This is a genomic window from Kitasatospora sp. NPDC048298 (assembly GCF_043201465.1).
In the GTDB taxonomy this organism is placed as follows: Bacteria; Actinomycetota; Actinomycetes; order Streptomycetales; family Streptomycetaceae; genus Kitasatospora.
In genome coordinates this window covers 57,672-169,375 of sequence record NZ_JBICYZ010000007.1, presented here as the reverse complement: position 1 = coordinate 169,375, position 111,704 = coordinate 57,672, and the positions used below count along the sequence as shown (strand labels likewise).

The following is a 111,704-nucleotide window of genomic DNA, read 5'->3' as shown; positions in this document are numbered from 1 at the left end:
ACTGGCCCGCGTACTTGGTGGCGGGGCCGCTCTCCGGGAAGTCGGTCGAGGAGACCGTGACGGTCGCGCCCGTGGTGTCCACGGAGAAGTGGCAGTCCGCCGACGGGGCGGAGAGCTGGGTGCCCTGGAGGGCCCAGGCGTGCCAGGCGTAGCTGTGGCCGTCCACCAGGCCGGGGACCTTGACGCTCGCCCGCTGGCCGTAGGCCTGGGCCTCGCCGGTGTACACCGGGTCCTGGGCGCCGGTGGTCTCGTCCCGGACGCTGAACCGGGCGCCGGTGCCGGTGACGTCGGCGACCAGCTGCGGGCCGTACGTGGTCCGTCCGCTCCAGAGCGGAGCCGTCGTCGGGTCGCAGGCCCTGGTGACGTAGTCACCGCCCTGCTCGGTGCCCAGGACGGCCGGTGCGGTGTCCGCCACGGCCGCCGTCGGCACCGTGAGCAGGCCCGCGGCCACCGTCGCCGCGGCCAGTGCCCCGAGCCTGCGCGCATGTGTGCTCTTCATCAAGGAATCCCCACCCTCGGTCGGCAGATCTGTTCGATACGTGCACGAGCGGTGAGGATCCTGCCAGTGGGGACTGACAGCGGCAAGGGATTTCAGTCGGTGGCCGGGGTGCGGCGCGCGGCGCGCAGGCCGCGCACGCCGATGCCGCCGACGGCGATGCCGAGGACGAAGGAGGTGACGGCGAGGAGGAGGTGGATCCAGAAGAACGCCGTGGGCTGGGAGTGGTCGCCGTCGGTGAAGGCCTGGCCGCCGGAGTCCTTCCAGAGGTTCTTCACGAAGGTCGTCCAGATGATGATCGACCAGACCCCGAAGGCGGTCAGGAACCAGGAGGTGCGACGGCTGAGCTTCATGGGGGTCCTCGGCGTGTGAAGGCGGTGTGCGTCCCCAGTATGCGCGGGCCGCCGATCGGCGTAGGGCGGGCCCCTCCTGCGGAGGACGGGCCGCGGGGGGCGGGCACCGGAGGCCGGGAGTGGGTACGGTCACCTGGTGTCCACACCCCGACTGACGTTCGCGCGCCTGTGCGCCGCGGTCACCGCGGCCTTACCGGTACTGCTCGCCGCCCCGGCGGGCGCGGCTCCGCAGCAGCCGCCCCCGTCGGCCGCGATCGGCGGCGAGCGGCTGGGGCTCCCCGGGGTGCAGGTCGCCCCGATGGCGGGCGCCCCGTCGCTGCCCGGCGATCTCACCGGGCAGTCCTGGATCGTCTCCGACCTGGCGTCAGGGGACGTCCTGGCGGCCAGCAACCCGCATCTGCGGCTGCCCCCGGCGAGCACCCTGAAGATCCTCTTCGCGGACACCGTGCTGCCCAAGTTCGACCGCAACGCGGTGCACCGGGTGGCCGACGAGGAGATCCAGGGGATCGGCCCCGGCAGCAGCCTGGTCGGTATCAAGGAGGACCTGGACTACCGGGTCGAGGACCTGTGGCGCGGGGTGTTCCTGAGCTCCGGCAACGACGCGGTGCACGTCCTGGCGCACATGAACGGCGGCATCCGGCAGACCGTCACCGAGATGCAGGCCCGCGCCGACACGCTCCAGGCACGCGACACCAGGGTGGTCTCCCCGGACGGCTACGACATGGATGGCCAGGTCTCCTCGGCCTACGACCTGTCGCTGTTCGCCCGGGCCGGCCTGCGCAACGCGGACTTCCGGACGTACTGCGCGACCCGGGACGCGATGTTCCCGGGCGCCGTCGACCGCACCACCGGCCGGCGCGGCAGCTTCGGGATCGCCAACACCGACCGGCTGCTGGGCAAGTACCCGGGTCTGATCGGCGTGAAGAACGGCACCACCACCAACGCCGGCTCGACCTTCGTCGGCGCCGCCGAGCGGGGCGGCCGCACCCTGCTGGTGACGGTGATGCACCCGGCGAGCTACCAGAAGGTCTACGACGAGACGGCGGCCCTGCTGGACTGGGGCTTCGCCGCGGCCGGCAAGGTCCAGCCGGTCGGCAGGCTGGTCGACGAGGTCCCGCCCGTCGGCGCCGCGCCGACCGCCCGGGCCGATGGCGCCGCGCCGACCGCCCAGGCCGGTGGCGCCGAGGAAACGCCCGCGCCGCCGCCCGTCGCCGCGGCAGCCGCCCCGGCGGTCGCGGCGCCCGCGGCGACGGGCGGCGGCGACGGGCTCGCCCTCGGCGGTTGGACGGCCGTGGTGCTGGCCGGGGTCGCGCTCGGGTACGGCGCGGTGGTGCTGTGGCGGCGCTCCGTCGGCTGATCCGCGGAGCCGCGAGAGGGTCCGGTCTCAGTCCTGGGGCCGGACCTCTCCGTTCGCCTTCCCGTTCCCCTTCTTCCGCCGCTCGGCCCGGGCGGCCTGCTCCGCCGCGTCCGCCTCCGCCGCCCGCTGTGCCTCGTCGGCCGCCTCCAGCAGTGCCCGCCCGTGCGCCCTGGTCCGTTCCCGGGCCGCCACCGGGTCGGCCGTCGCCGTCCAGGCCACGCAGTACATCAGCAGCCGGGAGACGAAGTTGATCCACAGCAGCAGCGCCACCGGAGTGGCGAACGCCCCGTACACGCTCCGTCCGGCGATCGAGCCCAGGTAGGAGGCGAGCAGGAGCTTCAGCAGTTCGAAGCCGACCGAGCCGATCAGCGCGCCCTGCACCAGGTCCCGGCGGCGCTGGTCGGTGATCCCGGGGAAGGGCGCCAGCAGGTAGGCGAAGAGCAGCATGTCGCACGCTATGGCGATCAGCACGCCGACCGCGGTCAGCAGGTATCCGCTGTTGAGGCCGATCGCGTCGGCGATCCGGCCGGCCAGCGTGGTCCCGGCGGCGGATGCGGCCAGCGAGAACAGCGAGACCAGGCCGAGGCCGGCCAGCACCGCCACGTCCCAGGCCTTGCGCAGCACCGGGTTGCCGTCCTCGTGGGGCAGCTGCCACAGGTCCCGGATGGAGGTGCGCATGGTGTCCACCCAGCCGAGGCCGGAGACCAGCAGCAGCGCCCCGCCGACCAGGCCGACGGTGCCCGCGTTGGACACCAGGGCGGGCAGGTCGACCGCGTCGGAGATCCCCGGCAGCTGGTCGGAGACGTGCTCCTGCAGCTCGTGCACCCGGCTGTCGCTCAGCGCCGCGGCGGCGATCGCCAGACCCACCGTGAGCAGCGGGAAGAGGGCGAGGAAGCCGAAGAAGGTGACGGCGCCGGCCAGCCGGTTGCCCCGGGCGGCGGTGAGGTACTCGTACACCAGGTACGGGCGGCTGCGCAGCACCCGGGCCACGAGCGGGCCGACGACCGGCAGGCGGGTCAGGAAGTCCACCCACCGGTTATACCGGCATGTCCCCCGAACGGGCGTCAGATCGGGTCTACCGCTTGACGAGTCGACGGGCCTTGGCGAGGGCGCGGACCGCCTGGTAGGCGCCGTAGCGGCCGTGGCTGAGCAGTTCGGTGCGCACGCCGTCCACGCCGGACGGCGGGCGGTAGCCGGCCGGCCGCAGCCGGGCGCAGTGCTCGGCGGCGCGGCGGAAGTACTCGCGGCGGTCGCCGGACGGGACCCGGCCGGGCTTGGAGACCACGGTGTTGAGGTGGTGCAGCATCCGGCCGTAGACGACCGGGCGCCAGCGCTCCAGGTCGGGGCGGCGGTCGAGGAAGGCGAAGACCAGGTCGTACTGGTCGAACACGTCGAAGTGCTTGCGGCTGGCGGTGGCCAGGATGTTGCCGCCCTCCTGGCGCTGGCGGTAGTGCACGCCGACCCGGTCGAGCAGGGTGATCCGGGCGGCGGCGAGCAGCGCCGGGTACGTCCAGGGGGTGTCCTCGTAGTAGCCGGCCGGGAAGACCAGCCGCTGCTCGGTGACGAAGCCCCGGCGGTAGGCCTTGTTCCAGACGACCTGGAGCAGGTCGAGCAGGTCGGGGCGGGCGTCGAGGTCGAAGACGTCCGGGGAGGCGGCGCCGAAGACGTGCGCGGAGGCGGCCCGGGTGATCCGGCCGTCGGCGTAGGTGCGGGCGTAGTCGTAGACCAGGACGTCCGGGTCACCCGTGGCGGTGAGCCGCTCGTCGACGTGCTTCAGCAGTCCGGGGGTCAGGGTGTCGTCGCTGTCGAGGAAGATCACGTAGTCCCCGGTGGCGACCTCCAGGCCGGCGTTGCGGGCCCGGCCGAGGCCGACGTTCTCCGGCAGGTGCAGCACCCGGATCCGGGCGTCGGCGGCGGCCGCCTCGTCCAGCATGGCGCCGCAGCGGTCCGGGGAGCGGTCGTCCACCGCGATCAGTTCGAAGTCCGGGCCGTCCTGGGAGAGCACCGAATCGAGGCATTCGCCGAGGTAGTCCTGGACCTGGTATACGGGGACGATCACGCTGAAACGGGCCACGGGCCCAGCGTAGTGGTCCCCCGGTGGGCGAGGTCCCCGGAGGTAGGATCGGGGGCGCACGTACGCACCGATCCAAGTGCGGCCAGGCCCCGTACGGGCTGCCACGCTCCTCCAGAGAAAGGCCTGCGTAGCCGATGGCTCCCCGCCTCTCCATCGTCGTCCCGATCTACAACGTCGAGCGCTACCTCGTGGAATGCCTCGACTCGATCGCCGCCCAGACCTTCACGGACTTCGAGTGCGTCATGGTCGACGACGGTTCGAAGGACGGCAGCGCGGCGCTCGCCGAGGCGTACGCGGCCAAGGACTCCCGGTTCCGGCTGGTCCGACAGGTGAACAAGGGCCTCGGCGCGGCCCGCAACACCGGCATCCGGCACATCGACCCGGACTCCGAGTTCCTGTGCTTCGTGGACAGCGACGACTCGATGCCGCCCAGCGCGTACGAGCTGATGATCAACACGCTGGACGAGACCGGCTCGGACTTCTGCACCGGCAACGTGCTGCGCTTCCGCGCCGTCGGCTACTACCCGTCGACCGGCCACCTGAAGCCGTTCAAGGAGACCAGGCTCAAGACCCACATCACCGAGATCCCGGCGCTGGTCACCGACCGCACCGCGTGGAACAAGGTGTACCGCCGCTCGTTCTTCGACGCGGCCGGCCTGCTCTACCCCGAGGGCATCCTGTACGAGGACGCCCCGGTCAGCGTGCCGCACCACTACCTGGCGAAGAGCGTGGACGTGCTCTCCGAGCCGATCTACCACTGGCGCGAGCGCGAGGTCGGCGAGATGTCGATCACGCAGATGCGCACCAACCCGAAGGGCCTGATCGACCGGGTCGCCTCGGTCGAACTGGTCCGCGCCTGGCTGCTGAAGCAGACCGAGCCGCGCTTCGCCGAGTACCTGCGCTCCTACGACGAGAACACCCTCGTCGAGGAGATCCCGATGTTCTTCTGGTCCCTCGTGGAGGGCGACAAGGAGTACCGGGACGCCTACCTCCAGCACGTCGGCCGGCTGCTCCGGGCGATCGGCGCCGAGCAGGTCGCCAAGCTGCGCGCGCCGGTGCGGCTGAAGTACCACCTGACCCTGTCGGGCCGGATGGACGAGCTGGTCGAGCAGATCACCTACGAGCGCGAGAGCGGCGGCGGCGTCCAGGCCCGCGGTCTGCTGCGCCCGTACGCCGACTACCCGTTCCTGCGCGGTGGGCGCAAGAGCGTGCCGGCCGGGGTGCTCAAGCTGGACAACTCGCTGGTCATCCGCAGCCGGCTGTACGACAGCTCCTGGGTGGACGGCAAGCTCCGGTTGACCGGGCACGCGTACCCGGAGCAGCTGGGCGCGGCCGGCAAGCACGACATGGTCCGCACCCTGGTGCTGCGCGAGGCCAAGGGCCGCCGGGTCATCGCGGTGCCGATGAAGACCACGTACGCCCCCCAGGCCACCGCGAGCTGCCGGCACGACCTGTACAGCTGCGACTGGTCCGGCTTCACCGTGTCCGTCGACCCGAGGAAGCTCCGGCACCGCGGCCAGTGGAAGGACGGCAACTGGCGCGTCCTGGTGGCCGGCGCGGGCAAGGGCGGGGTCTACAAGGGCCGGATCTCGGCGGGCCGGAACGACAGCGCGCTGTTCCTGCCGTGGCACTGGGTCGAGCCGGACGTGCGGATCGTGCCGTGGGTCCGGGACAACTTCGTCTACCTCCGGGTGGAGACGGTCAAGGCCCGGGTGACCGGCCTGGCCGCGCAGGGCGACCGGGTGGAGGTCTCGGGCGCGGCCCGCTCCGGCCCGAGCTTCGCCGGGGCGCGGCTGCGGCTCACCCACGCCGAGTCGGACCGCCACGTGACCTTCCCGCTGGAGCTGGGCGCTCCGGTCGGCTCGCTCCAGCCGTTCACCGCGGTCTTCCCGGTCGCCGAGCTGACCGCCGTCCGCGAGGCCTGGGCCGAGCTGGACCCGGTGGCCGCCGAGCGCAGCCGCGACCACTGGACCGGCGCGCTGCTGCTGGCCGACGGCAGCACCGTCCCGCTGGCCTGGGACGACCGCAACGCCCCCGAGCGGCTGCACCTGGCGCTGAACCCGCAGGCCCCGGTCGCCGAGCGCCGGGCCCTCTACTCCAAGCCCTCCCCCGAGGGGCACCTCCAGTTCGCCGACCAGGTGCTCCAGCCGCTGGTGGACGAGGTCTCCTCGCGCGGCGCCGACGGCTTCCTGCTGAGCGGCTCGTTCCCGCTGCCCGGCGCGCACCGCTGGGAGCTGGTGGTCCGTCACAAGTGGCGCGAGGAGGAGCACGCCTACCCGGTGGAGATCTCGGACGGCCGGTTCCGCACCGCGCTGCCCGCCGTGCCGACGGCCTCCTTCGCCGGCCGGGTGCCGCTCTCCCGGGGCATCTGGCACGTCGTGTTCCGTCCGGTCGGGGTGCCGGTGCCCGAACTGCCGGACGCCGCCGCGCTGGTCGCCCCGGACTGCTTCGACGCCCTGCCGGTCGTGGTGGAGTCCCGCGGCAAGCGGATACTGCTGGAGCGCCGCCGCCACGACGGCCTGTCGCTGCTGTCGGACTCGGTGCTGCTGCCCGAGGAGCGGGCCCGCTACCGCCAGCGCCAGCTGCAGAGCGTGGACTACCCGGCCGCCCGCCGGCTGCCGCTGCGCGACGCGGTGGTGTACCACACCGGCAAGTACGGCGCGTACGCCGACTCGCCCCGGGCGGTCCACGAGGAGCTGGTCCGCCGCGGCCTGCCGCTGGAGCACCTGTGGGGCACCGACGACATGCAGGCCGAGCTGCCGCGGACCGCGAGCGCGCTGCGGTACCGCGGCCCGGAGTGGTACGAGGCGCTGGCCACCGCCAAGTACATCGTGGCCGGCACCCACCTGCCCGACTTCTTCGTCCGCCGCCCCGACCAGGTGGTCGTCCAGACCTGGCACGGCAGCCCGCTGAAGCAGATCGGCTTCGACTTCGAGAAGGTCTGGTTCACCGACTCCAAGTACCTGAAGAGCCTGGCCCGGGAGGTCCCGAACTGGAGCCTGCTGGTGGCCGGCAACCGCTGGTCCGCCCCGGTGCTGCGGCGCGCCTTCGACTTCAAGGGCGAGATCCTGGAGAGCGGTTCGCCCCGGAACGACCTGCTGTTCGCGGCCGACCGGGAGAAGACCGCCGAGCAGGTCCGGGAGCGGCTCGGCCTGCCCGAGGGCAAGAAGGTCGTGCTCTACGCGCCGACCTGGCGCGAGGACCGGCGCCGGCCCGACGACGGTTACCAGATCGACCTGCGGATCGACCTGGCGGCGGCCAGGGCCGCGCTCGGCGACGACCAGGTGCTGCTGGTGCGCCGGCACCACCTGATGTGCGGCCAGATCCCGGGCGCCGGCAACGGCTACGTCTGGGACGTCGGCAGCTACCCCGACATGGCGGAGCTGCTGCTGATCGCCGACGTCCTGGTGACCGACTACTCGGCGAGCGTCTTCGACTTCGCGTCGACCGGCAAGCCGATCGTGCTCTTCACCTACGACCTGGAGCACTACCGGGACAACCTGCGCGGCTTCAGCCTGAACTTCGAGGCCGAGGCGCCCGGCCCGATGCCGGCCACCTCCGAGGAGCTCGTCTCCGTGCTCGGCCGGTTGGACGAGGTCGCGGCGGAGTACGCCGACCGGGCCACCGCGTTCCGCGAGGCGTACTGCGACCTGGACGACGGCAAGGCCGCCGCCCGGGTGGTCGACGCGATGCTCCGCAAGGAGTAGTCCTCCGCGTGCGCTCCGGCGGGCGCCCGGCACCGGACGGTGCCGGGCGTCGGGCCGGGCACCGTGCGCCGGACTACGGCTGCGCGGCCCGCCGGACGGTCGAACTCGGCGGGCGGGGAGGCCGGTTCACCCTCCGGCCCACACTCCGGTCCGTGCTGCGGCGCACGCCCCGGTTCACCCGAACGGGTAGCTCCGCCAGGGCCGCCAGACCTCGTCCGCACCGAAGCGGGAGAGGCCGAAGCCCGGCACCGGGAAGTCCGCCCGGAAGTCGCGCGCCTGCTCGTACGCCTGGTCCAGCACGTCGTCCGGCAGACCGTGAGCGACCGTCACGTGCGGGTGGTACGGGAAGGCCAGCTCGCGGGCCAGCGGGCCGGAGCGGACGTCCGCCTCCAGCAGCCGGCACTCCTGCGCGCCCTCCTCGACCCGGACGTACACCACCGGGGAGACCGGGCGGAAGGTCCCGCTGCCGTGCAGCAGCATCCGGAACGGCCGGTGCGCGGCCGCCACCGCCGCCAGGTGCTCCTCGATCTTCGGCAGCAGCTCGGCGGGCACCTCGGTCGGCGGCAGCAGGGTGACGTGCGTGGGTATCGACCGGGCCAGCGGGTCGCCGTGCCCGGCCCGGGCGTCCTGGACCGCCGTGCCGTACGGGTCCGGGACGCTCACGGACACGCCGATGGTGACGACCTCGGGGAGGTCGCCACCATCGGGCAGGCGTGTGAGGGGAGTCACCGCTTGGCGGCCGGGAGGAAGCCGATCCGGTCGTACACCGTCTCCAGCGTCACCGACGCCACCTCACGGGCCTTCTCGGCGCCGATCGCCAGTACCCGGTCCAGCTCCGCCGGGTCGTCCAGGAAGCTGCGGGTGCGCTCCTGGAACGGGGTCACCCACTCGGTGAACAGCTCGGCCAGCTCGGTCTTCAGGGCGCCGTACATCTTGCCCTCGAAGTGCTCGACCAACTGGTCCACCGACTGGCCGCTGAGCGCGGAGTGGATGCGCAGCAGGTTGGAGACGCCCGGCTTGCCCTCCTCGTCGTAGGAGACGACGGTGCCGGTGTCGGTGACGGCGCTCTTGAACTTCTTGGCGCTGGCCTTCGGCTCGTCCAGCAGGCTCACCAGACCCTTGGGCGAGGAGGCCGACTTGCTCATCTTGACGGCCGGGTCCTGGAGGTCCTGGATCTTCGCCGTCTCCTTGAGGATGTACGGCTTCGGGACCGTGAAGGTCGGGCTGTAGCGGGTGTTGAAGCGCTCGGCGATGTCGCGGGTGATCTCCACGTGCTGGCGCTGGTCCTCGCCGACCGGGACGGCGTCCGCCTGGTAGAGCAGGATGTCCGCGATCTGCAGGATCGGGTAGGTGAACAGGCCGACCGTGGTGCCCTCGGCACCGTAGCGGGAGGACTTGTCCTTGAACTGGGTCATCCGGGAGGCCTCGCCGAAGCCGGTGAGGCAGTTCATCACCCAGGCGAGCTGCGCGTGCTCGGGCACGTGCGACTGGACGAACAGGGTGCAGTTGTCCGGGTCCAGGCCCGCGCCGAGCAGCTGGGCGGCGGAGACCCGGGTGTTCTCGCGCAGCGTCACCGGGTCCTGCGGCACCGTGATCGCGTGCAGGTCGACGACCATGTAGAAGGCGTCGTTGGCCTTCTGGAGGTCCACCCACTGGCGCACCGCGCCCAGGTAGTTGCCGAGGTGGAACGAGCCGGAGGTGGGCTGGATGCCGGAGAGCACCCGGGGACGGTCCTTGACCGGACCAGTGACCGCTGCGTTGACCATGCGCGCCATTGTTCCAGTTCCACCACTCGCTCAGGAAACCTCCGCCCCCGGAGGCTCGGCCAGTGTGACCGCACTCACCCCCACCCGGGCGATCCGCCGGCCCTCGACCTTGGCCACCGTCAGCAGCACCTCGCCGCCGCCCTCGACCGGGACGCGCACCTGGTCGCCGTCCCTGGGCAGCCGGCCGAGCACGGCCACCAGACAGCCCGCCACCGTCTCGTACGGGCCCTCGGGCAGGACGACGCCGGTCTCCTCGGCGAAGTCGCCGAGGTTGAGCAGGCCGTCCAGCTCCATGCCGCCGCCGGCCAGCCGGCGGGTGGGGGCGGACTCCGGGCGGTCGTACTCGTCCCGGATCTCGCCGATCACCTCCTCGACCAGGTCCTCCAGGGTGACGATCCCGGCGGTGCCGCCGTACTCGTCCACCACGATGGCCAGGTGGTGGCCCTCCCGGCGCATCTCGCCCATCGCCTCCAGCACCAGCTTGGTGCCGGGCAGCAGCTTGACCGGGCGGGCGAGGTCGCGGACCTTGACGGCCTGCTCGCCGCGCGCGCCGTACAGGTCGCGGACGTGGACGAAGCCGACCACCGCGTCGGCGCTGCCCTCGACCACCGGGTAGCGCGAGTGCGGGGAGGTGTCGGCCTGGTGCCGGACGGCGGCCAGCGGGCGCTCGGCGTCCAGGAAGGTCACCTCGGTGCGCGGGACCATCACCTCGCGCAGCTGGCGCTCTCCGGCGGAGAACACGTCGGCGATCAACGCCCGTTCGTCGCTCCCGAGTTCGGTGTTGGCGGCGACCAGGCCGCGCAGCTCCTCGGAGCTCATCGAGCCGCGGCCAGCCGTCGGGTCCCCGCCGAGCAGCCGGACCATCAGGTTGGTGGAGTGGCCGAGCAGCCAGATCACCGGCCGCAGCACCACCGACATCACGTCCACCACCGGGGCGGCGACGACCGAGATGGACTCGGCGCGCTGCAGGCCGATCCGCTTGGGGGTCAGCTCGCCCAGCACCAGCGAGGCGTAGCTGATCGCCAGGGTGAGGCCGACCAGGGCCACCGCGTCGGCCATGCCCTCGGACAGCCCGGCCCGGACGAACAGCGGGGCGACCTTGCCGGCCAGGGTGTCCGCACCGAAGGCGGCGGACAGGAAGCCCATGCAGGTCACCCCGACCTGGACGGCGGCCAGGAAGCGGTTGGGGTCGGCCGCCAGGTGCGCGGCGCGGGCCGCGCGCCGGGTCCCGCGCGCTTCCAGCGTCCGGATCTGGCCCTCGCGCAGCGAGATCAGCGAGATCTCGGCGACGTTGAACAGCCCGCCCAGCAGGATGAAGACGAGGACGAGCGCGGCGTCCCCGAGTGTTTCGCTCACAGCGGGCCAGTGTAGGGCGGCCGGAACCCGCCGGAGCCGGACACGACGGCGGCCCCGGGCGGACGCGGCGGCGGATCAGGGGCCGGACACGGCGGCGGCCCGCCGCTTCCGGGAGGGAAGCGGCGGGCCGCCGGTGAAGCCGTGCGGGGCGGGCTCAGATGAGGCCCAGCTCCTGGACCGCGTCGCGCTCCTCGACCAGCTCCTGGACCGAGGCGTCGATGCGGGCGCGCGAGAAGTCGGAGATCTCCAGGCCCTGGACGATCTTGAACTCGCCGTCCTTGGTGGTGACCGGGAACGAGGAGATCAGGCCCTCCGGAACGCCGTAGGAGCCGTCGGAGACGACACCCATGGAGGTCCAGTCGCCCTCGGCGGTGCCGTTGACCCAGGTGTACACGTGGTCGATGGCGGCGTTGGCGGCCGAGGCGGCCGAGGAGGCGCCACGGGCGTCGATGATGGCGGCGCCACGCTTGGCGACGGTCGGGATGAAGTCGTTCTCCAGCCAGCCCAGGTCGCCGCCGACGGCCTCGAAGGCCGGCTTGCCGGCGATCTCGGCCTGGAAGACGTCCGGGTACTGGGTCGCGGAGTGGTTGCCCCAGATGGTGACGCGCTTGATGTCGGAGACCAGGGCGCCGGTCTTGGCGGACAGCTGGCCGACGGCGCGGTTGTGGTCCAGGCGGGTCATCGCGGTGAAGCGCTCGGCCGGGACGTCCGGGGCGTTGCGCTGGGCGATCAGGGCGTTGGTGTTGGCCGGGTTGCCGACGACCAGGACCTTGATGTCGTCCGCGGCGTGGTCGTTGATGGCCTTGCCCTGCGGGCCGAAGATGCCGCCGTTGGCCTGGAGCAGGTCGCCGCGCTCCATGCCCGCGGTGCGCGGACGGGCGCCGACCAGCAGCGCGACGTTGGCGCCGTCGAAGGCCTCGGCCGGCTTGTCGGTGATGGTGATGTCGCGCAGCAGCGGGAAGGCGCAGTCGACGAGCTCCATGGCGGTGCCCTCGGCGGCCTTGAGGCCCTGCGGGATCTCCAGGAGGCGCAGGTTCACCGGCACGTCGGCGCCGAGCAGGTGGCCCGAGGCGATGCGGAAGAGCAGCGCGTAGCCGATCTGACCGGCCGCTCCGGTGATGGTGACGTTGACGGGGGTGCGAGTCATTTCTACCTTCTCCAGCAAATCGCCAGGCGCCCCAGGCACACCGGCGCTGGAGCCAGGATGATCTCTCGACATCGAGAGACCGGCGTCAGGTTATCGCAAAGGGAAGCGTACGCCGGGTGTCCCGGCATGGCTGATGCATCACAGAAGAGAAGAAAGGCGGCCCCCGCCCGCGCCCTGGGTTTCCATGGGCGGGCGGGGGCCGTCACGGGCCCGCGGAGCGGTGCCCGGGGCGCACTCGGCGTCCGGGGCTCAGCACCCGGGGCCTCGGTGCCCGGGGCCTCAGTGCCTGGGCCGGCCCATCAGCTGGCCGATGTTGTCGAGCAGCGGGATCTGCAGCCACGGGTTCGGCTGCGCCACCAGGGTCAGCAGCACGATCGAGATGCCCAGGAAGCTCAGCACGATCACGTCGGTGAAGCGGCTGCGCACCGCCAGCATCCCGACCTCGGGCAGCACCAGTCGCAGCACCGCGCCGAGCAGCACGCCGGCGCCGAGGATCAGCAGCCCGTACTTGAACCCGTCCTTGAAGTCGGCGAACCAGGTGACCGCGAGGCCGGCGCCGACGACCAGCAGGACCAGCGTGATCGGCCACTGCCGCACCGGCAGGGCGTGCTCGCGTCCGAGGGCCGCGGCCGAGCCCTCGGGCGGCAGGGTGCCGGTGGTCTTGACCGGCCTGCGGCGGGACCGTGCCGGTCGCGGTTCAGTCATGCTCGCCGTCCCTGGGGTGTCAGATGCCGGCGCGGCGCTCGGCCGCCTCGACGATGTTGTTGAGCAGCATCGCGCGGGTCATCGGGCCCACGCCGCCGGGGTTCGGGGAGATCCAGCCGGCCACCTCGGCCACGCCCGGGTGCACGTCGCCGACGATCTTGCCCTCGCTGCGGCTGACGCCCACGTCCAGCACCGCAGCGCCCGGCTTGACGTCCTCCGGCTTGACCAGGTGCGGCACGCCGGCGGCGGCCACGATGATGTCGGCCTTGCGCAGGTGGGCGCCGAGGTCCCGGGTGCCGGTGTGGCACAGGGTGACGGTGGCGTTCTCGCTGCGGCGGGTCAGCAGCAGGCCGATCGAGCGGCCGACGGTGATGCCGCGGCCGACCACGACCACCTCGGCGCCGTTGATCTCGACGTCGTGGCGGCGCAGCAGCTCGACGATGCCGAGCGGGGTGCACGGCAGCGGGCCGTCGATGCCCAGGGCGAGCCGGCCGAGCGAGGTCGGGTGCAGGCCGTCGGCGTCCTTGTCCGGGTCCATCAGCTCCAGGACCGGGTTCTGGTCCAGGCCCTTGGGCAGCGGCAGCTGGACGATGTAGCCGGTGCAGGACGGGTCGGCGTTGAGCTCGCGGACGACGTTCTCGACGTCCTCCTGGGTGGCGGTGGCGGGCAGCTCGCGCTGGATCGAGGCGATGCCGACCTCGGCGCAGTCCTTGTGCTTGCCGTTCACGTACCAGCGGCTGCCCGGGTCGTCGCCGACCAGGACGGTGCCGAGGCCGGGCGTGACGCCCTTCGCCTTGAGGGCCGCCACGCGGGTGGCGAGTTCGGACTTGATCGCGGCGGCGGTGGCCTTGCCATCGAGAATCTGGGCAGTCATGACCCCATTCTCCCGGATCGCCGGGGGTCTCCGTACCGAGGGCGGCGGTCCGCTCCGACGAGCGGTCCGGGACGGTGGGGCGGTCCGCCCGGACCGGTACGGGAGGGCGTCCCGGCCGGGGCGGGAGGACGCCCGGCGCCGGGGCGGGAGGACGCCCCGCGAACGGGCGCACGGGCGTCCGGCGAACGGGCGCACGGGTGGGAGCGCAGGTGAACGCGAGGGTGAACGGACGGGTACGAAGGTCCGCCGCACATTGCGGTTGCGCCACAGTCTGGGCCCGGCGCGCGGAACCGGCTGGACACGGCCCCGTCGTCCGGATGACGATAAGCGGGCATTCCCGCCGCGTACCGGCCCGGTGACGGGCCGACGGATCACCGCGGCGGGGCGTACCCGGGGGAAAGAGTCAGTGAGCCGATCACAGCAGAACGAGCAGTCCGACCGCGGCGGCACCGTCCCGCCCGCACCGTACCCGTCGGCCGTCTCGCACCCCTGACGCTCACCACACCGCCGAGCCGCGGCGCCCGTCACCGCCGCCGGGCTGTCACCCCTCTCCGCTAACGTCCCCTTCGGTCGGTGGCCCTACCGACCGACCGCACCGGGCCGTCAGCGTCCCGTCCCCGCGTCCCCGCAACTGCCCGGAGGCATCCATGAGTTACCCGCCCGACCCGAACAACCCGTACGGCCAGCCGCCGGCCGCCCCGCCCGGCTACGGCTACCCGCAGCAGGCCCCGCCGCCGCAGGCCGCCCCGGGCTACGGCTACCCGCAGGCCGCCCCGGCCTACGGGTACGCGCCGGTGGCCCCGGTGTCCATGCCGAGCCTGATGACGGCCGCCCGGGTGCTGCTGTTCATCGTCGGCGGTGTGCAGACGCTCGCCGCGTTCGGCTACGTGATCCTCGGGGCGGTCGCCAAGGACGCCACCAACCAGGTCAGCAAGACCACCAGCGACGACTCGTTCCTCGCGCTGGGCGACGCCGTCGGCGGTGTCCTGATCGTCGTCGGTGTGGTGTTCGGGCTGTTCGCCGCGCTCTCCATCACGCTCGGCGTGAAGTTCGGCAAGGGCGGCAACGCCGTCCGGATCACCACCATCGTGTACGGCTCGCTCGGCGGCCTGGTCGGCCTGCTGATCCTGCTGGGCGCCCTCGGCAGCGGCTCCGCGACGGGTCTGATCGCGGGCCTGCTCTGGCTGGCCGTCAGCATCATCTGGATCACCGCCATGTGCCTCCAGGACAGCGTCAAGTGGTTCAACCGGCCCCGGTACTGACCGGCCGGAACGGCAGAGCGGCCCGGCTCCCTCCTCGGAGGGGGCCGGGCCGCTCTGCCGTTCCGTCACGCCGTCCCGCCGTCGGCGGGACCGGTGTCAGTGGAAGAAGTGCCGCGCACCGGTGAAGTACATGGTCACGCCGGCCTCGGCGGCCGCCGCGACGACCTCCTCGTCGCGGATCGAGCCACCGGGCTGGACGATCGCCTTGACGCCGGCCGCGATCAGGATCGCCGGGCCGTCCGCGAACGGGAAGAAGGCGTCCGAGGCCGCGTAGGAGCCCTTGGCGCGCTCGCCGGCCCGCTCGACCGCGAGCTTGCAGGAGTCCACCCGGTTCACCTGGCCCATGCCGACGCCGACCGAGGCGCCGTCCTTGGCCAGCAGGATCGCGTTGGACTTGACGGCCCGGCAGGCCCGCCAGGCGAAGGCCAGCTCGGCCAGCTCGTCGGCGGACAGCGCCGCACCGCTGGCGAGGGTCCAGTTCGCCGGGTCGTCGCCCTCGGCGTGCACCCGGTCGGCGTCCTGGAGCAGCACGCCACCGGAGATCGGGCGCACCTCCTGGCGGTTGGCCGGGGCCTCGGGGGCGAGCAGCACCCGCAGGTTCTTCTTGCGGGTGAGCACCTCCAGGGCGCCCTCCTCGTAGCCGGGGGCCACGACGACCTCGGTGAAGATCGGGGCGATCTGCTCGGCCAGCGCGACGGTGACCGGGCGGTTGACGGCGATCACGCCGCCGTACGCGGAGACCGGGTCGCACTCGTGCGCCTTGCGGTGTGCCTCGGCGACGTCGGCGCCGGTCCCGATGCCGCACGGGTTGGCGTGCTTGATGATCGCGACGGCCGGCTCGGCGTGGTCGTAGGCGGCGCGGCGGGCGGCGTCGGTGTCGACGTAGTTGTTGTACGACATCTCCTTGCCGTGCAGCTGCTGCGCGCCGGCCAGGCCGCCGGTGCCGTCGCTGTACAGCGCGGCGCCCTGGTGCGGGTTCTCGCCGTAGCGCAGCACGTTCTGCCGCTCCCAGGTCGAGCCGAGGAACTCGGGGAAGTGCGCGTCGCTCGGGGCGTAGCCGTCCTCGAACCAGGAGGCGACGGCCACGTCGTAGGCGGCGGTGTGGGCGAACGCGGCACCGGCCAGGCGCTTGCGGGTGGCCAGGTCGAAGCCGCCCTCCCGGACGGCCGTCAGCACGTCGCCGTAACGGGCCGGGTCGACCACCACGGCCACCGAGGGGTGGTTCTTGGCGGCGGCGCGGACCATGCTCGGGCCGCCGATGTCGATCTGCTCGACGCACTCGTCCGGGGTGGCGCCGGAGGCGACGGTGGCCTTGAACGGGTAGAGGTTCACCACGACCAGGTCGAAGGGCTCGACGCCCAGCTCGGCCAGCTGCGCGCGGTGCGACTCCAGTCGCAGGTCGGCCAGCACGCCGGCGTGCACGCGGGGGTGCAGCGTCTTCACGCGCCCGTCGAGGCACTCCGGGAAGCCGGTCAGCTCGGAGACCTCGGTCACCGGGACGCCGGCGGCGGCGATCCGGCCGGCGGTCGAGCCGGTGGAGACGATGGCGACCCCGGCGGCGTGCAGGCCCTGGGCCAGCTCCTCCAGACCGGTCTTGTCGTACACGCTGATCAGCGCGCGACGGATCGGACGGACGTTCTCCGAAACGGGCGTGGTGGTGGAGCTGGCACTCATGCCGGGATCCATACCTTTCGGTCCTCGATGCGGTGACCTTCGCGGGCCAGCCGGCCCACGACGTCGACGAGCAGCTTGCGCTCGACAGTCTTGATGCGCTCGTGCAGCGCGTCGCCGCCATCGGCGTGGTCGGCGTCGACGACCTCGACGACGCCCTGCGCGATGATCGGCCCGGTGTCCACGCCGGAGTCGACCAGGTGGACGGTGCAGCCGGTGACCTTCACCCCGTACGCGAGCGCGTCCGTGACGCCGTGGGCGCCGGGGAAGGAGGGCAGCAGTGCGGGGTGGGTGTTGACGATCCGCCCGGCGAAGGCGGCGATGAACTCGGGGCCGAGGATCTTCATGAAGCCGGCCGTGACCACCAGGTCGGGCCGGTACTCGGCGACGGAGGCGGTCAGCGCGCGGTCCCACTCGGCCCGGTCGGGGTGGTCCTTCACCCGGTGGACGAAGGTCGGCAGGCCGGCCTTCTCCGCGCGGTCCAGGCCGACGATCCCGTCCCGGTCCGCGCCGACGGCGAGGATCTCGGCGCCGTACGCCGGATCGGCCGCGGCATCGATCAGCGCCTGCAGATTGGTGCCGGAGCCGGAGACCAGCACCACCAGGCGGGCCGGTCCGGGCGTACGGGGCGGGAAGTGCTGGGCGGGGGCGGCGGCCACTGCGCGTTTCTCCGTAGGTCGGGCGCCGTCCGCTGGTACGTCCACCGGCGGTGGGGCCACTACGAACGGCAGGTCGAGCGAGGGGGAACTCCGGGGAAACCCGCCGCGACGCGGGCCCGGGGAACCTCTGTGGGCTGCTGACCGTCACCACGATAACGGCTGGTCGGACGGCCTCCGCACCCTCCCGGCGGCGCTACGCGCGTAGTTGAGACGGGGATCTCCTCCGGCCCGCCGCACCGGAGTTGCCCCGGCCCGCACCGGCCCGCCGACGACCCCGTCCGGTCCCGCCCGGCCCTTCGACACGGGCCGCCGGTGGCCCGGTGGACGGCTGCGGGATCATTGGGGGCGCGGGAGACCGCTCCGACGCGAGAACCTCCGAACGAGCTCCGACCGAGAAGGAATGGCTGAACCCATGAGCAGCGGCGACGACACCGGTGAGCGCAACCCCTTCGCGCCGCCGCCGGCGGATGCCCCGGACCAGCCGTGGCAGCCGCGCAGCCCCTGGGCCGGCCCAGGCCCCGGCACCGACGGACAGGGCGGCCCCGACGGCCAGGGCGGCGAGCGTCCGGTTCTGCCGCCGCCGTGGGGCCCCGGCGACGACGGCCGACCCGGCCAACGGCCGCCGGCCCCGCAGCCGCCCCGGCTCGACCTCGCCGACCCGGCCCACCGCAAGGCGCGCAACGCCGCGCTGGCCGGACCGTTCGCGCTGGTCTGCCTGTTCATGGGGTTCCACTGGATCGCGCTGCTGATCGGGGCGCTCGGCATCGTCTGGGGCGTCGGCGCGCTGCGGACCCGGCGGTCCGCCCCGGCCGCCGCCACCGTCGCCGGTCCGGGCGGCCCGCTCCCCGCGGCGCCGGCACCGAACCCGCTCACCCCGGCCGCGCTCGCCGGCATCCTGACCGGCGCGATGACCATCGTGGTCGCCACCTCGGTGATCGGCCTCGGGTACCACTACCACGACTACGTCACCTGCGTGCAGGACTCGCTGACCAGCGTCGGCGCCCAGAACTGCGACCGGTACGCGCCGCAGTGGTACGTGGACTTCACCGGGAACGCCGAGTAGCCGGGCCGACGTCCGGGGCCGGTCGGTCGTCCGGCCGGTCGGCCCCGGTCAGTCGTCCTGATCCACCCGGTCGACCGGGTCCCGCTCGTCGGGGCCCGGTCCGCCGACGCTCCTGACACCCACTCCGGAGAGCCGCAGCACGAGGGCGTACGTACCGGCGCGCAGCGCCAGCGCGCCCCGGCGGACGTGCCGCGCGAGCCGGGCGTACACGCCCACGCCGTCCGCCGGGCCCAGCGTGCGGTACCGGACCAGCAGCGCGCCCGGGACGGCGACCAACGCGATCCAGCCCGCCGCCGCCGGACCCGTCCACGGCACCGGCCCCACCCAGGCCAGCCGCTCCCCCGCCAACGCCCCGCCGGAGAGCCAGCCCAGCACCGCCGCCCCGGCCCCGACCGACAGCGCCACCGCCAGCGCGGCCACCGCCGTGGCGGCCGACGGCCAGGGCTCGGGCCGCTCCCCGGCCCTGGCCGGCAGCCGCCGGCCCGCCGCCGCGCGGCCCAGCAGGACCGCCGGCACCACCCCGGCCAGCAGCGGCAGGGCCGACACCACCAGCCGCCAGCCGCCCGGGCCGTCCGCCGGCAGCAGCGCGAACAGCGGGAACTCGGGCACCGGGCCCAGCGCCGTAGCGGCCGGCGACACCACCGTCCCGGTGCCGACCCCGAAACCCGGGCCCAGCGCGTACGCCGTGCCCCACAGCACCGCGTTCGGCAGCAGCACCAGCGCGAGCAGCACCAGCCCCACCAGCGCGGCGGGCCCGCCCCCCAGCAGCGCCATGCCGCGCCCGCCGCCGGCCACCGCGTCCAGCACCGCCGAGGACACCACCAGGAGGCCGCCCACCGCGACCAGTCCGGCTCCGGCCGCCAGCGCCGCGGCCCGTACCGTCGGCACGGCGTCGACCGGGCGGTACGGCGGCGGGAGGCGGTCCAGCAGGGAATCGGCCGGCCCGTCGAGGACCGCCACCGAACGGGCCCCGGCGGCCGTCGCCAGGCCCGCCACCAGCGCCACCGCCAGGACGTCCGGCAGCACCCGGCTGCGGAACAGCCCGCCCCCCGCGCAGTGCAGCGTCACCCCGACGGCCACCGCGCAGTACCCCGCCCAGACCGCCACCGGACCGCTCCAGCGCGAGCGCGGCCCGCGCCGCGCCGCCACCCCGGCGGCCACCCGGTGGAGCCGGGCCACGGCCAGGACGCCGAGCAGCAGCGGAGTGACGGTCAGCGGGGCGTCCGTCGGGCCGCGCAGCACCGGTGCGCCGTGCCCGAGCAGCCAGAGCACCCCCGCCAACCGGGTGACAGCGGCCGCGCCGTCCTCCGCGTACGGCGACGCCACCCAGAGCGCCAGCACCGGCGCCCCGACCACGGCCAGGCCGACCAGCGCCGTCCGCACTCCCGTCAACAGGTCGGCCAGCGCGGGGCGTCCACCCGATTCGCCGGGCGATTCCAGGATCGGACGGCCCATCAGCTGCGTCATGGGCCACATGGTGCCAAGGCGACTCGCCATGCTCCGTGAAGCGCCAAACCGCCGCCGTGTCCCAGATTATTGGCTTATGCGCATTTTCAGACCTTGCCCCCAAGCCGCCGGCGCCCCGGCCCGGAGCGTCTGATGACCACGCCACCCACCGCCGACTCCCCCACACCGGAGCGCCACCGCAAGCCCGCCCGCGCCGGAACCGACGCGGGCCGCCCGCCACGGGAACTGACTCCCCGTGAGGTCCAGGTCCTGGCCCACCTCGCGGCCGGCCACGACCTCCCCCGCACCGCCGTCGCCCTCGGAGTCACCCCCGCCACCGCCCGCAGCTACCTCCAGCGCGCCCTGCGCAAGCTCGGCACCCGCACCGAGGCGGAGGCCCTCGCCCTGCTGGCCGACGCCCTGCCGCGCCCCGAGGAACCCGCCCCTGCCTGCGGGGCCGGGCGCCCGTCGGCCGATGTGGCAACGGGTGGGGACGCGCCAATGAAGCGGCGCCGCTCCCGAGCCGGGAAGCCCACCCCACGCACCTCCGACGACGCCCGGAAGGCGGCCCGCCCGGCGCGGGACGCGGACGGCGGCGCGGCGCGCCGGGCTCCGGCCGAGAAGCCGCGCCAGGCCTCCGGCAGGCCGCCGGCCCCCGCGAAGAGCGCCGCCCCGGGGCGCGCGCACGAGGGTCGCGCGCCCGGGGGCCAGGCAAGCGGCGCCACCGTGCCACGGGCGCCGCTGGCCGCACCGGCGACGGTCGGCGCGCGGCGTCAGCCGACCGCCGGGAACCACGAGCCGGCGGGCCGCGCCGACGGCGGAGGCGGGCCGACGCTTCCCGCGGCCCCCGGGAGGCACGGCGGCGCCCCCGGCGCCGAACAGGCGCGGGCCCGGGGCGCGGACGGCGGACGTGGGCCGACGACGCCCACTGACCCCGGCGCCGAACAGGATCGGCCGGAGAACGTCCCCACCTCAAGCGGCCGTCCGTCCCCGGGCAACGGCAACGACAGCGGCGACGGCCGTGGGCCGCAGGCCCCCGCAGACACGGCCGCCCTCCCCGGCGACACGTCACGCCGGGCCCCGGCCGCGCAGGGGTCCGACGGCAGGAAGCCACAGGCCGCCGAGCCCGACCAGGCGCGGGAGGCCCCGACGGAACACGCGGGACGCGGCGCCACGGCCGGGCGGCGGGCTGACGGCGGGCGGTCGAAGGCAGCCGGCCCCGACCGGGCAAGCGACGCCACCGCCACGCCCACGGCCCGCCTCCACGACCCGGCCGAGCCCCGTCGCGCCACGTCCCCGAGCACGGGCCCCGGGCCGAACACCCCCACGGGCGGCACCGCCGCCGACCGCGGCGAGCACCCGTACTCCGCCGCCGCCCCGGCCGGGCCCGGTTCCGCCAGTCCCGGCCGGGTGGCGCTGGCCGCCGCGCCCTCGGTCGGGGACGACGACCTCGACGCGGAGCCCCCGGCGGTGAGCTTCGAGGAGCTGTACGAGACCGCGCACACCCGGCTGGTGCAGCAGGTGTTCCTGCTGACCGCCTGCCGGCACCGGGCGGTGCACTGCGTACGGCTGGCGTTCGGGGAGGCCCGGCGGCGCTGGGGCGCGGTGGCCGCTTCGGGGAACCCGGAGGGGTGGGTACGGGCGCGGGCCTGCGAGCTGGCGCTGTCCCCGTGGCACCGGGGCGGACCCCGCCGCTCGCACGTGTGGGCGCTGCCGCACCGGCGGATCAGGGTGCGGCCGGCCGACGAGGCGCAGGCGGTGCTGCCGGACCACGACCGGCTGACCGACCGGGACCGGGCGCTGCTGAAGGCGCTCAAGCGGCTGTCCCGCCCGCAGCGCCGGGCGCTGGTGCTGCACGACGGGCTGGGGCTGCCGGCCCCGGCGGTCGCGGTGGAGATGGAGTCCACGCGGGTGGCGGCCGAGGGCCGGGTGTGGGCCGCCCGGGCGGCGCTGGCGCAGTGGACGCCGGAGCTGGTCGGGCCGGACCCGGCGGCGCCGGGCTTCGCGGACGGGCTGAGCGGGCAGCTGTACCGGGCGGCGGTGCGCGGCTGCCCGCAGCCGCACCGGGCGCCGGTGCCGGTGCTGCGGGCCCGGCACCGGCTCTGGACGGCGAGCCGCACGGGTGCGGCGGCGCTGCTGACGTTCGCGGTGGCCGGGGCGACGCTGGCGACCCTGTCGGGGGTGCGCCCGGCGGTGCTGTTCCGGTCGGTCGACCCGCCGGCGCCCGCGGTGTGCCTGCCCGCCGCCCTGTCCGCCGGGGCGCAGGAGGCGGAGCCGAGCGTGCCGCTGCTGCCCGGTGGGGTGCCGAACGGCATCACCAGCTACTGGTGCAGCCCGGCGCCCGGCCTGGAGGCCGTCCTGGTGGAGCCGCAGCCGCGGGCGGCCGCGCGCTGGGAGCTGCCGGCGGCGGGCCGGGCGGCCGCTCCCCCGCCACAGGGCCCGGCGGTCTGCCGGCTGTGGTCGCCGCTGCCCTGCACGACGGGGCCAGGGGCGCACTGAGCCGCCCGGGGCGTGCCGGAACGGCGAGCGCCCCCGCCCGGGAAGGGCGGGGGCGCTCGTCACGCGCGGGGCGGGATCAGGCCTGGGCGGCGATGATCTCGCGGGCCAGGCGGGCGGTCTCGGACGGCGTCTTGCCGACCTTGACACCGGCGGCCTCGAGGGCCTCCTTCTTCGCCTGGGCGGTGCCCGAGGAGCCGGAGACGATGGCGCCGGCGTGGCCCATGGTCTTGCCCTCGGGGGCGGTGAAGCCCGCGACGTAGCCGACGACCGGCTTGGTGACGTGCTCGGCGATGAAGGCCGCGGCACGCTCCTCGGCGTCGCCACCGATCTCACCGATCATGACGATGAGCTCGGTCTCCGGGTCCTCCTGGAAGGCCTTGAGCGCGTCGATGTGGGTGGTGCCGATGACCGGGTCACCACCGATGCCGACGGCCGAGGTGAAGCCGATGTCCCGCAGCTCGTACATGAGCTGGTAGGTCAGGGTGCCGGACTTCGAGACCAGGCCGATCTTGCCGGAGCTGGTGATGTCGGCCGGGATGATGCCGGCGTTCGACTGTCCGGGGCTGATCAGACCGGGGCAGTTCGGGCCGATGATGCGGGTCTTGTTGCCCTTGGCACCGGCGTGCGCCCAGAAGGCGGCGGTGTCGTGCACCGGGACGCCCTCGGTGATGACGATGGCCAGGCCGATCTCGGCGTCGATGGCCTCGATCGCGGCGGCCTTGGTGAACGCCGGCGGCACGAAGAGGACGGTGACGTCGGCACCGGTCTTCTCCATCGCCTCGGCGACGGAGCCGAAGACCGGGATCTCGGTGCCGTCGACGTCGACCGTGGTGCCGGCCTTGCGCGGGTTGACACCGCCGACGATCTGGGTGCCGGAGGCGAGCATGCGGCGGGTGTGCTTCATGCCCTCGGCGCCGGTCATGCCCTGGACGATGACCTTGCTGTCCTTGGTAAGGAAGATAGCCATGGTGTGTAGTCCCCTTCCTTACTTGTTGGCCAGCTCGGCGGCGCGGTCAGCGGCGCCGTCCATGGTGTCCACGCGCTGCACCAGCGGGTGGTTGGCGTCGTCGAGGATCTTGCGACCCAGCTCCGCGTTGTTGCCGTCCAGGCGGACGACCAGCGGCTTGGTGACGTTCTCGCCCTTGCTCTTCAGGAGCTCCAGGGCCTGCACGATGCCGTTGGCGACCGCGTCGCACGCGGTGATGCCGCCGAAGACGTTGACGAAGACCGACTTGACGTCGGGGTCGCCCAGGATGATCTCCAGGCCGTTCGCCATGACCTCGGCGGAGGCGCCGCCACCGATGTCGAGGAAGTTGGCGGGCTTGACGCCGCCGTGCTTCTCACCGGCGTAGGCGACCACGTCGAGGGTGCTCATGACGAGGCCCGCGCCGTTGCCGATGATGCCGACCTGGCCGTCGAGCTTGACGTAGTTCAGGCCCTTGGCCTTGGCGGCGGCCTCCAGCGGGTTGGCCGCGGCCTTGTCCTCCAGGGCCTCGTGCTCGGGCTGGCGGAACTCGGCGTTCTCGTCCAGGGAGACCTTGCCGTCGAGCGCGATGATCTTGCCGTCACCGGACTTGATCAGCGGGTTGACCTCGACGAGGAGGGCGTCCTCCTTGATGAAGACGGTCCACAGCTTCTGCAGGACCTCGGCGACCTGGTCGGCGACCTCGGCCGGGAACTTCGCCGCGGCGACGATCTCGGCGGCCTTCTCCGGGGTGCAGCCCTCGTTGGCGTCGACCGGGATCTTGGCGAGCGCCTCGGGGTTCTGCTCGGCGACGACCTCGATCTCCACGCCGCCCTCGACGCTGGCCATGGCCAGGAAGGTGCGGTTGGTGCGGTCCAGCAGGAACGAGACGTAGTACTCGTCCTTGATGTCCGCGGTCTGGGCCAGCATCACCTTGTGAACGGTGTGGCCCTTGATGTCCATGCCGAGGATCTGCTCGGCCTTGGCGACGGCGTCCGCCGGGTCGGCGGCGAGCTTGACGCCGCCGGCCTTGCCTCGGCCGCCCACCTTCACCTGAGCCTTGACGACGGCGCGGCCGCCGAAGCGCTCCGCGATGGCGGCAGCGTCTGCGGCGGTCTCGATGACATCGCCGTCAAGCACGGGTACACCGTGCTTGGCGAAGAGGTCCCTCGCCTGGTACTCGAACAGGTCCACGTGTTTGTCCTTGTTCGTGGTCGCGGATTGTGTCTCTACGAGCGTGCCACGGCAGGATCTTCGCTGCGGGTCGTCGGGGCGGTGCGGGTACGCAGAGGTACGGCCTTGCGGCCCACACAGCCACGGGCGCACACGTCAATCAACACGCGCGTCACGTCCGTCTGGCAGGTTATCCCCGTGGGACGGGACTGTTCCGCCCGGGAGCCTGCCCGCCTTGGGTGAGAACCGTCACAGAATGCCCGGAAGGCCGGTACGGGCGGCCGGTCCACCGATCGGTCGGATTACCGCGTTCGGGTGAATCCTCACGCCCTCTGGTCCGGCACGGGGATCGGACGCTTCTCGATGGCCGCCGCCATGATCTCCGGGAACGCGTCCGGGGTGCAGGCGAAGGCCGGCGCGCCGAGCGAGGCCAGGGCGGCGGCGTGCGCGTGGTCGTACGCCGGGGCCCCCTCGTCGGAGAGCGCGAGCAGGGCGATGAACTGGACGCCGGCCGCCTTCATCGCGGCGACCCGCTTGAGCATGCCGTCCCGGATGCCGCCCTCGTACAGGTCGCTGATCAGCACCACGACGGTCTCGGAGGGCCGGGTGATCTTCGACTGGCAGTAGGCGAGCGCGCGGTTGATGTCGGTGCCGCCGCCGAGCTGGGTGGCGAACAGGACGTCGACCGGATCGGTGAGCTGTTCGGTGAGGTCGACCACCGAGGTGTCGAAGACGACCAGCCGGGTGTCCAGGGTGCGCATCGAGGCGAGCACCGCGCCGAAGACCGCCGAGTGGACGACCGAGGGCGCCATCGAGCCGGACTGGTCGATGCAGAGGATGACGTCCTTCTTCACGGCCTGCTGGGCGCGGGCGTAGCCGACCAGCCGCTCGGGGACGACGGTGCCGTGCTCGGGCAGGTAGTTCTTCAGGTTGGCCCGGATGGTGCGGTCCCAGTCGATGTCCCGGTGGCGCGGCCGGTTGACCTTGGCGCTGCGGTCGAGGGCGCCGCCGAGGGTGGCCCGGGTGCGGTCGGCGAGCCGGCGCTCCAGGTCGGCGACCACCTTGCCGACCACCGCCCGGGCGGTCTCCCGGGTGGTCTCGGGCAGCGCGTGCTTGAGCGACAGCAGGGTGCCGACCAGGTGCACGTCCGGCTCGACGGCCTCCAGCATCTCCGGTTCCAGCAGCAGCCGGTCCAGGCCGAGCCGGGTGATCGCGTCCTGCTGCATCAGCTGCACGACGGTGGACGGGAAGTACTCGCGGATGTCGCCCAGCCAGCGGGCCACCTGCGGGGCCGAGCCGCCCAGCCCGGCGCTGCGGCGGCCGCCGCGACCGCCCCGGGCGCCCTCCTCGGGGGCGCCCCGGTAGAGCGCGGCGAGGGCGCCGTCCATCGCGGCGTCGCGGCCGCGCAGGGTGCAGCCGGTGCCGTCGGCCTCGCCGCCGAGCACCAGCCGCCAGCGGCGCAGCCGTTCGTCGGTCGTGGGCGCTGCCATCTCGTCCTCCTCTTCAGCGGGTCCTGCGGTGGGGCAGGCGTTCGGTACGGCGGTGCGTTCGGTACGGCGGTGTGTTCGGTGCGGCGGTGTCAGGTGTCGCGGCCGGCGGCCTGCCGGGGGATCGTCGGACGGAGCCCGAGCAGCAGGGCCACCACGGGGACGGCGGCGTCGGCGCGGGCCCGGTCCAGCTCGCCGGACTCGGCCCGGGCGGCCGGGAGCTCGCCGAGCGGGCCGGCCGCGACCCGGCCGCCGATGGTGGTGCGCACGCCCGCCTCCAGTCCGGCGAAGGTGCGGCGCAGCAGCGGCAGGACGTCGGTGAAGACCTCGCCGCTCACCCCGGTCAGCCACTCGTCCAGCAGGGCGAGCAGCCGGGGGTCGTGCAGCAGCAGGGCGCCGCCGCCGGTCAGGAAGCCCTCGACCCAACCGGCCGCGTCCGCCGGGGCGTTGGCGACGGAGAGCACCAGTCGCAGCCGTCGGCCGGCCTCCTCGGAGTCGAGCCGGCCGTCGTCCAGCAGCAGTCGCACGGCGCGACCGCGCAGCAGCCCGGGGGCGCCGGTGGCCGGTCCGCCGGCCGGCTCGCGGCGGGCCAGCGAGCGCAGGGCGGCGGCCCAGCGGTCGGCCAGGCCGGCCAGGCCGTCGGGGTCCGGCGCGGTGCCTTCGGCGGCCTCTTCGACGGCGGCGTCCTCCGTGGTGGCGGAGGCGGCTGGACCGGCGGCCAGCAGGCCGATCGCGCCGTGCACCTCGTCGAGCCGGCCGCGCATCGCCTCCGCGCCCTGCGCGTCCAGGCCGACGCAGGCGGGCGGCAGTCCGACGCAGATCCGCTCGGCCAGGCCCGAGGCCGCCTCGGCGAGCGCCCCGTGGTCGGTGCCGCGCACGTCGCCGTAGCGCAACGCGCGGACCAGTGCGGGCAGCGCGCCCGCGAGGTGCGCGACGTCGGTGTCCAGGGCCGCGCAGTCGGCGAGCACCCGCATCACGGCGGGCAGTGCCCCGGACAGCCCGGCCAGCAGGCAGGTCTCCACCAGGCCGGTCAGCTCGGCGAGTTCCTCGGCGGCGCGGGCGGTGCCGACGGCCTTGTTGACCGCCGCCTCCTCGACCGTGGTGCCCCACTGGGCGGCCTCGGCGATCCGGACCGCGAACTCGGGCTGCCAGCACAGCCGCCAGCTCTCCCGGAACGTCCCGGTCGAGTTCACCGAGGACCGCGCGGGCACGCCCCAGTCCACGCCCAGCAGCCGCAGCCGGTGCAGCAGCCGGGAGCGGGCCGCGTCGGTGTCCTTGCGCAGGTCGAGGTCGACGTCCTTCGGCACGGCCTCGGGCTTGAGCCGCAGCGAGCGCTGCAGCCGGGTGAGGTCGCGCTGGAGCGGCACCGCCGGCGCGGCGTCCGGGACCTCGCCGAGCGCGTCGCCGACCACCAGGCGGTCCCGGACCAGCTCCAGGGCGACGTCCGAGCCCTCGCAGAGCACCGCGCGCACCGCGTCCAGGGTCTCGGTCAGCCCGGCGAGCGGGCGGCCGCGCAGCACGGCCAGCGTCTCGGCGAGCCGGACCGCCTCGATCACGTGCGCGGAGGAGACCGGGTGGTCCTCGGCGCGCAGCAGTTCGGCGGCCCGGGTGAGCCAGCGCGGGACCGGGTCCCCGTCGGTGGTGAACAGGTGGTGGTACCAGCCGGGCGACTGCACGCCCGCGCCGTAGCCGGTGGACCGGGAGAGCCGGCGGTGCGTCCACGGCACCCAGGTGATGTCCGTGCGCACCTTCTTCGGCAGCCCGGCGAGCAGCGCCCGGTCGTGGGCGACGGTGGGCATCCGCTCCAGCGCGGGGACGTGGAAGGCCCCGCAGACCACGGCGATCCGCCGGTGCCCGGCGCGGCGGGCGGCGCGGATCTGCTGGCGCATGTGCGCCTCGCGCAGCCGGTCCCGGCGGGACTCGCCGAGGCCCTCCGCGCGCAGCGCGCCCATCGCCTCGGCGACGGCGGCGAACGGCGCCAGCGCGTCGCCGCCGGGCGCGCGGTGCTCGACCACGTCCTCCCACCAGCGCTCGGCGTCGTCGTGCCCGGCCGCCTCGGCGAGCAGCGCCAGCGGGTCGGCGACCGGCTCGGCGCCCTCCCGCGCGCCGTCCTCCTCGGTGCCCTCCGCTTCGGTGCCCTCCTCCGGCGCGAAGCCGTACCCGGCGGGCAGGTCGATGAAGCGGACCGGCAGGTCGTGGTCGACGGCGTGCCGGATCGCCACCCACTCCGGGGAGAACTCGGCGTACGGCCAGAAGGCGGCCCTCGCCGGGTCGTCCACCGCGTGGGCGAGCAGCGCCACCGGCGGGACGAGGTCCTTCTCGGCGGCCAGGTGGACGATCGCGTCGGCCTCCGGCGGGCCCTCGATCAGCACCGCGTCCGGCCGCCACCGCGCCAGCGCGGCGGCCACCGCCCGGGCCGAGCTGGGGCCGTGGTGGCGGATGCCCAGCAGGGCGACCTCGGACGTCACGCCGTCACCTCGCGGGCGGCGCGGTAGAAGTCCTTCCAGCCGTCGCGCTCGCGCACCACCCCTTCGACGTACTCGCGCCAGACCGCCCGGTCCGCCACCGGGTCGCGGACGACGGCGCCGAGGATGCCGGCCGTCACGTCCCCGGCGCGCAGCACGCCGTCGCCGAAGTGGGCGGCCAGGGCCAGCCCGTTGGTCACCACCGAGATCGCCTCGGCGGTGGAGAGGGTGCCGCTCGGGGTCTTGACCTTCGTCCGGCCGTCCACCGTGATCCCGGCCCGCAGCTCGCGGAAGACGGTGACCACGCGCCTGATCTCCTCGGCGCCGCCGGGCAGTTCGGGCAGGTCCAGGGAGCGGCCGAGCTGGTCGACCCGGCGGGTGACGATGTCGACCTCCTCGTCCAGCGAGCCCGGCAGCGGCAGCACCACGGTGTTGAAGCGGCGGCGCAGCGCGCTGGACAGCTCGTTGACGCCGCGGTCGCGGTCGTTGGCGGTGGCGATCACGTTGAAGCCGCGCACCGCCTGGGTCTCGGCTCCCAACTCCGGTATCGGGAGCGTCTTCTCGGACAGGATGGTGATCAGACTGTCCTGTACGTCGGCGGGGATGCGGGTGAGCTCCTCGACCCGGGCGATCTTGCCGTCGGCCATCGCCCGCATCAGCGGCGAGGGCACCAGGGCGTCCCGGCTGGGCCCGTGGGTGAGCAGCTGGGCGTAGTTCCAGCCGTACCGGACGGCCTCCTCGGGGGTGCCGGCGGTGCCCTGCACCAGCATCGTGGAGTCGCCGCTGATCGCCGCCGCCAGGTGCTCGGACACCCAGGTCTTCGCGGTGCCCGGCACGCCGAGCAGCAGCAGCGCGCGGTCCGTCGCCAGGGTCGTCACGGCGACCTCGACGACCCGGCGCGGGCCGATGTACTTGGGGGTGATCTTGGTGCCGTCGGGCAGTTCACCGCCGAGCAGGTACGTCGCCACGGCCCACGGCGAGAGCTTCCAGCGCTCGGGGCGCGGACGGTCGTCCTGCGCGGCCAGCGCGGCCAGTTCACCGGCGAACGCGTCCTCGGCGTGCTGCCGCAGAACGTCGGCCATCTCGGGCTCCTTCGGGTCGGCCCCGGGCACACGGGTGCCCCGGGCGCAATGGTGATCGGGGAGTCAGGACCTGTTGGGAACAACCCTGCACCGAGCCACTGACAACCCGGCGGGGCCCGCGGACGCTCCGTCAGCCGCTGTCAGTGCCGCCGCCTACGGTCGGTCGCATGGAGGAACGCTGGAGCACCGAACACGTCCTGTCCCTGGCACCTGACGCCGCCTCGCAGAAGGCGGCGGGCAAGCTCTCCGCGCCCGCGCCGTGGTCCGGCACCGGCACCGACGGCACCGCGCTCTGGGGCGAGTGCAAGGGCAGCGGCCGCACGCCGTACCGCACCGCGATCGAACTCGCCACGCCCGCCTACCAGTGCAGCTGCCCCAGCCGGAAGTTCCCGTGCAAGCACGCGCTCGGGCTCCTCCTGCTGTGGAGCGGCACCCCGGAGGCCGTCCCGGCCGGCGAGCCCGCCGACTGGGTCGCCGAGTGGCTCAAGTCCCGCCAGGAGCGCACGGAGAAGCGCGCGGCGGAGCCGGTCGACCCGGAGGCCGCCCGGCGGCGGGCCGAGAAGCGCGGCGCCCGGGTCACCGCCGGGGCCGCCGAGCTGCGGCTGCGGCTGGCCGACCGGGTCCGGCACGGCCTGGCCGACCAGTCCACCGCCGGGCCCTGGGAGGAGGTCGCCGCCCGGATGGTCGACGCGCAGGCCCCCGGCCTGGCCACCCGGGTCCGCGAACTGGACGCGCTGCCGCAGGAGCGGCTGCTGGAGGAGTACGCGATGCTGCACCTGCTCGCCACCGCCGCCACCCGGATGGACGAGCTGCCGCCCGAACTGGCCGCCACCGTCCGCACCCGGGTCGGGTACCCCGCGGACGACAGCACGCTGGGGACCGGCGTCCGCGACCGCTGGCTGGTGCTCGGCAGCCGGGACACCACGGTCGAGCGGCTCACCACCCGCCGGGTCTGGCTGCGCGGTGCCAAGACCGGCCGCCCGGCCCTGCTGCTCGCCTTCGGCCACTCCGGCCAGGCACCCGCCCTCGCCCTGCCCACCGGCCACCTGGTGGAGGCCCAGCTCGCCTACTACCCCGGCGCCCATCCGCTGCGCGCCACCCTCGGCAAGCGCTACGGCGCCCCCGAACCGGGCCCCGCCGGGCCGCCCGCCGGGCTGACCGTCGCCGAGGCGGTGGCCGGCTACGGCACCGCCGTCGCCGACGACCCGTGGCTGGAGAGCCGGCCGACGGTGCTCGGCGACGTCGTCCCGGTCCGCACCCCGGACGGCTGGTTCCTGACGGACGGCCACCACACCGTGCCGGTCCGCACCTCGACCGTCCCGGAGGCCGCGCTGTGGCGGCTGGCCGCGGTCTCCACCGGCCGCCCGCTCACGGTCTTCGGCGAGTACGGCCACCAGGGCTTCGCCCCGGTCACGGCCTGGGCTGCCGGCCGACGCCCGGTCGGCCTCACCAACGCTTAGGAGCACCGAGAATGACGACCACCCAGGACCCGTGGGAGACCCTGCAGACCAGCGCCCTGCTCGGCACCGACCGCCGACCGCTCCCGGCCACCGCCCTGCCGCTCGCCGACGCCGTGGACCGGGGCGACCAGGCCGCCGCCCTGCTGGAGCTGGCCGCGCTGGCCGCCGTCCGCCGCCGGGCCGGCGCGCTGCCCGTACCGGCCACCGAGCCGCCCGGCCCGCCCGCGGCCGAGGACGCCCGCCCGGAACTGCCGGAGCCCGCCGCCCGCCGACTGGCCGTCCTGCTCTCGGGCCGGACCGGCGCCGGCGGCGGCACCCTGGCCAACCTGGCCGAGCTGCTGCCCCAGTGGCTCACCACCGCCCGGGCGAGCGGCCTGCGCCCGCCCGCCGCACTGGTGCCCGGCCTGCTCGACGCCGCCCGCGCCCGCAGCGAACTGCGCCCCGACGCCGTGGCGTTGGCCGGTCCGCTGGGCCGCTGGCTGGCCGAGCAGAACCCCGACTGGCGGTTCGTGCTGCGCACCACCACGCCCGAGCTGCCGCAGGAGTGCGCGGACGACCGGCTCTGGCACGAGGGCCTGTTCGCCGAGCGGGTCACCCACCTCACGCTGCTGCGCCGCCGCGATCCCGCGGCCGGCCTGGAACTGCTGCGCGGCACCTGGGCCACCGAGCGTGCCGAGGACCGCCTGCTCTTCCTGGACGCCCTCCAGGAAGGCCTCTCCCCCACCGACGAACCGTTCCTGGAGGCCGCCCTCGGCGACCGCAGCAAGAACGTCCGGGCCACCGCCGCCGAGCTGCTCTCCGCCCTGCCCGACTCGGCGCTGGCCCACCGGATGGGCGAGCGGGCCCGGGCCGCCGTCCGGCTCGCCGACACCGGCACCCACCTGCTGGTCACCCCGCCCGCCGAGTGCGACGCCCGGATGCAGCGCGACGGGATCGCCCCCAAGTCGCCCACCGGGCGCGGCGAACGGGCCTGGTGGTTCGGCGAGGTGGTGGCCGCCGCGCCACTGGCGACCTGGTCGACGGGCACCGGGCTGACGCCCGAGCAGCTGCTCGCCCTGCGGGTCGGCGACAGCCTCGACGAGGCCAGCAGCAGCTGGGCCGACGACCTGCGGGAGGCCTGGGCGCGGGCAGCCGTCCGCCAGCAGGACGCCGACTGGGCCCGGGCGCTGCTCGGCCCGGCCCCGGCCCCGCCCGGCCGCGGCGCCCGGACCCGCTCGCCGCGGGCCACCGGTGCCCCGGCCAAGCTGCTGGCCGTCCTCCCGCCGCAGGAACGGGCCGCCTGGACGGCCGCGTTCATCACGGTGCACGGACTGGGCGAGGCCTTCCAACTGCTCGGCGCCTGCGCCACACCGTGGACGCCGCCGCTGTCCACCGCCGTGGTGACGGCGCTGGCCCGGGCGGCGGCCTCCGGGGCGTACCCGTGGAGCCACAGCGGGGTGCTCGGGATGACGGAGCGCGCGCTCGCCCCGGAGACGGCCGCCGCGGTGGAGGAGCTGGCCGCCGGGGCCGCCCCGGACTCCGCGTGGTCCGAGACCTTCGCCCGACTGGCCGGCACCCTGCGCTTCCGGGCGGCGATGCTCGCGGAGCTGTCGGGCTGAACCCGGCGGAGCGTCGAGCACGACGGAGCGGGCCGACCCCGGGAGGGGCCGGCCCGCTCGACGCCCGGTGGCTCAGCCGGCCCGCAGGTTCGACTCGACCCAGGCGACCACGTCCCGGGTCGGCGTGCCCGGGGTGAAGATGTCCGCGACACCCATCGCCTTGAGCTCGGCGATGTCCTCGTCCGGGATGATCCCGCCGCAGAAGACCTTGATGTCCTCCGCGTCGCGCTCCTTCAGCAGCTCCAGCACCCGCGCGCACAGCGTCATGTGGGCGCCGGAGAGGATCGACAGCCCGATGCCGTCCGCGTCCTCCTGGATCGCGGTGTCGACGACCTGCTCGGGCGTCTGGTGCAGTCCGGTGTAGATGACCTCCATACCGGCGTCGCGCAGGGCGCGCGCGATGACCTTGGCACCACGGTCGTGACCGTCGAGCCCGGGCTTGGCGACCACCACACGGATCGGCCCCGACACACTCATGACTGCCTCCTGGACATCGTCGTCCACCATCCGACCGGGCCTCGTGGGCCGCCGGCGCGGTTAACGGTCAATAACCAATCTGAGGGGAGGTTAGCGCCACCCGGCACGGTTGACCGTGCCACCCCCGAAGAGGAGGGCAAAGTCACAGCTCCCGGCCTTGCTACCAGCGGGTATACCCCTCCTTCCCGCAACCTCCGCACAGACCCCCCGGCCGCCCCCTTGACATCCGGAGGGTTTTCCGGAGCGTCGACCTTGCGGTTACAGTCACGGCTGTCTTCCCCTCGCCCGACGACGTCCGAGGCCCACCGAGGAGGCAGCCCCCGATGGCTCCCGATGCAGCCGCCCGTCCGACCCGTGCGGAGCTGCGCCTCGCGGCCCGCGAACAGTCCCGCGCCCAGCGCCGCGGCGCCGCCAAGGCGGCCACCCGGACGGCGCTGCTGCGGGTCGCGCTGCCGTCGGTGGCGGCGCTCGGCGTGGCCGCCGCGGCGGCGGTCACCGTGCAGGGCGAGGCCGACCAGCAGCGCGCCCAGGCCGCCGGGCGAGTGCCGCAGACGGCGACGGAGAACGCCCCGGACACCGCGGCCGCGCAGACGGCGGCCGCCCACGCGGTCGCGGCCGGCGCACCGGCCCAGGCCTCGCGCGGCGACGCCCGCCAGCCGCTGGCCGGCGCCCAGCCCACCGACGCCCCCGCCGAGGCCCCCACCGCGCAGCCCACCGCCGAGCCGGCGCCCGAGCCGGTCAAGCCCAAGGTGGTCATGCCGGTCGCCCGGCACGGCCTCGGCGAGGTGTTCGGCGAGGCCGGCACCCACTGGGCCAACCGGCACACCGGCATCGACTTCCCGGTGGACGGCGGCTCCGAGGTCTACGCCGTGGCCGACGGCACCCTCCGCACCCAGTGGAACCCGTTCTACGGCTACATGACGATCATCAAGATGTCCGACGGCACCGAGGCCTGGTACTGCCACCTGCGGGCGTACAAGGTGCGCAAGGGCCCGGTGAAGCAGGGCGACGTGGTCGCCTTCGTCGGCAGCAGCGGCAACAGCACCGGCCCGCACCTGCACTTCGAGATCCGGCCGCCGGGCAGCGGGCCGATCGACCCGCTGCCCTGGTTCCTCTCGAACGGCCTGGACCCGCGCTAGGGCGGACGCCCTACAGCTTCTCGACCGGCGCGTAGCGCAGCAGCAGCTGCTTGCGCCCGTCGGTGCCGAAGTCGACGGTGGCCTGCGCCCGGTCGCCGACGCCCGTGACGGCCACCACGGTGCCCAGCCCGAAGCTGTCGTGGGTGACCCGGTCGCCGACCGCGAGCGAGACGGCCTCGCGCTCCACCATCTGGCCGCCGCGCCGCGCCGACTGCCCCCAGCCGGCCTTGGGCGACGCCGCCGACGACGACGAGGAGCGCGAACTCCCGCCGCCGGACGAGGACTTGCCCCAGGACGCGCCCGAGGAGTAGCCGCGCTGGACCGGCGCCTGGGCCGCCCCGGTGCGCTTCCACTCCACCAGCGCCTCCGGGATCTCCTCCAGGAAGCGCGAGGCCGGGTTGTAGGCCGGCTGCCCCCAGGCGCTGCGCAGCACCGAGCGGGTCAGGTACAGCCGCTCGCGGGCCCGGGTGAGGCCGACGTACGCGAGCCGGCGCTCCTCCTCCAGCTCCTTGACCTGGTTGAGCGCCCGCATGTGCGGGAAGATCCCGTCCTCCATGCCGGTCAGGAAGACCACCGGGAACTCCAGGCCCTTGGCGGTGTGCAGGGTCATCATCGTGATGACGCCCTGCCCGTCCTCGTCCTCGTCCGGGATCTGGTCGGAGTCGGCGACCAGCGCGACCCGCTCCAGGAAGTCGGCCAGCGAGCCGACCGGCGGCGTGCCCTCCTCCCCGGCGTCCGGACGCTCGCCCGGGTCCTGCTCGTACTCCAGGGCGACGGAGGCGAGCTCCTGGAGGTTCTCCACCCGGGTCTCGTCCTGCGGGTCCGTCGACGCCTGGAGCTCGGCCAGGTAGCCGGTCTCCTCCAGGACGGCCTCCAGCACCGCCGCCGGGCCCGCGCCCGACTCGACCACCTGGCGCAGCCCGGCCATCAGGGTGTTGAACTTCTTGACGGCGTTGGCCGAGCGCGCGGCCATCCCGTACGCCTCGTCGACCCGCACCAGCGCCTGGGCGAAGGAGATCCGCTCCCGCGCGGCGAGCGCGTCGATCATCGCCTCGGCCCGCTCGCCGATGCCGCGCTTGGGCACGTTGAGGATCCGGCGCAGCGGCACGGTGTCCTCGGGGTTGGAGAGCACCCGCAGGTACGCCAGGACGTCCCGGACCTCCTTGCGCTCGTAGAAGCGCACCCCGCCGACCACCTTGTACGGCAGGCCGACCCGGATGAACACCTCCTCGAACACGCGGGACTGGGCGTTGGTCCGGTAGAAGATCGCGACGTCGCCGGGCTTGGCCTCACCCTTGTCGGTGAGCCGGTCGATCTCGTCGGCGATGAACTGGGCCTCGCCGTGCTCGTCGTCCGCGACGTAGCCGACGACCTTCTCGCCGTGGTCCCCGGCCGTCCACAGCTTCTTCTCGCGGCGGTTGGCGTTGCGCTCGATGACGGCGTTGGCGGCGCTCAGGATCGTCTGGGTGGAGCGGTAGTTCTGCTCCAGCAGGATCGTGGTCGCGTTCGGGTAGTCCTCCTCGAACTGGAGGATGTTGCGGATCGTCGCGCCGCGGAAGGCGTAGATCGACTGGTCCGCGTCACCGACCACGCACAGCTCGGCCGGCGGCACCTCGGCGAGGTGCGCGGCCGCCGGGTTCACGAAGTCCCCGTCCGCGGTGCGCTTCGGCGCGGCCGCGACGGATCCGCCGCTCAGCTCCCGGACGAGCATGTACTGGGCGTGGTTGGTGTCCTGGTACTCGTCGACCAGGATGTGCCGGAACCGGCGCCGGTAGTGCTCGGCGACGTCGGGGAAGGCCTGCAGCAGGTTCACCGTCGTCATGATGATGTCGTCGAAGTCCAGCGCGTTGGCCTCGCGCAGCCGCCGCTGGTAGAGCGCGTACGCCTCGGCGAGCTTCTTCTCCATCGGGTTGGCGGCCTGGTCGGCGAAGGTCTCCTCGTCGATCAGCTCGTTCTTGAGGTTGCTGATCTTCGCGGTGAAGGACTTCGGCGGGAACTGCTTCGGGTCCAGGTCGAGGTCGCGGCAGACCAGCGACATCAGCCGCTGCGAGTCGGCCGAGTCGTAGATCGAGAAGCTGGAGGTGAAGCCCAGCTGCTTGGACTCGCGGCGCAGGATGCGCACGCAGGCGCTGTGGAAGGTGGAGACCCACATCGCCCGGGCGCGCGGGCCGACCAGCGCCTCGACGCGCTCGCGCATCTCGCCGGCCGCCTTGTTGGTGAAGGTGATCGCCAGGATCTCCCCCGGCTGCACGCCGCGGGCGCCCAGCAGGTGGGCGATCCGGTGGGTCAGCACCCGGGTCTTGCCCGAGCCGGCGCCGGCCACGATCAGCAGCGGGGAGCCCGCGTGCAGCACCGCCTCGCGCTGCGGGTCGTTCATCCCCTCCAGCAGTTGCGCCGGGTCGATCACCGCCCGGGCGGCGCCGTTGCGGTACCAGGCGTCCCGCTCCGTCTCGGCGGCGTGGTCGGTCTGGAACAGCCCGTCCGGGATGGCCTCCTCGTACGCGTCGTACGGAAGGTCGTCCTCGTACGGCGGGGGCTCCTCGTCCACGGGAGCGGCGGGCTGCTTCGACCCGGCGGCGGGGGCCTCGAAACCGGGGAGCGGAAGGTCGTCAAAGAGGCTACTCATGGCACATCGAGTCTATGGCCACCCGCCGACAAGCCCGCCCGCCCCGGAGGATCCGGGGCGGGCGGGCTTCGGCTCCGGGACCTGTCAGACCAGGCGACGGGCGGTGGCCCAGCGGGTCAGCTCGTGGCGGTTGCTCAGCTGGAGCTTGCGCAGCACGGCGGAGACGTGGCTCTCGACCGTCTTCACCGAGATGAAGAGCTGCTTGGCGATCTCCTTGTAGGCGTAGCCGCGGGCGATCAGCCGCAGGACCTCGCGCTCGCGCTGGGTGAGCCGGTCCAGGTCCTCGTCCACCGGCGGGGTGTCGGTGGCGGCGAAGGCGTCCAGCACGAAGCCGGCCAGCCGGGGCGAGAACACCGCGTCGCCGTCGGCGATCCGGAAGACCGCGTTCACCAGGTCGGTGCCGGTGATGGTCTTGGTGACGTAGCCGCGCGCGCCGCCGCGGATGACGCCGATGACGTCCTCGGCGGCGTCCGACACCGACAGCGCCAGGAACTTCACCCCTCCCTGCTCCCCCATCACGCCGACCGAGCGGCGCAGCACCTCGACGCCGCCGCCGCCCGGCAGGTGGACGTCGAGCAGCACCACGTCCGGCCTGGTCTCGGCGACCACGCGGACCGCCGAGTCCACGTCGTCGGCCTCGCCGACCACGTCGATGCCGGTCACCTCGGTACGGCCGATCTCGGCCCTGACCCCCGTCCGGAACATCCGGTGGTCGTCCACCAGTACGACCCGCGCGGTCCTCCCCCGGCCTTCGGCTGCGGGTACCCCCATCGGAGCTGCCTCAGTCATCCGTTCTCTCCATCTCCAGCTCGACCTCGGTACCGCCGCCCGCCGCCGGCCGCACCCGAGCGGTGCCGCCGTTGCGCTTCATCCGGCCGATGATCGACTCCCGTACGCCCATCCGGTCCTCGGGTACCGTGTCGGGGTCGAAGCCGGGGCCGTGGTCGCGGACGAACACCGACACCGTCCTCCCCTCCACCTCGGCGTAGACCTGGACCGGTCCCCCGCCACCGTACTTGGCCGCGTTGACGGTCGCCTCCCTCGCGGCCTGCATCTGTGCCGCGATCCTCTCGTCCATCGGGCAGTCGCCGACGATCACCAGCTCGACCTGGACGCCGTGCCGGTCCTCGACCTCGGCGACGGCGGCCCGCAGGGTCTCCGCCATGGTGTCCGGCGCGGCCTCGGCCGCGGCCTCCGGGCGGTACAGCCACAGCCGCAGCTCGCGCTCCTGCGAGCGCGCCAGCCGCAGCACCTCCTTGGGGTCCTCGGCCCTGCGCTGGATCAGGGTCAGGGTGTGCAGCACGGAGTCGTGGATGTGCGCGGCGATCTCGGCCCGCTCCTGGGCGCGGATGCGGGCGGTGCGCTCGGCCCCGAGGTCCTGCCAGAGCCGCAGGCCGTACGGGCCGAGCAGCACCAGCACGCCGACCAGCACCGCGAGCGAGGCCTCGATCACCGAGCCGAGCGTGGAGCCGCTGCCCTGCATGGCGAGCAGCGCGATGGTGCCGGCCACCGCGAGCAGCACGCCCGCGCCGACCCGGGTGTAGGCGCCGCGCCGCTTCTCGCCCTCCTCGATGCCGAACCAGCGCTGCCAGCGCGAGTCGTCGGCCTGCCGCCAGACCAGCGCCACGCCGACGCCGATCGCCAGCAGCGGCCAGGTGTACGGCTTGGCGGTCTGCCAGCCGAGCACGTTGAGCAGCGCGATCACGCCGATCACGGTCATCACCAGGGCGGCGAGCTGGCCGAGGCCGCCCTGCCCGGCCTTGCCGGCCGGCCCGGCCTCCTCCCCCTCCACGGGGGCGGTCACCGGCTCGCCCTGCAGGGTGTGCTGGAGCAGCCGGCGCATCCGGCCCACCCAGCCGGTGGCCTGGCCGCCCTTGTTCAGCAGCCCGCCCTGCACCCCAGGCGAGGCCGGGACGAACGCCCCGTTGACGTACACCCACTGGGCGCCGCCGCGCTGCGAGGGCTCGCCGATGCCGATCGGCACCACGAACCAGAACGCGGCGTACAGCAGCGCGCCGATCCCCTGCGCGAAGAACAGCACGACGAAGGCGATCCGCACCCACCGCACCGGCAGCCCGAGGTGCACCGCCAGGCCGTGCGCGACGCCGCCGAGCATCCGCCCCCGCGGGCTGCGGTAGAGCCGCCGGTAGGGCGGCCGACCGCCGTCGGGCGCACTCGGGTCGGCGCCGGCCGACGGCGCGGCGTCGGGAGCGATGGTTCGGGGATCGGTACCGGGGGCTGCCACGCCACCGATGGTTCCACGCGGGCGCCCGCGGGCGCATCAGGGTGTGTCCCCATCCCGTATCAGGGACAAGTCAGGGTACGGACAGGGATCGACCCGGTTGGGCCGGGCCGTCCCCTGCCGGAAGGATGGTGCCCATGACCGAGGACCCCCGCATCGAGGAGGCCGGGCCCGCCGCCCCGCCGGAACCGGACCGCCCGCCACTGACCCGGGCCGAGCACCACCGCGTGGTGGCCGGCGTCTGCGGCGGCCTCGGCCGGCACCTGGACATCGACCCGGTGGTGTTCCGGATCGTCACGGTGGTGCTCTGCCTCTCCGGCGGCCTCGGGCTGTTCCTGTACGGCCTGGCCTGGCTGATCGTCCCGACCGACGGCGAGCCCAAGGGCCGCGGCGGGCGCACGGAACTCCAGCGGGTGCTCACCGGGCGGGTGGACGGCCAGTCGGTCGGCGCGGTGCTGCTGACGGTGATCGGCACCGGGGTGTTCTTCTCCTCGATGGGCGACGGGGAACAGATGTTCCCGCTGCTGCTGCTCGCCGCCCTGGTCTTCCTCGCGGTGCGCTACGACCCGGAGCGCCGCCGGGGCCGGGGCCGGGGGCGCGAGCGCCGCCGCGGCGGCCCGTACGACCGCCACTTCCCCGGGCAGGAGGGCAGCGGGGTCACCGGCGGCGCCGCGGGCGCCGACGGCACCGGGGCCTACCGCTGGCCGCGGCCGGAGCAGGACGAGGCCGCCCGGCCCGCCGGCCGGACCCCCGCCGACGGCCCGGCCCCCGGCCCCGGCGGCTACCTGTGGGACCCGCGCCACCCCGAGCGCAACCCGTACGGGGGCGCCTCCCCGGCCGGCCCGACCCCGCCGTACGGCACCCCCGTGCCCCCGGTCGGCGGCCCGGCCCAGCCCTGGTGGCAGCGCGCCGACCTGCCCGAGGGCGACCCGCTGCGCAAGGAGAACGGCCGGCGCCGCCCCGCGCCCGCCGCCGTGCGGCACCCCCGGGAGCGCTCGGCGCTCGGCTTCTTCGGCTTCCTGCTGGCGGTCGGCGCCGGCGCCACGGTCTGGGCCGCCTCCACCGACCGCCACAACCCCACCGTGCTGGGCGCGACGATGCTGGCCACCGCGCTGCTGGTGGTGGGCCTGACCCTGCTGGTCGGCGCGAAGTTCGGCCGGGCCCGCCGGCTGGCGGTGACCGGCATGCTGCTCACCCTGGCGCTGGCCTTCGTCGGCCACGCGCCGGACTCCATGCGCAACGCCGTCGGCGACCGCGAGTGGACCGTCGCCTCGGCCGCCGACCTGCACGACCGGTACAACCTGGGCGCCGGGAAGCTCAACCTGGACCTGTCCGCGGTCGACCCGGCCGGGGCCACCCTCGCCACCAAGGTCGACCTCGGCGTCGGCGACATCACCGTCACCGTGCCGGATGACGTGACGGTGAACGTGGTGGCCCGGGTCGGGCTGGGCAACGTCTCCGTCCCCGGCGAGCAGAGCGACAGCACCGGACGGCACACCTACCTGATCGGCCCTGCCAACGGGCAGCCGGCCAAGGGCACCGTCAATCTCGAACTCGGACTCGGGCTCGGCAACATCAAGGTGGTCCAGCAGTGAGGAAGCACCGGCTCGACCTGTTCTCGCTGATCGCGGGTGCGCTGTTCACCGTGATCGCCGTGGTCTACCTGGTCGCGGCGCTCAACGACCGGTCGGTGAACGGGCGGATCGTCATCCCCGTCGCCTTCATCGTGCTCGGCGTCGGCGGCCTGGCCGGCGCGGTCGCGGCGGTGGCCCGGCGCGGCCGGCCCGACCGCGAGGAGTGACCGCCCCCGGAGAGCCCTGAACGCGCCCGCCCGGCCCCGGGTCCTCAGCTCTGCTGCGGGCCCAGGGTCAGCTGGTCCCCGTTCTTGCTGACGGCGTACTTGGGCAGCGGCTTGACCGCCGGCCCGTTGACCACCGCACCGGTCGCGGCGTCGAACCGGGAGCCGTGGCAGGGGCAGTACAGCTGGCCGTTCTTCGGCGCGTCCACGGCGCAGCCGGAGTGGGTGCACACCGCGGAGAAGGCGCAGTACTGGCCGGCCTTGGGCTGCACGATGTAGACGGCGTCCCCGGTGGCCGGGTCCTTGACCTGGGCCGCGCCGCCGACCGGCACGCTCGCGGCGGGCACCGCGGGGGCCTGTGCCGGGGCGTTCGGGACCGCGGCGCCGGGGGCCGGCGCTTCGGCGACCGGGGCCGCCGACTGCGCGGAGGCCGCCGACTGCGTGGAGGCGGCCGACTCGTCCCGGCCGAAGGTACGGGTCAGCGAGCCGGTGAGCAGCCCGGCCCCGCCGATCGCGACGGCCGCGATCCCGCCGTCCACCAGGGCCCGGCGCTTGACGTGGTCCTCGCCCAGCCCGCGCTCACGGTCCCGCGCGGCCCGGCGGGCCAGGTAGCCGTCCACCGACAGGTCCGGCGTGCCGGCCAGCAGCAGCGGGGTCCAGGCCATCAGGTAGGCCAGGTCGTTGCCGAGGTAGTACGGCGAGACGCTCCAGCTGACCGTCAGCCACAGGCTGAGGTTGAGCAGCGCGCCGCCGAGCGCGGCGACCCGGCCCCAGAGGCCGAGCAGGGTGCCGAGGCCCACCGCCAGCTCGCCGAAGGCCACGGCGAGCGCGAACAGGGTCGGGTGGCCGAGGGCGGGGCCGAGCAGGAAGGAGATCGGGCTGCCGCCCGCCTTGGCGGCCTGGGTCTGCGAGACGAAGGACGCCGGGTCGCCCGCCCCGGCCAGGAAGTGGGCGTCGGAGAGCTTGTCGAGGGCGGCGTAGACGAAGGTGACACCGAGGAAGAGCCGCAGCGGCAGCAGCGCGTACCTGGACGCGAGCGCCCTCAGCTGCGCCGCCCGGGCGGCCGGACCGGCCGCTCCCCCGCCTGCCGGCACCGGGTTGCTGGCCTCCGACATCCCTCACACCTTCCCTCGCCGCCTGCCACCGCCTGACAGGTCCGGTCCGCATTCTGCCCGCTCCCGGCCGCTTTCGGTGGGAGGTCCCTCCCGACGAGCGGCGCCCGCACCGCAAACGGCCGCGCCGTCGCTCCCTCCGTTACGGGAACGACGGCGCGGCCGTTCAGGCATCGGCCTCGGGACGAGCAAACGTCCCGGCGGCCGGTGGGAGTGCTACTCCCACTCGATGGTGCCCGGCGGCTTGCTGGTGACGTCGACGACGACGCGGTTCACGTCGCGGACCTCGTTGGTGATCCGGGTGGAGATCTTCGCCAGCACGTCGTACGGCAGGCGCGACCAGTCGGCGGTCATGGCGTCCTCGGACGAGACCGGGCGCAGCACGATCGGGTGGCCGTAGGTGCGGCCGTCGCCCTGCACGCCCACGCTGCGGACGTCGGCGAGCAGCACGACCGGGCACTGCCAGATCTCGCGGTCCAGACCGGCCGCGGTCAGCTCCTCGCGGGCGATCGCGTCGGCGTCGCGGAGCAGGTCCAGGCGCTCCTTGGTGACCTCGCCGACGATCCGGATGCCCAGGCCCGGGCCCGGGAACGGCTGGCGCTGGACGATCTCCTCCGGCAGGCCCAGCTCCTGGCCGACCATCCGGACCTCGTCCTTGAACAGCTTGCGCAGCGGCTCGACCAGCTGGAACTGGAGGTCCTCGGGCAGGCCGCCGACGTTGTGGTGGGACTTGATGTTGGCGGTGCCGGTGCCGCCGCCGGACTCCACCACGTCCGGGTACAGGGTGCCCTGGACCAGGAAGTCGACCGACTCGCCCTGCTCGCCGGCCTCGGCGACGATCTCGGCCTGGGCCTGCTCGAAGACCCGGATGAACTCCCGGCCGATGATCTTGCGCTTCTCCTCGGGGTCGGTGACCCCCTTCAGCGCGTTCAGGAAGCGCTCGGAGGCGTCGACGACCTTCAGCTGGACGCCGGTGGCGGCCACGAAGTCCTTCTCGACCTGCTCGGTCTCGCCCTTGCGCATCAGGCCGTGGTCGACGTAGACGCAGGTCAGCCGGTCGCCGATGGCCTTGTTGACCAGGGCGGCCGCGACCGCGGAGTCCACGCCGCCGGACAGGCCGCAGATCGCGCGCTTGTTGCCGACCTGCTCGCGGATCAGGGCGATCTGCTCGTCGACCACGCTGCCGGTGGTCCAGGTCGGGGCGATGCCGGCGCCGCGGTAGAGGAAGTGCTCCAGGACCTGCTGGCCGTGGTCGGAGTGCAGCACCTCGGGGTGGTACTGGACGCCGTAGAGCCGGGCCTCGTCGTTCTCGAAGGCCGCGACCGGGACCAGGTCGGTGGAGGCGGTGACGGTGAAGCCCTCCGGGGCGGCGGAGCAGGCGTCGCCGTGCGACATCCACACCGAGTGCTGCGCCGGGACGCCCTCGAACAGGGTGGAGCCGGTGCGGGAGACGGTCAGCGGGGTGCGGCCGTACTCGCGGGCACCGTTGTTGTCGACGGTGCCGCCGAGGCTCTTGGCCATCAGCTGGAAGCCGTAACACATGCCGAAGACCGGGACACCGGCCTCGAAGATCGAGCGGTCGATCTGCGGCGCGCCCTCTTCGTAGACCGACGACGGGCCACCGGAGAGGATGATCGCCTTGGGGTTCTTGGCGAGCATCTCGGCGACCGGCATGCTGCTCGGCACGATCTCGCTGTAGACCCGCGCCTCACGCACCCGACGGGCGATGAGCTGGGCGTACTGGGCGCCGAAGTCGACCACCAGGACGGGGTCGTTGTCCGGCGCGGACTGGACGGGAATTGCAGAGGACACGGACGGCCTTCCGGCAGCGGTATCGAGGTGTCGCGCGTGGCCGCCTCCCCGGCGGGGCTGCGGCTGCGGCGGACGGTGTGGGGTGTCTGGACACCGATTCTACCGGGCTGTCCGGTTTCACTCGTCTGCACGTCCAATGGACCGTGACCGCACGGGGCGGCGGTTCGTTGCTTCTGACGAACGTACGGCCGCGCCGCGTCCGCCAGACGCGCCGCCGCCCCCGCGGGGGCACCGCCGTACGGCAGCAGGACCACGCGTGGAGCTCCACCCCAGTCCACCGGCGCACGTGGTGCCGCCGCCCGGCCCGCCGGGCGCACGGCTCCGTGGGACCGTGCGCGGGTGCCGCGGCCGGCCAGCAGGGGACAGCGAACCCGGCCGCGACTGGGCCGAGAGGTGGGACGGCCGGGGTCCGGGGACGCCCGGGACCGGCCGTCACACCCCCGGTCCGATCCGGTGCGCGCCCGGGCGCACTCCCCCTCCCACCCAGCGCCGCTACGCGCGTCCCCGTGCGCCACAACCACCCGAACCGCTACTCACCGTGATCATCAGCGGCGGGCTCGACGGGAAATGCTCTGTGCCGAACTGTGCCGAACCGGTTGCAGAGCGAGCCCCTCGTCCAGCACGATGCTCGTTGTAAGCGGTTCTCCCGGCGCCTCACGGCTCGCCGAGGAGGCCCGCGACGGCGTTCTCCGCAGCCGCGCCGCAGGGAGGCGGCAACGGTTTACCGTTCACACTCCGTGAGCACGGGCCCGGCGCAGACCTGCGCACCGAGCCGCCGCCCACGGACGTCCGCGCCCCGCGCGACCGGCCACCCACGCCGGAGCCGCACGGCGCACCCCGAAGCCAACCGACACGACGGCGCTCCTCCCCCGGCGCCGTCACCGCAGCACCGGCGCGGCCCTGACGCCGAGTGCTGAACGACAAAGGGCCCCGTTCCCCCGCGGGGCCCTTTGCCCTTTTCGGGGGCGCCCGGAGTCAGGGGCACCCGGAGTCAGGGGTGCCCGAAGTCAGGGGTGCTCGCGCCAGACGCTCGGGTCGACCGGCTCCTGGCCCGGGGGCGGCGGCACCGCGCCGGGCGCCGACGTCCCGCCGGCCGGAGCGGGCGGCGCCGGGTGCGAGTCCAGCACCTCGCTCGGCCCACCGGACTGCGGCGGCACGCCGTGGCCCGGCATCACCGGCGCCCCCGGTGTCGCGTACGGCACCTGCGGCGGCACCTCCGCGTACGGCCCGCCGGCCCGGGCTCCGGCACCCTGCACGCCGGCGCCCTGGGCTCCAACGCCCTGGGCGGAGGCGAACGGCGACTCGGCGTACGGCACCGCGGTCTGCGGCGCGCCCACACCCCGGCCGCGGACGGCCGCCAGCAGCGGCGGCACCAGCACCGCGCCGACCACCGACCAGACCAGGTTGGCCAGCAGCACGCTGAGGAACACCAGGCCGACCGCGGTCTCCTGGGACATGTCCACGCGGGCCGAGGAGGTCCAGCCCCGCATCGACATCGTCCTGGTCATCTGCGCACCGGCCACCGTCATCAGCACGGTGAGCGCCACCCCGTACACGGCCGCCAGCCGGAGCCGGTCGGCCGCGTCCAGTCGGCGCCGGTACGCGGACCAGCCGAGCAGGCCCGCCGCGGCGAGCGCCAGCAGGCCGCACCAGCGCCAGTCGGCGGCCGCGTCGTGCAGGTCGAAGAAGGAGATCTCCGCGTCGCTGCTGCGGTCGCCCCAGCTCTCGCCCTGGCCGGACAGCCCGGAGTGCACCCGCCAGGTCGACCCCGAGCCGAAACCGAGCAGGAGGAGGCCCAGGTTGGGCAGGAACGCGAGCGAGACCGCCGTCTCCACGCCCTCCTTGCTGTTCGCCGCGACCAGCACGAAGGCCACCAGCGCGGCCAGCCCGACCGCCAGCGCCAGCGCCTGGCCCGCCGTGAGCGCGGCCACCGCCCAGCCGCGCACCGACCGGTTGCGCCAGGCCGCCCAGCGCAGGGCGTCGGTGCCGTGGACGGCGAAGGCCAGTGCGGCGGCCAGCAGGGCCGTCCACCCGACCGCCTCCACCCAGCCCGAGTCCGCGCCGAAGCTCATGCCGGTGCTCCGCAGGGGGTAGCCGGACTCGTCGTCGAACCGGTCCGCCGGCTGCCAGGTCGTCCCTCCGACCAGCCCGATCAGCAGCGTCACCCCGGCCAGCACCACGGCGGTGCGCAGCGCCTCGCCACCGGCCTGGCCGCGGGTCAGCCGGGCGCCGACCGCCTTGCGCCCGCGGGCCCCGGCCCGCAGGCCGAGCCAGAGCGCCAGCGCCCAGAGCACGGTGACGGTCATCGGCAGCACCCGGAACGCGAGCTCCAGGTCGTCCAGGGTGTCGCGGCTGGACGCGGGGTGCCCGGTCAGCCGGAACGGCGCGCCGAAGGCGTTCAGCGTCATCGCCAGCGCCGCGCCGAACCGGTCGCCGTAGCCGGGCGAGGCGATGAACGCGTCGTAGTCGTAGCCGCTCGGGACAGCCGTGATCAGCGCCGCCACGAGCAGCACGCCGGTCGGGGCGATCGCGGCCCGGAGCGCCGGGCGCCAGTCCGATCCGGTGAGCCAGCGCATCACCGGCGAGGGCCCGCGCTGCGGCTCGTACGGGTTCCCGCCGCCCCAGCTGCCCACCGCGGGCGGCCCGGCGACGGGCGGCGGCGGGGGCGGCGGGTACCCGGGGGCACCGGGCGGCGGACCGTACGAGGGCGGGACGGGCGGTGCGGCGGGCGGGGCGTCCGCCGGCGGGGGCGGGGGCGGCGGCGCCGACGGCCGCCCGCACGAACCGCAGACGACCGCCCCCTCCTGCGAAGTCGCGCCGCACGATGCGCAGTTGGCCATGGCCCGCGCTCCCCCCGATCGACGAGTCCCTGGCGGCCCCAGGGAGCCCGTTTATCCCATCGGACCCGAACGGATGTCAACCGGGAACCGGGGCAGGCGGATTGGCCCGCCGGACGGGTTCAGTCGCGCTTCTTCGGGACCTCCGGGACGGGCAGCAGCGGCAGCCGCAGCGCGCCGAACGCGCCCTCCGGCACGGCCGGCCGCACCGGCGCGACCGCCGCGACCCGCCGGTACTCCTCGCCCTGGGCCGGGCGCGGGTCCGCCTCGCCCTTGTTCGGCCACATCGACAGGGCGCGCTCGGCCTGCGCGGTGATGGTGAGCGAGGGGTTGACGCCCAGGTTGGCGGAGACGGCCGAACCGTCCACCACGCTGATCCCGGGGTAGCCGTACAGCCGGTGGTACGGGTCCACCACGCCGGTCTCGGGGGCGTCGCCGATCGGGCAGCCACCCAGGAAGTGCGCCGTCATCGGGATGTCGAAGATCTCGCCGACGGTGCCGCCGGCGAAGCCGTTGATCTCGTCGGCCAGCGCCTGGGCGCCCCGCTCGGCCGCCGGGATCCAGGTCGGGTTGGGTTCGCCGTGGCCCTGGGTGGAGGTGAGCCGGGCCTTGCCGAGCGGGCCCTTCTTCAGCGAGACGGTGATCGAGTTGTCCAGCGACTGCATCACCAGGCCGATGATCGTCCTCTCGGACCAGCGGCGCTGGTCCATCGAACGGGCGAAGGTCAACGGGTGGAGCGCCGAGTTCGCCAGGTAGCGCAGCCAGCGCGGAATCGTTCCGCCGCCCTTGACCTGGGCGATGGACAGCGCGCCCATCGCGTTGGAGCCCTTGCCGTAGCGGACCGGCTCGATGTGGGTGTTGGAGTCCGGGTGGATCGAGGAGGTGATCGCCACGCCCTTGGTGAAGTCCGCCTTGGTGCCGTAGCGCCGGTCGGTGGTCTGCGCACCCACCAGGGCCTCGGAGTTGGTGCGGGTCAGCTCGCCCAGCCGCGCCGAGATCCGGGGCAGGTGGCCGCTGTCCCGCATCCGGTGCAGCAGCGACTGGGTGCCGTAGGTGCCGGCCGCGACGACCACCCGGGCCGCGGTGATCGTCCGCGCGCCCGCCTTCACCCGGTCGGTCTTCGAGCGCGCGTCGGTACGGCGCACGTCCACCGCGTAGCCGCGGCTCCCGTCGGCCCCGCCGATCTCCCGGATCCGGGCCACCGTGGTCAGCGGGTGGATCTGCGCGCCGCCCTTCTCGGCCAGGTGGAGGTAGTTCTCGGTGAGCATGTTCTTGGCGCCGTGCCGGCAGCCGGTCATGCACTCGCCGCACTCCACACAGGCCTTGCGGGCCGGGCCGGCGCCGCCGAAGTACGGGTCGGCGACCTCGCCGCCGGGCGCCGCCTTGGCACTGCCCCCGGCGTCCCCGCCGTCGCCGAAGAAGACCCCGACCGGCGCCATGTGGAAGGTGTCGCCGACGCCCATCCGCTCGGCGGCCGCCTTGAGGTGGACGTCCGAGGGGGTGAGGGTCGGGTTGAGCCGGACCCCGAGCATCCGCTGCGCCTGGTCGTAGAACGGCGCCAACTCCTGCTGCCAGTCGGTGATGTGGCGCCACTGCCGGTCCTCGAAGAAGGCCTTCGGCGGCACGTACAGCGTGTTGGCGTAGTTCAGCGAGCCGCCGCCGACCCCGGCGCCGGCCAGGATCAGTACGTTGGCCAGCAGGTGGATGCGCTGGATGCCGTACAGCCCGAGCTGCGGCGCCCACAGGTAGTTCGGCAGGTCCCAGGAGTTCTTGGGCAGTTCGTCCCGGTCGAAGCGCCGCCCGGCCTCCAGGACGGCGACCCGGTAGCCCTTCTCGGTCAGCCGCAGGGCCGCGACCGAACCGCCGAAGCCGGACCCGACCACCACCACGTCGTAGTCGAACTCCGCCGCACCGCCGGACTGCACCATCTGCCACCGCTCCTTCGCCGGGTGAACCTGCCTGTGGGTGCCGCGAACCGGGCCCCACCGGTCCGGCGGGGCCCGGTTCGCGGTCGGGTCCTACTTGAAGCGCAGCGCCTTGAGCGCCCGCAGCCCGCCGGTCATCACGGCGGCGAACTGCTTGTCGTCCAGGCCGAACGAGGGCGCGAGCGGCACCAGCCGCTGGGTCGCGATGGTCTGCGCCTCGGTGAAGCGCAGGATGCCCTCGGCACCGTGCCGGCGGCCCAGCCCGGAGTCGCCCATGCCGCCCATCGGCGAGCCGACCGAGCCGTACGCGGCGGCGTAGGCCTCGTTGACGTTGACCGTGCCGGTGCGCAGCCGGGCCGCGACCGTCCGGCCGCGCCGCAGGTCCCCGGTCCAGACGCTGGAGTTCAGTCCGTACGGCGTGGAGTTGGCGGCGGCGACCGCCTCCTCGTCGGTGTCGAAACGGTAGAGGGAGACGACCGGCCCGAAGGTCTCCTCGGCGCAGACCGCCATGTCCGGGGTGACGCCGTCGAGGATGGTCGGCTCGAAGAAGAACGGTCCGAGGTCCGGCCGGGCGCGCCCGCCGGCCACCACGGTGGCGCCCGCCTTGACCGCCTCGTCCACGTGCCGGGTGGTGGTCTCCAGCTGACGGGCGGAGACCAGCGAGCCCATGTCCGCGCCGTACGCGAGGCCGCCGCCCAGGCGCAGCGCCCGGGTGCGGGCGGCGAAGCGCTCCAGGAACTCGTCGGCCACCGAGCGGTGCACCAGCAGCCGCTCGATCGAGATGCACAGCTGTCCGGCGGAGGAGAAGCAGGCCCGGACGGCGCCCGCGGCGGCCGCGTCGAGGTCGGCGTCGGCGAGCACCAGCATGGCGTTCTTGCCGCCGAGTTCGAGCGAGGCGCCGACCAGCCGGGCGGCGGCGCGCTGGGCGACGTCGCGGCCGGTGCGGGTGGAGCCGGTGAACGAGACGTAGTCGGCGTGCTCCACCACGGCGGGGCCGATCACCGGTCCGTCGCCGATCACGATCTGCCACAGGTCGGCCGGCAGCCCGGCCTCGACCAGCAGCTCCCGGGCCCACAGCGCGGTCAGCGCGGTCTGGGTGTCGGGCTTGTTGACCACCGCGTTGCCGGCCGCGAAGGCGGGCAGGGCGTCGCCGATGGACAGCTCCAGCGGGTAGTTCCACGGCGAGATGTGGCCGACCACGCCCTTGGGGCGGCGGGCCTCGACGGCGTGGGTGAGCACCGGCAGCGCGCCGCCGCGCCGCTTGTCCTTGAGGTAGCCGTGCGCGGCCCGTCCGTAGTGCCGGGCGGCCATGGCGACGGCCAGCACCTCCTCGAAGGCGTGCAGCCGGGCCTTGCCGGTCTCCGCCTGGATGAGGTCCAGCACCTCGTCCTGCCGCCGGAGCAGCAGGTCGTGGAAGCGCAGCAGGACGGCGGCCCGGCGGCGCACCGGCAGCGCGGCCCAGGCGGCCTGGGCGCGGCGGGCCAGCTGGAAGGCGACCTCGACGTCGGCCGGGGTCGACCGCGGCAGGCTGGCCAGCCGTTCGCCGGTCAGCGGGGCGACGGTCTCCACCAGGTCGGGTTCGCCGGTGGCGGTGACGCCGGCGGCCAGCCTGGCGACCAGGGACCGCGGAACGGCCGCGGTGACGGTCCGGCCGCCGCCGGGGGCCGCCGGGTTGCCGGCGCCGGGGTGTTCGGTGGCCACTGCATCTGCTGTGAGGTCCGACATACGGCGCAGCCTAGGCGCTCGGCGGCCGGTCCGGTACCCGTCGGTAACAAGAATCTGCCCCAGTCGGGCGAAAGCGGGCACCGCCCGGCCCGGTCAGCGGATCGGGGTGAAGCTGTTGAGCACCGCGTAGAAGCGCTGCTCGGCCTCGTTCCACTCGCTGCCCTTCTCCGGGCTGGACGAGTAGATCGCGTAGCTGGTGCCGTCCTGGCCGATGAACTCGGTCTCGATCGCGCGCCGGCGGCCGCCCTCCTTGGCCGCGTAGCTGAACTCCCAGACCGCCGCCTCCTGGCCCTTCACCGCCGTGCCGGCCATCCGGTGCTGCTTGTAGTCCTTGAGCGACTTGGAGAGGCTGGCCTCCATCTGCCGCATGTGCTCCAGCGGCTTGACCGACTGGCCGACGGTGACGGCGAACTGGAGGTAGTGCACCTTGCCGTCGGGGGTGTAGTAGATCTGGTTGTCCCCGGAGCTGATCCGCTGCCAGGACGGGGTCCCGTTCGGCAGCGGGAAGCGGAAGCCGGCCGGGTCGTCGACCCAGTGGTAGCCGTTGGGCGGCGCCACCGCGGGGGAGGCGTCGCTGGTGGGCTCGGGCCCGGTGGACTCGACCGCGGTGGGCGTCGGGTCCTCGACGGGGCCGCCGCCCACCACGTGCCGGGTGACGAGGAAGGTGCCCGCGGCGGCCAGCAGACCGACGCCCACGGCTATGCCGACGATCTTCAGCAGGTTGCGGCGCTTGGCCGGTCCGCGCGCGGGCGCGTATGGGTGCGGCACCGGCGCGACGGGCGCGGTGTGCGCCCGGGCCACGTCCTGCGCGCCCCCGGTGGTGTCCGGTTCGGCGGGGGCGGGGGCGGGGGCGGGGGCGGGAGCCTTCGGCTCGGTCGGCTCCTCGGAGCCCTCGACCGGCTCCGCGGCGGGCGTCGGCCCCTCGCTGCGGTCCACCACCGGCACCGACTGGGTGGGCGTGCGCACCGACGCCACCGACTTCAGGCCCATCGTGTGCCCGGCCTGAACCTCGGCCAGCATCCGGGCCACCTCGTCCGCGGTCGGCCGCTCCGCCGGGTCCTTGGCCATCAGCGCGGCCAGCACCGGGCCCAGCGGCCCGGCCCGCCGCGACTCCGGCAGCGGCTCGTCCACCACCGCGGCGAGCGTGGTGATCGGCGAGTCCCGCCGGAACGGCGACTGGCCCTCGACCGCCGCGTACAGCGTCGCCCCGAGGCCCCACAGGTCCGAGGCAGGCCCGGGCCGCTCGCCCTGGGCCCGCTCGGGCGCCAGGTAGTCCGGCGAGCCGACCAGGTCGCCCGGCCGGGTCAGCTCGGTCGAGCCCTCGTACTTCGCGATGCCGAAGTCCAGCAGCACCACCCGCCCGGTGCCGCGCTCCAGCAGCACGTTGGCCGGCTTCACGTCCCGGTGCAGCACGCCCAGCTGGTGGCCGCGGTGCAGCGCCGCCAGCACCTGGCTGCCGACCTCGGCGGCGGCGCGCGGCTGCAGGGTGCCGTCCTGGCTGATCACGTCGGCCAGCGAACGGCCGTCGACCAGCTCCATCACGATCCACGGCCGGCCGTCCTGCTCCAGCACGTCGTGCACGGTGATCACGCCGGGGTGCTTGATCCGCGCGGCCGCGCTGGCCTCGCGCTTCATCCGGGTGTGCAGGATCTGCAGGTCCTCCTCGGGCAGGTGGTTGACGGTCAGCTCCTTGACCGCGACCTCCCGGTCGAGCATCCGGTCCCAGGCCCGCCAGACGGTGCCCATGCCGCCCCGGCCGAGCCGCTCGCCGAGCTCGTACCGCCCGGCCAGCAACCGCTCCGCCTCGGCCGCCTCCGGCCGGTCCTGCACGCCCATCTGCGCCCGCTCCCCCACACATTCCGCCTGCCGTCACCGCGACGGAGGGCCTGGTGCAGACCACTGTTCGAACAAATCCCACGCACACATTAGGCGCACCTTGCCGCCCCCGGTAATCACGCCCACCCCCTGGACCGCAAGACCGGAATCCGAGCGGATCGTCAGCCCGCGAACAGCACCACCGCGACAATTCCCAGCGCGAGCAGCACAAACACCCCGCCCACCAGCAGCGGCCCCAACAGGGAGGGGGGTATCCGGGGCGGCTTCGCCCCGTTTCCTGCCCCGAAGTCCCCGCCGTCACCGCCCTTTCGGGCACTCCCCCGCGCACCGGAGCGCCCGGCCCTCCCGCCCCGCACCCGCGGCTGCCGCGGCACCGCCGGCGCCGCCTGGTCCAGCGCCACGACCGCCGCCGCCCGCTCCTCGTCGACCGGCTCCGGTGCCCCCGCCAACAGCTCCGCCAGCTCCCCGCGCACCGCCTCCGCCGTCGGCCGCCGCACCGGATCGGGCTGCAGCAGCCGCTCCACCAGCGGCCCGAGCGGCCCGCACACCACCGAGGGCTCCCGCCGCCCGTCCCGTACGGCCGTCACCAACTCCGGCACGTCCCGCTCCGGGTACGGCGCACGGCCGGTGACCAGTCGCTGCGTCAGCACCCCGAGCGCCCAGCAGTCGCCCGCCGGGCCGCCGTCCAACGGCCAGCGCTCCGCCACCGGGCCGACCAGGGTGGCCCGCACCTCGTACCGCTGCCGCCCGCCCGGCCCGCCGAGCTCCTCGGCCAACGCCTCCTCCGCCACCCCGGCGAGCAGCCCGCCGAGCATCGCCGCGCCGTCCTCGCAGACCAGCACCGACTCCGCGGTCAGGGCGCCGTGGGTCAGCCCGGCCGCGTGCAGCGCCCGCAGGGCCCCGGCCAGGTCCGCCGCCAACTCGGCCGCCCGGTACGGCGGCAGCGGCCCTTCGGCGAGCAGCTCGGCCACCGTCCACCCGGCCGGCCGCTCCTCCACCGTCCACAGCAGGTCGTCCTCGACGAACGCGCCGACCCCGCGCAGCAGCCGCGGGTGCGCGACCGGCGCGGCCGAACCGACCGCCGCCACCCGCCGCACCAGCCGGTCCGCCCGCGCGGCGGCGGCCTCGTCCGGATCCTGGCCCACCGTCAGCACCCCCGGCAGTTCCAGGGCACTCAGCAGCACCGACTCACCGGTCCGCTCGTCCACCGCGTGGGCGCGCAGCGGTTCGGGACGGTCCGTCAGCCGGTACCGCCCCGCCAGCAACAACCCGGGGCCGCCTCGCATGCCAGTTCCTCTCGCTCGCCGACCAGCCTACTGAGCGGCTCCCTTAGGCTCGATCCCATGGACTGGACCGATCTGATCGACACCGCCTTCGAGGCGTCCGGAAACAGCAGGGCCAACCGCGCCGAGGCGGTCCGCGACGTCGAGGCGAACGTCATCGACGGCGAGAAGCCGGTCGCCTCGACCGCCGGGCGCCACCCCGACCACTTCCGCAAGGGAGTGCTGGTGCTGACCACCCATCGACTGCTCTTCCTGAAGGACGGGAAGCCGCCGGTCCCGGTTCCGCTCGCCGCCGTCACCGACGTCACCGTGACCCGCACCAAGCTCAACGGCGAAGTGCTCATGGTGGTGGCGCTCACCGGCTCGCACCGCTTCGAGGACGTGGTCAAGGCCGACTTCTTCGCCGAACAGCTCCGGGTCGCCGCCCGGAGCGCCCGCAACACCCCGAAGGCCCTCCCCACCGCACCGGCCGCGGACACCACCGGCGAACAGCTGATCGGCCAGCTGGAACGGCTGGCCGCCCTGCGCGGCTCCGGCGCCCTCACCGAGGACGAGTTCACCCGCGCCAAGCAGCGCCTGATCGGCTAGGGCCCGTCGTCGACCTGCCCTAGGGCGCCGGCTGGAAGCTGTTGAACACGACGTCCCGGACCGGGGCCTGCGCGGCCCACTCGGTGTCCGGGACGATCCAGTAGATCGAGTACCCGTACTTGGCCGGGGTGCCGGTCACGAAGCCGCGGTTGAGCGAGTGCGTCTTCGGCGTGCCGTTGGTCCACTCCCAGTCCGCCGCGTTGGTCCACTGCCGGTAGGTGATCGCCGCCAGGTTCAGCCGCTGGTAGTTGCTGACCTGACCGCGGACGTTCGGCTCCGACTCCTGCCAGTCCGCGACCGCGCTAGCCCCCGGCGACGTGGTCCACTCGATCCGCAGCTGGCTGCCGTCGGCCGCATTCTTGAAGATCCGCCGGTTGGCGTCCGACCCGGTGGGCTGCAGTCCGTCCGGCAGCACGACCGAGAAGCCGCTCGGGTCCTTGTACTCGTGGTACCCGGCCGGCACCCCCGCCGGCGCGGGCTGCGCCGGTGCGGGCTGGGCCGGCGCCGGGGGCTGCGCGGGAGCCGCCGGCGAACCGGCGGACTGCACGGGCGCGTCCGGCACCGCGGCCGGGTCACCGGTCGGCTGGGCCGGCGCCGGGGTCGGCTGGGCGGGTGCCGGCGCGGGTTCGCTCGCCACCGGCTCCGTACCGGCCACCGCCGGCGCGGTGGCCCCCGCGCTCCGCGTGGCCCCGCCGCCCGACCCGGCGTCCCCGTTGCCGACCATCCGGATCACCGCCACCACGCCCGCGATCAGCAGCAGCACCACGATCACGGTGGCGATGGCCAGCCGCCGCCGGCCGGTGCGCGGATCGGCCCCGGCCGCCTGGGTCGCACCCATCGTCCACGCGCTGGTCACCGGACGGATCGACTCCGGCTCCGGGTCCTCCGACGGCTTCTCGGCGGGTTCCCCGTCCTGTGCCCGGCTACCGACCCGGACCGTCCCCAGCAGCCCGCCCACGGGGCGCTTGCGGCCGTCCCCGGCCTGCTCCGGCTCCTTCTCCTTCTCCTTCTCCGCGGGCTCCGGAACCTCGACCGGCTTCTCCAACGGCACCGCGTGCTCGGTGGTCGACTCGGCCCGCGAGGTCGACTCCGCGACCACCCGCTTGAGCATCGACCGGGTCTGCGAGGCGTCCAGCCGCTCGGCCGGGTCCTTCGCCAGCAGCCCCTCGATCACCGGCAGCAGCGGCCCTGCGTTCACCGGCGCGACCAGATCCTCGGTCATCACCGCGGTCAGCGTGGCCAGCGCCGAACCCCGGTCGTACGGCGGCCGTCCCTCGACCATCGCGTACAGCGTGCCGCCCAGCGACCACAGGTCGGCCGGCGGCCCGGGCTTCTGCCCGCGGGCCCGCTCCGGCGAGATGTACGAGGGCGCGCCGACCAGCATCCCGGTCGAGGTGACCGAGGCGTCGCCCTCCACACTGGCGATGCCGAAGTCGGTGAGCACCACCCGGCCGTCCTCGCCGATCAGCACGTTGGACGGCTTGACGTCCCGGTGCAGGATGCCCAGCGCGTGCGCCGCGCTCAGCACACCCAGCACGTCCAGCGCGATCTCCGCGGCCCGGCCGGGCGACAGCGGCCCGTCCTCCCGCACCACGTCGGCCAGCGAGCGGGACTCGACCAGCTCCATGACGATCCACGGCCGGTCGTCCTCGTCGACCACGTCGAAGACCGTCACCGCCGAGCTGTGCCGGATCCGCGCGGTCGCCTTCGCCTCGCGCAGCGTCCGGGTGATCAGCCGGTGCTTCTCCTCCTCGTCGACGCTGGCGTTCATCCGCAGTTCCTTGACCGCGACGGTCCGGCCCAGCATCTCGTCCTCGGCGCGCCAGACCGTACCCATGCCACCGCGCCCGAGCACGCCGTTCAGGCGGTAGCGGCCCGCCAGGAGGCGGCCGGTGGAACCCTGCGCCTGGGTCATTCGGAACGTTCCCCCATGTGCTGCCGGCGGTCGTGGTGACGGCGCGTCGGCCCGACCTGGGTCCCGAACGCCCAAGCCTCCATCATCCCCTGTCCCGGGGGCCCTCGACCACCCACCCCCCACCACAAGCCGGGACGAACCGGAACGGGTGCGGCGCTCCGTGCCCGATCTGTGATCGAAAACTCGCCAAGATCTGCCCCGGTCACTGCTACCGTTCGGCAGCTCATCGTCTTTCCGGGGGGATTCGACGCCCATGACCGCACCCGCACCGGGCACTGACGGCCCATCGACCCGGCCGCGCACCGCCCAGCACTACTCGGTCGCCCCGCTCCCGGCCGCCCCCGAGGGCTACATCGCCCCCGGCATGCCCGGCGCCCACGTCCCCGGATTCGAACCCGCCGAACCCGCCCCCCGCCCCGTCCCCCGCCGCCGCACCGCCCTGGCCGTGGCCCTGGCCCTGCTCGCCATGCTCCTCGGCGGCCTCGCCTACGGCAGCGCTCCCCTGCGCGCCGCCGACAGCCTCGGCTGGCTGGCCATCGCCCCCGCCGGCCTGGTCGCCCTCCCACTCGGCCGCCTCGGCGGCCAGGGCCGCTTACTCCCCCCACTCGGCGCCCTCCTCGCCGCCGGCGCCCTCCTCCTCGGCCAACTGATCGAACATCTCCGCCGCGTCCACCCCGAGGCCCCCACCCCCCACGGCCTCCTGAACGACACCCTCACCACCTGGCGCGACGACCTCCGCCCCCTCGACGCCGCCTTCTACGCCATCGCCCTCATCGGCGGCTACCTCCTCACCCGCCGCACCGCCACCCGCGGCTGACCACCCCACACCCGGGAAAGCCCACGGGCGCGCGGGCCGAAAGCCCGCGCGCCCGAAAAGCCCGAGGGCCCCCACCACCGGCAGGGGCCCTCGTCACCACACCTCGACGTCAGCGGTGGTCCAGCGCCGGGTTCACCGTCACCTCGACCCGCTGGAACTCCTTGAGCTCCGTGTACCCCGTCGTGGCCATCGCCCGCCGCAGCGCGCCGAACAGGTTCATGGTCCCGTCCGGAGTGTGCGAGGGCCCGGTCAGGATCTCCTCGGTGCTGCCGACCGTCCCGAGGTCCACCCGCTTGCCCCGCGGCAGCTCCTCGTGGACGGCCTCCATCCCCCAGTGGAAGCCCTTGCCCGGAGCGTCCGTGGCCCGCGCCAGCGCCGCACCGATCATCACCGCGTCCGCCCCGCAGGCGACGGCCTTCGGGATGTCCCCGCTGTACCCGACCCCACCGTCGGCGATCACGTGCACGTAGCGCCCACCGGACTCGTCCATGTAGTCACGACGGGCCGCCGCCACGTCGGCCACGGCGGTGGCCATCGGCACCTGGATGCCCAGCACGTTCCGGGTGGTGTGGGCCGCGCCCCCGCCGAACCCGACCAGCACACCGGCGGCGCCGGTCCGCATCAGGTGCAGCGCCGCGGTGTACGTGGCGCACCCGCCGACGATCACCGGCACGTCCAGCTCGTAGATGAACTGCTTGAGGTTGAGCGGCTCGGCGGCGCTGGAGACGTGCTCGGCCGAGACGGTGGTGCCGCGGATGACGAAGACGTCGACGCCGGCGTCCACCACGGCCTTGGAGAACTCGGCGGTGCGCTGCGGCGACAGCGCGGCGGCGGTGACGACGCCGGAGTCGCGGACCTCCTGGATCCGCTGCTTGATCAGCTCGGCGCGGATCGGCGCGGCGTAGATCTCCTGGAGCCGGCGGGTCGCGGTGGACTCGTCGGTGATCGCGGCGATCTCGTCCAGCAGCGGCTGCGGGTCCTCGTAGCGGGTCCACAGGCCCTCGAGGTTCAGCACGCCCAGACCGCCGAGGCGGCCGATCCGGATGGCCTGCTGCGGCGAGACCACGCTGTCCATCGGGGCGGCCAGGAACGGCAGCTCGAAGCGATAGGCGTCGATCTGCCAGGCGATCGAGACCTCCTTCGGGTCACGCGTACGCCGGCTGGGGACGACGGCGATGTCGTCGAAGGCGTACGCCCGTCGGCCGCGCTTGCCTCGCCCGATCTCGATCTCAGTCACTTCGAGCCCTTCTGCTTTGTTGCTCATGCCCACCGGGTCACCCCGGCCGCACCCCAGTATCCCGTACTACCGCTGGTCCCGCCCCGACGCCCCACGGCCGGACGCCCCCACGCCCGGCGGCCGCGACAGCGCGAGGGGCCCGCCACCGCAGTGCGGCAGCGGGCCCCTCGGTCGTTCACACCGTTCAGCGGGCCGAGTAGTTCGGCGCCTCGACGGTCATCTGGATGTCGTGCGGGTGGCTCTCCTTGAGGCCCGCCGAGGTGATCCGGACGAACCGGCCCTTGCTCTCCATCTCGGCGACGGTGGCGGCGCCGACGTAGCCCATGGTCTGGCGCAGGCCGCCGACCAGCTGGTGCAGCACGGCCGACAGCGGGCCGCGGTAGGGCACCTGGCCCTCGATGCCCTCGGGGACGAGCTTGTCGTCCGAGGCCACCTCGGCCTGGAAGTAGCGGTCCTTGGAGTAGGAGCGGCCCTGGCCGCGGGACTGCATGGCGCCCAGCGAGCCCATGCCGCGGTAGGACTTGAACTGCTTGCCGTTGATGAACAGCAGCTCGCCCGGGGACTCCTCGCAGCCGGCCAGCAGCGAGCCGAGCATCACGGTGTCGGCACCGGCGGCCAGCGCCTTGCCGATGTCGCCCGAGTACTGCAGGCCGCCGTCGCCGATGACCGGAACGCCGGCCGCCTGGCAGGCCACCGCGGCCTCGTAGATGGCGGTGATCTGCGGGACGCCGATGCCGGCGACCACGCGGGTGGTGCAGATGGAGCCGGGGCCGACGCCGACCTTGACGCCGTCCACGCCGGCGTCGATCAGAGCCTGGGCGCCGTCCCGGGTGGCGACGTTGCCGCCGACCACGTCGATCTTGACGGCCGACTTGATCTTCTCGATCCAGGCCAGCGCGTTGTGGCTGTGGCCGTGCGAGGTGTCCACCACGAGGAAGTCCGCACCGGCCTCGACCAGGGCCTGGGCCCGGTCGAACGCCTCGGCGCTGGCACCGACGGCGGCACCGACCAGCAGACGGCCCTCGGCGTCCTTGGCGGCGTTCGGGTACTGCTCGGCCTTGACGAAGTCCTTGACGGTGATCAGGCCCTTGATCCGGCCCTCGTCGTCGACCAGCGGCAGCTTCTCGATCTTGTGGCGGCGCAGCAGGGCCATCGCGTCCACACCGGAGATGCCGACCTTGCCGGTGATCAGCGGCATCGGGGTCATGATCTCGCGGACCTGGCGGCTGCGGTCCGACTCGAAGGCCATGTCACGGTTGGTGACGATGCCGAGCAGCTTGCCCGCCTCGTCGGCGATCGGCACGCCGGAGATGCGGAACTTGGCGCACAGCGCGTCGGCCTCGGCCAGGGTGGTCTCGGGGCCGACCGTGATCGGGTCGGTGACCATACCGGACTCGGACCGCTTCACCAGGTCGACCTGGTTGGCCTGGTCCTCGACCGACAGGTTGCGGTGCAGCACGCCGACGCCGCCCTGGCGCGCCATCGCGATGGCCATGCGCGACTCGGTGACCTTGTCCATCGCCGCGGAGAGCAGCGGGATGTTGACGCGCACGTTCCGGGAGACCCGCGAGGACGTGTCCACCTGGTTGGGCAGCACCTCGGAGGCCCCGGGCAGCAGCAGCACATCGTCGTACGTGAGCCCGAGCATGGCGAACTTCTCGGGTACGCCTGCGGCGTTGTAAGACATTTGGGGGGTACCTTCCGTGGCCGGCCTTATCCGCTCACGCCCTGAGGGTGGGGGCGCATTCATCGCTCACTCGCGCAGACCGCCGAAGCCGGGTGCAATGGGAGGATCCTCCAAGGGGACCCCGCGCGCACCCGTCAAACTTTGGCAACCCGCCCAGGCGCCGATACCCAATGGTACTGGCACCGCGAATGTGTCCTCGTGTGCCCTTGACAACATCCCCACCCTGGGGCTCATTCCCCCCGCAACCGGAGGAACCGGCCCGAACCCGGACGGCCGGACGGCCCGGGCCACCCGGTCAGGAGGACTCCTCCGCGAGCGCCCGCAGCCGGCTGAGCGCCCGGTGCTGGGCGACCCGGACGGCACCGGGCGACATCCCGAGCACCTCCCCGGTCTCCTCCGCCGAGAGCCCGGCGGCCACCCGCAGCAGCACCAGCTCGCGCTGACGGGCCGGCAGGTTGGAGAGCAGCTCCTTCGCCCAGGCCGCGTCGCTGCTCAGCAGCGCCTGCTCCTCCGGGCCGAGCGCCTCGTCCGGCACCTCGGGCAGGTCGTCCTGCGGCACGACGGTCGAACCGGGCCCGCGCATCGCGGCCCGCTGGAGATCGGCGATCTTGTGCGCGGCGATCCCGTACACGAAGGCCTCGAACGGGCGCCCCTGGTCCTTGTACCGGGGCAGCGCACAGAGCACCGCGACGCAGACCTCCTGCGCGACGTCGTCCACGTGGTGCCGGGCCCCGCCGGGCAGCCGGACCAGCCTGGCGCGGCAGTACCGCAGTGCCAGCGGGTGGACGTAGGCGAGCAGCGCGTCGATCGCCGGGCCCTCGCCGCGCACCGCGGCCGCGACCAGCTCGCCCACCAGCGGCGAGCCGCCCGTGCCGAGCACCGGCGGGCGGCCTGGCCCGGTCTCCTCGGCGGGACCGCCGGGATCGGCGTACGACGGATCGTGGCCCGGACCGGAGGGCTCGGCCTCCACCGGGTCCGCCTGGCCGGTCGCACCGGCGACGTCGTCACGCATCGGTCCATGGTGCCTGGTCGAGCGGGAAAACGCGGCACCGCGTCCGGAGTTGTGCACCGGAACGTTATGCGCTGCGGCACCGTACGGCGTACCGCGCACCACCGGCCCCTCCTGCACCGTGCCGCCTCCCGCCCCGCCGCCGTCGGTGGTCCCGTCCGTCGCGCCGTCCGCCGAGTGTCCCGCGGCCGTGTGGTTCGCCGCAGTGCCTGTCCGCTGGTCCCCGAGGTGCTCCACTCCTCCATGGTGCAACCTCGGGACCGTAACGTCACACGCCCGTGCGGGACCCGCTCCGGGAACCTCCGGCGGCACGCCGCAACCGGCGGCGCCGCCGGTGGTCAGCGGACCAGGCCCCAGCGGAAGCCCAGCGCCACCGCGTGCGCCCGGTCGGAGGCCCCGAGCTTCTTGAACAGCCGTCGGGCGTGGGTCTTGACGGTGTCCTCGGAGAGGAACAGCTCGCGGCCGATCTCGGCGTTGCTGCGGCCGTGGCTCATGCCCTCCAGCACCTGGATCTCACGCGCCGTCAACGTCGGCGCGGCACCCATGTCGGGGCTGCGCAGCCGACGCGGGGCGAGCCGCCAGGTCGGGTCGGCGAGGGCCTGGGTGACGGTGGCCCGCAGCTCGGCGCGCGAGGCGTCCTTGTGCAGGTACCCGCGGGCACCCGCGGCGACCGCCAGCGCGACCCCGTCGAGGTCCTCGGCGACGGTGAGCATGATGATCCGCGCGCCCGGGTCGGCGGACAGCAGCCGCCGGACCGTCTCGACCCCGCCGAGGCCGGGCATCCGGACGTCCATCAGAACGAGATCGGAGCGGTCGGCCACCCAGCGGCGGAGGACCTCCTCCCCGTTCGTCGCGGTGGTGACCCGGTCCACACCGGGTACGGTCGCGACCGCGCGGCGAAGCGCCTCGCGGGCGAGCGGGGAATCGTCGCAAACGAGAACGGAAGTCATGACCGTCGTCCTCCGCAGCTGATCCGCGTCACGTTGAGCCTCCTGGCTGGTACGAACCTCTCCGACACGGCCGATCGGCGACAGACTCCGTGCGATCGCCCCAACCTGCCCGCGATCGTTCCCGACGTCCGGCGCCCGCTAACCGCCTCCGCACTTCCAACGACCGTCACTCGAATGAGTTACGGCCTTCGGGGCCATCTCCACCACTGTACGTGGCCAATCCATTACCGATCAGCCGCATCGCGGTGCACACGCCGCACTTTTGCGCAGCTCGCGCGCGGTCGGCGTACGACCCGCACACCGATTCGGCACGTCGCGCGCCCGTCGGCCACCCGATTGCCACGCCCGCGCCCGGCGGAGCCCTTGCCCACTATGCCCGCTTTTATAGCTTTCGTATGGTCATTGACTGTTGTGCCAGTGTGTGGGTGACTTGTCCATGGAGTTGCCTTAAGTCATATTTCCAGGTGTCCACACCAGTGCAGAAGCCCGCCGCACCGCTCGGCAGCAGACCCGCCGAACGCCCGGCCCACGGCCGACAGCCTCTGAAGGGAATGAGCCATGGCAGATTTCTCCCGCCTCCCCGGTCCCAACGCGGACCTCTGGGACTGGCAGCTCTCCGCAGCCTGCCGTGGCGTGGACAGCTCGCTCTTCTTCCACCCCGAGGGCGAGCGCGGGGCCGCGCGCAGTTCGCGCGAGGCCAGCGCCAAGGAGGTCTGCATGCGCTGCCCGGTGATCGCCGAGTGCGCGGCGCACGCGCTGGCGGTCCGCGAGCCGTACGGCGTCTGGGGCGGGATGACCGAGGACGAGCGCGAGGAGATGCTGGGCCGCTCACGACACCGGCTGGTCGAGGTCCCGCTCACCCCGCCGGTGGTCGCCCAGCGCTAGACCCGCCCCTACGAGCGCAGTGAAGAAACGTTTCTTCGCGGCGCTTCAGCCTGTCGGCCCACCGTACGCCCGTCAGTTCACCCTGGGTGCGGCGCCACGGCAGCTTCGTCACCCACCGTCAGCGATCGGCGGCCGCCCCCGCCAGCCGCTCCAGCATCAGCGCGACGGCCGGCACCTCGGCCAGGTCCGGCAGGGTCAGCGCGACCACCTGGCGCACCGCCGGCGCCCCGGAGGCCGTCCGCACCGGCACCGTCGACACGCCGTCAGGGCGCACCGACCGGAGCGCCAGCCGCGGCAGCACCGCCACCCCCAGCCCGGCCGCCACCAGGCCGACCACCGCCGGATAGTCGTCCGTCGCGAAGTCGATCCGGGGCTCGAAGCCCGCCCCGGCACACAGCTCCACCAGGTGCCCCCGGCACTGCGGACAGCCGGCGATCCACTGCTCCCCCGCCAGCTCGGCCAGCCCCACACCCTGCCCGGCCAGCGGGTGGGCGGCGGGCAGCAGGCCCACCAGCGGGTCGTCCAGCAGCGGGGTGACCACCAGGTCGGACCAGTCCGTGCCGGCGGTCAGCTGCTGCGCCTCCAGGTTGGCCTCGGCCCGCGCCTCGCGCGGCGTGCCGTGGGCGGGCGCCGGGAGCGCGACGGCGCCGTCGGACTGCGGGTAGCGGAAGGCCAGCGCGATCTCGCACTCGCCCCCGCGCAGCATCGCCAGCGACTCCGGCGGCTCCGCCTCTACCAGCGACACGCGCACCCCCGGATGGCTGTCCCGCAGGCGGGCGACCGCGGGCGGCACCAGGGTGGAACTCGCGGTCGGGAAGGAGACCAGCCGCACCCGCCCGGCCCGCAGCCCGGCGATCGCGGCCACCTCCTCCTCGGCCGCGGAGAGCCCGGCCAGGATTCCGGTGGCATGCTTGAGCAGGACCCGCCCGGCCTCGCTGAGCTGCATCCCGCGGCCCGAGCGGACCACCAGCGGGGTGTCCACCGACTTCTCCAGGGCCTTCATCTGCTGGCTGATGGCGGGCTGGGTACACCCCAGCTCGCGGGCGGCGGCGGAGAAGGAGCCGGTGCGGGCGACGGCACGCAGGACGCGCAGGTGGCGGGCCTCGATCATGCCTTAGTTATAAGGCAAACTTTGCATTCTGCAAAATTCTACTGATAGTTGAAGCGTGAAGGTGAACGCCGGAGGCCCGGCCCGCCTCCCCTCGCGGGGCGCGGACCGGGCCTCCGGTCAGGCGTCGGAGCCTCAGTGCGAGTGGCCGTGGCCGTGCGAGTGGCCGTGACCGCTGTCGGCCTCCTCCTCCTTCTTCTCCACCACGAGGGTCTCGGTGGTGAGGAGCAGGGAGGCGATCGAGGCGGCGTTCTCCAGGGCGGAGCGGGTGACCTTGACCGGGTCGATGACGCCGGCCTTCAGCAGGTCGCCGTACTCGCCGGTGGCCGCGTTGTAGCCGTGACCGGTCTCCAGCTCGGCGACCTTGTGGGTGATGACGTAGCCCTCCAGGCCGGCGTTCTGGGCGATCCAGCGCAGCGGCTCGTGCAGCGCCTTGCGGACCACGGCGACACCGGTGGCCTCGTCGCCCGACAGGCCCAGGCCGTCCTCCAGCACCTTGGCGGCGTGGACCAGGGAGGCGCCACCACCGGCGACGATGCCCTCCTCGACCGCGGCGCGGGTCGCCGAGATGGCGTCCTCCAGGCGGTGCTTGCGCTCCTTCAGCTCCACCTCGGTGGCGGCGCCGACCTTGATGACGCAGACGCCGCCGGCCAGCTTGGCCAGGCGCTCCTGCAGCTTCTCGCGGTCCCAGTCGGAGTCGGTCGCGGCGATCTCGCCCTTGATCTGGGCGACGCGGCCGGCCACGGCCTCGGCGTCACCGGCACCGTCGACGACCGTGGTCTCGTCCTTGGTGATGGTCACGCGGCGGGCGGTGCCCAGCACGTCCAGGCCGACCTGGTCGAGCTTGAGGCCGACCTCCTCGGAGATGACCTGGCCACCGGTCAGGACGGCCAGGTCGCCGAGGATCGCCTTGCGGCGGTCGCCGAAGCCCGGGGCCTTGACGGCGACGGCGTTGAAGGTGCCACGGATCTTGTTCACGACCAGGGTCGACAGCGCCTCGCCGTCGACGTCCTCGGCGATGATCAGCAGCGGCTTGGAGGCACCGCCCTGGAGGATCTTCTCCAGCAGCGGCAGCAGCTCCTGGATGGAGGAGATCTTGCCCTGGTTGATCAGGATGTACGGGTCCTCCAGGACCGCCTCCTGCCGCTCCGCGTCGGTGACGAAGTACGGCGACAGGTAGCCCTTGTCGAACTGCATGCCCTCGGTGAAGTCCAGCTCCACGCCGAAGGTGTTCGACTCCTCGACGGTGATGACACCGTCCTTGCCGACCTTGTCGATCGCCTCGGCGATCAGCTCGCCGACCTGGGTGTCCTGCGCGGAGAGGGACGCGACGGCGGCGACGTCGTCCTTGCCCTCGATCTCGCGGGCGATGGACAGCAGGTGCTCGGAGACGGCGGCGACGGCCTTGTCGATGCCCTTCTTCAGGGCGGCCGGGCCGGCGCCGGCGGCGACGTTGCGCAGACCCTCGTTGACCAGGGCCTGGGCCAGCACGGTGGCGGTGGTAGTGCCGTCACCCGCGACGTCGTTGGTCTTGGTGGCGACCTCCTTGACGAGCTGCGCGCCAAGGTTCTCGTACGGGTCGTCCAGCTCGACCTCACGGGCGATGGTGACACCGTCGTTGGTGATGGTCGGGGCGCCGAACTTCTTGTCGATGACGACGTTGCGGCCCTTGGGGCCGATGGTCACCTTGACGGTGTCGGCCAGCTTGTTGACACCGCGCTCCAGCGAGCGGCGGGCGTCCTCGTCGAACTGCAGGATCTTCGCCATGTTCCCTATTCCCTCGGGGCTGCGGCCGGCCCACCGGCCGCCGAACTACGTGAACCAACAACCACGCCCCGGGCCACTGTCACGGAGGACACGGATCCGGGGCGGGTCGGGACGTCTTTACTTCTCGATGATCGCGAGAACGTCGCGGGCGGAGAGCACCAGGTACTCCTCGCCCTGGTACTTCACCTCGGTGCCGCCGTACTTCGAGTACAGGACGATGTCACCCACGGCGACGTCGAGCGGCAGACGCTGGCCGTCCTCGAAGCGGCCCGGGCCGACGGCCAGGACGACGCCCTCCTGGGGCTTCTCCTTGGCGGTGTCCGGGATAACCAGGCCGGAGGCCGTGGTGGTCTCGGCGTCGAGCGGCTGGACCACGATGCGGTCCTCGAGCGGCTTGATGGCAACCTTGCTGCTGGTGGTCACGTCCGAGCTCCCCTTCGGAGATTACGGGGTTTTCTAACGGGTAGGGGCGATCCTGCGGGCCTGCCGTCGCGGGGGTCAGACACGCGTCGTCGCGTTAGCACTCTCCTGGTGGGGAGTGCCAAGGACGACCATAGGGCCGTGTTAGCACTCAGTCAACCAGAGTGCCAACGGCGCGCCCTGGGGCCCCCGGTTCCGCGGATGAGTAGCCGTACTCATGTGCGACGCCGCCCGCCCCGACAGACTCCCTGCCATGACTCCGATCCCGGCCCGCATCGACCCGTCCAGGCTCAAGGACGCGGCGCTCTCCCTGCTGGCACTGCCGCTGCTGGGAGCCGCGCTGCCGTTCGTCGTCTTCTCCTTCGTCGTCTGCCTCGGCAGCGGCCCCGGCCACGGGGACGACGGGGACGGGCTCATCTGGGCCTTCCTCGGCATCGGGATGCTGGCTGCCCCGGTCGTCACCCTGGCCGTGGGCCTCGTGGTCGCCTTCCGCACCCGGCGGTCCGGCTACCGCCTCCTCCCCGTCACCGCAGCGCTCTCCCCGCTCATGCTGCCGGCGGTCTTCTCCTCGGGCGTCCTGTGGCGGTGACGACGCCCGGCGCGATCGTGATCGCGTTCCTCCCCGGCCGACCGGCGAGAATGGCCCCGTGGACACCGAGAACCTCCAGCCGCTGCTGACCCCCGAGGGCCAGGCCCTGCTCGCCGAGCTGCGCGAGTTCACCCCCGAGGAGGAGCTGGCGCTGGCGACGCGCCTGCGGCGGGAGCACCCGGCGGAGCTGGTGTCGGCGGCGTTCGGGCAGGCGCGGCTGCGGCAGCGGGCGCGGGCGAAGTTCGGGGCGGACGCCGACCTGATGTACTTCACGCCCAACGGAGTCGAGCAGTCCACCCGGCGCAGCGTCGCCGAGTGGCGGGCGCGGCGGTTCGCCGACCTCGGCGTACGGCGGCTGGCGGACCTGTGCTGTGGCATCGGCGGCGACGTGCTGGCGCTGGCCCGGGCGGGCATCGAGGTGCTGGCCGTCGACAAGGACCCGGCGGCCTGCGCCGCCATCGCGGCCAACGCCGCCGCGCTGGGCCTGGCCGAGCTGGTCGAGGTGCGCTGCGCGGACGTCGCCGAGGTGGACGTCACCGGCTACGACGCGGTGTTCACCGACCCGGCCCGGCGCACCTCGCGCGGCCGGGTGTTCGACCCGGAGGCGTACGCCCCGCCGCTCTCCTGGGCGATCGAGGCGGGCCGGCGGACCCCGATCGGCGCCCTGAAGGTGGCCCCTGGCATCCCGCACGAGGCCGTGCCCGAGGACGCCGAGGCCGAGTGGGTCTCCGACCACGGCGACGTCAAGGAGGCGGTGCTCTGGTTCGGCACCCGGGCCGCGAGCCCGCACCGCGCCACCCTGCTGCCGCAGGGCGCCAGCCTGACCGGCGGCGACCTGCCCGACCCGCCGGCCGGCCCGGTCGGGCGCTACCTGTACGAGCCGGACGGCGCGGTGATCCGGGCCCACCTGGTGGCCGAGGTGGCCGGGCAGGTGGGCGGCCGGCTGATCGACCCGAAGATCGCCTACCTGACCTCGGACGAGCTGGTCGCCACCCCGTACGCGCACGCCTTCGAGCTCACCGACGTGCTGCCGTTCAACATCAAGAAGCTGAAGGCGCTGCTGCGCGAGCGCGCGGTCGGCACGGTGGTGATCAAGAAGCGCGGGATGGCGATCACCCCGGAGGAGCTGCGCCGCCAGCTCAAGCCCTCCGGGCCGAACACCGTCACGGTGATCCTCAGCCGCACCGACCACGGACCGCTGATGATGCTGGGGCAGCCCGTACGGGCTGCTCAGGACGCGGGCGCCTGGACGTAGTCCTCCAGCCGGGCCACCGAGAAGCCCTGCTCCTGGATCCGGGCCAGCAGGTCGCCGAACATCTGGGTCATCGTGGCGCCCTTGAGCTCCTTGGGGCCGCGGAAGTGCGCCAGGATGATGTCGCCGGGCTTCAGCTTCTTGTCCCCCGACTGGTACTGCATGTCGTGGATCTGCATCGACTCGCGCCACAGCACGATCGCCCGCGGGCCGCACTGCTGGACGGAGGTGTTGAGCGTCGGGGTGTTGGCGCCGTCGCCGAACGGCGGGCGGAACAGCAGTGGGGCGGTGCCGTACTGCTGGGTGAGCGCGGACTGCGCGTCGCAGATCTCGGACTTCTGCTTCTCCGCCGGGATCTTGCTCATCACCGGGTGGTCGACGGTGTGGTTCTGGACGTGGTTGCCGAGCGCCTGGAGCGGCTTGAAGTAGCCGTAGTCGTTCTTGACGATGTCCCGGGTCAGGAACATCGATATCGGCACCTTGAGGTCGGTGAGCATCTCGACGAACTTCGGGTCCTTCTCGGCTCCGTCGTCGATGGTGATGAAGACGACCTTGTCGCTCGTCTTCACCTCGCTGAACACCGGTACGGGGCCGGTCCGTTCGAGCTTGATCGGCTTGTCGGCGGGCGGCGCCGGGGCGGGGGCGAGCGGGGTGAGGTTCCACTTGGCCCAGGCCGCCGCGGCCGCTCCCGTGGAGGCGCCGGCCGAGGGGGTCGCGGCCGCGCCGATCGGCGCCGGCGCGGCGCTCTGGGGTGCGGTCGGCGCGCTCGTGGCGGCCGGGGCGGCGCTGCCGCCGCTCCCGTTACTGCCGCACGCGGTGGCGAGGGCCAGCACCGCCAGCGCCCCCACCGCGTACGTCCTGGTCCTGCTCCGCCCGTCCCTGATCACCGCAGCCGCTCCCGGTTCCCGTTCAGCCTTCTATCAGCTAAGCACGGTAATGACCGGGCCCGCGGTTCCCGACCGGGGGCTACTCGACGGACTACTCGGAGGGCTGCCCGACGGGCTGCTCGACGTGCTCGCTGGTGAAGGCCCAGCAGTGCACCGGGCGGCCGAGCAGTTCGGCCGGCGGGTCGGCGACGGGCACCGGCTCACCGTTCCACCAGGCGATCAGCAGCACCCGCTCCCCCGGGGCGGAGAGCAGTTCGAGGCGCTCCAGCCCGGCCGCGCCACGGAGTCCGGGCAGCGCCGACTCCCTTACCCAGGCGGCGAGTTCGGCCGCCCGGCCGGCGGCCGCCCGGGCCTCCCACATCGCGGCGACGGTCATGCCGCGCCACCGCCGAGGGCCTCGTAGGCCTGGCCGTGGAAGTCCGTGTGCGGCACGTGGACCTCGGTGACGGGCAGCGAGGAGTCCGCCGACAGGTCGAAGGCGGACGGCGTGCGGTCGCGCCACACCATCTCGGAGCCCAGCGCCGCGACCATCGCGCCGTTGTCGGTGCACAGGCCCGGCCGGGGCACCCGCAGCCGGATGCCTGCCCGGTCGCAGCGCTGCTGGGCCATCTCGCGCAGCCGCGAGTTGGCCGCCACGCCACCGCCGATCATCAGGTGGTCGACGCCGTTGTCCTTGCACGCCTTGACGGCCTTGCGGGTGAGCACGTCGGTGACCGCCTCCTGGAAGGACGCCGCCACGTCGGCGATCGGCACCTCCTCGCCGGCCCGGCGCTTGGCCTCGACCCAGCGGGCGACGGCGGTCTTCAGACCGGAGAAGGAGAAGTCGTACTCCGGGTCGTTCCTGCCGCTCAGGCCGCGCGGGAAGGCGATCGCCTTCGGGTCGCCCTCGCGGGCCGTGCGGTCGACGATCGGGCCGCCGGGGAAGCCCAGGCCGAGCACCCGGGCGACCTTGTCGAAGGCCTCGCCGGCCGCGTCGTCGATGGTCGCGCCGAGCGGGCGGACGTCGCTGGTGATGTCCTCGCTGAGCAGCAGCGAGGAGTGCCCGCCGGAGACCAGCAGGGCCATCGTCGGCGAGGGCAGCCGGCCGTGCTCCAGCTGGTCGACGCAGATGTGCGAGGCGAGGTGGTTGACCCCGTACAGCGGCTTGTCCAGCGCCCAGGCGTACGCCTTCGCGGCGCTGACGCCGACCAGCAGCGCGCCGGCCAGGCCGGGGCCGGCGGTGACGGCGATGCCGTCCAGGTCGGTCGCCTTGATCCCTGCGGTGTCCAGCGCGCGCTGGATGGTCGGGATCATCGCCTCCAGGTGCGCCCGGCTGGCGATCTCCGGGACGACGCCGCCGAAGCGGGCGTGGTCGTTGACGCTGGAGGCGACCGCGTCGGCCAGCAGCGTGGTGCCGCGCACGATGCCGACGCCGGTCTCGTCGCAGGAGGTCTCGATGCCGAGGACGAGCGGTTCGTCAGCCATGGCGGGTGTCCTCAATGTCCTTCGGGTCAGTGCTGTCAGTGCTCGGGTGGTCGAGGCGCATCACCAGCGCGTCGACGTTGGCGGGCTGGTAGTAGCCGCGCCGGATGCCCACCGGTTCGAAGCCGTGGCGCTCGTACAGCCGCTGGGCGCGCGGGTTGTCCACCCGCACCTCCAGCAGCAGCTCGGCGCACTCGCGCCGGGCGGCCTCCCGGATCAGGTCGGTGAGCAGCGCCGCGCCGAGGCCGGCGCCCTGGTGGCGCTCGTCGACGGCGATGGTCTGGACGTCGCCCTCGCCGGCGATCGCCATCAGCCCGGCGTAGCCGACGATCCGGCCGTCCGGGGCGGTCGCGACGGTGTAGTGGCGGGTGCCGCCGGGGTGGGACTCGGCCAGCTCGGACCAGAACATCCCGGCGGACCAGGCGTCCTCGGGGAAGAGCCGCAGCTCCAGCTCCAGCACCGGCGCGATGTCCCACCAGCGCATCGGGCGCAGGGTGGTGCCGTGGTTCACGCCGGGAGCACCGCCTTGCCCCCTAGAACGGTCTTGTAGGCCGCGGGGACCTGGGCGTCCGGGCGGCGCAGGTACAGCGGGTGGTTCGGCAGCAGCTCGCGCCCGGCGGCCAGTTCGGCGGCGGCGAAGCCGGCCAGCGCGCCGGCCGAGACGTGCGCGGGGCCGTGGGCGCCGGGGAAGGCGTTGGGGTAGAGCAGCGCGCCGGCGCCGACGGAGCGTTCCTGCGGGGTCAGCTCGGCCGGGCGGTCCACGCCGGGGCCCTCGGTGCGGCGGCCCTCGGCGTCGTACGAGGCCCAGTAGACCTCCTTGCGGCGCGCGTCGGTAGCGACCGTGAACGGCTGCCCTTCCAGCCCCTCGGCGCGGGCCTGGAAGGCGATCGCGTCCAGGGTGCAGACGCCGTGCACCGGCAGCCCGAGCGCGTGGCCGAGCGCGGCGGCGGTCACCAGGCCGACCCGCAGGCCGGTGTACGGGCCGGGGCCGACGCCGACCGCGATGCCGGTCAGCCGGTGCTTGTCCACACCGGCGGCCCGCAGCACCTGGTCGATCGCGGGCAGCAGCAGTTCGCCGTGGCGCCTGGCGTCGACCTGGTGGGTCTCGGCGAGAACGGCCGTGCCGTCGTGGACGGCGGCGGTGACGGCGGGGGTAGCGGTGTCGAACGCGAGCAGCAGCACGGGTCAAGGTTAGACCGACGTTGGGCCGACCGGCCGATCGGCAAGGTGTACCACCCAGGAACACACATCCGAGGCACTGCGACCCGCGCGGATGAACCTGGCACGATGGGGCCGTACGTAAAGGGACGGCGGCGGGAGCGGCAACGTGGCGAAGATGGGTCCTGGAGTGGTGGTCACGGGGTTGACCCTGGGGGCCCTGGCGGTGGTGAGCCTGCTGGCCTTCCAGGCCAACGGCGCCCAGGACCGGGCGGGCGGCGCCAAGCCCACCGCCACCACCACGGCGACCGGCACGGCCACCGCCGCGGCGCCGACCGCCGCACCCACCCCGACCGTCCCGACACTGCCGACCGGCGCCGTCTCGGGCACCGGCATCCGGGTGGTGTACTCGATCGGCAGCCACTACGTCTGGCTGGTCGACCCGAAGAAGACCCCGCAGGTCGCGGCCGCCTTCCCGGTCACCCCGGGCTCGGTCGAGCCGGCCCCCGGCAGCTACGCGGTGTACAGCCGCACCCAGACCACCACCGGGTCGGACGGCAAGCAGATCGAGCACGTGGTGCGCTTCGCGCAGCAGAACGGCGTGGTGTTCGGCTTCAGCGCGGCGGTGGACGGCGCGACGCCGACCGTCGACCCGAGCGCCAAGACCGGCGGCATCCGCAGCGGCCGCCCGGAGGGGCAGCTGCTCTGGGACTTCGCGCCCAAGGACACCAAGGTGGTCGTGATCGCCTGATCCGGGCGGCCCGCTCAGGGCCCGGGAGGACCGGCCTCACGCGGCCCGGGGCGTCCGCGCCTCGGGCCGTTCGTGCTGCCCGGGCCGGGGTTCGGGCGGAGTGGACACCGCCTCGGCGGCCGCGCAGGCGGCCAGCAGCGCCCGCATCGGCTCTCCCGGAGCGCGGCGGGCGGAGTCTCCGGCCCCGGCGGCGGGGACCGCGCGCTTCGGGACGGGGGTGGGGCTCGACATGGCGCCTCCCTAGTTAGGCAGACCTAACCGCAGCACCCATCCCACCACGCCCGGCACCCCGCCCGCAACATCTTGCCGACAGCTTGTCGGCAACGTGTCGGCAACGCGTCGGCTATCCGAGGTCCGCCAGCGCCGCGTCCGCCCAGCGCGGGCCGATGCCCGTCAGCACCACCCGGCGCGGGTCCTGGTCGTCGCCGTCCGCGGTGTCACCGATGGCACGCTCGATCCGGACCTCCAGCCGGTCCTCGGACAGCCGCTCGACCTTGCCCTCGCCCCACTCGACCACGACCACCGACTCGGGCAGCGAGACGTCCAGGTCGAGGTCCTCCATCTCGTCCAGGTCCCCGCCCAGCCGGTACGCGTCCACGTGCACCAGCGCCGGGCCGCCGACCAGCGAGGGGTGCACCCGGGCGATCACGAAGGTCGGCGAGGTCACCGCCCCGCGGACCTGCAGGCCCTCCCCCAGGCCGCGGGTCAGCGTGGTCTTCCCCGCCCCCAGCTCGCCGGAGAGCAGCACCAGGTCCCCCGGCCGCAGCAGCGCGGCCAGCTCCCGGCCGAGCCGGCCCATCCGCTCCGGGGTTGGGACGGTGAGAGTGGCGTGCGAGCCCATGCGCGTGTCTTGCCCTTCGGTCCGTACCGGCGCACCGACCACCGGCCGCCACCGCTACCGTGCCACATCCGCGCGCCCCTGTGCGGTGGGCGGGGCCCTGAGTCACACCGGATCGGCGACGCTCTCCGCGGCCCGCTCCCGGGCCAGGTCGAGGACGGCCGCGGGCAGCGGCGCCGCCCCGGCGAAGCCGGCGGCCCGGCGCAGCAGCCGCGCCAGCTCGTGGTCGACCAGCTCGGGGCGCTCCAGCATCACCAGGTGCCCGGCGCCCTCGGCCGGCACCAGCTCGGCGCCGGGCAGCCGCTCGGCGATCGCCTCGCTGTGCGTCGAGGGCGTCAGCAGGTCCTTCGTCCCGGCCAGCACCAGCGCGGGCAGGCCGCGCAGGGCGACCAGCGCCTCGTACTTCTCGTGCGCCCCGAACACCGGGTAGAACTCGGCGACCACGTCGATCGGGGTGGCGTCCAGCAGCTGCTCGGCGAAGCGCACCACGCCGGGGTCGACGTCCCGGCCGCCGAAGGAGAACCTCCGGTAGAACACCGCGGCCACGTCCGAGCCCAGCCGCCTGGTCGCCTCGACCAGGTCGACCTGGCGGCCCAGCAGCTTCACCATCCCGGGCGCGACCTTCTTGAACAGCTTCGCGCCGGCCTTCGGCAGGCCCAGGCTGACGTCGTTCCAGTCCCCGGCGAGGGTCCCGATCAGCGCCACGCCGGCGACACGCTCGCGGAACAGCTCCGGGTGCTGGTCGGCCAGCGCCATCACCGTCATGCCGCCCATCGAGTGGCCCACCAGCACCAGCGGCCCGGTCGGGGCGACGGCGTCGATCACCGCCTTGAGGTCGCCGCCCAGCTGGTCGATGCCGGCCGGCTCCCCCGCCAGGTAGGAGCGGGAGCGCTCGGAGCGGCCGTGGCTGCGCTGGTCCCAGAAGACCAGCCGCATGCCGTCGCGCAGCGCGGCCCGCTGGAAGTGCCAGCTGTCCTGGTTGAGGCAGTAGCCGTGGCAGAACACCACGGTCAGCGGTTCCGGGCGGTGGCTCGCTGCGCGGCCGTCGCCGTCCGGCTCGCTCCAGCCGGTGCCGTCCAGCTCGACGTACAGCTCGGTGCCGTCCGGCGCGGCCACCGTCCGCGGACGGCCGCGCAGCGAGCCGTACGGGGCGTTCGCGTCCAGCTCGGCCCGGGCCCTGCGGCGCATCGCCCGGCCGACGGTCAGCCGCTCTATCGCGACGCCCGCGGCCGCCCCGGCCGCCAGCACGCCGACCGAGATCCCGATCACTCCCGCCCGGCTCACCCCGGCGGCGCCGGCCGCCTTGGCGACCGCCGCGACCGGACCTCGCTCGGCCGGTGCGTCGGTCATGCCGACGGGCCCTCGGTGTGGCTGCCGCCCAGGTAGCGGCGGGGCACCCGGGCGCCGATCCGGGTGATGATCTCGTACGAGATGGTGCCGCAGGCGCGGGCCCAGTCCTCGGCGGTGGGCTCGCCGCGCTCGCCGTTGCCGAACAGCAGCACCTCGTCGCCGATCTCCGGGGTGTCGCCGCCGAGGTCCACCACGAACTGGTCCATCGCGACCCGGCCGGCCACCGTGCGCCACTTGCCGCCGATCTGCACCGGGCCGGTGCCGCTGGCGTGCCGGGGGATGCCGTCGCCGTAGCCGAGCGGCACCAGGCCCAGGGTGGTCTCGCCCGGCGTCGTGTAGTGGTGGCCGTAGCTGACCCCGTGTCCGCCGGGGACCTGCTTGACCAGCGCCAGCCGCGCGGTCAGCGCCATCACCGGGCGCAGCCCGAAGTCCGCCGGGGAGCCCACCTCGGGCACCGGCGACAGCCCGTACGCGGCCAGGCCGGTGCGGACCAGGTCGAAGTGCGCCTCGGGCAGCAGCAGGGCGGCCGGGGAGTTCGCCAGGTGCCGGACCTCGGGGCGCAGCCCGGCGGCCTCGGCCGTGGCCAGCGCGGTGCGGTAGGAGTCCAGCTGGGCCTGGATCGACGGGTGGCCGGGCTCGTCCGCCGCGGCGAAGTGCGACCAGACGCCGACGACCGTCAGCAGTCCCTCCGCCTCGGCCCGGCGGGCGGCGGCCACCAGCTGCGGCCAGTCGTGCGGCTGGCAGCCGTTGCGGCCGAGGCCGGTGTCGGCCTTCAGGTGCACCCGGGCCGGGATGCCGGTCTCGCGCACGGCGGGCAGCAGCTCGTCCAGCGCCCACTGGCCGCTGACCGAGATGTCCAGGTCCGCGCGCAGCGCCTCGCGCCACGGGCCGCCCGGCGTCCACAGCCAGCACAGGATGCGGGCCTGCTCGGGGCGGATGCCCGCGGCCCGCAGTGCCAGCGCCTCGTCCGGGGTCGCGCAGCCGAGCCAGCCGACGCCGTTCGCGACCGCCTCCCGGGCGCACTCGACCGCGCCGTGGCCGTAGGCGTTCGCCTTGACCGCGAGCATCACCGCCGCGTTGCCGACGCGCTCGCGCAGCGCCGCGAGGTTGCCGCGCAGGGCGGCGAGATCGATGGTCGCCTCGGCCCGTACGCCGTCGGTGAGGGTGGCCGTGCCGGTCGTGTTCGCAGTTGTCATCAGGGTCAGTCTCCCAGACGTCCCGGAGTCCTCGCCGAACGGCCCGTCGGGCACGACGGCCCCCTACGACGCGCCGACGTGCGGCGGACCGCCCGTTCACCCCGTTCAGGACGCCGCGACCGGACGTTCCGGTTCCGGCGCCCACCCCTCGCGGACCGCCCGCCACACCGCCGGCAGCGCCCCGGCCACCGCGAGCGCCGTCGTCGGGGCGCCCGGCGCGCCCGCCGCCTCGCGGCCGGCCAGGCCGTGCAGGTAGGCGGCCACCGACGCGGCGTCCAGCGGCGCGAGGCCCGCCGCCAGCAGGGAGCCGGCCAGCCCGGCCAGGACGTCGCCGCTGCCGGCGGTGGCCAGCCAGGAGGTGCCGGTCGGGTTCACCCGGACGGCCCCGCCCGGGTCGGCGACCACCGTGGTGGAGCCCTTCAGCAGCACCGTCGCGCGGTAGTGCGCCGCCAGCTGGCGGGCGGTGGCCAGCCGGGCCGCGGCCAGGTCGTCGGCGGCCGGCGGCGTGCCGCCCTCGGCGCCCGCGAGCAGCCGGGCGGCCTCGCCGGTGTGCGGGGTGAGCAGGGTGGGCGCGGTGCGGCCGGCCAGCGCGTCCGGACCGAGCCGGCCCAGCTCGGTCAGGCCGTCCGCGTCCACCAGCACCGGGACGTCGCTCGCCAGCGCCTCGGTCAGCGCCTGCCGCGCCCCCTCGCCGCCGCCCGGCCCGACCACCCAGGCCTGCACCCGCCCGGCACCGGCCGGGCCGCCCTCGGTGACCAGCGTCTCCGGGAAGCGCCGCACCACCTCCTCGGCCGCCGTGCCGACGTACCGGACGGCGCCCGCGCCGCCGTGCAGCGCCCCCGCCACGGCCAGCAGCGCCGCCCCCGGGTAGGTCGCCGAGCCGGCCGCCACCCCGACGACGCCGCGCCGGTACTTGTCGCTCTCCGCGCCCGGCACCGGCAGCAGCGCCGCCACGTCCGCGTGCTGGAGCGCCGTCACCTCCGCGGCGGGCGGCTCCAGCCCGATGCCGACCAGCTGCACCACGCCCGCGTACGAGGCCCCCGGGTCGACCAGCAGCCCGGGCTTGTACGTGCCGAAGCAGACCGTGACGTCCGCCCGCAGCGCCGCGCCCGGCACCTCGCCGGTGTCGGCGTCCACCCCGCTCGGCAGGTCCACCGCCACCACGGTCCCGGACCGCGAGGCCCGCGCGTACGGCTCCGCCTCGGGGCGCAGCCCGCCCCGGCCGCCGATGCCGACGATGCCGTCCAGCACCAGGTCCGCGCGCGAGAAGTCGGCCAGGCCGACTTCCTGCTCCACCGTCACCCGTCCGCCGGCGGCCCGCAGCGCGGCCAGCCCGCCCGGGTGCGCCTTCTCCGGCGTCAGCAGCACCGCCGTCACCCGCGCCCCGCGCCGGGCCAGCGCGGCCCCGGCGTACAGGGCGTCACCCCCGTTGTCCCCGCTGCCCGCCAGCACCGTCACCCGACTGCCGTACACCCGCCCCCGACGCCGCGTCAGCAGCCGCGCGCAGGTCGCCGCCAACCCCGCCGCCGCCCGCTGCATCAGCGTGCCCTCCGGCAGCCGCGCCATCAGCTCCGCCTCCGCGGCCCGGACGGTTTCCACAGGGTGTGCATGGCGCATGGCGGGTCTCCCTCGGCGATCGGCGTACCACCGACGCTAGCCCGCGCCGCGGCCCCACGGCAGGCCGGACTGCGGCAGACTTTCGAGTGACACCCACTTCGATGCCCCGCCGGTGTCGGTCCGTACGCCTACCTTGTGGCTCGGCACGGACCCACAGGAGGGAGAAGGGCCATGGTCGCCATGCCAGCCGTCGAGGGCCCGCTGGGCCGGGACAACCTCCTCCAGGCGTTCCTGGAGCTGGAAACGCCGCCCGGCTACAAGGCCGAGCTCGTCGAAGGGGAGATCGTTGTGACGCCACCACCGGACGGAGAGCACGAGGCCGCGTTCTCCCTGTTGAACCGGCAGTTCATGCGCAAGGCCGAGGCCGAGTTCGACCTGTCCGGCAACAAGGGGCTGGTCGTGCCGTCCGGGCGGTTCATCCCTGACGGAACCGTCAGCCCGGTCGGGCATTTCCTCAACGCCGATTCGTGGGCGGACGCCGCCGGCGTACTGCTCGTCTTCGAGGTCACGTCCACCAGCCCGGGCAGGGACCGCGAACAGAAGCGCCGCGGGTACGCCGCTGCCGGCATCCCCTGCTACCTGCTGGTCGACCGGGGCAAAGGCACGGTCACCCTGTTCACCAAGCCCGAGGGCGACGACTACACCGAGAAGGAGCCGGTCCCGTTCGGCAAGCCGATCGACCTGCCCGCCCCATTCTCCTTCACCCTCGACACGGCGCCCCTGCGGTAGGGCACAGCCACCGCAGGGACGCCGTGGTCGTCACTTACTCGACGGTGACCGACTTCGCCAGGTTGCGCGGCTGGTCGACCTCGTGGCCCTTGGCCGTGGCCAGCTCGCAGGCGAAGACCTGGAGCGGGACGGTGGCGACCAGCGGCTGGAGCAGGGTCGGGGTGGCCGGGATGCGGATCAGGTGGTCCGCGTACGGGACGACGGCCTCGTCGCCCTCCTCGGCGATCACGATCGTGCGGGCGCCGCGGGCCCGGATCTCCTGGATGTTGGAGACGATCTTGTCGTGCAGGATCGACCGGCCGCGCGGCGAGGGCACGACCACCACGACCGGCAGCCCCTCCTCGATCAGGGCGATCGGGCCGTGCTTGAGTTCGCCCGCCGCGAAGCCCTCGGCGTGCATGTACGCCAGCTCCTTGAGCTTGAGCGCGCCCTCCAGGGCCACCGGGAAGCCGACGTGGCGGCCGAGGAACAGCACCGAGCGGGCGTCGGCCAGCGAGCGGGCCAGCTCGCGCACCGGCTCCATGGTCTCCAGGACCTGCTCGACCTGCTTCGGCGCGTCGCCGAGCTCCTTGATGACGGCGAAGATCTCGTCGCCCCACTTGGTGCCGCGCACCTGGCCCAGGTACAGGGCGACCAGGTAGCAGGCGACCAGCTGGGTCAGGAACGCCTTGGTGGAGGCGACCGCGACCTCCGGGCCGGCGTGGGTGTACAGCACCGCGTCCGACTCGCGCGGGATGGTGGAGCCGTTGGTGTTGCAGATCGCCAGCACCTTGGCGCCCTGCTCGCGGGCGTGCCGCAGGGCCATCAGGGTGTCCATGGTCTCGCCGGACTGCGAGATGGCGATGACGAGCGTGCCCGGGCCCATGATCGGGTCGCGGTAGCGGAACTCGGAGGCGACCTCGACCTCGCAGGGGATGCGGGTCCAGTGCTCGATCGCGTACTTGGCGATCATGCCGGCGTGGAAGGCCGTGCCGCAGGCCACGATGACGACCTTGTCGACCGAGCGCAGGTCGGCGTCGGAGATCCGCAGCTCGTCGAGGGTGAGCCGGCCGTCGGTGCCGATCCGGCCGAGCAGGGTGTCGGCGACCGCCTTCGGCTGCTCGGCGATCTCCTTGAGCATGAAGTAGTCGTAGCCGCCCTTCTCGGCGGCGGAGGCGTCCCAGTCGACGTGGTACTCGCGCACGTCGGCCGGGGTGCCGTCGAAGTTGGTGACGGTCACGCCCTCGCGGCGCAGCTCGACCACCTGGTCCTGGCCCAGCTCGATCGCCTCACGGGTGTGGGCGATGAAGGCGGCGACGTCCGAGGCGAGGAAGTTCTCGCCCTCGCCGCGGCCGACCACCAGCGGCGAGTTGCGGCGGGCGCCGACGACCACGTCCGGCGCGTCCGCGTGCACGGACACCAGGGTGAAGGCGCCCTCCAGCTGACGGCAGACCACCCGCATGGCCTCGGCGAGGTCACCCGCGTAGGCCTCGCCCAGCAGGTGGGCGACGACCTCGGTGTCGGTCTCGGACCGGAGGGTGTGGCCGCGCTCGGCGATCTCGGCGCGCAGCTGGGCGAAGTTCTCGATGATGCCGTTGTGCACCACGGCCACCCGCTGCCGGTCGTCCAGGTGGGGGTGGGCGTTGGCGTCCGTCGGGCCGCCGTGGGTGGCCCAGCGGGTGTGGCCGATGCCGGTGGTGCCGCCGGGCAGAGGGGACTCGGCGAGCGACTTCTCCAGGTTGGCGAGCTTGCCCGCCTTCTTGTCCGTGGCCAGGCTCCACTGCCCCTCGGAGTCCTGGACCTGCACCGCGACACCGGCCGAGTCGTAACCCCGGTACTCCAGGCGCTGCAAGCCTGCGATTACTACGTCGAGGGCGGACTGAGCGCCCACGTATCCAACAATTCCGCACATGCGTGCCAGCATAAGGGCGGTTCTGTGGCCGTTTTCCCGCCGCGCGCGAACGCTGCGTGACCGACACCACAGCAACCGTGAACGGCGCGACGGCTCACAATGGAGCATGTGCTGACCGAACTCTGTACGCGGGGCGCCGCCACGCCCGGCCCGTCCCCGTCTCCCTACGTGGACCTCAGCCGGGCCGAGTGGAGCGCGCTGCGCGAGCGTACGCCGCTGCCGCTGAGCGCCGAGGAGGTGGAGCGGCTGCGCGGCCTCGGTACCGCCCTCGACCTGGACGAGGTCCGCGACGTCTACCTGCCGCTGTCGCGACTGCTGAACCTGTACATCCACGCCACGCACGAGCTGCGCGGCGCGCTGGGCACCTTCCTGGACACCCCGGACACCGAGCGCACCCGCACCCCGTTCATCATCGGCGTGGCCGGCTCCGTCGCGGTCGGCAAGTCGACCACCGCCCGTCTGCTCCAGGCGCTGCTCGCCCGCTGGCCCGAGCACCCCCGGGTCGAACTGGTCACCACCGACGGCTTCCTGCTGCCCAACGCCGAGCTGCGCCGCCGCGGCCTGATGGCCCGCAAGGGCTTCCCGGAGTCGTACGACCGCCGGGCGCTGATGCGGTTCGTCGCGGACGTGAAGGCGGGCAAGGAGCGGGTCAGCGCGCCGGTCTACTCGCACCTGGTGTACGACATCGTGCAGGGCGAGCGGCTCACCGTGGAACGCCCGGACATCCTGATCGTCGAGGGCCTGAACGTGCTCCAGCCGGCCCTGCCCGGCACCGACGGCCGCACCCGCCTCGCGGTGGCCGACTACTTCGACTTCTCGATCTACGTCGACGCCCGGACCGACGACATCGAGCACTGGTACCTGGACCGCTTCCGCAAGCTGCGGCAGACCGCCTTCCAGGACCCGAACTCCTACTTCCGCCGCTTCACCGAGGTGCCGGAGGAGGAGGCGATGGAGTACGGCCGGCAGGTCTGGCGCACCATCAACAAGCCCAACCTGCTGGAGAACGTCCTGCCGACCCGCGGCCGGGCCACCCTGATCCTCCAGAAGGGCCAGGACCACAAGGTCCGCCGGGCGCTGCTGCGCAAGCTCTGAGGCGTCATCGGAGCAACACCGACGGCCCCCACCGGAACCCGGTGGGGGCCTCGTGCCGTACGGGGGCTCAGCCCAGGTGGGTGCGCACCGCCTCGGCCAGCCGCTGCGCGACCGCCTCGGCCTGCGCCGGGTCGGCGGCCTCGACCATCACCCGGACCAGCGGCTCGGTGCCCGACGAGCGCAGCAGCACCCGGCCGGTGGAGCCCAGCTCGGCCTCGGCGCCGGCGACCGCGGCGGCCAGCTCGGTGCTGGTCCGCACCCGGGACTTGTCGACGCCCTTGACGTTGATCAGCACCTGCGGCAGCCGGGTCATCACGGCGGCCAGGTCGGCCAGCGGCTGCTTGGTGGCGGCCAGCCGGGCGCCCAGCATCAGGCCGGTCAGGGTGCCGTCACCGGTGGTGGCGTGGTCCAGCAGGATCACGTGGCCGGACTGCTCACCGCCCAGCGCGAAGCCGTGCTCCTTCATCGCCTCCAGCACGTAGCGGTCGCCGACGGCGGTCTCCACCAGCTCGACGCCTTCGCGCTCCATCGCCAGCTTGAAGCCGAGGTTGGACATCACGGTGGCCACCGCGGTGTTGCGGCGCAGGGTGCCGGCCTCCTTCATGGCGACGGCGAGGATGGCGATGATCTGGTCGCCGTCCACCTCGTTGCCCTCGGCGTCGGCGGCCAGGCAGCGGTCGGCGTCGCCGTCCAGGGCGATGCCCAGGTCGGCCTTGTGCTCCTTCATCGCGACGCGCAGCCGGTCCAGGTGGGTGGAGCCGACGCCGTCGTTGATGTTGAGGCCGGTGGGCTCGGCCCCCAGGGTGTGGACCACCTCGGCGCCGGCCCGGGCGAAGGCCTCGGGGGCGACGTAGGCGGCCGCGCCGTGGGCGCCGTCGATGACGACCTTGACGCCGTCCAGGCGGTTGGGCAGCACGCCGATCAGGTGGGCGACGTACTTGTCGAAGCCCTCGGTGTACTCGCGCACCCGGCCGACGGCCGCGCCGGTCGGACGGTTCCAGTCCTCGTCGCCGAGCGAGTGCTTGCGGTAGTGGGTCTCGATCGCGTCCTCGATCCGGTCGTCCAGCTTGTGGCCGCCGCGGGCGAGGAACTTGATGCCGTTGTCCGGCATGGCGTTGTGGCTGGCGGACAGCATCACGCCGAAGTCGGCGCCGAGCGCGCCGGTGAGGTACGCCACGGCCGGGGTGGGCAGGACGCCGACCCGCAGGACGTCGACGCCGGCGCTCGCCAGACCGGCGATGACGGCGGCCTCGAGGAACTCGCCCGAGGCGCGCGGGTCACGGCCGACCACCGCGACCGGCCGGTGGCCGTCGAAGGCGCCGGCCTCACCGAGCACATGGGCCGCCGCGACCGACAGGCCGAGGGCCAGCTCCGCCGTCAGGCCCTCGTTGGCCACCCCGCGCACGCCGTCCGTACCGAAGAGTCGTCCCACTGTCCCGTCCTCCATCACCACTGCTCGGAACCCAACCGATGATCCCGGCCGCCGCACAGTAGCCGGGGAACACGTCGCCCCGGAGTACGCGAGGTACTCCGGGGCGACGGTTTCGCGCAACCAGGGGGTGCGCCGCCAGGGCGGACCGCACCCCCGGGGAGGCGATTAGCGCTTGCTGTACTGCGGCGCCTTGCGGGCCTTCTTCAGACCGGCCTTCTTGCGCTCGACGGCGCGGGCGTCACGGGTCAGGAAGCCGGCCTTCTTCAGCGCGCCGCGGTTGTTGTCCACGTCGGCCTCGTTCAGGGCACGGGCGACGCCGAGGCGCAGCGCGTAGGCCTGGCCGGAGACGCCGCCACCGCTGATGCGGGCGACGACGTCGTAACGGCCGTCCAGCTCCAGGAGCTTGAAGGGCTCGTTCACGGTCTGCTGGTGCACCTTGTTCGGGAAGTAGCCCTCGAGGGTGCGACCGTTGATCTTCCACACGCCGGTGCCGGGGACGATGCGCACGCGGGCGATCGCCTCCTTGCGACGGCCCAGGCCGGCGCCGGGGACGGCCTCGCCGAAGCGGCCGGCCAGCGACTCGGAGGTGTAGCTCTCCTCGGAGGTGTACTCGCCCTCGACGACGGTCTCGTCGAAGTCGACCTCAAGGGTTTCAGTGGTCTCGGCCACGGTGTTCCTCAGCTCTTTTCAGTGTTGGGGGGCTTGGTGGCCGAATTACTGCGCGACCTGGGTGATCTCGAACGGCACCGGCTGCTGGGCAGCGTGCGGGTGCTGGTCGCCCGAGTAGACCTTCAGCTTCGAGAGCATCTGGCGACCCAGGCTGTTCTTGGGGATCATGCCCTTGATGGCCTTCTCGACGGCCTTCTCCGGGTTGTTCGCCAGCAGGTCGTCGTAGCGCACCGAGCGCAGACCACCCGGGAAGCCCGAGTGGCGGTAGGCCAGCTTCTGGGTCTTCTTGTTACCGGACAGGTGCACCTTGTCGGCGTTGATGATGATGACGAAGTCACCAGTGTCAACGTGCGGCGCGTAGATCGCCTTGTGCTTACCCCGGAGGAGGTTGGCGGCCTGGGAGGCCAGGCGGCCCAGCACGACGTCGGTCGCGTCGATGACGTGCCACTGACGCTGGACGTCGCCGGGCTTGGGGCTGTACGTACGCACGGTCGTAGCCTTCGCTTTTCAGTGAGTGAGTCCTGACAGGAGCACCCGGACGGAAGAGCAGCCTGGCCATCCTTGGACGCAATTCAAGGGGGACCGCTGGTCGACGACCTGATGTCTCCGGCGTACCGACCTCTCACGTGAGATAGAGCGAGCCAATACGCACATCAAGCGTCCAGGTTACCGGCAGGGCGGGGGCGGGTCAAAAATGCCCGGGACCGACCCCCGCCGTCACTCAGCGTTCGCGCTCCACCCGGGTCACGTCCCAGACCGGCTCCGGCGACTCGTACACCCGGCCGTCCGCGCCGAACACCAGGAAGCGGTCGAAGGTCTTGGCGAACCAGCGGTCGTGGGTGACGCACAGCACGGTGCCGTCGAAGGCCTCCAGGCCGGCCTGCAGGGCCTCGGCGCTCTCCAGGTCCAGGTTGTCGGTCGGCTCGTCGAGCAACAGGGCCGTCACGCCGGAGAGTTCGAGCTTGAGGATCATCAGCCGGGCCTGCTGCCCGCCGGACAGCGACTCGAACTTCTGCTCCTCCTGGCGGTCCAGCTCGTACCGGCGCAGCGCGCCCATCGCGGCGCCGCGGCTGAGCGCGTGCTCCTCCTCGACGATCGACCGCACGGTGCGGCCGAACAGCTCCGGGTGGGCGTGGGTCTGCCGGAAGTGGCCGGGCACGACCCGGGCGCCGAGCTTCCAGTCGCCGGTGTGCGCGACCGACCCGTCACCGGCCAGCAGCCGCAGGAGGTGTGACTTGCCGGCGCCGTTGGCACCCAGCACCGCGACCCGCTCGCCGTAGAAGACCTCCAGGTCGAAGGGCTGCATCAGGCCGGTGAGCTCCAGCTGCTCCATGGTGAAGGCGCGCACGCCGGTGCGCCCGCCCTTGAGCCGCATGGTGATGGTCTGCTCGCGCGGCGGCGCCTCCGGCGGACCGGCGTCCTCGAACTTCTTCAGCCTGGTCTGGGCGGCGGCGTAGCGGGAGGCCATCTCGTGGCTGACCGCGGCGGCCTGGCGCAGGGTGACGACCAGCTTCTTGAGCTTGGCGTGCTCCTCGTCCCAGCGGCGGCGCAGCTCCTCGAAGCGCTCGAAGCGGGCCTTGCGGGCCTCGTGGAAGGTGTCGAAGCCGCCGCCGTGCACCCAGACGCTGCTGCCGGTGGCGCCGGTCTCGACGGCGATGATCTTGTTCGCGGTCTTGGAGAGCAGCTCGCGGTCGTGCGAGATGAACAGCACGGTCTTCGAGGTGGCCTTGAGGGCCTCCTCCAGCCAGCGCTTGGCCGGGACGTCCAGGTAGTTGTCGGGCTCGTCGAGCAGCAGCACCTCGTCGGGGCCGCGCAGCAGCGCCTCCAGCACGAGCCGCTTCTGCTCGCCGCCGGAGAGGGTGTTCAGCCCGCGCCACTGGGCCTTGTCGAAGGGCATCCCCAGGGCCGCCATGGTGCAGACGTCCCAGTCGGTCTCGTAGTCGTAGCCGCCGACGTCGGCCCAGTCGGAGAGCGCCTGGGCGTAGGCCATCTGCGTCTTCTCGTCGTCCTGGGCGATCATCGCCAGCTCGGCGGCGTCCACCGCGCGGGCCGCCTTGGCGATCCGCTCCGGGGCGACGGACACCAGCAGGTCGCGCACCGAGGCGTCGGCCGGCAGCGCGCCGGGCGTGGCCTGCTGGTCCTCGCGGCCGGTGGTGCCGACGAACTGGCGCATCACGCCGAGCCCGCCGCTGATCGTCACCGAGCCGCCGTGCGGCTGGATGTCCCCCGCGATCATGCGCAGCAGCGTGGTCTTGCCGGCGCCGTTGGCGCCGACCAGGGCGACCGCGGCGCCCTCGCCCACCCGGAAGGACGCGTCGTCGAACAAGACGCGCCCGTCCGGCAGGTAGTACTCCAGGTGCGAAATCTCGACGTGTCCCATGGGAGCGATTCTCCCAAGCGGACGCGCCGGGCCAAAACGGATTACCTCACTACGCGCTCTGCCCGGGCAGGGTGCGCATCCGCCGGGCCGCGCGGTTGCGCTCGGCCAGCTGGTCGTCCGGCGGGTAGCCGACCTCCTCCAGCGTGAGCCCGTACGGCCGGATCACGTTGACGGCGGAGTTGCGCACCCCGCCGGCCAGCACCTCGCCGGGGAACTCCACCGGCCGGTGCCCGTCGCCGACCAGCAGCATCGCGCCGACCAGCGCCCGGACCATGTTGTGGCAGAAGGCGTCGGCCCGGACGGTGGCGACCGCGAGGGAGCCCTCCTGGGCGGCGTAGGAGTCCACCGGGACGCGGTCCCAGTGCAGCTCCAGCAGGGTGCGGATGGTGGTGGCGCCCTCGCGCTTCTTGCAGTACGCGGCGAAGTCGTGCTCGCCGAGCAGCAGCTCGGCCGCCCGGTTCATCCGGTCCACGTCCAGCGGGCGGTCGTGCCAGAGCACGTGGCCGCGCAGCAGCGGGTCGACCCCGCCGGGGTGGTCGGCGACCCGGTACGCGTACCGGCGCCAGATCGCCGAGAAGCGGGCGTCGAACCCGGCCGGCGCCTCGCCGACCCGGTAGATCCGGACGTCCCCGGGCAGCCGGCCGGCCAGCCGGCGCAGCAGCTTCTCCCGGTGCGCCTCCCACAGCTCGGCCGGCAGGTCGACGTGGGCGACCTGGCCGCGGGCGTGCACCCCGGCGTCGGTGCGCCCGGCCACGGTCAGCGGGAACAGCTCCGAGCTGCGGGTGACGATCTGGAGCGCGGTCTCGATCTCCTCCTGGACCGTCCGGCGGCCGCCCTTCTGGCGGGCCCAGCCGGAGAACTCGGCGCCCTGGTAGGCGAGGTCCAGCCGGACCCGGACGTACCCGTCGGCCGGGCCGTCCTTCACCGGCGGCCGCTCGGCGCAATCGTTGACCACTGCTCTTCACTCCCTGGACATGAGGAACGGGCCCGCTCCCCCATCGCTGGGGAAGCGGGCCCGCAACAACACCTAGTGGTGTCAGGCCTGCTCGGCGGCCTCGGTCTCGGTGGCCTCGACCTTGGCGTCGGCCTCCTTGACGGCACGCTTGGTGGCGGCCTCGGCCTCGCCGACGGCGGTCTGCGCGACGGTCAGCGCCTCGACCAGCTCGATCACGGCCATCGGGGCGTTGTCGCCACGACGGGGACCGATCTTGGTGATGCGGGTGTAGCCACCCGGGCGGTTCTCGTAGCGCGGCGCGATCTCGGTGAAGAGGGTGTGCAGCACCGACACGTCGGTGATGGTCTTGCGCACCAGGCGACGGTTGTGGATGTCGCCCTTCTTCGCCTTGGTGATCAGCTTCTCCGCCAGCGGGCGCATCCGACGGGCCTTGGCCTCGGTCGTGGTGATGCGGCCGTACTGGAACAGCTCCCGGCACAGGCCGGCGAGCAGCAGCGGCTCGTGGTGCGGGCCACCGCCCAGGCGGGCACCCTTGGTGGGACGCGGCATGGAATTACTCCTCGAATCTCCGACTGCGGCCGTACCAGGTACCGCAGCGGGCGTACGGGCACTGTGCCCGTACGGCTTTCAGGACGACGGGGGCGGTTCCGTGGAACCGCCCCCGCGGCCAATTCTCTTAGTACTGCTCGGTCTCGGCGAAGTGCGAGTCGTCGAGGTCGTCGGCGCCGAAGGCGTCGGCGGCAGCGGTCGGGTCGAACCCGGGCGGGCTGTCCTTGAGGGCCAGGCCCATGCCGGCCAGCTTCGCCTTGACCTCGTCGATCGACTTCGCACCGAAGTTGCGGATGTCGAGCAGGTCGGCCTCGGAGCGGGCGACGAGCTCACCCACGGTGTGGATGCCCTCGCGCTTGAGGCAGTTGTAGGAGCGGACCGTGAGCTCCAGCTCCTCGATCGGCAGCGCCAGGTCGGCGGCCAGGGCGGCGTCCGTCGGGGACGGGCCCATGTCGATGCCCTCGGCGTCGATGTTCAGCTCGCGGGCGAGGCCGAACAGCTCCACCAGGGTCTTGCCGGCCGAGGCCATGGCGTCACGCGGACGCATGGCGGGCTTGGTCTCGACGTCGACGATCAGCTTGTCGAAGTCGGTCCGCTGCTCGACACGGGTGGCCTCGACCTTGTAGGTGACCTTCAGCACGGGGCTGTAGATCGAGTCAACCGGGATGCGGCCGATCTCCTGGCCGGAGGCCTTGTTCTGGACGGCGGAGACGTAGCCGCGACCGCGCTCGACGGTCAGCTCCATCTCCAGCTTGCCCTTGCCGTTCAGCGTGGCGAGGACCAGCTCGGGGTTGTGCACCTCGACACCCGCCGGCGGGGCGATGTCGGCGGCGGTGACGACACCCGGGCCCTGCTTGCGCAGGTACATCACGACCGGCTCGTCGTGCTCCGAGGAGACGACCAGCTGCTTGATGTTGAGGATGAGGTCGGTCACGTCCTCCTTGACGCCCGGCACGGTGGTGAACTCGTGCAGGACGCCGTCGATGCGGATGCTGGTGACAGCGGCACCCGGGATCGACGACAGGAGCGTGCGGCGCAGGGAGTTGCCGAGGGTGTAGCCGAAGCCCGGCTCCAGCGGCTCGATCACGAACCGCGAGCGGAACTCGTCGACGACCTCTTCGGTCAGCGAAGGACGCTGAGCGATAAGCATGGGGGAAATCCTCCGGTTGTCTTCGGCACCCACTATTTGATGCCGACAGGACCAAGCGTACGGGGTCCCGCCGCGAAGCAGGACCCCGTACGAGGTTTACAGCAGGTACTGCGAGCCCGAAGGCGCTGCGTCAGACGCGGCGGCGCTTCGGCGGGCGGCAGCCGTTGTGCGGGGTGGGGGTGACGTCCTGGATCGAGCCGACCTCCAGGCCGGTGGCCTGGAGCGAACGGATCGCGGTCTCGCGGCCGGAGCCCGGACCCTTCACGAAGACGTCAACCTTGCGCATGCCGTGCTCCTGCGCGCGACGGGCAGCGGCCTCGGCGGCCATCTGCGCGGCGAACGGGGTGGACTTGCGCGAGCCCTTGAAGCCGACGTGGCCGGCGGAGGCCCAGGAGATCACGTTGCCCGCGGGGTCGGTGATCGAAACGATGGTGTTGTTGAACGTGCTCTTGATGTGCGCGTGGCCGTGAGCGACGTTCTTCTTTTCCTTGCGGCGGATCTTCTTCGCGCCGGCAGCCTGACGACCCTTGGGGGGCATAAGTCTGTTCTCCTACTGAGGTGGTCGGTCCGCTGACCCGCGGGCCGGAGGGATGTCCGGTTACGGGACGGACTACTTCTTGCCCGGCTTCTTCTTGCCGGCGATCGCGCGACGCGGGCCCTTGCGGGTACGCGCGTTGGTGTGGGTGCGCTGGCCGCGGACCGGCAGGCCACGGCGGTGACGCAGACCCTCGTAGCAGCCGATCTCGACCTTGCGGCGGATGTCGGCGGCCACCTCACGGCGGAGGTCACCCTCGACCGTGTAGTTGGCGTCGATGTACTGGCTCAGCTTGACGAGGTCGTCCTCGGTGATGTCGCGAACGCGGACATCCGGGTTGACACCGGTCTCGGCCAGGGTCTGCTGGGCGCGGGTACGGCCGATGCCGTACACGTAGGTGAGGGCGATCTCGATCCGCTTCTCACGGGGGAGATCAACGCCGGCGAGGCGTGCCATTCAAGGCTCCTGTGGTTCTTCAGAGGTCTTGCGTGCTACCTACTCCTTCGCCTCTCGACGATGGAGCCCCGGCCTCTGACCGGGGGTGGCAGTCCGTCCACGAGGGGACGGATCGGGTAGCCCGCTTATGACGTTTTCGCGTCGCGCGAAGTACTACGAGAAATGCTGGAGAGCGATCAGCCCTGGCGCTGCTTGTGGCGCAGGTTGTCGCAGATCACCATGACCCGGCCGTGGCGGCGGATCACCTTGCACTTGTCGCAGATCTTCTTGACGCTCGGCTTGACCTTCATGCTTCAGGTTCTCCGGGTCTAGATCTGACGTTCTTACTTGTAGCGGTAGACGATCCGCCCGCGCGTGAGGTCGTAGGGGCTGAGCTCCACGACGACCCGGTCGTCCGGCAGGATGCGGATGTAGTGCATGCGCATCTTGCCACTGATGTGCGCGAGGACCTTGTGACCGTTCTGCAGCTCGACCTTGAACATCGCGTTCGGAAGAGACTCGATCACGGTGCCCTCGATCTCAATGGCGCCTTGCTTCTTAGCCATGAACTGCGAGATCCACCTTCCGGGACCGGCTACCGTATGCGGAACGCTCGTGCGAACCTGGGTTCACCCCTCCCCCGGAGGGAAGAGGGCGCGCTGAAGCACGCTACGAGTGAGCCGACGGTCCATCCTACGCCAGCGCGTGCGGTGGACCAAAACGGGGGCCCCGGAAAGCGGTAGCCGTCACACCCGCTCCGTCAGGCCCGGGTGGTGACGGTCAGCGGCTCGACGTGGGCGGTGCAGGCCGAGCAGCGGCGGGCGGCCTCGGGGATCTCGGTCAGGCACTCGGGGCACGGGCGCTTCGGCGTCTTCGGCTTCTTCGGCATGTAGCGCGCGGTCGCCTTGGTGATCGGCAGCACCACGCAGAAGTACAGCACCGCGGCGGTCATGAAGAACGCGATCAGCACGTTGAGGAACTGCCCGTACGGGAAGGTCACTCCGGCGATGTGCGCCTTGTACGAGCTGAAGTCGCCGGCCGCGCCGACCACCACACCCACCAGCGGGGTGAGGAAGGCGGACACGAAGCCGGTCACCACCGCGGTGAACGCGGCACCGATGACCACACCGACCGCCATGTCGACGACGTTGCCGCGCATCATGAAGTCGCGGAATCCCTTGAGCACGTGTTGTCTCCTGCTCGCTCGTAAGCCACTGCTGACCACTACTGACCACTGCCAGCCGATAAAAATAGGACAAAAGCCCTGGAGGTCCAAACCTCCAGGGCTCTGATCCCTTGTCAGCGGCGACAGTTGGGCGCCGCCGTGACTACGCGAGGGGGTCCGGAGCTGCGGTGATGCCCAGCTTGGCCAGTTCCGCCTTGCCGCCGTCGAAGGCGGTCAGCACCAGCGGACCCTGCTCCGTGATGGCCACCGAGTGCTCCCAGTGCGAGGCCCAGGTGCCGTCGTTGGTGACGACCGTCCAGTCGTCCTCCAGCACGGTGGTGTGCGGGGTGCCGAGCGAGACCATCGGCTCGATCGCCAGCACGGTGCCCGGCACCAGCTTCGGGCCCTTGCCGCGGCCGCGCTCGACGTAGTTCAGCACGTGCGGCTCCATGTGCATCGCGGTGCCGATGCCGTGGCCGCCGTAGCCCTCGGTGATGCCCCACTTGCCCTTCGGCGGAAGCGGCTGGCGGCGGATGAAGCCCTCGATGGCCTTGGAGACGTCGACCAGACGGTTGTTCTTCTTCATCTGGGCGATGCCGGCCCACATCGAGCCCTCGGTGACCCGGCTCAGCATCTCGACCTCCGGGCGGACCTCGCCGACCGCCACCGTGATGGCCGAGTCGCCGTGCCAGCCGTCCAGGATGGCGCCGCAGTCGATCGAGATGACGTCGCCCTCCTGGAGCACCCGCTCACCGGGGATGCCGTGCACGACCTCGTTGTTCACCGAGGCGCAGATGACGCCCGGGAACCAGAGCCCGCCGTGGTGGGCGCGGAAGTTCGAGGTGGCGCCGTGGTCGGTGATGACCTTGTCCGCGATGTCGTTGAGCTCCTGGGTGGTCACCCCCGGGACGACCGCCTCGCGGCAGGCCTTCAGGGCCTCGGCGACGACCAGCCCGGCCGCTCGCATCTTCGCGATCTGCTCGGGGGTCTTGATCTCCACCATCTGGTCACGCCTTCCAAGTCCGGATTACCACTGCTACCACCGTACGACGCCGAAACGGCCGGGCCACCCGCTTCACGGGCGACCCGGCCGTACCGTCGTACGTTCGCCGAGAGACTCAGCTGTCCTGCTTCAACGCCTCGATCGAGCGGGCGGTGACCTCGTCCACCTTGCCGAGGGCCGAGATCGTCGCCACCAGGCCCTGCTGGACGTAGTAGTCGATGATCGGCTCGGTCTCCGTGTGGTAGACCTCCAGGCGCGTGCGCACCTTCTCCTCGGTGTCGTCCGAGCGCTGGTACAGCTCGCCGCCGCACTCGTCGCAGACGCCCTCGGCCTTCGGCGGGTTGTAGTCCACGTGGAAGACGTGGCCACCGTCGTTGCGGCACAGGCGACGGCCGGCGATCCGGCGGACGACCTCGTCCTCGGGGACCTCCAGGTCCAGCACACCGTCCAGCTTTATGCCCTGCTCGGCGAGGAACTCGTCCAGCGCCTTGGCCTGCCCCAGGTTGCGGGGGAAGCCGTCGAGCAGGAAGCCGTTGGCTGCGTCCTCCTGGAGCATTCTGTCCTTGGCCATCCCGATGGTGACCTCGTCCGGCACCAGGTGTCCCGCGTCCATGTAGCTCTTGGCCTCGAGCCCCAGCGGGGTGCCCTGGCTGATGTTCGCACGGAACAGGTCGCCGGTGGAGATGTGGGGGATGGACAGGGTCTTGGCGAGCAGGTGCGCCTGAGTACCCTTCCCGGCCCCGGGAGGACCAACGAGGACGATACGCATCAGCGGAGGAACCCTTCGTAATTGCGCTGCTGGAGCTGGCTCTCGATCTGCTTCACAGTTTCGAGTCCGACGCCGACGACGATGAGCACGCTGGTGCCGCCGAACGGGAAGTTGGTCTGCTGTCCGAAGGCGACCAGGGCGATCATCGGGATCAACGCGATCAGGCCCAGGTAGAGCGAACCCGGCCACGTGATTCGGGTCAGCACGTAGTTCAGGTACTCGGCCGTCGGTCGGCCGGCCCGGATACCCGGGATGAACCCACCATACTTCTTCATGTTGTCGGCAACTTCTTCGGGGTTGAAGGAGATGGCGACGTAGAAGAAGGCGAAGAAGACGATCAGCAGGAAGTACGTGGCCATGTAGATCGGGTGGTCACCCTTGACGAAGTTCGTCCGGATCCACGTGGCCCAGCCCGCCTGGCTGTTGGTCAGCTGGACCACGAGGGCGGGGATGTACAGCAGCGACGAGGCGAAGATGACCGGGATGACACCGGCCTGGTTCACCTTGAGCGGGATGTAGGTCGAGGTCCCACCGAACGCCCGGCGGCCGATCATCCGCTTCGCGTACTGGACCGGGATCCGGCGCTGGGCCTGCTCGACGAAGATGACCAGCATCACGACGATGATGCCGACCGCGACCACGGAGAGGAACTCGACCCAGCCGTCGCCGATGGTGCCGGACTGCTTGATCGCCCACATCGAGGACGGGAACTGGGCCGCGATCGAGGTGAAGATCAGCAGCGACATGCCGTTGCCGATGCCGCGGTCGGTGATCAGCTCGCCCAGCCACATGATGACCGTGGTGCCCGCGGTCATGGTGAGGACCATGACGGCGATCCGGAACACGCTGGTGTCCGGGACGATCTGGTTGGCCAGCGGGCAGCCGGAGAACAGCGCGCCGCTGGAGGCCGTCGCCACGATGCCGGTGCCCTGGAGCACCGCGAGGGCGATGGTCAGGTACCGGGTGTACTGGGTGATCTTCGCCTGGCCGGCCTGTCCCTCCTTCTTCAGCATCTCCAGTCGCGGGATCACGACGGTGAGGAGCTGGAGGATGATGCTCGCCGTGATGTACGGCATGATGCCGAGGGCGAAGATCGTCAGCTGGAGGAGCGCGCCACCGCTGAACAGGTTGACGAGTCCGAAGAGGCCACTGTTCTTGGTCTCCTTCACGCACTCGTTCACGGCCGTGAAACTCACGCCCGGAATCGGGATGTGCGAGCCCAGCCGGAACAGCACCATGATGCCCAGCGTGAACAGCAGCTTCTTGCGCAGGTCGGGCGTCTGGAACGCCCGCGCGAACGCACTGAGCACGGTGCCTCCTGCGCCTCCCGCGCGTCGTCGGCGGGAGGGTCGGTCCTGAATGGGGAGTTTTGCGGTACGGGCTCCCGTACAGACGGCACAGGCGAGCCTACGCGCAGCCTACAAGGGAACTCCACGGACTCTAACAGTGCGCGGCCACTCGGAAGAAGCGTGTACCGCCGCTCCCCCACTCACGGGGTACGGGATGCCCGGTTTTGCCACACAAAAGAACGAGCGCCGTCCGGCCGGAAATCCCCGGGAACAGCACGAGCCCCGCACCTCCCGAAGGAGGTGCGGGGCTCGTGGGCGGAATTCAGCGGGCTCAGATGAGCTCGGTGACCGTACCGCCGGCGGCCTTGATCTTCTCGGCGGCCGAACCGGAGACGGCGTCCACCGCAACCTGGAGGGCGACCGAGATCTCGCCGGTGCCGAGCACCTTGACGAGGGAGTTCTTGCGAACCGCGCCCTTGGCGACCAGGTCCTCGACGGTGACCTCGCCACCCTGCGGGTAGAGCTCGGCCAGCTTGTCGAGGTTGACAACCTGGAACGTGATCTTGAACGGGTTCTTGAAGCCCTTCAGCTTCGGCAGGCGCATGTGGAGCGGCATCTGGCCACCCTCGAAGCGCTGCGGAACCTGGTAGCGGGCCTTCGTGCCCTTGGTACCACGACCAGCGGTCTTACCCTTGGAACCCTCACCACGACCCACGCGGATCTTGTCGGTCTTGGCACCCGGGGCGGGACGCAGGTTGTGGATCTTGATCGGGTTGTCGCCCATGATCAGTCCACCTCCTCAACCGTCACCAGGTGACGGACCGTGTGGGCCATCCCGCGGATCTCGGGACGGTCCTCCTTCACCACGACGTCGTGCATGCGCTTGAGACCAAGCGAACGCAGGGTGTCACGGTGATTCTGCTTGCTGCCGATGTACGACTTGGTCTGCGTGATCTTCAGGCGAGCCATCAGGCGCTCACCCCAGCAGCACGCGCCCGCAGCAGAGCCGCGGGGGCCACGTCCTCCAGCGGCAGGCCACGACGGGCGGCGATCTCCTCGGGGCGCACGAGGCCCTTCAGAGCGGCCACGGTGGCGTGCACGATGTTGATCGCGTTGTCCGAGCCGAGCGACTTCGACAGGATGTCGTGGATGCCGGCGCACTCCAGGACGGCGCGCACCGGACCACCGGCGATAACACCGGTACCGGGGGCGGCGGGCTTCAGGAGCACGACGCCGGCGGCCTTCTCACCCTGGATCGGGTGGGGGATGGTGCCCTGGATACGGGGGACCTTGAAGAAGCTCTTCTTGGCCTCCTCAACACCCTTGGCGATGGCGGCCGGAACCTCCTTCGCCTTCCCGTAACCGACACCCACGGTGCCATCGCCATCGCCCACCACGACGAGCGCGGTGAAGGAGAAGCGACGGCCACCCTTGACAACCTTGGCGACACGGTTGATCGCGACAACGCGCTCGACGTAAGCGGTCTTCTCGACGGCGGGGGCGTTGCCCCGGTCGTCACGCTTACGGTCGCGCCGCTCGCCACCGGTGCCGCCACCGGCGCCGCTACCGCGGCGCTGGGGTCCAGCCATTGGATTTACCTCTCTCGTTTACGTCCGTCGACAGAGTCGACGAGCGGCTTAGAAGTCGAGCCCGGCCTCGCGAGCCGCGTCCGCCAGGGCGGCGATGCGGCCGGCGTACCGGTTGCCCGCGCGGTCGAAGACGACCGACTCGATGCCGGCAGCCTTGGCGCGCTCGGCGACCAGGCTCCCGACCTTCTTGGCCAGCTCGGTCTTGTCGCCCTCGGCGCCCTTGATGGACACGTCGAGGGTGGACGCCGACGCCAGGGTGTGACCCTTGGCGTCGTCGATGACCTGGGCGACCATGTGACGGTTCGAGCGCGTCACGACGAGGCGCGGACGCACCTCGGTGCCGACGACGCGCTTGCGAACACGGATCGCGCGGCGCTTGCGAGCGGCGCTCTTGTAGGCGTTGCCCTTGCCGATCTTGACAGAGACACTCATCGCTTACTTACCACTCTTTCCGACCTTGCGGCGGATGACCTCGCCCGCGTACTTGACACCCTTGGCCTTGTACGGGTCGGGCTTGCGCAGCTTGCGGATGTTCGCGGCGACCTCGCCGACCTTCTGCTTGTCGATGCCGTCCACGTGGAACTTGGTGGGCGACTCGACGACGAAGGAGATGCCCTCCGGCGCGGTGATCAGAATCGGGTGGCTGTAACCGAGCGCGAACTCCATGTCGGAGCCCTTCGCGGTCACACGGTAACCAACACCGCTGATCTCCAGCGACTTGCGGTAGCCCGCGGTCACGCCGGTGATCATGTTCGCCACCAGCGTGCGGGTCAGGCCGTGCAGGGCCTTCGAGCGACGCTCGTCGTTCGGACGAGAGACGAGCACAGTGCCGTCCTCGGCCTTGCCGATCCCGATCGGCTCGGCGACGACGTGGGTGAGCGAGCCCTTCGGGCCCTTCACCGAGACCGCCTGGCCATCGATGGTGACGTCCACGCCAGCGGGGACCTGGATGGGCAGCCGTCCAATGCGCGACATTGCTGTACCTCCGTTTCCCGAATTACCAGACGTAGGCGAGAACTTCTCCGCCTACGCCCTTCTTGGCGGCCTGCTTGTCGGTCAGGAGACCCGAAGACGTGGAGATGATCGCCACGCCCAGGCCACCGAGGACCTTCGGCAGGTTGGTGGACTTTGCGTAAACGCGCAGACCCGGCTTGCTGATGCGCTTGATGCCGGCGATGGAGCGCTCACGGTTGGGGCCGAACTTGAGCTCGATGGTCAGCTTCTTGCCGACCTCGCCCTCAGCGGGCTCCTCAACCTTGTAGGAGGAGATGTACCCCTCCTGCTGCAGGATCTGGGCGACGTGCGCCTTGATCTTGCTGGCCGGCATCGCCACGGAGTCGTGGTACGCCGAGTTCGCGTTACGCAGACGCGTGAGCATGTCTGCGATGGGGTCGGTCATGGTCATGATGGCCTCAGGCCTCTCTCGCCGCGGTTTCTCCGCGCCAGGTCCCCCTTCCGCACTCTTTCGAGTGCGGCAGAGGCACAAGCGCAGGGGACCTGCGACGTCGTAAGACTGGGTGCGAGCCCTCCCGTAAGAGGGCCACGGACGTCCATGGGGAAGCCGTGGCAGGGGGCCCGACCCCACTACCTTACGGGAATCCGTACGGCAGCCCAAAAATGGGCGGTGTGGGATCGGGCACCTCTGCTTCGCTGGCGGTGCCTAAAGCTCTGGCCGTCTTCCGAAAGGAAGAGGACTACCAGGAGCTCTTGGTCACGCCCGGCAGCTCGCCGCGGTGCGCCATCTCACGAAGGCAGACACGGCAGAGGCCGAACTTACGGTACACCGAGTGCGGACGGCCGCAGCGCTGGCACCGGGTGTAGGCCCGGACGCCGAACTTCGGCTTCCGCTCGGCCTTCGCGATGAGGGACTTCTTCGCCATTGGCTCACGCCTCCTTGAACGGGAAGCCCAGAGCGCGCAGGAGCGCCCGGCCCTCGTCGTCGGTCTGAGCGGTGGTCACGACGGTGATGTCCATACCGCGCTGACGGTCGACCTTGTCCTGGTCGATCTCGTGGAACATGACCTGCTCGGTCAGACCGAAGGTGTAGTTGCCACGGCCGTCGAACTGCTTCGGGGAGAGGCCACGGAAGTCACGGATACGCGGCAGGGCCAGCGACACCAGACGGTCCAGGAACTCCCACATGCGGTCACCGCGGAGGGTGACGTGGGTGCCGATCGGCTGGCCCTCGCGCAGCTTGAACTGCGCGATGGACTTGCGAGCCTTGGTCACGGCCGGCTTCTGACCGGTGATCGCGGTCAGGTCGCGGATCGCGCCCTCGATCAGCTTGCTGTCACGGGCAGCCTCGCCGACGCCCATGTTGACCACGACCTTGACCAGGCCGGGGATCAGCATGACGTTCTCGTACGAGAACTCCTCCTGCAGCTGACCCTTGATCTCGGAGTTGTAACGCTCCTTGAGACGGGGGGTCACCTTCTCAACAGTCGTCTCAGACATCAGATGTCCTCACCGGTTCGCTTGGCAACGCGGATCTTGTTGCCCTCGTCATCGAAGCGGTAGCCAACGCGGGTGACGACCTTCTTGCCGTCCTTCTCCACGACCAGCTGGACGTTGGAGACGTGCACCGGGGCCTCGACGGTGACAATGCCACCCTGAGTGCCCGGGCCCGGCTTGGTGTGCTTCTTGACCCGGTTCACACCCTCGACCAGGACCTTGTTCTCAGCCGGCATGGCCTGGATGACCTTGCCCTGCTTGCCCTTGTCCTTGCCGGTGATGACCTGAACCAGGTCACCCTTCTTGATCTTCATGCTGTTCGCCATGAGTTAGAGCACCTCCGGCGCAAGCGAGATGATCTTCATGAACTTCTTGTCACGCAGCTCGCGGCCCACCGGGCCGAAGATGCGGGTGCCACGGGGGTCACCATCGGTGTTCTTCAGAACAACCGCGGCGTTCTCGTCGAAGCGGATGTACGAGCCATCCGGACGACGACGCGACTTCACGGTACGGACGACGACGCACTTGACGACGTCACCCTTCTTCACCGAACCGCCGGGGATCGCGTCCTTGACGGTCGCGACGATGACGTCCCCGATACCGGCGTAGCGGCGACCGGAGCCACCGAGAACGCGGATGCAAAGGATTTCCTTCGCGCCCGTGTTGTCGGCGACACGCAGTCGCGACTCCTGCTGGATCACAGCTTTCTCCTGATCGTCAACGAGAGCTGACCGGCCGGCCGCTGCTCACACCAGCGCCCCCGGAGGGGCCTGGTGCACATACGGCCGTACCGCATCAACTTCGTTACTTGGCCTTCTCGAGGATCTCGACGACGCGCCAGCGCTTCGTCGCGGACAGCGGGCGGGTCTCCGCGAGGAGCACCCGGTCGCCGATGCCGCAGGCGTTCGCCTCGTCGTGCGCCTTCAGCTTGTTCGTACGGCGGATGACCTTGCCGTACAGAGCGTGCTTGACGCGGTCCTCGACGGCGACGACGACGGTCTTGTCCATCTTGTCGCTGACGACGAGACCCTCACGGGTCTTGCGGAAACCGCGCGTCTCGTTGGTGTTCTCAGTCATCAGGCGCTCTCCACCGTCTCGATGCCCAGCTCGCGCTCGCGCATCAGGGTGTAGATCCGCGCGATGTCCTTACGGACGAGCTTGAGCCGTCCGTGGTTGTCGAGCTGCCCGGTCGCCGCCTGGAAGCGGAGGTTGAACAGCTCCTCCTTGGCCTCGCGGAGCTTGGCAACGAGACCCTCGTTGTCCAGCTCGCGGAGGTCAGCAGCCTTGGTGCCGGCCGACATCAGCTCTCACCTGCCTCGCGCCGGATGATCCGGCACTTCATCGGGAGCTTGTGAGCAGCGCGGGTCAGCGCCTCACGAGCCACCTTCTCGTTGGGGTACGACAGCTCGAACATGACCCGACCCGGGTGCACGTTCGCGATCCACCACTCGGGCGAACCCTTACCGGAACCCATGCGGGTCTCGGCCGGCTTCTTGGTGAGCGGACGGTCCGGGTAGATGTTGATCCAGACCTTGCCGCCACGCTTGATGTGACGGGTGACGGCGATACGAGCGGACTCGATCTGCCGGTTCGTCACGTAGGCCGGGGTGACGGCCTGGATGCCGTACTCGCCGAACGCGAGCTCGGTGCCACCCTTGGCAGCGCCGCGGCGCTTGGGGTGGTGCTGCTTGCGGTGCTTGACCCTACGGGGGATCAGCATTGGGGTCAGGCCTCCGTTCCGGTGTTCTCGGCAGCCGGCGCCTCGGCGGCCGGGGCCGCGGGGGCCTCGGCAGCGGCGGGACGACGGCCACGGCCACCGCGCTCGCCACCACGGCGCTCGCCACCGCGGGCGGGACGACCACCCTCGGGACGGGCCGGGCGGTTGCCCGAGCGGGCAGCGGCGTTCTCAGCGCGGACCTCGGCGATGTTCTTGACGTCGCCCTTGTAGATCCAGACCTTCACGCCGATGCGGCCGAAGGTGGTCTTGGCCTCGAAGAAGCCGTAGTCGACGTTCGCGCGCAGGGTGTGCAGCGGCACGCGACCCTCGCGGTAGAACTCCGAACGGCTCATCTCGGCGCCGCCGAGACGACCGGAGCACTGGACCTTGATGCCCTTGGCGCCGGACTTCATGGTGCCCTGCATCGACTTGCGCATGGCACGACGGAAGGAGACGCGGGAGGACAGCTGCTCCGCGACGCCCTGAGCCACGAGCTGGGCGTCCAGCTCGGGGTTCTTGACCTCGAGGATGTTCAGCTGGACCTGCTTGCCGGTCAGCTTCTCGAGGTCGCCGCGGATGCGGTCGGCCTCGGTGCCACGGCGACCGATGACGATGCCGGGGCGGGCGGTGTGGATGTCGACGCGGACGCGGTCGCGGGTGCGCTCGATCTCGACCTTGGAGATGCCGGCGCGCTCCATGCCCTTCGTCATCATGCGACGAATGGCAACGTCTTCCTTGACGTAGTCCTTGTACAGCTTGTCGGCGTACCAGCGGGACTTGAAGTCCGTGCTGATGCCGAGGCGGAACCCGTGCGGGTTAACCTTCTGGCCCATTACCGGGTCCCTTCCTTGCTGCTGACGACCACGGTGATGTGGCTGGTCCGCTTGCGGATCCGGTAGGCACGACCCTGGGCACGCGGACGGAACCGCTTCAGGGTCGGGCCCTCGTCAACGTACGCCTCGCTGATGACGAGGTCGTCCACGTTGTTGTGGTTGTAGTTGTGCACGGCGTTGGCAATGGCGCTGTCGAGCACCTTGCCGACCGGCACGGTGGCGGCCTGCGGAGCGAAACGCAGGACCGCCTGGGCCTCCGTGGCGTTCAGGCCACGGATGAGGTCCACCACGCGGCGGGCCTTCATGGGCGTGACGCGGATGTACCGCGCCTGGGCCCTGGCTTCCATGGTTGTCCCCTTGCTGGTGTAAGTCATTGAGTCGGTAATCTCGCTGGCGACTAGCGACGCTTCGACTTGCGGTCGTCCTTGACGTGACCGCGGAACGTGCGCGTCGGCGCGAACTCGCCGAGCTTGTGGCCGACCATCGACTCGGTGACGAACACCGGGACGTGCTTGCGGCCATCGTGAACCGCGATCGTGTGGCCGAGCATGGCCGGGAAGATCACGGAACGACGGGACCAGGTCTTGATGACGTTCTGGGTACCCGCCTCGTTCTGAGCGTCCACCTTCTTGAGAAGGTGGCCGTCGATGAAGGGGCCCTTCTTGAGACTGCGCGGCATCTGACCTGCTCCTAGCGCTTCTTGTTGGTCTTGCGGCGGCGCACGATGAGAGCGTCCGACGCCTTCTTCGGGCGACGGGTACGACCCTCCTTCTGGCCCCACGGCGAGACCGGGTGGCGACCACCGGAGGTCTTACCCTCACCACCACCGTGCGGGTGGTCGATCGGGTTCATGGCCACACCACGCACGGTCGGGCGAACGCCCTTCCAGCGCATACGGCCGGCCTTGCCCCAGTTGATGTTCGACTGCTCGGCGTTGCCGACCTCGCCGACGGTCGCGCGGCAGCGCGCGTCGACCAGGCGGATCTCACCGGAGGGCATGCGCAGGTGCGCCATCTTGCCCTCACGCGCCAGCAGCTGAATGCCGGAACCGGCGGAGCGGGCCATCTTGGCACCGCCACCGGGACGCAGCTCCACCGCGTGGATGGTCGTACCGACCGGGATGTTGCGAAGCGGCAGGTTGTTGCCCGGCTTGATGTCGGCGCCAGGGCCGTTCTCAATCCGGTCACCCTGCGTGATGCCACGCGGCGCGATGATGTAGCGCTTCTCGCCGTCCGCGTAGTGCAGGAGCGCGATGCGCGCGGTGCGGTTCGGGTCGTACTCGATGTGCGCGACCTTGGCCGGCACGCCGTCCTTGTCGTGACGACGGAAGTCGATCACGCGGTAGGCGCGCTTGTGACCGCCACCCTGGTGGCGAACGGTGATCCGACCGGCGTTGTTACGGCCGCCCTTGCTGTGCAGGGGGCGAACCAGCGACTTCTCCGGGGTGGACCGCGTGATCTCTACGAAGTCGGCCACGCTGGAGCCACGACGGCCCGGCGTAGTCGGCTTGTACTTGCGGATGCCCATTTGGCTCTCTCGTCCTCGTCCTTATCGACGATCACGACCTCCGTTAGGAGACCGGACCACCGAAGATGTCGATGCGGTTGCCCTCAGCCAGCGTCACGATGGCGCGCTTGGTGTCCTTGCGCTTGCCAAAGCCCGTCTTGGAGCGCTTGCGCTTGCCCTGACGGTTGAGCGTGTTGACGGACTCGACCTTGACCGAGAAGACCGCCTCGACGGCCTGCTTGATCTGGGTCTTGTTGGCACCGGGCGACACGACGAACGTGTACTTGTTCTCGTCGAGGAGCGAGTAGCTCTTCTCGGAGATGACCGGCTTCACCAGGACGTCACGGGGGTCCGTGAACGTCTTGCTCGTGATCTCTGCAGCCATCAGGCGGCGCTCCCTTCGAGCTCGCCCTCAGCAGCCACGGCCTTGGCAGACGCGGCGGGACCCGCCACGAAACGCTCGAAGGCGGCCTGGGTGAAGACCACATCGTCGGAGACGAGCACGTCGTAGGTGTTCAGCTGGCCAGCGTCCAGGATGTGCACGTGCGGCAGGTTGCGGGCGCTCTTGAGACCCAGCTCGTCGGCACGCTCGACGACGAGGAGGATGTTCTTGCGCTCGGTGATCTTGCCGAACAGACCCTTGGCGGCCTTGGTCGACGGCGCCTCGGCCGCGACCACGTCGGTGACGACGTGGATGCGGTTGTGGCGGGCCCGGTCGGTGAGCGCACCGCGCAGGGCGGCGGCGATCATCTTCTTCGGGGTCCGCTGCGAGTAGTCGCGCGGCACGGGACCGTGCACGACGCCACCGCCGGCGAACTGCGGCGCACGGGTCGAGCCCTGACGGGCGCGGCCGGTGCCCTTCTGGCGGTACGGCTTCCTGCCGCCACCGCGGACCTCGGCACGAGTCTTGGTCTTGTGGGTGCCCTGACGGGCCGCAGCGAGCTGCGCCACGACGACCTGGTGCATCAGCGGAACGCTGACCTTCGCGTCGAAGATCTCGGCCGGCAGCTCGAGGCTGCCGGTCTTGTCGCCCGAGGGCGACAGGATGTCAATGGTGCTCATATCCTCACAGCCCCTTCGCCGCGGTGCGGACGAGGACGAGGCCGCCGTTCGGGCCCGGGATTGCGCCCTTGATCAGGAGCAGCCCCTTCTCCGCGTCAACGGCATGGATGGTCAGGTTCTGGGTGGTCACGCGCTCGTGGCCCATCCGGCCGGCCATCCGTACGCCCTTGAACACACGACCCGGGGTGGCACAGCCACCGATCGAGCCGGGCGAGCGGTGCTTGCGCTGCACACCGTGACCGGCGCCGAGGCCCCGGAAGTTGTGGCGCTTCATGACACCGGCGAAGCCCTTGCCCTTGGAGGTGCCGGTCACGTCGACCTTGACACCCGCCTCGAACAGCTCGGCGGTGATCTCCTGGCCCAGGGTGTACTCGGACGCGTCCGAGGTACGCAGCTCGACCAGGTGACGGCGCGGGGTGACACCGGCCTTGGCGAAGTGGCCCGCGAGGGGCTTGTTCACCTTGCGGGGGTCGATCTCGCCGAAGCCGATCTGGACGGCGTCGTAGCCGGCCGGGCTGTCGGCGGTGTGGACCTGGGTCACGACATTCGGCCCAGCCTTGACGACGGTCACCGGGACGACCCGGTTGTTCTCGTCCCAGACCTGGGTCATGCCGAGCTTCTCGCCCAGGATGCCCTTAATCTGCTTAGCCATCTTCGGTGCGCCTCTCAGAGCTTGATCTCGATGTCGACGCCCGCCGGCAGGTCGAGACGCATGAGCGAGTCAACCGTCTTCGGCGTGGGGTCGAGGATGTCGATCAGACGCTTGTGAGTACGCATCTCGAAGTGCTCGCGCGAGTCCTTGTACTTGTGCGGCGAGCGGATGACGCAGTACACGTTCTTCTCAGTGGGCAGCGGCACCGGGCCCGCGACCTGCGCACCAGTACGAATCACCGTCTCGACGATCTTCTTCGCCGAGGAGTCGATGACCTCGTGGTCGTAGGCCTTGAGCCGGATGCGGATCTTCTGTCCCGCCATGGCTACTCAGTAGTCCTTTGTCCTTAGTCACTGCACGACCCCCTCCGACCCCCGCGCTCGGGCGTGTCGCACTCGCGCTTGCAAAAAACCGGCGAAGTACTTCGTCGGTTTCGAACTTTCGGGGTGGGGGTGCCGGATCGAGGCCCCGCTCACGCTTCCCGGAAGATTCCCGTACTTTCGCCCCGCAGCTGCCGTGGCGTAGAACTCACGCTTGACGGCCATCACGGGAACGACGAGTACATGGGACTCGCTTCCGGTCCTCCCGGCGGGAGGCGCGCAGCATCGGCACTCAACCGAGCAACTTGGACATACTGCCACATGGAGCAGCCCGGATGCCAATCGGGGCCGGTGAGGCGCTCCTCACCGGCCCCGACGGGGTGACGCCCGGGTCAGTCCCTGCGCCAGAGCACCCAGCCCTTGTCCTTGTTGAACTTCGCGATGTGCCAGCCGGGCCTCGCGTCCGGCCAGCTGGCCTGGGGCAGGGCGCCCTTGGCCCAGCCGGCCAGGTACGCGGTGGCCTCCTGCGGCGGGTTGGAACCGTCCTTCAGGTCGTCCGACCAGACCCGGCCCCAGTAGACCTCGTAGGCCATCGACATCCGGGCGTCCCAGTCGAGGTCCATGTCCAGGACGACGTTGTCGTCCTTGCGCAGGCCCGCCTCCTTGGCCATTCCGACCGCCTGGTACTTGCGCTCCTTGGCGTGCGGTTGGGCGACGTTACCGGTGACGGCGACCGTCGCATAGGCGGCGAACAGCGTCACGCACCCCACCACGGCGGCGACCACCCGGCGCCCGCCGGCCACCCGCAGCAGCAGGCACGCGGCCAGCACCGCCAGCGCCCCGAAGGTCGTCCGGATCATGTGCAGGCCGTCCCAGGTGGAGGCCAGGAACATCGCGTCCGGCACCGTCCACGGACTGACCCAGAGCTTGAGCGCGGAGCCCGCGTACGCGCCGACCGACAGCTGGATGACCCCGATCAGCACGGTGCCTGCCAGCGCCGACCACAGCAGCGCCCGGACCCCGGCCCGCCACAGCGCGGCCAGGCCGACCACCAGGAACAGCGGCACCAGCACCGCGCAGTACCGGGCGTACACCCAGTTGTCGGTCCGGTCGTTGTCCGCCAGGCCGGCCGCGGACGCCAGCGCGGTGCCGAACAGCAGCGCCACCATGGTGAAGGCCACCACCCGCTCGGCCACCGTGTACCGGCGCCGGAACACCACCGCCACGCACAGCACCAGGGCGATCGCCCCGAAGCCGTACGTGGAGGTCATGAAGTACCACAGCTGTCCGAACGTGCGGGCGATGATCGTGCCGATGTACTTGCTGTCCCCGAGGTTCTCGAAGACCTTGTTGCCGACGTCGCTCGGCGGCACGTCCTTGAACCGGCTCCTGACGAAGCCGGCCAGCAGCTGCGCGCCCAGGTACGACACCCCGAGCGCGCCGACGCCGGCCAGCGAGGCGAGTCTCGGCGCCCAGCCGAAGGCCAGCACCACGACCAGGACCAGCGCGGTCAGCGCCACGACCACGCCGCCGCGGTCGTGGGTGGCCAGCGAGTAGCCGGCCGCCAGGCCCATCCCCACCGCGTACAGCGCGCGGCGGCCCGTCGTACCGGGCGAGAGCCAGCCGTGCATCGCGAGCAGCCAGGCCAGCAGGAGCACCGGGAGCACGGTGTCCGACATGGCGAACTGGGAGTAGAAGACCACCGGCGGCACCAGCGCCACGGCGGTGCCCACCAGGTAGGAGTGCGGCCGGGACAGGCCCAGCCGGCGCGCCGCCACCACGGCCAGCGGGAACACCAGCGCGTTGAGCACCGCGTTGATGCCCATGACCAGGTGGTACGCCATGGCCGGGCTGTCGGCGATCCGCAGCGCCGGCGATATCAGCAGCGGGTACCCGCCGGGGATCACCACCCCGACCGGCAGCTCGGTGGCCGACCGGCCGGCCAGCACCCGCGCGATCACCAGGTAGGAGTCCTCGTCGGCGTGCACCGACGGGAAGTAGTTGTGGATCGACAGCACCAGGCGGAACACCACCTGCCCGCCGTACCCGAGCAGCAGGGCCACCGGCCAGAACCAGCGGTGGGCGGCGAGCGCCCGCAGCCGGGCCGGCACGACCGGGGTGTCGGGCGCGTTCGTGCCGCCGTCCTCACCCCGGTCCGGACCGTCGGACGTGTGGGCAGAGTCGATCAGCGGCTGCACCGGGACACTTCCCTACTTGTATGAGTTTGACGATCTCGTCGTGACCGGCTCCGGGCGGCGCGCCTCGATTCCCGCCACCACTCGTCGAAGCGCATCGGCAGTGTGCCACGCGGCGATCTGCCGGAGCCAACGCGCTCCGCCCTCGTGGACGACAACGTCCTACTGGGGCAGGGTGGTTCGGCCCCTGATGATCCCGTGCCCGGGGTGCTGGCAGAATCGCGGTGTCCGGCACCGAAACCACACACCGCCTCCGTACCGAATCGCTGCGGAAGGCAGAAGGACCGAACAGTGACGACGAGCGTGCAGCCCGCCTCCACCCCGGGCATGCAACAGGGCATACCGTCCAGCCGAACAAGACGGGCAGCCCTGCGCCGCCCCGCAGTCCTCTGGGCCGCGGAGATCCTGACCGCGGTCACGGCGGCCCTGCTCATGACGGGCCTGGCGACGTCCGTCCAGCTCAACCCCATGTCGCGGATCGGCCAGGTCAGCGGCCTCGCCGCGCTGCAGCTCCGGCTCCTGCTGCTGCTCGGTGTCATCGTCGTGGTCCTGGTGCCGGCGATGCGCCGCTGGGCGGACGTCCCGGTCCGGTTCGCCGCCGCCGCGGTCGCGGGCCTGTCCTCCGGCGTCCTGGCGGCCGGCGTCTCGCTCGCGCTGCGCGGCACCGACTGGCCGCTGTACGCCCAGTCGGGTGACTCCGGCAACCTCCAGGCCTGGGTCAGCGCCCTGATGGACGGCAAGCCCCTCGACGGCGCCTACCCGCCGATGTTCCCGCACATCGTCGCCTTCGTCGCCGAGCACCTCACCCACGGCGAGATCGGCCACGCGCTCAAGCTCGTCGACCTGGTGTTCGTCGCGCTGCTGGGCCCGCTCGCCTACCTGTCCTGGCGGCTGCTGCTGCCCCCGCTCTGGGCGCTCGGGATCGGCGTCACCGCCGCGCTGCCGATGGCGCAGCCGTACAAGCCGTACACCACCTTCGTGCTCGTCGCCTTCGTCCCCGTGCTGGCGAAGCTGATGCAGCTCCTGCAGCGCGCCCCGGAACTCCCGCGCCGCACCGTCGCCGTCCGCGGCGCCGTGCTCGGCCTCGGCATCGCGCTGCTGTTCAACCTCTACTCCGGCTGGTTCGTGTGGTCCGCCGTCGGAGTGGTGGTGCTCACCGTGGCGCTGCTGCTGCGTGCCCGTCGCACCGGCGGGACCCCCGGCCTGCTCAACGCCCTGACCGCGATCGGTGCCGCGTCCGGGGTCTTCCTGGCCGCCTCCTCCCTCTACCTGGTCCGGCTGCTCGGGTCCGCCGGAAGCACGGTCGACCGCTACTGCTACTTCGACACCTACACCGAGCCGACCTACTTCGCGATGTGGCGCGACGACCTTCCCGGCACCGACGGCCAGAGCACCTGGCCGCTGCCCGGCGAGCTCGGCGGGGTCGGTCTCTTCACGATCCTGCTGCTGGTCGGCCTGGGCGTGGCGCTGGCCCTCGGGATCGGCCGGGCCGCCGTCCTGACCGCCGCCGCCTGCTCGGCGAGCGCCCTGCTGATGCGCTACTGGTACGCCTCCCACATGGAGCGCGACCAGGCCGTCATGCTCTACCCGCGCACCAGCGCGCAGCTGCTCTACTGCCTGCTGGTCCTGGTCGGCCTGGCGTGCTACCTGATCGCCCGCCGCCGTCGGAGCGCCGTTTCGGCCGCCGCCGAGACGGCCGAGGAGACCGGCCGCCGGCTCCCGCTGGGCCTCAACCCGCGCGCCGTGGCCATCGGCGCCATCTGCGCGCTGGGCCTGCTCTTCGGCATGGCGGGCTCCGCCACCGCCAGCAAGTACATGCCCGACCCGCACGAGGGCACCGGCATGCTGGCCTGGATCTCGCAGACCACCGCCGACACCAAGGGGCACTGCTCCCCCTACGCGCCCAAGTGCAACGAGGCCCCGGGGCTCCTGAACCCGTCGGACCCGAAGGTCGACCTCGGGAAGCTGATCTGCCCGAAGGTCAACCCGTACCCGCGCAAGGGTGAACTGCTCCCCGGATTCTCCGCGGACCTGCCCGAGTGACCCTCACCCGACCCTGATACGGCACTGGGCCGGTAGTCCGATCGGACTACCGGCCCAGTGCCGTATCAGGACTCGCGTGGCGTCAGTGCCGCTCTCCGCCGGTCAGCGCGTGGCGGACCAGCACCTTGGCGCCGGCCCGCTGGCCGCGCTTCAGCGCGCCCGGCAGCATGGTCAGCGCGTGCAGCCGGGAGGCGCTGCGGAACCGGGCCGCACGGGCGGCCTTCGGCCAGCCGCGGGCGTCCATCCGCTCGGCCACCGCGTTGAAGTACCGCTCCGCCTCGGTGAACCGGGTGCCGGAGAAGGCCTGCACCGAGGACTCGCTGACGGCGTGCCGGCGGTACTGGAAGACGACGGTGGTGTTGTCCACCATCATCTGCTCGCCCCGCTCCAGCAGGTCGACGACCAGGGCCAGGTCCTGGATCACCGAGTACTCGTCACGGAAGTTGACCGCGCGCAGCGCCTCGCCCCGCCAGCAGATCGACGGGAAGTAGAGCCAGTTGCCGCGCAGCACGCTCGCGGCCAGCTCCTCGCCGCCCATCAGCCGCCGGCCCTTGACGGTCGGCGCGTAGATCTTGTCCTTGACGTTGTCCGCCAGGCCGGAACGGCTGACCTCGCCGTTGCCGTCGATGACCTCGACGCCCGGCTGGACCATGCCCAGGTCCGGGTTGGCCTTGAGGACCGAGCGGACGGTCTCCAGGTAGTGCGGGTGCAACAGGTCGTCGCAGCCCATGATGACCACGTGGTCGGCCGTGGACAGCTCCACGCACTTCTGGAAGTTCTTGGTGATGCCCAGGTTCTGCTCGTTGCGCAGGTACGTCACCCGGTCGTCGCCGAGCGAGGCGAACCAGCCCGGGACGTCCGGCTCCTTGCCGTCGTCGATGACGGTCAGCCGGAAGTCCCGGTCGGTCTGCGCGAGGATGCTCCGCACCGCGGCCTGCATCAGCGCCACGTCGCCGTAGTACGGCAGCATGAACTCGAAGGTCGCCACGGGCTCAGGCCTTGCTGCGGTCGACCGGCGCCGAGACCGGCAGGTCCAGGTCGAAGCGCTCCTCGTTCAGGCGGGCGCCCTCGTTGATCGCCACGGTGCGCGCCAGGTCGGTGAGCTTCTTCTCCAGCGAGCGGAAGCGCAGGAAGGTGTTCAGGGTCAGGAAGCCCATCCCCAGCACCATCACGTACAGCACCAGGTCGGTGCCGCGGCCGACGCCGAGCTGGTGGGCCAGCCAGGTCACGTCGGTGGGACGCAGCACCGCGTAGATGTTCACCAGCACGAAGACCGAGAACGCGATGCGCTTCCAGGCGCGGGTGTTGGCACGGTCCCAACGCCGGATGAACATGAAGGCGAGAGAGACCGAGCCGAGAATGAGAACCAGCTGGATCCAGAAGAATTTCATCGGCGGCTACGCTCCCGCAGCGAGATGTCGAAGATGATGTTGACGCCGTTGATCAGGGACTGACCCTTGGCGCGTGAGTAGTCGGTGTACAGGATGTCCACCGGGAGTTCGGCGACCCGGAGGTCCGAGCCGGCGAGGTAGCTGACGATCTCCGACGCGTGCGCCATGCCGTTCATGGTGATCCGCAGCCGACCGGCGGCCTCGCGGTTGAGCACGCGCAGGCCGTTGTGGGCGTCGGTCAGCTTGAGCTTGCGAGCGGTCGGGCTGACGGTCGCCGCGGTCCGCAGGACGACCCGCTTGATCCACGGCACCTGCCCGTTCTGCTCGATGAAGCGCGAGCCGAGGACGACGTCCACGTCGCCCTCCCGCAGCAGGGCGACCATCTTCTCGACGTCGGCGGTCTGGTGCTGGCCGTCGGCGTCGAAGGTGGCGAAGTACTTGGCACCGGGCTGGGCCAGGGCGTAGGCGAGGCCGGTCTGGAGGGCGGCACCCTGGCCGAGGTTGACCGGGTGGCGCACCAGGTGCGCGCCCGTCTCCATGATGTGCTTGGCCGAGTCGTCGCCGCTGCCGTCATCGACCACCACGATGTTCGGGAACGTCTTTCGCGCCCCCTCCACAACGTCGGCGATCACCTGGCCCTCGTTGTAGGCCGGGATCACCAGCCAAACATCGTCGTACTGGGACACGGAGGCTCCATCAATGGGGTCTGGCCCGCGCTGCTGCGCGGCGATCTGAAGATGAGGGGCGGACACGGTCACTCACCGGCCGTCCGGCTGCTCAACACCGCGGCGTTCGAGTCCCCCGGCTGCTGGACGAGGCCTGCGGAATTCGTCGCCGAACGGGCGAAACTCTGCCTCAGGACCGCCAGCATACCGAGGACCGTGGCCACGGAACCCGCGGTGTACGCGAGGATCACGCGGGTGGACACGTCGCCGGGCAGGAAGGTCACCCCGGCGAGGACCACGGTGCCGACCGCCCAGCAGAGCAGCTGAAGGTTGTGACGCTTGAATACCATCAGCGCCTGGCCGAGCACCATCGCGAACATGTACGCCACGGTTCCGGCGGACAACCAGAAGAAGTCGAGGCAGCCGAGCACCGGCTTGGCGCCGAACAGCACCTGGATCAGCCACGGGCCGAGGGCGACCGCCGGGATCCCGCCGAGCAGGCCGAGCGCGCCCACCACGGCGCCGATCTTCTTGAGCATCCCGGTGAACGCGGCCCGGTCCCCGACCGCGATCGCGGCGGAGAGGCCGTTCAGCAGCGAGGCCTGGAGCGAACCGAAGACGAACAGCGGCACCCGGGCCAGCACCAGCGCGTTGAGCAGGGCGGCGATCAGCGCGGAGTCGGACGGCGCGAGCAGCTTGGTGCTCACCACGGCCGCGTTCACCACGACCTGCGAAAGCAGCGTCGAGCAGATCAACAGGCCGAGGCCGGAGCAGAGTTCGGACCAGCCGATCTGCTCGCCGGGCTTCACCGCGCGCAGCAGCGGCGGCAGCGTGACGATCGCGGCCAGGATCGGCGCGACGGCCAGGATCAGGCTGAACGCGAGCGCCGAGTGCACCCCGGCCACGCCGCAGGCGAAGGCCAGGCCGATCCGCAGGCCGCCGTCCAGGCCGAGCTGGGTGCCGTACGCGCCGAAGCGGCCGAGGCCGGCCAGCACGCCGCGGGTGAGGTAGCAGACGGCCATGCCGGTGAAGGCGCCGCCGAGGGCCAGCACCAGCGAGCGGTCCCCGTGGAACATCGCCCGGGCGATCGGGCCGGAGGCGGCGCCGAGGACGGCCAGGGTCGCCGCGAGGATCCCGCCGGTGAGCAGGGTCGCCCGGCGCAGTACCGGCGCGGCACCGTGGCCGAGCGCCGCCCGCGCCGCGACGATCCGGGTGAGCTCCTGCTCGATCGGGAAGAAGACGCCGATGCCCACCGACATCACGATCGTCCACAGCAGCGAGACGTTCGCCATGTCGTCGACGGACAGGCTGTGGCCCGCCACCCCGAGGTGGATGTAGGAGGCGGCGCCCAATACGACGGTGCCGCCGGCCACCGCCAGGGTTCCCGGCGGTAGCGCGGCAGCCACCTTCGTCAGTGCGTTCTTCACTGAGGTCTGTCGCTCTCCGTGGTCCGGGCCGTGGCGGCCAGTTCGGCGAAGACGGGCCGGGCCAGGGCCTCGGCCAGCATGGCCCGCCACTCGGGCAGCGGAGCCAGCCCGGCGGCGGCCCAGCGGTCGTGCGCCAGGACGCTGAAGGCCGGACGGGCGGCCGGGCGGACGAAGGCCTCCGACGTGGTCGGGCGGATCCGCTCCGGGTCCAGCCCGCTCAGCGCGTAGCTCTCGCGGGCCAGCCCGCACCAGGTGGTGCGGCCGCTCGCGGTGCCGTGGTAGATCCCGGCCGGGGCCTGCCCGGCGAGCGCGGCCCGGCCGAGCTCGACCAGGCGGCCGGCCAGCGCGTACGACCAGGTCGGCTGGCCGTGCTGGTCGTCCACCACGTCCAGGGTGTCCCGCTGGGCGGCGAGCTTGAGCATGGTGGCCACGAAGTTCGGGCCGTGCTCGCCGTACAGCCAGGCGGTGCGCACCACGTAGCCGTGCTCGGGGAGCAGTTCGGCGACCGCCTGCTCCCCCACCAGCTTGCTGCGGCCGTACGCGTTCACCGGCGCGGTCGGGGCGTCCTCCGGGCAGGGCTCGGTGGCGTCACCCGGAAGGACGTAGTCGGTGGAGACGTGCAGCAGCCGCGCGCCGGCCTTGGCGCACGCCGCGGCGAGGAGGCGCACGCCGGTGCCGTTGACGGCGGTGGCGGCGTCCTCCTCCGTCTCCGCGGCGTCGACGTTCGTCCAGGCGGCGCAGTTGACCACGATGTCGTGGCCCTCGACGGCGGCCTGGACGGCCGCCGCGTCGGTGATGTCGAGGTCCGCCCGGCGCAGCGCGGTGACCTCGGCGGCCCCGTCGGCGCCC

109 protein-coding genes and 1 pseudogene (2 of these 110 cut by a window edge) are annotated in these 111,704 nt (G+C 72.5%); 19 read left to right on the top strand and 91 right to left on the bottom strand.

Annotated elements, in window-relative coordinates:
- Positions 1–499, bottom strand: partial view of a hypothetical protein gene (locus ACGF0D_RS08895; RefSeq protein WP_392914413.1) — the 5' portion only. The gene continues 1,115 nt to the left of window position 1, outside the view; only the first 499 of its 1,614 coding nucleotides appear in the window; its start codon is at positions 497–499; its stop codon lies beyond the left edge, outside the window.
- 92 nt (positions 500–591) lie between these two features.
- Positions 592–849: an SCO4848 family membrane protein gene (locus ACGF0D_RS08890; RefSeq protein ID WP_392867160.1), complete on the bottom strand. Its 258-nt coding sequence runs from the start codon at positions 847–849 to the stop codon at positions 592–594.
- 136 nt (positions 850–985) lie between these two features.
- On the opposite strand from ACGF0D_RS08890, the gene ACGF0D_RS08885 reads away from it, so the two are divergent.
- Complete coding sequence (locus ACGF0D_RS08885; protein ID WP_392914412.1) at positions 986–2,206, top strand: D-alanyl-D-alanine carboxypeptidase family protein; 1,221 nt, start codon at positions 986–988, stop codon at positions 2,204–2,206.
- 27 nt (positions 2,207–2,233) lie between these two features.
- Here ACGF0D_RS08885 and ACGF0D_RS08880 read toward each other — a convergent pair whose 3' ends face one another.
- Both ACGF0D_RS08880 and ACGF0D_RS08875 read right to left on the bottom strand, forming a co-directional pair.
- Positions 2,234–3,235 (bottom strand): YihY/virulence factor BrkB family protein, encoded by a 1,002-nt coding sequence (locus ACGF0D_RS08880; protein ID WP_392867166.1) that lies wholly within the window; start codon positions 3,233–3,235, stop codon positions 2,234–2,236.
- 46 nt (positions 3,236–3,281) lie between these two features.
- Positions 3,282–4,280 carry a glycosyltransferase family 2 protein gene (locus ACGF0D_RS08875; RefSeq protein ID WP_392914411.1) on the bottom strand — a complete coding sequence of 333 codons (999 nt, stop codon included), beginning with the start codon at positions 4,278–4,280 and terminating at the stop codon, positions 3,282–3,284.
- A gap of 134 nt (positions 4,281–4,414) precedes the next feature.
- Between ACGF0D_RS08875 and ACGF0D_RS08870 the strand changes: the two genes are divergently transcribed.
- Entirely contained in the window at positions 4,415–7,987 is a 3,573-nt protein-coding gene (locus ACGF0D_RS08870; protein ID WP_392914410.1) for a CDP-glycerol glycerophosphotransferase family protein, read from the top strand.
- Between the two features lie 174 nt (positions 7,988–8,161).
- Here the strand turns inward: ACGF0D_RS08870 and ACGF0D_RS08865 are convergent, their stop codons facing one another.
- The 6 genes from ACGF0D_RS08865 to ACGF0D_RS08840 form a co-directional block, all read right to left on the bottom strand.
- Positions 8,162–8,650, bottom strand: coding sequence for a 2'-5' RNA ligase family protein (locus ACGF0D_RS08865; protein ID WP_392914409.1), 489 nt, complete (start codon positions 8,648–8,650; stop codon positions 8,162–8,164).
- Between the two features lie 62 nt (positions 8,651–8,712).
- Entirely contained in the window at positions 8,713–9,708 is a 996-nt protein-coding gene (gene trpS / locus ACGF0D_RS08860) for a tryptophan--tRNA ligase (protein ID WP_392914445.1), read from the bottom strand.
- Between the two features lie 75 nt (positions 9,709–9,783).
- Complete coding sequence (locus ACGF0D_RS08855) at positions 9,784–11,109, bottom strand: hemolysin family protein (protein WP_392914408.1); 1,326 nt, start codon at positions 11,107–11,109, stop codon at positions 9,784–9,786.
- Between the two features lie 154 nt (positions 11,110–11,263).
- The gene (locus ACGF0D_RS08850) at positions 11,264–12,256 is read right to left on the bottom strand and encodes a malate dehydrogenase (RefSeq protein ID WP_392914407.1); all 993 of its coding nucleotides are present in this window, start codon (positions 12,254–12,256) and stop codon (positions 11,264–11,266) included.
- 279 nt (positions 12,257–12,535) lie between these two features.
- Positions 12,536–12,961, bottom strand: a complete 426-nt coding sequence (locus ACGF0D_RS08845) for a DUF3017 domain-containing protein (protein WP_392914406.1) — start codon at positions 12,959–12,961, stop codon at positions 12,536–12,538.
- Positions 12,962–12,980: 19 nt separating this feature from the next.
- Positions 12,981–13,835, bottom strand: a complete 855-nt coding sequence (locus ACGF0D_RS08840; RefSeq protein ID WP_392914405.1) for a bifunctional methylenetetrahydrofolate dehydrogenase/methenyltetrahydrofolate cyclohydrolase — start codon at positions 13,833–13,835, stop codon at positions 12,981–12,983.
- Positions 13,836–14,482: 647 nt separating this feature from the next.
- Between ACGF0D_RS08840 and ACGF0D_RS08835 the strand changes: the two genes are divergently transcribed.
- Complete coding sequence (locus tag ACGF0D_RS08835; protein WP_392867189.1) at positions 14,483–15,097, top strand: hypothetical protein; 615 nt, start codon at positions 14,483–14,485, stop codon at positions 15,095–15,097.
- 96 nt (positions 15,098–15,193) lie between these two features.
- Here the strand turns inward: ACGF0D_RS08835 and purH are convergent, their stop codons facing one another.
- Positions 15,194–16,771 (bottom strand): bifunctional phosphoribosylaminoimidazolecarboxamide formyltransferase/IMP cyclohydrolase, encoded by a 1,578-nt coding sequence (purH, locus tag ACGF0D_RS08830; RefSeq protein ID WP_392914404.1) that lies wholly within the window; start codon positions 16,769–16,771, stop codon positions 15,194–15,196.
- On the bottom strand, positions 16,768–17,427 hold the full coding sequence (gene purN / locus ACGF0D_RS08825) for a phosphoribosylglycinamide formyltransferase (RefSeq protein WP_392867195.1): 660 nt from the start codon (positions 17,425–17,427) through the stop codon (positions 16,768–16,770). Before purN ends, purH begins: the two co-directional genes overlap by 4 nt.
- Before the next feature lie 412 nt (positions 17,428–17,839).
- On the opposite strand from purN, the gene ACGF0D_RS08820 reads away from it, so the two are divergent.
- Positions 17,840–18,490 carry a hypothetical protein gene (locus ACGF0D_RS08820; protein ID WP_392914403.1) on the top strand — a complete coding sequence of 217 codons (651 nt, stop codon included), beginning with the start codon at positions 17,840–17,842 and terminating at the stop codon, positions 18,488–18,490.
- A 48-nt stretch (positions 18,491–18,538) separates the two neighbouring features.
- Here ACGF0D_RS08820 and ACGF0D_RS08815 read toward each other — a convergent pair whose 3' ends face one another.
- The gene (locus ACGF0D_RS08815) at positions 18,539–19,957 is read right to left on the bottom strand and encodes a DUF6350 family protein (RefSeq protein ID WP_392914402.1); all 1,419 of its coding nucleotides are present in this window, start codon (positions 19,955–19,957) and stop codon (positions 18,539–18,541) included.
- 132 nt (positions 19,958–20,089) lie between these two features.
- Between ACGF0D_RS08815 and ACGF0D_RS08810 the strand changes: the two genes are divergently transcribed.
- Complete coding sequence (locus tag ACGF0D_RS08810) at positions 20,090–22,435, top strand: LuxR C-terminal-related transcriptional regulator (protein ID WP_392914401.1); 2,346 nt, start codon at positions 20,090–20,092, stop codon at positions 22,433–22,435.
- 76 nt (positions 22,436–22,511) lie between these two features.
- Here ACGF0D_RS08810 and sucD read toward each other — a convergent pair whose 3' ends face one another.
- From sucD to ACGF0D_RS08785, 5 genes are all read right to left on the bottom strand, one after another.
- A complete protein-coding gene (sucD, locus tag ACGF0D_RS08805) occupies positions 22,512–23,402 on the bottom strand; it encodes a succinate--CoA ligase subunit alpha (protein WP_359831103.1) in 891 nt (296 codons plus the stop codon).
- A gap of 18 nt (positions 23,403–23,420) precedes the next feature.
- Positions 23,421–24,593 carry an ADP-forming succinate--CoA ligase subunit beta gene (gene sucC / locus ACGF0D_RS08800; protein WP_392867206.1) on the bottom strand — a complete coding sequence of 391 codons (1,173 nt, stop codon included), beginning with the start codon at positions 24,591–24,593 and terminating at the stop codon, positions 23,421–23,423.
- A 302-nt stretch (positions 24,594–24,895) separates the two neighbouring features.
- Positions 24,896–26,062 (bottom strand): VWA domain-containing protein, encoded by a 1,167-nt coding sequence (locus ACGF0D_RS08795; RefSeq protein ID WP_392867209.1) that lies wholly within the window; start codon positions 26,060–26,062, stop codon positions 24,896–24,898.
- Positions 26,063–26,151: 89 nt separating this feature from the next.
- The gene (locus ACGF0D_RS08790) at positions 26,152–28,566 is read right to left on the bottom strand and encodes a DUF5682 family protein (protein ID WP_392914444.1); all 2,415 of its coding nucleotides are present in this window, start codon (positions 28,564–28,566) and stop codon (positions 26,152–26,154) included.
- Complete coding sequence (locus ACGF0D_RS08785) at positions 28,524–29,606, bottom strand: AAA family ATPase (protein ID WP_392867212.1); 1,083 nt, start codon at positions 29,604–29,606, stop codon at positions 28,524–28,526. The genes ACGF0D_RS08790 and ACGF0D_RS08785 overlap by 43 nt, the downstream gene beginning before the upstream one ends.
- A gap of 167 nt (positions 29,607–29,773) precedes the next feature.
- On the opposite strand from ACGF0D_RS08785, the gene ACGF0D_RS08780 reads away from it, so the two are divergent.
- Positions 29,774–31,066 carry an SWIM zinc finger family protein gene (locus ACGF0D_RS08780; protein ID WP_392914400.1) on the top strand — a complete coding sequence of 431 codons (1,293 nt, stop codon included), beginning with the start codon at positions 29,774–29,776 and terminating at the stop codon, positions 31,064–31,066.
- A gap of 11 nt (positions 31,067–31,077) precedes the next feature.
- Complete coding sequence (locus ACGF0D_RS08775) at positions 31,078–32,664, top strand: DUF5691 domain-containing protein (RefSeq protein WP_392914399.1); 1,587 nt, start codon at positions 31,078–31,080, stop codon at positions 32,662–32,664.
- A gap of 72 nt (positions 32,665–32,736) precedes the next feature.
- Here ACGF0D_RS08775 and ACGF0D_RS08770 read toward each other — a convergent pair whose 3' ends face one another.
- Positions 32,737–33,141 carry a cobalamin B12-binding domain-containing protein gene (locus ACGF0D_RS08770; RefSeq protein ID WP_224285525.1) on the bottom strand — a complete coding sequence of 135 codons (405 nt, stop codon included), beginning with the start codon at positions 33,139–33,141 and terminating at the stop codon, positions 32,737–32,739.
- A gap of 323 nt (positions 33,142–33,464) precedes the next feature.
- On the opposite strand from ACGF0D_RS08770, the gene ACGF0D_RS08765 reads away from it, so the two are divergent.
- Positions 33,465–34,280, top strand: coding sequence for a M23 family metallopeptidase (locus tag ACGF0D_RS08765; RefSeq protein ID WP_392914398.1), 816 nt, complete (start codon positions 33,465–33,467; stop codon positions 34,278–34,280).
- 10 nt (positions 34,281–34,290) lie between these two features.
- Here the strand turns inward: ACGF0D_RS08765 and pcrA are convergent, their stop codons facing one another.
- From pcrA to ACGF0D_RS08750, 3 genes are all read right to left on the bottom strand, one after another.
- Positions 34,291–36,906: a DNA helicase PcrA gene (gene pcrA, locus ACGF0D_RS08760; RefSeq protein ID WP_392867223.1), complete on the bottom strand. Its 2,616-nt coding sequence runs from the start codon at positions 36,904–36,906 to the stop codon at positions 34,291–34,293.
- 84 nt (positions 36,907–36,990) lie between these two features.
- Positions 36,991–37,695: a LuxR C-terminal-related transcriptional regulator gene (locus ACGF0D_RS08755; RefSeq protein ID WP_392867225.1), complete on the bottom strand. Its 705-nt coding sequence runs from the start codon at positions 37,693–37,695 to the stop codon at positions 36,991–36,993.
- Complete coding sequence (locus tag ACGF0D_RS08750; RefSeq protein WP_392868745.1) at positions 37,688–39,022, bottom strand: PspC domain-containing protein; 1,335 nt, start codon at positions 39,020–39,022, stop codon at positions 37,688–37,690. The genes ACGF0D_RS08755 and ACGF0D_RS08750 overlap by 8 nt, the downstream gene beginning before the upstream one ends.
- Positions 39,023–39,285: 263 nt before the next feature.
- On the opposite strand from ACGF0D_RS08750, the gene ACGF0D_RS08745 reads away from it, so the two are divergent.
- Entirely contained in the window at positions 39,286–40,743 is a 1,458-nt protein-coding gene (locus ACGF0D_RS08745; protein WP_392914397.1) for a PspC domain-containing protein, read from the top strand.
- Positions 40,740–40,949, top strand: coding sequence for a hypothetical protein (locus tag ACGF0D_RS08740; RefSeq protein WP_392867231.1), 210 nt, complete (start codon positions 40,740–40,742; stop codon positions 40,947–40,949). The genes ACGF0D_RS08745 and ACGF0D_RS08740 overlap by 4 nt, the downstream gene beginning before the upstream one ends.
- A gap of 44 nt (positions 40,950–40,993) precedes the next feature.
- On the opposite strand, the gene ACGF0D_RS08735 is transcribed toward ACGF0D_RS08740, so the two are convergent.
- The 8 genes and pseudogenes from ACGF0D_RS08735 to ACGF0D_RS08700 all read right to left on the bottom strand — a co-directional run bounded on the left by ACGF0D_RS08735 (position 40,994) and on the right by ACGF0D_RS08700 (position 53,479).
- Positions 40,994–41,278: a ubiquinol-cytochrome c reductase iron-sulfur subunit gene (locus tag ACGF0D_RS08735; protein ID WP_392914443.1), complete on the bottom strand. Its 285-nt coding sequence runs from the start codon at positions 41,276–41,278 to the stop codon at positions 40,994–40,996.
- Positions 41,279–41,533: 255 nt separating this feature from the next.
- Positions 41,534–42,061, bottom strand: a pseudogene (locus tag ACGF0D_RS08730) (DoxX family membrane protein); the annotation flags it as partial.
- A 213-nt stretch (positions 42,062–42,274) separates the two neighbouring features.
- Positions 42,275–43,870: a glutamine-hydrolyzing GMP synthase gene (gene guaA / locus ACGF0D_RS08725; protein ID WP_392867234.1), complete on the bottom strand. Its 1,596-nt coding sequence runs from the start codon at positions 43,868–43,870 to the stop codon at positions 42,275–42,277.
- A gap of 1,007 nt (positions 43,871–44,877) precedes the next feature.
- Positions 44,878–46,710, bottom strand: a complete 1,833-nt coding sequence (locus tag ACGF0D_RS08720; RefSeq protein ID WP_392914396.1) for a hypothetical protein — start codon at positions 46,708–46,710, stop codon at positions 44,878–44,880.
- A 119-nt stretch (positions 46,711–46,829) separates the two neighbouring features.
- Complete coding sequence (locus ACGF0D_RS08715) at positions 46,830–48,635, bottom strand: GMC oxidoreductase (RefSeq protein WP_392914395.1); 1,806 nt, start codon at positions 48,633–48,635, stop codon at positions 46,830–46,832.
- 90 nt (positions 48,636–48,725) lie between these two features.
- Positions 48,726–50,357 (bottom strand): succinic semialdehyde dehydrogenase, encoded by a 1,632-nt coding sequence (locus ACGF0D_RS08710; protein WP_392914394.1) that lies wholly within the window; start codon positions 50,355–50,357, stop codon positions 48,726–48,728.
- A 93-nt stretch (positions 50,358–50,450) separates the two neighbouring features.
- Positions 50,451–52,193 (bottom strand): serine/threonine-protein kinase, encoded by a 1,743-nt coding sequence (locus tag ACGF0D_RS08705; protein ID WP_392914393.1) that lies wholly within the window; start codon positions 52,191–52,193, stop codon positions 50,451–50,453.
- A 161-nt stretch (positions 52,194–52,354) separates the two neighbouring features.
- A complete protein-coding gene (locus tag ACGF0D_RS08700) occupies positions 52,355–53,479 on the bottom strand; it encodes a protein kinase (RefSeq protein WP_392914392.1) in 1,125 nt (374 codons plus the stop codon).
- Between the two features lie 57 nt (positions 53,480–53,536).
- Here ACGF0D_RS08700 and ACGF0D_RS08695 point away from each other — a divergent pair, with 57 nt between their 5' ends.
- On the top strand, positions 53,537–54,064 hold the full coding sequence (locus ACGF0D_RS08695) for an SHOCT domain-containing protein (RefSeq protein ID WP_392914391.1): 528 nt from the start codon (positions 53,537–53,539) through the stop codon (positions 54,062–54,064).
- A 19-nt stretch (positions 54,065–54,083) separates the two neighbouring features.
- Here ACGF0D_RS08695 and ACGF0D_RS08690 read toward each other — a convergent pair whose 3' ends face one another.
- On the bottom strand, positions 54,084–55,979 hold the full coding sequence (locus tag ACGF0D_RS08690; RefSeq protein ID WP_392914390.1) for a serine/threonine-protein kinase: 1,896 nt from the start codon (positions 55,977–55,979) through the stop codon (positions 54,084–54,086).
- Positions 55,980–56,232: 253 nt separating this feature from the next.
- On the opposite strand from ACGF0D_RS08690, the gene ACGF0D_RS08685 reads away from it, so the two are divergent.
- Positions 56,233–56,796 carry a hypothetical protein gene (locus ACGF0D_RS08685; protein WP_392867256.1) on the top strand — a complete coding sequence of 188 codons (564 nt, stop codon included), beginning with the start codon at positions 56,233–56,235 and terminating at the stop codon, positions 56,794–56,796.
- 109 nt (positions 56,797–56,905) lie between these two features.
- Here the strand turns inward: ACGF0D_RS08685 and ACGF0D_RS08680 are convergent, their stop codons facing one another.
- The 4 genes from ACGF0D_RS08680 to ACGF0D_RS08665 all read right to left on the bottom strand — a co-directional run bounded on the left by ACGF0D_RS08680 (position 56,906) and on the right by ACGF0D_RS08665 (position 61,679).
- The gene (locus tag ACGF0D_RS08680) at positions 56,906–58,033 is read right to left on the bottom strand and encodes a GuaB3 family IMP dehydrogenase-related protein (protein ID WP_392867258.1); all 1,128 of its coding nucleotides are present in this window, start codon (positions 58,031–58,033) and stop codon (positions 56,906–56,908) included.
- Between the two features lie 184 nt (positions 58,034–58,217).
- A complete protein-coding gene (gene guaB, locus ACGF0D_RS08675; RefSeq protein WP_392914389.1) occupies positions 58,218–59,720 on the bottom strand; it encodes an IMP dehydrogenase in 1,503 nt (500 codons plus the stop codon).
- A gap of 295 nt (positions 59,721–60,015) precedes the next feature.
- Positions 60,016–60,732, bottom strand: a complete 717-nt coding sequence (locus tag ACGF0D_RS08670) for a sigma-70 family RNA polymerase sigma factor (protein WP_392867262.1) — start codon at positions 60,730–60,732, stop codon at positions 60,016–60,018.
- A gap of 335 nt (positions 60,733–61,067) precedes the next feature.
- The gene (locus tag ACGF0D_RS08665; protein WP_014136228.1) at positions 61,068–61,679 is read right to left on the bottom strand and encodes a response regulator transcription factor; all 612 of its coding nucleotides are present in this window, start codon (positions 61,677–61,679) and stop codon (positions 61,068–61,070) included.
- 558 nt (positions 61,680–62,237) lie between these two features.
- Here ACGF0D_RS08665 and ACGF0D_RS08660 point away from each other — a divergent pair.
- Positions 62,238–62,564 (top strand): WhiB family transcriptional regulator, encoded by a 327-nt coding sequence (locus tag ACGF0D_RS08660; protein ID WP_392867264.1) that lies wholly within the window; start codon positions 62,238–62,240, stop codon positions 62,562–62,564.
- A 118-nt stretch (positions 62,565–62,682) separates the two neighbouring features.
- Here the strand turns inward: ACGF0D_RS08660 and ACGF0D_RS08655 are convergent, their stop codons facing one another.
- From ACGF0D_RS08655 to groES, 3 genes are all read right to left on the bottom strand, one after another.
- A complete protein-coding gene (locus tag ACGF0D_RS08655; protein ID WP_392867266.1) occupies positions 62,683–63,675 on the bottom strand; it encodes a LysR family transcriptional regulator in 993 nt (330 codons plus the stop codon).
- A gap of 132 nt (positions 63,676–63,807) precedes the next feature.
- Positions 63,808–65,439: a chaperonin GroEL gene (gene groL / locus ACGF0D_RS08650; protein ID WP_392867268.1), complete on the bottom strand. Its 1,632-nt coding sequence runs from the start codon at positions 65,437–65,439 to the stop codon at positions 63,808–63,810.
- Positions 65,440–65,556: 117 nt separating this feature from the next.
- Positions 65,557–65,862, bottom strand: a complete 306-nt coding sequence (gene groES / locus ACGF0D_RS08645) for a co-chaperone GroES (protein WP_014136232.1) — start codon at positions 65,860–65,862, stop codon at positions 65,557–65,559.
- A 250-nt stretch (positions 65,863–66,112) separates the two neighbouring features.
- Here groES and ACGF0D_RS08640 point away from each other — a divergent pair, with 250 nt between their 5' ends.
- Together ACGF0D_RS08640 and ACGF0D_RS08635 are read left to right on the top strand one after the other, a co-directional pair.
- Positions 66,113–66,448: a hypothetical protein gene (locus ACGF0D_RS08640; protein WP_392914388.1), complete on the top strand. Its 336-nt coding sequence runs from the start codon at positions 66,113–66,115 to the stop codon at positions 66,446–66,448.
- 58 nt (positions 66,449–66,506) lie between these two features.
- A complete protein-coding gene (locus ACGF0D_RS08635; RefSeq protein WP_392914387.1) occupies positions 66,507–67,703 on the top strand; it encodes an SAM-dependent methyltransferase in 1,197 nt (398 codons plus the stop codon).
- On the opposite strand, the gene ACGF0D_RS08630 is transcribed toward ACGF0D_RS08635, so the two are convergent.
- The 5 genes from ACGF0D_RS08630 to tsaB form a co-directional block, all read right to left on the bottom strand.
- Positions 67,679–68,587 carry a polysaccharide deacetylase family protein gene (locus ACGF0D_RS08630; protein WP_392867277.1) on the bottom strand — a complete coding sequence of 303 codons (909 nt, stop codon included), beginning with the start codon at positions 68,585–68,587 and terminating at the stop codon, positions 67,679–67,681. The genes ACGF0D_RS08635 and ACGF0D_RS08630 overlap by 25 nt on opposite strands.
- Before the next feature lie 91 nt (positions 68,588–68,678).
- Positions 68,679–68,963 carry a hypothetical protein gene (locus tag ACGF0D_RS08625; protein ID WP_392914386.1) on the bottom strand — a complete coding sequence of 95 codons (285 nt, stop codon included), beginning with the start codon at positions 68,961–68,963 and terminating at the stop codon, positions 68,679–68,681.
- Positions 68,960–70,051 (bottom strand): tRNA (adenosine(37)-N6)-threonylcarbamoyltransferase complex transferase subunit TsaD, encoded by a 1,092-nt coding sequence (gene tsaD / locus ACGF0D_RS08620; RefSeq protein WP_392867283.1) that lies wholly within the window; start codon positions 70,049–70,051, stop codon positions 68,960–68,962. Before tsaD ends, ACGF0D_RS08625 begins: the two co-directional genes overlap by 4 nt.
- Positions 70,044–70,532, bottom strand: a complete 489-nt coding sequence (gene rimI, locus ACGF0D_RS08615) for a ribosomal protein S18-alanine N-acetyltransferase (RefSeq protein WP_392868748.1) — start codon at positions 70,530–70,532, stop codon at positions 70,044–70,046. Before rimI ends, tsaD begins: the two co-directional genes overlap by 8 nt.
- Before the next feature lie 23 nt (positions 70,533–70,555).
- The gene (tsaB, locus tag ACGF0D_RS08610; protein WP_392914385.1) at positions 70,556–71,230 is read right to left on the bottom strand and encodes a tRNA (adenosine(37)-N6)-threonylcarbamoyltransferase complex dimerization subunit type 1 TsaB; all 675 of its coding nucleotides are present in this window, start codon (positions 71,228–71,230) and stop codon (positions 70,556–70,558) included.
- A gap of 154 nt (positions 71,231–71,384) precedes the next feature.
- On the opposite strand from tsaB, the gene ACGF0D_RS08605 reads away from it, so the two are divergent.
- On the top strand, positions 71,385–71,957 hold the full coding sequence (locus tag ACGF0D_RS08605) for a hypothetical protein (protein WP_392868749.1): 573 nt from the start codon (positions 71,385–71,387) through the stop codon (positions 71,955–71,957).
- Between the two features lie 36 nt (positions 71,958–71,993).
- On the opposite strand, the gene ACGF0D_RS08600 is transcribed toward ACGF0D_RS08605, so the two are convergent.
- From ACGF0D_RS08600 to ACGF0D_RS08580, 5 genes are all read right to left on the bottom strand, one after another.
- The gene (locus tag ACGF0D_RS08600) at positions 71,994–72,188 is read right to left on the bottom strand and encodes a hypothetical protein (protein ID WP_392867288.1); all 195 of its coding nucleotides are present in this window, start codon (positions 72,186–72,188) and stop codon (positions 71,994–71,996) included.
- A 112-nt stretch (positions 72,189–72,300) separates the two neighbouring features.
- Positions 72,301–72,798 (bottom strand): tRNA (adenosine(37)-N6)-threonylcarbamoyltransferase complex ATPase subunit type 1 TsaE, encoded by a 498-nt coding sequence (tsaE, locus tag ACGF0D_RS08595; RefSeq protein WP_392867290.1) that lies wholly within the window; start codon positions 72,796–72,798, stop codon positions 72,301–72,303.
- A 102-nt stretch (positions 72,799–72,900) separates the two neighbouring features.
- Positions 72,901–74,145: an alpha/beta fold hydrolase gene (locus tag ACGF0D_RS08590; RefSeq protein ID WP_392867293.1), complete on the bottom strand. Its 1,245-nt coding sequence runs from the start codon at positions 74,143–74,145 to the stop codon at positions 72,901–72,903.
- Positions 74,142–75,341: an alanine racemase gene (gene alr, locus ACGF0D_RS08585; RefSeq protein WP_392914384.1), complete on the bottom strand. Its 1,200-nt coding sequence runs from the start codon at positions 75,339–75,341 to the stop codon at positions 74,142–74,144. Before alr ends, ACGF0D_RS08590 begins: the two co-directional genes overlap by 4 nt.
- A 105-nt stretch (positions 75,342–75,446) precedes the next feature.
- A complete protein-coding gene (locus ACGF0D_RS08580) occupies positions 75,447–76,958 on the bottom strand; it encodes an NAD(P)H-hydrate dehydratase (RefSeq protein WP_392914383.1) in 1,512 nt (503 codons plus the stop codon).
- Positions 76,959–77,129: 171 nt separating this feature from the next.
- Here ACGF0D_RS08580 and ACGF0D_RS08575 point away from each other — a divergent pair, with 171 nt between their 5' ends.
- Entirely contained in the window at positions 77,130–77,687 is a 558-nt protein-coding gene (locus tag ACGF0D_RS08575) for a Uma2 family endonuclease (protein ID WP_392867302.1), read from the top strand.
- Positions 77,688–77,721: 34 nt separating this feature from the next.
- On the opposite strand, the gene glmS is transcribed toward ACGF0D_RS08575, so the two are convergent.
- A complete protein-coding gene (gene glmS / locus ACGF0D_RS08570) occupies positions 77,722–79,578 on the bottom strand; it encodes a glutamine--fructose-6-phosphate transaminase (isomerizing) (RefSeq protein WP_392867305.1) in 1,857 nt (618 codons plus the stop codon).
- A 99-nt stretch (positions 79,579–79,677) separates the two neighbouring features.
- Between glmS and coaA the strand changes: the two genes are divergently transcribed.
- Positions 79,678–80,673: a type I pantothenate kinase gene (gene coaA / locus ACGF0D_RS08565; RefSeq protein WP_392867308.1), complete on the top strand. Its 996-nt coding sequence runs from the start codon at positions 79,678–79,680 to the stop codon at positions 80,671–80,673.
- A 67-nt stretch (positions 80,674–80,740) separates the two neighbouring features.
- On the opposite strand, the gene glmM is transcribed toward coaA, so the two are convergent.
- From glmM to ACGF0D_RS08380, 37 genes are all read right to left on the bottom strand, one after another.
- Positions 80,741–82,105: a phosphoglucosamine mutase gene (gene glmM, locus ACGF0D_RS08560; protein WP_392867310.1), complete on the bottom strand. Its 1,365-nt coding sequence runs from the start codon at positions 82,103–82,105 to the stop codon at positions 80,741–80,743.
- Positions 82,106–82,270: 165 nt separating this feature from the next.
- Entirely contained in the window at positions 82,271–82,774 is a 504-nt protein-coding gene (gene rpsI, locus ACGF0D_RS08555; RefSeq protein WP_392867313.1) for a 30S ribosomal protein S9, read from the bottom strand.
- Positions 82,775–82,819: 45 nt separating this feature from the next.
- Positions 82,820–83,263 carry a 50S ribosomal protein L13 gene (rplM, locus tag ACGF0D_RS08550; protein WP_030055846.1) on the bottom strand — a complete coding sequence of 148 codons (444 nt, stop codon included), beginning with the start codon at positions 83,261–83,263 and terminating at the stop codon, positions 82,820–82,822.
- 232 nt (positions 83,264–83,495) lie between these two features.
- Entirely contained in the window at positions 83,496–85,154 is a 1,659-nt protein-coding gene (locus ACGF0D_RS08545; protein ID WP_392867316.1) for an ABC-F family ATP-binding cassette domain-containing protein, read from the bottom strand.
- A 49-nt stretch (positions 85,155–85,203) separates the two neighbouring features.
- On the bottom strand, positions 85,204–86,109 hold the full coding sequence (gene truA / locus ACGF0D_RS08540) for a tRNA pseudouridine(38-40) synthase TruA (protein WP_392867319.1): 906 nt from the start codon (positions 86,107–86,109) through the stop codon (positions 85,204–85,206).
- Positions 86,110–86,190: 81 nt separating this feature from the next.
- Entirely contained in the window at positions 86,191–86,658 is a 468-nt protein-coding gene (gene rplQ, locus ACGF0D_RS08535; protein WP_392867322.1) for a 50S ribosomal protein L17, read from the bottom strand.
- A 127-nt stretch (positions 86,659–86,785) separates the two neighbouring features.
- On the bottom strand, positions 86,786–87,808 hold the full coding sequence (locus ACGF0D_RS08530; protein ID WP_049649049.1) for a DNA-directed RNA polymerase subunit alpha: 1,023 nt from the start codon (positions 87,806–87,808) through the stop codon (positions 86,786–86,788).
- Positions 87,809–87,938: 130 nt separating this feature from the next.
- Entirely contained in the window at positions 87,939–88,346 is a 408-nt protein-coding gene (gene rpsK, locus ACGF0D_RS08525) for a 30S ribosomal protein S11 (RefSeq protein ID WP_030232513.1), read from the bottom strand.
- A 72-nt stretch (positions 88,347–88,418) separates the two neighbouring features.
- The gene (gene rpsM, locus ACGF0D_RS08520) at positions 88,419–88,799 is read right to left on the bottom strand and encodes a 30S ribosomal protein S13 (RefSeq protein WP_316523629.1); all 381 of its coding nucleotides are present in this window, start codon (positions 88,797–88,799) and stop codon (positions 88,419–88,421) included.
- 176 nt (positions 88,800–88,975) lie between these two features.
- Entirely contained in the window at positions 88,976–89,089 is a 114-nt protein-coding gene (rpmJ, locus tag ACGF0D_RS08515; RefSeq protein ID WP_003956441.1) for a 50S ribosomal protein L36, read from the bottom strand.
- Between the two features lie 33 nt (positions 89,090–89,122).
- Entirely contained in the window at positions 89,123–89,344 is a 222-nt protein-coding gene (gene infA / locus ACGF0D_RS08510) for a translation initiation factor IF-1 (RefSeq protein ID WP_003956442.1), read from the bottom strand.
- Positions 89,345–89,538: 194 nt separating this feature from the next.
- Positions 89,539–89,964: a large conductance mechanosensitive channel protein MscL gene (gene mscL, locus ACGF0D_RS08505; protein WP_392867325.1), complete on the bottom strand. Its 426-nt coding sequence runs from the start codon at positions 89,962–89,964 to the stop codon at positions 89,539–89,541.
- A gap of 142 nt (positions 89,965–90,106) precedes the next feature.
- Positions 90,107–90,946 carry a type I methionyl aminopeptidase gene (gene map / locus ACGF0D_RS08500; RefSeq protein ID WP_392867328.1) on the bottom strand — a complete coding sequence of 280 codons (840 nt, stop codon included), beginning with the start codon at positions 90,944–90,946 and terminating at the stop codon, positions 90,107–90,109.
- Between the two features lie 115 nt (positions 90,947–91,061).
- Positions 91,062–91,715 (bottom strand): adenylate kinase, encoded by a 654-nt coding sequence (locus tag ACGF0D_RS08495; RefSeq protein WP_363380951.1) that lies wholly within the window; start codon positions 91,713–91,715, stop codon positions 91,062–91,064.
- Positions 91,715–93,025, bottom strand: coding sequence for a preprotein translocase subunit SecY (gene secY, locus ACGF0D_RS08490; protein ID WP_392867331.1), 1,311 nt, complete (start codon positions 93,023–93,025; stop codon positions 91,715–91,717). The genes ACGF0D_RS08495 and secY overlap by 1 nt, the downstream gene beginning before the upstream one ends.
- A gap of 310 nt (positions 93,026–93,335) precedes the next feature.
- Positions 93,336–93,788, bottom strand: coding sequence for a 50S ribosomal protein L15 (rplO, locus tag ACGF0D_RS08485; protein ID WP_392867334.1), 453 nt, complete (start codon positions 93,786–93,788; stop codon positions 93,336–93,338).
- A gap of 2 nt (positions 93,789–93,790) precedes the next feature.
- A complete protein-coding gene (rpmD, locus tag ACGF0D_RS08480) occupies positions 93,791–93,973 on the bottom strand; it encodes a 50S ribosomal protein L30 (protein WP_030055835.1) in 183 nt (60 codons plus the stop codon).
- A complete protein-coding gene (rpsE, locus tag ACGF0D_RS08475) occupies positions 93,973–94,593 on the bottom strand; it encodes a 30S ribosomal protein S5 (RefSeq protein ID WP_392867337.1) in 621 nt (206 codons plus the stop codon). Before rpsE ends, rpmD begins: the two co-directional genes overlap by 1 nt.
- Positions 94,594–94,641: 48 nt before the next feature.
- Entirely contained in the window at positions 94,642–95,025 is a 384-nt protein-coding gene (gene rplR / locus ACGF0D_RS08470) for a 50S ribosomal protein L18 (RefSeq protein WP_030280785.1), read from the bottom strand.
- 3 nt (positions 95,026–95,028) lie between these two features.
- Positions 95,029–95,568 carry a 50S ribosomal protein L6 gene (rplF, locus tag ACGF0D_RS08465; RefSeq protein ID WP_392867340.1) on the bottom strand — a complete coding sequence of 180 codons (540 nt, stop codon included), beginning with the start codon at positions 95,566–95,568 and terminating at the stop codon, positions 95,029–95,031.
- Between the two features lie 22 nt (positions 95,569–95,590).
- Positions 95,591–95,998 (bottom strand): 30S ribosomal protein S8, encoded by a 408-nt coding sequence (gene rpsH, locus ACGF0D_RS08460; protein ID WP_030280781.1) that lies wholly within the window; start codon positions 95,996–95,998, stop codon positions 95,591–95,593.
- 289 nt (positions 95,999–96,287) lie between these two features.
- Positions 96,288–96,473 carry a type Z 30S ribosomal protein S14 gene (locus ACGF0D_RS08455; protein WP_030393303.1) on the bottom strand — a complete coding sequence of 62 codons (186 nt, stop codon included), beginning with the start codon at positions 96,471–96,473 and terminating at the stop codon, positions 96,288–96,290.
- 4 nt (positions 96,474–96,477) lie between these two features.
- A complete protein-coding gene (rplE, locus tag ACGF0D_RS08450) occupies positions 96,478–97,047 on the bottom strand; it encodes a 50S ribosomal protein L5 (protein ID WP_363427433.1) in 570 nt (189 codons plus the stop codon).
- On the bottom strand, positions 97,047–97,358 hold the full coding sequence (rplX, locus tag ACGF0D_RS08445; RefSeq protein ID WP_030232484.1) for a 50S ribosomal protein L24: 312 nt from the start codon (positions 97,356–97,358) through the stop codon (positions 97,047–97,049). Before rplX ends, rplE begins: the two co-directional genes overlap by 1 nt.
- 15 nt (positions 97,359–97,373) lie before the next feature.
- Positions 97,374–97,745, bottom strand: coding sequence for a 50S ribosomal protein L14 (gene rplN, locus ACGF0D_RS08440; protein WP_030393301.1), 372 nt, complete (start codon positions 97,743–97,745; stop codon positions 97,374–97,376).
- Between the two features lie 103 nt (positions 97,746–97,848).
- Positions 97,849–98,121, bottom strand: coding sequence for a 30S ribosomal protein S17 (gene rpsQ / locus ACGF0D_RS08435; RefSeq protein WP_030055826.1), 273 nt, complete (start codon positions 98,119–98,121; stop codon positions 97,849–97,851).
- Positions 98,121–98,345, bottom strand: coding sequence for a 50S ribosomal protein L29 (gene rpmC, locus ACGF0D_RS08430; RefSeq protein WP_049649042.1), 225 nt, complete (start codon positions 98,343–98,345; stop codon positions 98,121–98,123). The genes rpsQ and rpmC overlap by 1 nt, the downstream gene beginning before the upstream one ends.
- Positions 98,345–98,764 (bottom strand): 50S ribosomal protein L16, encoded by a 420-nt coding sequence (gene rplP / locus ACGF0D_RS08425; RefSeq protein ID WP_030055824.1) that lies wholly within the window; start codon positions 98,762–98,764, stop codon positions 98,345–98,347. The genes rpmC and rplP overlap by 1 nt, the downstream gene beginning before the upstream one ends.
- Positions 98,765–98,769: 5 nt before the next feature.
- Positions 98,770–99,594 carry a 30S ribosomal protein S3 gene (gene rpsC / locus ACGF0D_RS08420; RefSeq protein WP_030263494.1) on the bottom strand — a complete coding sequence of 275 codons (825 nt, stop codon included), beginning with the start codon at positions 99,592–99,594 and terminating at the stop codon, positions 98,770–98,772.
- A complete protein-coding gene (rplV, locus tag ACGF0D_RS08415) occupies positions 99,594–99,941 on the bottom strand; it encodes a 50S ribosomal protein L22 (protein WP_033824229.1) in 348 nt (115 codons plus the stop codon). The genes rpsC and rplV overlap by 1 nt, the downstream gene beginning before the upstream one ends.
- Before the next feature lie 50 nt (positions 99,942–99,991).
- Complete coding sequence (gene rpsS / locus ACGF0D_RS08410; protein WP_030055821.1) at positions 99,992–100,273, bottom strand: 30S ribosomal protein S19; 282 nt, start codon at positions 100,271–100,273, stop codon at positions 99,992–99,994.
- An 11-nt stretch (positions 100,274–100,284) separates the two neighbouring features.
- The gene (gene rplB, locus ACGF0D_RS08405; RefSeq protein ID WP_031063050.1) at positions 100,285–101,121 is read right to left on the bottom strand and encodes a 50S ribosomal protein L2; all 837 of its coding nucleotides are present in this window, start codon (positions 101,119–101,121) and stop codon (positions 100,285–100,287) included.
- 43 nt (positions 101,122–101,164) lie between these two features.
- Complete coding sequence (gene rplW, locus ACGF0D_RS08400; RefSeq protein ID WP_063348967.1) at positions 101,165–101,485, bottom strand: 50S ribosomal protein L23; 321 nt, start codon at positions 101,483–101,485, stop codon at positions 101,165–101,167.
- A complete protein-coding gene (rplD, locus tag ACGF0D_RS08395; RefSeq protein ID WP_392867347.1) occupies positions 101,485–102,162 on the bottom strand; it encodes a 50S ribosomal protein L4 in 678 nt (225 codons plus the stop codon). The genes rplW and rplD overlap by 1 nt, the downstream gene beginning before the upstream one ends.
- A 4-nt stretch (positions 102,163–102,166) precedes the next feature.
- Complete coding sequence (gene rplC / locus ACGF0D_RS08390) at positions 102,167–102,814, bottom strand: 50S ribosomal protein L3 (protein ID WP_030055817.1); 648 nt, start codon at positions 102,812–102,814, stop codon at positions 102,167–102,169.
- 14 nt (positions 102,815–102,828) lie between these two features.
- Complete coding sequence (rpsJ, locus tag ACGF0D_RS08385; RefSeq protein ID WP_012785157.1) at positions 102,829–103,137, bottom strand: 30S ribosomal protein S10; 309 nt, start codon at positions 103,135–103,137, stop codon at positions 102,829–102,831.
- Positions 103,138–103,526: 389 nt separating this feature from the next.
- Positions 103,527–105,332: a hypothetical protein gene (locus tag ACGF0D_RS08380; protein ID WP_392914382.1), complete on the bottom strand. Its 1,806-nt coding sequence runs from the start codon at positions 105,330–105,332 to the stop codon at positions 103,527–103,529.
- Positions 105,333–105,620: 288 nt separating this feature from the next.
- Between ACGF0D_RS08380 and ACGF0D_RS08375 the strand changes: the two genes are divergently transcribed.
- Positions 105,621–107,372, top strand: coding sequence for a hypothetical protein (locus ACGF0D_RS08375; RefSeq protein WP_392867353.1), 1,752 nt, complete (start codon positions 105,621–105,623; stop codon positions 107,370–107,372).
- An 82-nt stretch (positions 107,373–107,454) separates the two neighbouring features.
- Here ACGF0D_RS08375 and ACGF0D_RS08370 read toward each other — a convergent pair whose 3' ends face one another.
- The 5 genes from ACGF0D_RS08370 to rfbD all read right to left on the bottom strand — a co-directional run.
- Entirely contained in the window at positions 107,455–108,360 is a 906-nt protein-coding gene (locus ACGF0D_RS08370) for a glycosyltransferase family 2 protein (protein ID WP_392914381.1), read from the bottom strand.
- Positions 108,361–108,364: 4 nt separating this feature from the next.
- Entirely contained in the window at positions 108,365–108,763 is a 399-nt protein-coding gene (locus ACGF0D_RS08365) for a DUF2304 domain-containing protein (RefSeq protein WP_392914380.1), read from the bottom strand.
- Positions 108,760–109,449, bottom strand: coding sequence for a glycosyltransferase family 2 protein (locus ACGF0D_RS08360; RefSeq protein ID WP_392867362.1), 690 nt, complete (start codon positions 109,447–109,449; stop codon positions 108,760–108,762). Before ACGF0D_RS08360 ends, ACGF0D_RS08365 begins: the two co-directional genes overlap by 4 nt.
- 68 nt (positions 109,450–109,517) lie before the next feature.
- On the bottom strand, positions 109,518–110,855 hold the full coding sequence (locus ACGF0D_RS08355) for a lipopolysaccharide biosynthesis protein (RefSeq protein WP_392914379.1): 1,338 nt from the start codon (positions 110,853–110,855) through the stop codon (positions 109,518–109,520).
- A protein-coding gene (rfbD, locus tag ACGF0D_RS08350; RefSeq protein WP_392867367.1) for a dTDP-4-dehydrorhamnose reductase crosses the window boundary here: on the bottom strand, positions 110,852–111,704 show its 3' portion. It continues 83 nt past the right edge of the window; the window shows 853 of its 936 coding nt (coding positions 84–936); its start codon lies beyond the right edge, outside the window; it ends in the stop codon at positions 110,852–110,854. The genes ACGF0D_RS08355 and rfbD overlap by 4 nt, the downstream gene beginning before the upstream one ends.

Excerpts from the sequence above, each read along its gene's own strand:
- ACGF0D_RS08890 (WP_392867160.1), bottom strand. The coding sequence starts at position 849 with ATGAAGCTCAGCCGTCGCACCTCCTGGTTCCTGACCGCCTTCGGGGTC.
- ACGF0D_RS08870 (WP_392914410.1), top strand. The coding sequence starts at position 4,415 with ATGGCTCCCCGCCTCTCCATCGTCGTCCCGATCTACAACGTCGAGCGC.
- ACGF0D_RS08850 (WP_392914407.1), bottom strand. The coding sequence starts at position 12,256 with ATGACTCGCACCCCCGTCAACGTCACCATCACCGGAGCGGCCGGTCAG.
- ACGF0D_RS08845 (WP_392914406.1), bottom strand. The coding sequence starts at position 12,961 with ATGACTGAACCGCGACCGGCACGGTCCCGCCGCAGGCCGGTCAAGACC.
- ACGF0D_RS08840 (WP_392914405.1), bottom strand. The coding sequence starts at position 13,835 with ATGACTGCCCAGATTCTCGATGGCAAGGCCACCGCCGCCGCGATCAAG.
- ACGF0D_RS08835 (WP_392867189.1), top strand. The coding sequence starts at position 14,483 with ATGAGTTACCCGCCCGACCCGAACAACCCGTACGGCCAGCCGCCGGCC.
- purH (WP_392914404.1), bottom strand. The coding sequence starts at position 16,771 with ATGAGTGCCAGCTCCACCACCACGCCCGTTTCGGAGAACGTCCGTCCG.
- ACGF0D_RS08820 (WP_392914403.1), top strand. The coding sequence starts at position 17,840 with ATGAGCAGCGGCGACGACACCGGTGAGCGCAACCCCTTCGCGCCGCCG.
- ACGF0D_RS08815 (WP_392914402.1), bottom strand. The coding sequence starts at position 19,957 with ATGACGCAGCTGATGGGCCGTCCGATCCTGGAATCGCCCGGCGAATCG.
- ACGF0D_RS08810 (WP_392914401.1), top strand. The coding sequence starts at position 20,090 with ATGACCACGCCACCCACCGCCGACTCCCCCACACCGGAGCGCCACCGC.
- sucD (WP_359831103.1), bottom strand. The coding sequence starts at position 23,402 with ATGGCTATCTTCCTTACCAAGGACAGCAAGGTCATCGTCCAGGGCATG.
- ACGF0D_RS08795 (WP_392867209.1), bottom strand. The coding sequence starts at position 26,062 with ATGGCAGCGCCCACGACCGACGAACGGCTGCGCCGCTGGCGGCTGGTG.
- ACGF0D_RS08785 (WP_392867212.1), bottom strand. The coding sequence starts at position 29,606 with ATGGCCGACGTTCTGCGGCAGCACGCCGAGGACGCGTTCGCCGGTGAA.
- ACGF0D_RS08780 (WP_392914400.1), top strand. The coding sequence starts at position 29,774 with ATGGAGGAACGCTGGAGCACCGAACACGTCCTGTCCCTGGCACCTGAC.
- ACGF0D_RS08775 (WP_392914399.1), top strand. The coding sequence starts at position 31,078 with ATGACGACCACCCAGGACCCGTGGGAGACCCTGCAGACCAGCGCCCTG.
- ACGF0D_RS08770 (WP_224285525.1), bottom strand. The coding sequence starts at position 33,141 with ATGAGTGTGTCGGGGCCGATCCGTGTGGTGGTCGCCAAGCCCGGGCTC.
- ACGF0D_RS08765 (WP_392914398.1), top strand. The coding sequence starts at position 33,465 with ATGGCTCCCGATGCAGCCGCCCGTCCGACCCGTGCGGAGCTGCGCCTC.
- pcrA (WP_392867223.1), bottom strand. The coding sequence starts at position 36,906 with ATGAGTAGCCTCTTTGACGACCTTCCGCTCCCCGGTTTCGAGGCCCCC.
- ACGF0D_RS08755 (WP_392867225.1), bottom strand. The coding sequence starts at position 37,695 with ATGACTGAGGCAGCTCCGATGGGGGTACCCGCAGCCGAAGGCCGGGGG.
- ACGF0D_RS08750 (WP_392868745.1), bottom strand. The coding sequence starts at position 39,022 with ATGCTCGGCGGCGTCGCGCACGGCCTGGCGGTGCACCTCGGGCTGCCG.
- ACGF0D_RS08745 (WP_392914397.1), top strand. The coding sequence starts at position 39,286 with ATGACCGAGGACCCCCGCATCGAGGAGGCCGGGCCCGCCGCCCCGCCG.
- ACGF0D_RS08720 (WP_392914396.1), bottom strand. The coding sequence starts at position 46,710 with ATGGCCAACTGCGCATCGTGCGGCGCGACTTCGCAGGAGGGGGCGGTC.
- ACGF0D_RS08715 (WP_392914395.1), bottom strand. The coding sequence starts at position 48,635 with ATGGTGCAGTCCGGCGGTGCGGCGGAGTTCGACTACGACGTGGTGGTG.
- ACGF0D_RS08710 (WP_392914394.1), bottom strand. The coding sequence starts at position 50,357 with ATGTCGGACCTCACAGCAGATGCAGTGGCCACCGAACACCCCGGCGCC.
- ACGF0D_RS08705 (WP_392914393.1), bottom strand. The coding sequence starts at position 52,193 with ATGGGCGTGCAGGACCGGCCGGAGGCGGCCGAGGCGGAGCGGTTGCTG.
- ACGF0D_RS08700 (WP_392914392.1), bottom strand. The coding sequence starts at position 53,479 with ATGCGAGGCGGCCCCGGGTTGTTGCTGGCGGGGCGGTACCGGCTGACG.
- ACGF0D_RS08695 (WP_392914391.1), top strand. The coding sequence starts at position 53,537 with ATGGACTGGACCGATCTGATCGACACCGCCTTCGAGGCGTCCGGAAAC.
- ACGF0D_RS08690 (WP_392914390.1), bottom strand. The coding sequence starts at position 55,979 with ATGACCCAGGCGCAGGGTTCCACCGGCCGCCTCCTGGCGGGCCGCTAC.
- ACGF0D_RS08685 (WP_392867256.1), top strand. The coding sequence starts at position 56,233 with ATGACCGCACCCGCACCGGGCACTGACGGCCCATCGACCCGGCCGCGC.
- guaB (WP_392914389.1), bottom strand. The coding sequence starts at position 59,720 with ATGTCTTACAACGCCGCAGGCGTACCCGAGAAGTTCGCCATGCTCGGG.
- ACGF0D_RS08670 (WP_392867262.1), bottom strand. The coding sequence starts at position 60,732 with ATGCGTGACGACGTCGCCGGTGCGACCGGCCAGGCGGACCCGGTGGAG.
- ACGF0D_RS08665 (WP_014136228.1), bottom strand. The coding sequence starts at position 61,679 with ATGACTTCCGTTCTCGTTTGCGACGATTCCCCGCTCGCCCGCGAGGCG.
- ACGF0D_RS08660 (WP_392867264.1), top strand. The coding sequence starts at position 62,238 with ATGGCAGATTTCTCCCGCCTCCCCGGTCCCAACGCGGACCTCTGGGAC.
- ACGF0D_RS08655 (WP_392867266.1), bottom strand. The coding sequence starts at position 63,675 with ATGATCGAGGCCCGCCACCTGCGCGTCCTGCGTGCCGTCGCCCGCACC.
- groL (WP_392867268.1), bottom strand. The coding sequence starts at position 65,439 with ATGGCGAAGATCCTGCAGTTCGACGAGGACGCCCGCCGCTCGCTGGAG.
- ACGF0D_RS08640 (WP_392914388.1), top strand. The coding sequence starts at position 66,113 with ATGACTCCGATCCCGGCCCGCATCGACCCGTCCAGGCTCAAGGACGCG.
- ACGF0D_RS08625 (WP_392914386.1), bottom strand. The coding sequence starts at position 68,963 with ATGACCGTCGCCGCGATGTGGGAGGCCCGGGCGGCCGCCGGCCGGGCG.
- tsaD (WP_392867283.1), bottom strand. The coding sequence starts at position 70,051 with ATGGCTGACGAACCGCTCGTCCTCGGCATCGAGACCTCCTGCGACGAG.
- rimI (WP_392868748.1), bottom strand. The coding sequence starts at position 70,532 with ATGCGCTGGTGGGACATCGCGCCGGTGCTGGAGCTGGAGCTGCGGCTC.
- ACGF0D_RS08605 (WP_392868749.1), top strand. The coding sequence starts at position 71,385 with ATGGGTCCTGGAGTGGTGGTCACGGGGTTGACCCTGGGGGCCCTGGCG.
- ACGF0D_RS08600 (WP_392867288.1), bottom strand. The coding sequence starts at position 72,188 with ATGTCGAGCCCCACCCCCGTCCCGAAGCGCGCGGTCCCCGCCGCCGGG.
- tsaE (WP_392867290.1), bottom strand. The coding sequence starts at position 72,798 with ATGGGCTCGCACGCCACTCTCACCGTCCCAACCCCGGAGCGGATGGGC.
- ACGF0D_RS08590 (WP_392867293.1), bottom strand. The coding sequence starts at position 74,145 with ATGACCGACGCACCGGCCGAGCGAGGTCCGGTCGCGGCGGTCGCCAAG.
- alr (WP_392914384.1), bottom strand. The coding sequence starts at position 75,341 with ATGACAACTGCGAACACGACCGGCACGGCCACCCTCACCGACGGCGTA.
- ACGF0D_RS08580 (WP_392914383.1), bottom strand. The coding sequence starts at position 76,958 with ATGCGCCATGCACACCCTGTGGAAACCGTCCGGGCCGCGGAGGCGGAG.
- ACGF0D_RS08575 (WP_392867302.1), top strand. The coding sequence starts at position 77,130 with ATGGTCGCCATGCCAGCCGTCGAGGGCCCGCTGGGCCGGGACAACCTC.
- glmS (WP_392867305.1), bottom strand. The coding sequence starts at position 79,578 with ATGTGCGGAATTGTTGGATACGTGGGCGCTCAGTCCGCCCTCGACGTA.
- coaA (WP_392867308.1), top strand. The coding sequence starts at position 79,678 with ATGGAGCATGTGCTGACCGAACTCTGTACGCGGGGCGCCGCCACGCCC.
- ACGF0D_RS08545 (WP_392867316.1), bottom strand. The coding sequence starts at position 85,154 with ATGGGACACGTCGAGATTTCGCACCTGGAGTACTACCTGCCGGACGGG.
- rplQ (WP_392867322.1), bottom strand. The coding sequence starts at position 86,658 with ATGCCGCGTCCCACCAAGGGTGCCCGCCTGGGCGGTGGCCCGCACCAC.
- ACGF0D_RS08530 (WP_049649049.1), bottom strand. The coding sequence starts at position 87,808 with ATGCTTATCGCTCAGCGTCCTTCGCTGACCGAAGAGGTCGTCGACGAG.
- rpsK (WP_030232513.1), bottom strand. The coding sequence starts at position 88,346 with ATGCCCCCCAAGGGTCGTCAGGCTGCCGGCGCGAAGAAGATCCGCCGC.
- rpsM (WP_316523629.1), bottom strand. The coding sequence starts at position 88,799 with ATGGCACGCCTCGCCGGCGTTGATCTCCCCCGTGAGAAGCGGATCGAG.
- rpmJ (WP_003956441.1), bottom strand. The coding sequence starts at position 89,089 with ATGAAGGTCAAGCCGAGCGTCAAGAAGATCTGCGACAAGTGCAAGGTG.
- infA (WP_003956442.1), bottom strand. The coding sequence starts at position 89,344 with ATGGCTAAGAAGCAAGGCGCCATTGAGATCGAGGGCACCGTGATCGAG.
- map (WP_392867328.1), bottom strand. The coding sequence starts at position 90,946 with ATGGTGGAGATCAAGACCCCCGAGCAGATCGCGAAGATGCGAGCGGCC.
- ACGF0D_RS08495 (WP_363380951.1), bottom strand. The coding sequence starts at position 91,715 with ATGCGTATCGTCCTCGTTGGTCCTCCCGGGGCCGGGAAGGGTACTCAG.
- rplO (WP_392867334.1), bottom strand. The coding sequence starts at position 93,788 with ATGGGCGACAACCCGATCAAGATCCACAACCTGCGTCCCGCCCCGGGT.
- rpmD (WP_030055835.1), bottom strand. The coding sequence starts at position 93,973 with ATGGCTCGCCTGAAGATCACGCAGACCAAGTCGTACATCGGCAGCAAG.
- rpsE (WP_392867337.1), bottom strand. The coding sequence starts at position 94,593 with ATGGCTGGACCCCAGCGCCGCGGTAGCGGCGCCGGTGGCGGCACCGGT.
- rplR (WP_030280785.1), bottom strand. The coding sequence starts at position 95,025 with ATGAGTGTCTCTGTCAAGATCGGCAAGGGCAACGCCTACAAGAGCGCC.
- rplF (WP_392867340.1), bottom strand. The coding sequence starts at position 95,568 with ATGTCGCGCATTGGACGGCTGCCCATCCAGGTCCCCGCTGGCGTGGAC.
- rpsH (WP_030280781.1), bottom strand. The coding sequence starts at position 95,998 with ATGACCATGACCGACCCCATCGCAGACATGCTCACGCGTCTGCGTAAC.
- ACGF0D_RS08455 (WP_030393303.1), bottom strand. The coding sequence starts at position 96,473 with ATGGCGAAGAAGTCCCTCATCGCGAAGGCCGAGCGGAAGCCGAAGTTC.
- rplE (WP_363427433.1), bottom strand. The coding sequence starts at position 97,047 with ATGTCTGAGACGACTGTTGAGAAGGTGACCCCCCGTCTCAAGGAGCGT.
- rplX (WP_030232484.1), bottom strand. The coding sequence starts at position 97,358 with ATGAAGATCAAGAAGGGTGACCTGGTTCAGGTCATCACCGGCAAGGAC.
- rpsQ (WP_030055826.1), bottom strand. The coding sequence starts at position 98,121 with ATGACTGAGAACACCAACGAGACGCGCGGTTTCCGCAAGACCCGTGAG.
- rpmC (WP_049649042.1), bottom strand. The coding sequence starts at position 98,345 with ATGTCGGCCGGCACCAAGGCTGCTGACCTCCGCGAGCTGGACAACGAG.
- rplP (WP_030055824.1), bottom strand. The coding sequence starts at position 98,764 with ATGCTGATCCCCCGTAGGGTCAAGCACCGCAAGCAGCACCACCCCAAG.
- rpsC (WP_030263494.1), bottom strand. The coding sequence starts at position 99,594 with ATGGGCCAGAAGGTTAACCCGCACGGGTTCCGCCTCGGCATCAGCACG.
- rplV (WP_033824229.1), bottom strand. The coding sequence starts at position 99,941 with ATGGAAGCCAGGGCCCAGGCGCGGTACATCCGCGTCACGCCCATGAAG.
- rpsS (WP_030055821.1), bottom strand. The coding sequence starts at position 100,273 with ATGCCGCGCAGTCTCAAGAAGGGCCCCTTCATCGACGGCCACCTTCTC.
- rplB (WP_031063050.1), bottom strand. The coding sequence starts at position 101,121 with ATGGGCATCCGCAAGTACAAGCCGACTACGCCGGGCCGTCGTGGCTCC.
- rplW (WP_063348967.1), bottom strand. The coding sequence starts at position 101,485 with ATGGCTGCAGAGATCACGAGCAAGACGTTCACGGACCCCCGTGACGTC.
- rplD (WP_392867347.1), bottom strand. The coding sequence starts at position 102,162 with ATGAGCACCATTGACATCCTGTCGCCCTCGGGCGACAAGACCGGCAGC.
- rplC (WP_030055817.1), bottom strand. The coding sequence starts at position 102,814 with ATGGCTAAGCAGATTAAGGGCATCCTGGGCGAGAAGCTCGGCATGACC.
- rpsJ (WP_012785157.1), bottom strand. The coding sequence starts at position 103,137 with ATGGCGGGACAGAAGATCCGCATCCGGCTCAAGGCCTACGACCACGAG.
- ACGF0D_RS08365 (WP_392914380.1), bottom strand. The coding sequence starts at position 108,763 with ATGAAATTCTTCTGGATCCAGCTGGTTCTCATTCTCGGCTCGGTCTCT.